We start from the raw sequence: 110140 nt of genomic DNA, 5'->3' as shown, positions 1-110140 counted from the left end.
TCACCATCAGGGTGCCCTTCCAGCTGTTCGTCCGGTAGGTGCGGGTGATCCAGCCGTCGGCCTCCGTCCAGGCCGGCAGGTCGGCGAGGCGGGCGGCGATCGCGTCGGGGCTGAGAACCTGGTCTTTCGGCATGGCGTCGTCATCGTCCCGACGAGAGTACAAGTGACCGCGGCGGCGGACCCGCCCAGGGTGCGGCCTCACGCGCCGACGCGCAAGCGGTGGACGCCGCCGACCGCACCGCCTACCTCTCTCGGCGACAACGGTCGGCACCCAGGCCGGACGAACCGGCCGGACAGGAGGAGGGGGCCCATGCTCTCACGGCGCGGATTGATGGCGGCGGCCGGGCTGTGGCCGCTCGCCCTCCGGGGGGCCGCAGGCCAGACGACCTCCGCGCAGGCCAGCCTGAAGGTCGGATTGCTGCCGTTCGGCACCGTCTCGTGGGAGGCGGCGGTGATCAAGGCGGAGGGGATCGACGCGGCCGAGGGGCTGTCCCTCGAGGGCGTGCGGCTCGCCGGGAGCGACGCCGCCCGCATCGCCTTCCAGGGCGGCCAGGTCGACACCATCGTCTCCGACCTGCTCTGGGCCGCGCGCCTGCGGGCGGAGGGCCGGGCGGTGAAGTTCCTGCCCTATTCCTCGACCGAGGGCGCCCTGATGGTGCCGGGAGGCAGCGCCCTGCGCTCGGTGGCCGATCTCGCCGGCAAGCGCCTCGGGGTGGCGGGAGGCCCGCTCGACAAGAACTGGCTGCTCCTGCGGGCCCGCGCCCGCGAGAAGGACGGGCTCGACCTGGAGCGCGCGGCCCAACCCGTCTTCGGCGCGCCGCCGCTCCTGATGCGCAAGCTCGAATCGGGCGAGCTCGACGCCGCGCTCCTGTACTGGACCTTCTGCGCCCGGCTCGAGGCGCGGGGCTTCCGCCGCCTGATCGGCGCCGACGGCATCGCCGAGGCCTTCGGGGTCACGGGCCCGATCGCGCTCCTCGGCTACGTCTTCGACGAGGCGCTGCTGCAGCGCCAGCCCCACACCGTGGCGGGCTTCGCCCGGGCCTCGTCCAAGGCCAAGCAGGCGCTCGCCGCGAACGATGCGGCCTGGGCGCCCGTGCGCCCGCTGATGGCGGCGGAGGACGAGGCGACCTACGCCACCCTCAAGCGTGCCTTCCTGGAGGGCATCCCGCGCCGGAAGGCGGCGGCCGAGCGCGCGGATGCCGAACGCCTCTACGCGGTGCTGGCGCGGCTCGGCGGCGAGCGCCTGGTCGGCGCGGCCACGACCCTGCCGGAGGGGCTGTACTGGGATGGCGGGCCGAATGGCTGAGCGACACGGCAGGCCCTCTCCGGCGCACAGGGTCACGCTCATTCCCTCCCGCCCGCGACCTCATCCTGAGGTGTCGGTCGATCGACGATCGACTGACCTCGAAGGAGGGTTCCAGACATCCCTGCGATCCCTGGAGCCCTCCTTCGAGGCTATGCGATCTCCGATCGCCCAGCACCTCAGGATGAGGTCGCGGGTGGGAGAGGCGAGGGTGGAACGGGTCGGCCGCCCGATCGTGAGGCGGCTCGCTTGACGGCCCTCCTCGCCCGCCTCGGATCCCTCGTCCTGCTGCTGGCCTGCTGGTGGCTGGCGAGCCGCGTCGTCGATCCCCGCACCCTGCCGTCGCCGGAGGCGGTGGCGGCCTTCGTGGCGCGGGAGGCGGCCTCCGGCGACCTCCTGCGCAACATCGGCATCACGCTGTGGCGGGTCGTCGCCTCGTTCTGCCTCGCCATGGCGACGGGGGCGGTGCTCGGCATCGCGCTTGGCCGCTCGCGAACCGCCGACCAGCTCCTCGACACGCCGCTGCTCGTGCTCCTCAACACCCCGGCGCTGATCATCACGGTGCTCGCCTATATCTGGCTCGGCCTGACCGAGACCGCGGCGATCCTGGCGGTGGCGCTCAACAAGATGCCGAACGTCGCGGTGATCCTGCGCGAGGGCGCCCGCGGGCTCGATCCGGGCCTCGAGGAGATGGCCCAGGCCTTCCGGTACGACCGCCGCACCTGGATCCGCCACGTGCTCCTGCCCCAGCTCGAACCCTTCGCGGTGGCGGCCGCCCGCTCCGGCGTGTCGCTCGCCTGGAAGATCGTGCTGGTGGTCGAGCTGCTCGGCCGGCCGAACGGCGTCGGCTACGCCATCTCGTATTATTTCCAGCTCTTCGACGTCGCGGCGCTGATCGGCTACAGCCTCGTGTTCAGCGCGGTGATGCTGGCGGTCGACGCCCTGCTGCTCCAGCCCTCGACGCCCGGGCCCGCCGATGGCGCTGACCGATACCCTCCTCACCCTGACGGTCCGCCGCAAGGTCTACCGCCCGGACGGGGCCGAGCCGGTCGAGGCGGTGCGCGACCTCGCCGTCACGGTCCGGGCGGGGGAAACGCTCTGCCTGATCGGCCCGTCGGGGGCGGGCAAGACCACCACCCTGCGCATCCTGCTCGGCCTCGACCGCGATTTCGAGGGCGCGCTCGCCACCCGCCCGGATTTGCGCATCGGCATGGTGTTCCAGGAGCCGCGGCTGCTGCCCTGGCGGACCGTCGAGGAGAACGTGCGCCTCTCCCTGCCGCGGGGCGAGCGCGGGCAGGGCCTGGACGCCCTGTTCGAGGAACTCGGCCTCGGCCCCTGGCGCGGGCGCTACCCCCGGGCGCTGTCGCTCGGCATGGCCCGGCGGGTCGCGCTCGCTCGCGCCCTCGCCCTGGCGCCGGGCCTCCTCGTCCTCGACGAGCCCTTCGTCTCCCTCGACGACGCCGCGGCGGCCTCGTTGCGCGCGGCGGTGTTCGGCAGCGCGGCCTCCCGCGGCGCGGCGGTGCTGATGGTGACCCACAACGTGCCCGAGGCGCTCGCCGTGGCCGACCGGCTGCTGCTGCTCTCCGGCCGCCCGGCGAGCCTGGTGGCGGACGTGCCGATCCGGACGCCCAGGGCCGGGCGCGGGCGCGACTGGATGGAGGCGATGCGGCGGGACCTCTCGGCAAAGTATCCCGGAACGGTCGCGGAGGGGTGACGCGAAGCGGGCAGGGGTTGCACCCGGATCGCTCCTCGCCGGCCCACCCGGCTGCTACAGCACGGGCAAAGCCATAAGATTCGAGGACGCGCCCGTGCCGACCCCAGCGATGCCCGCCGACGGGCTCGATTCCACTGCCTCGTGGCGCCGCCTCGTCGTCGCCGTGCTGCTCTCCACCATCGGGGGCGTCGGCATGTGGTCGGTGGTGGTGGTTCTGCCCGCCGTGCAGGCGGAGTTCGGCGCCGCCCGGGGGGCCGCCGCCTTGCCCTACACCCTCACGATGGTCGGCTTCGCCTTCGGCGGCGTGCTGATGGGCAAGCTCGCCGACCGGTTCGGCATCCTGGCGCCGCTGGTGCTCGGCGGGATCTGCCTGTTCCTCGGCTACGGCGCCACCGCGCTCTCGACCAGCCTGTGGCAGTTCGCGCTGGCGCACGGGATCCTGATCGGGCTCCTCGGCTCGTCCGCCGCCTTCGGGCCCCTGATGGCCGACATCTCGCTGTGGTTCGCGCGCCGGCGCGGCATCGCGGTCTCGGTCTGCGCCGCGGGCAACTACCTCGCCGGCACGATCTGGCCGCCGCTCGTCCAGCACGCGGTGTCGGATTACGGCTGGCGCGCCACGCAAGCCGGCATCGGCCTGTTCTGCCTCGCCACGATGCTGCCGCTCGCCCTGCTGATGCGCCGGCGCCCGCCGGTCCAGGCGGTGGAACGCGTCCGGCCTTCGGGGGCGGGCGGCACGCTCGGCCTGCCGCCTTCCGTCCTCCAGGGACTGCTGGTCGTGGCGGGGCTCGCCTGCTGCGTCGCCATGTCGATGCCGCAGGTCCACATCGTCGCCTATTGCGGCGATCTCGGCTACGGCGTCGCCCGCGGCGCCGAGATGCTGTCCCTGATGCTCGGCTTCGGCATCGTCAGCCGGATCGCCTCGGGCTTCCTCGCCGACCGGATCGGGGGCTTGCCGACCTTGCTGGTCGGCTCGGTGCTCCAGGGCGTGGCGCTGCTGCTCTACCTCGCCTTCGACGGGCTGACCTCGCTCTACGTGATCTCGGCCCTGTTCGGCCTGTTCCAGGGCGGCATCGTCCCGGCCTACGCGATCATCGTGCGCGAGCTGTTCCCGGCGAGCGAGGCCGGCGGCCGGGTCGGCGTCGTCCTGATGGCGACCCTGTTCGGCATGGCGCTCGGCGGCTGGCTGTCGGGCGTGATCTTCGATCTCAGCGGCTCCTACGCGGCGGCCTTCGCCAACGGAATCGGCTGGAACCTGCTCAACGTCGCGATCTCGCTCTGGCTGGTGCAGCGCCGGGCGGGGCAGGGGCGGCAGGCGCTGGCCTGAAGGACGACAGACCAGGCCAGTCGAGGCCCGGATCATCTCGGCGACACTGCGTCAGGAACCCGTCGGGGCGCCGGACGTTCGAAGTACGGTGCAGTCCAACCGGGCGGGATCGCCAATCCAGGGTCGGTCCGACCCCGCCGCTCGTGTGATCTCGGCACCACGGTGCGAAATGTCACCGCGGCGTCGCACCCCCGTGTTTACCGTTTTCTCAACCGACACGCTTCGGGAACGCAACTCTTCGAGCCTTGGCGACTTATCCATGGCAAGAGAGAGCGGCCCCGGAGCGACGTCGCCGGACGTGCCGCACGGCCTTCAACCGATGGGATCACCGATCATGCGTGCGCGTTCCTGCGCCCGACTGCCCCTGCTCGCCGTTCTGGCCGCCCTGGCCACGGCCGGCGCCCCGCTCTGCGCGAGCGCCGCACCCGCGGTCGACAAGGCGCCGAAGGCCGCAGCGGCCCCCGCCCGCGACGTCGCCGCGACGGCGAGCGTGACCGCGCCCGCCACGGAGGCCGACGACGCCCAGTGCTCGACCTCGCGCAAGAAGCTGTTCGTCGACGGCGAAGGCTGGATCGTGCGGCGGGTGACGATCTGCCGGTGATCGCATCGGACCGACCTGTTTTTGAGGCCCGTCTCGGTGAGGCGGGCCTTCGTCGTTCGAGGCAACGCTTCGTTTCGCATCGTGCCCGGCTCGACCCAACGGTCTTGAACCTCTCAGGGTCATTCCGGGGCCGCGACAGCGGAGCCCGGGCTCCAGACACTCAGGAGTTCCAGGAGACAACGAAACGGTCTCCGCTTCATTCAACACCATCCGCGGTTCTGGATTCCGGGCTCCGCTACGCGGCCCCGGAATGACGCGGAGGGGATGAAACCTCGCCGGCCCGATCGGGCAAGTTCAGGCAAACACGAAGAAAGGGCGCCCGCAGCCTCCGCCGCGGGCGCCCCTCTTGATTCCATCATCCTCGACTCAGTGGGTCGCGGTGTCCCGGTCGTCGAAGATGTCCCGGTCCTTGGTCTCGGGCACCAGCAGCAGGCCGAGCACGAAGGTCATCAGCGCGATGACGATCGGGTACCAGAGGCCGTAATAGATGTCGCCGGTCTGGGCCACCATCGCGAAGGCGGTGGCGGGCAGCAGGCCGCCGAACCAGCCGTTGCCGATATGGTAGGGCAGGGACATCGAGGTGTAGCGGATCCGGGTCGGGAACAGCTCGACCAGGGCCGCGGCGATCGGGCCGTAGACCATCGTGACGAAGAGCACGAGGACGAAGAGCAGCCCGATCACGCCGGCCACCTGCGGCCGGAAGATGTCGAACGGGTTCGCCATCTTGACGACCTGCGCGTCGCCCGCCTTCGGGTAGCCCGCCGCCTGGAGCGCGGTCGCCGCCGCCTTGTTGAACTCCACCGCCGGGGCGCCCGCCGCGAACGGGACCTCGGTGCCGTTGATCCGCACGACCGTCGGCTGGCCGGCCGGCGCGGCCTCGGTGGCGTAGCGCACCGAGGACTTGGCCAGGTAGTCGCGGGCCAGATCGCACGGCGCCGAGAACACCCGGGTGCCGACGGGGTTGAACAGGCTGCCGCACTGGGCCGGATCGGCCACCACGGTCACCTTGACGGTCTCGATCGCCTTCTCGAGGGCCGGGTTGGCGAGCGTGGTGATCTGCTTGAACACCGGGAAGAAGCTCAGCGCCGCGATCAGGCAGCCGGCCAGGATGATCGGCTTACGGCCGATCTTGTCCGAGAGCCAGCCGAACACCACGAAGAAGCCGGTGCCTAGCAGCAGCGCCCAGGCGATCAGGAGGTTCGCGGTATAGCCGTCGACCTTCAGGATCGATTGCAGGAAGAACAGGGCGTAGAACTGGCCCGTGTACCAGACCACGCCCTGGCCGGCGACGAGGCCGAGCAGCGCGATGAGAGCGATCTTGGCATTGCGCCACTGGCCGAAGGCCTCGGTCAGCGGAGCCTTCGAGGTCTTGCCCTCTTCCTTCATGCGCTGGAAGGCCGGCGATTCGCTGAGCTGGAGACGGATCCAGAGCGAGATGCCGAGCAAGAGCACCGAGACCAGGAACGGGATGCGCCAGCCCCATTCGGCGAAGGCGGCCTCGCCGGTGAAGGAGCGCACCGCCAGGATCACCACCAGCGACAGGAACAGGCCGAGCGTCGCGGTCGTCTGGATCCAGCTGGTGTAGAAGCCGCGCCGTCCCTGCGGGGCATGCTCGGCGACGTAGGTCGCGGCACCCCCGTACTCGCCGCCGAGGGCGAGGCCTTGCGCGAGGCGCAGCACGATCAGGATGATCGGCGCCGCGATGCCGATCTGCGCGGCGTTGGGCAGGATGCCGACGATGAAGGTCGACAGGCCCATGATCAGGATGGTGACGAGGAAGGTGTATTTGCGCCCGACGATGTCGCCGACGCGCCCGAACACCAGGGCGCCGAACGGCCGCACCAGGAAGCCCGCCGCGAAGGCGAGCAGCGCGAAGATGTCCCGGGTCGCCGGCGGGTAGGACGAGAAGAACTGCGCGCCGATGATGCCGGCGAGCGAACCGTAGAGGTAGAAGTCGTACCACTCGAAGACGGTGCCGAGGGAGGAGGCCAGGATGACCTTCTTCTCCTCGCGCGTCATCGGGCGCGCGGCATCGCCGGCTTTCCCGAGGGCGGCTGAGCTTGCCATGGGGGGGTGTCCTCCTCTTGGGGAGCGTTTCCATCAGGGACGCGCCGCCCGCGCGAATCTTCGCCGCGTCGGGATCGTCGCGTTGGGTGTGAACCGGGTGTGCGGCGGCGCCTGTCGCCGGGCAGGGGGATTGAAACCGCCCGCTCGCACGTAATCCGCCGCTGACACGAATCGTTAAGCCAGCCGTGCCTCGCAGCCCATCCGACAATTCGTCGTGAGACTTAGGTCGTGAGACTTCTGTAGGGGATGGGCATGGCGGAGCGCGAGTGGTCCAATCGGATCGGAAACAGATTCCGGAAGCAAAAACAATCTCATCTCGAATGATTAGAATCGCCGATTTACTTACAATTTTATACGTATAATAATTCATGCAAACTACATGCGGATATTCGATTATCTAACTTGAATCGCGAGCAACTCTCGAAACACCAACCAGCGACAGTGGCGCTCACAAGCATCCGCACTCTGCCACGGCTGGCGCGGCTCTCCATGGGGAACGAGGATGCCCCACCCGGCATTGATCCCTGCTAATGCCGGGAGCCGGGAAGACACATCATGCGTCGCGACCTGATCGTCCTCACCCTCGCCGCCACCCTGGTGGGTGCCGGCGCCGAGGCGCAGCCGTTGCGCGGCCCCGGGGGCCCGGGCGCGCGTTCCCATGTCGCGGTCGCGCCGGTTCAGGGCGGTCGCGCGGCGATCTACGACATCCGCGGGCGGCACGGCCGGGGCGGAGCGTTTCACGGCCGGCGGCTCGCCGCCTATGGCGGCACCACCTTCGCCGCGCCGCTGGGCCTCTACGGCGCGAACGGCGTCCTCGAACCCGGCCTCGTCGCCGAGCCGTATTTCAAGCTGCCGCGGCCGAGCGAGCTGGTGCCGTCCGCCTGGGGCGAGGGCACCTACGGCGTCCCGACCGTCGCCGGCATCCCGCCCCAGCCGAAGGCCGATCCGGTCCTCTACGTCATCAATGGCGGCGAGCGCCAGGTCGGCGGCGCCCGGGTGGTGTCGGTCCAGGCGCCGCGGCGATAGAGGCACACCGCGGCGGTAGGACGCAGGACCCGGCATGGCGCCCGCGGGCACGGTCGCGGGCGCTCGCCTGCCGGGTTGCGATTTGTTATGCCGTGGCGGTGATGCCGACCTCGCACCCCGCTCCGATCCCGCAGAGCCGGATCCCCGCTCGCATCGGGCGGCCGGGCGCTTGCGCGAACCGATGAGGCTGCGCGCCGACGGTCCCGCTCCGGCCGACGCCGCCTCGCCCGATCGGGACGAGGCCGCCACCTTGCGCCGGGAGGTCGAGACCTTGCGCCGGGCGCTCGCCGAGCGCGACGCGTTCCTGGCCGGCGTGGCGCACGAATTGCGCAACCCGATGACCCCGATCCTCGGCCAGGTCGAGCGCCTGCTGGCGACCGCCGAGCGCGAGGCGCCGGAGGGACGGGTGGCGCAGGGGCTGGTGCAGCTGCGCTGGCTCGTCGAGCGCTATGTCCGCCGGGCGACGACCCTCCTCGACGTGTCCCGGGTCCAGGCCGGGCAGCTCGCCTTGCTCGCCGCCCCCGTGCCGCTGGCCGAGGTGGTGGAGGAGGTGGTGGCGTCCCTGCGCCCGATGGCGGCCCATGCCGGCAGCGCGATCACCGTCACGGTGCCGGACGACCTGGTGCTGTCCTGCGAGCGCCTCGCCCTCGACCAGATCCTCGACAACCTGGTCACCAACGCGATCAAGTACGGCGACGGCAGCGCGATCACGGTCTCCGGCCTGCGGGACGGTGCCGTGGCGCGGATCCGGGTGAGCGACCGCGGCATCGGCATCGCGCCGTCCGACCAGGCCCGGATCTTCGAGCGCTTCGAGCGGGCGGTGGGGGATCCGAGCCAGGCGCCGGCCGGCTTCGGGGTCGGCCTGTGGCTGGTGCGCCGCCTCGCCGAGGCGATGGAGGGCGGCGTCGCCCTCGACAGTCGCCCTGGCGAAGGCGCGACCTTCACGGTAACGCTTCCCCTCCACGCGTAAGGCGATCGACGATCGCGAACAGCCTCAGAGCCGGCGAGAGAGTACGACATGACGGGGGCGGAACCCAGCATGGGACAGGCCGGGGCCTATGGCGAGCTGGAGCGGGTTCCGACGGGAATCGCCGGCCTCGACGACATCCTCGGCGGCGGGCTGTTCCGCGGCGGCGTCTACATCGTCCAGGGCACGCCGGGTTCGGGCAAGACCATCTTCGGCAACCACGCCTGCTACACGCATGCCGGCGCCTCGCCGGAGAACCGGGCGCTCTACGTCACGCTGCTCGCCGAGAGCCATGCGCGGATGCTCGGCCACATCGCGCCGCTCGGCTTCTTCCGGGCCGGCCTGATCCCCGACCGGATCACCTACTTGAGCGCCTTCCGTACCCTCCAGGACGAGGGGCTGGCCGGCCTCCTGACCCTGCTGCGCCGGGAGATCGCGGTGCGCGAGGCGAGCCTCGTCGTCCTCGACGGCCTGGTGGCGGCGGAGGAGACCGCCGCCTCGACCCTCGAATTCAAGACCTTCATCCACGAATTGCAGACCCAGGCCGCCGCCACCGGCGTCACCGCGCTCCTCCTCACCAGCGCCTCGGCCGGGGCCGACCTGGTGGCGGCCGAGCACACGATGGTGGACGGCCTCATCGCCCTGTCGAGCCGGCAGACCGGCTGGCGGGCGGAGCGCGCGCTGGAGGTGCGCAAGTTCCGCGGCAGCGGCTTCCTGCGCGGGCATCACAGCTTTCGCATCACCGAAGACGGAATCCGGGTGTTTCCGCGCATCGAGGCCCGGTTGCGGCTGCCGAGCCGGCGCGACCACGTCGAGGGGCCCCCGCTCGCCAGCGGGTCGCCCGCCCTCGACGCGATGCTGGGCGGCGGCCTGCCGCGCCACTCCACGACCCTCGTCGGCGGTCCCTCGGGCATCGGCAAGACCACGCTCGGCCTGCAATTCCTCGGCGCCGACCCGGAGGCGCCGGGCCTGCTGTGCGGCTTCTACGAGAGCGCGGCGGCGATCCGCGCCAAGGCGCGGGCCCTCGACCTGCCGGTCGCCGGGATGATCGAGGACGGCCGGGTCGGGGTCCTGTGGCAGCCCGCCACCGAGGGGCTGATCGACGAGATCTGCACCGATCTCCTGGGGACGATCCGGAACCGGGGGGTCCGGCGCGTGTTCATCGACGGTCTGGACGCGATGTGTCGGATCGCAGGAGATCAGGACCGGATCGTCCGCATCTTCGCCGCCCTCACGGCGGAGTTCAGGGCGCTGGGCGTGACGGCGATGTACACCCGGGAGACCGACCTGCGCGGCACCTTCCTCGACGCTCCCTCGGGCGCCCCCTCCCTGCGGCAGACCTCCAGCGTCGCCGAGAACGTCGTGCTGATGCGCGCCTGCGTGCTGCGGTCCGGCATCCACCGCCTGGTCGCCGTCGCCAAGGCCCGGGACGCCCGGATCGATCCGCGCCTGCGGGTCTTCGACATCCGCCCCGGCGGCCTCTCGATCGACGACGGACCGGAGCGGGCCGAGGCGATCCTGGCCGACCGCGACGCATCGAGCCACGGCGGGGAGTAGGCCCGTGGCGACGGTGCTCATCGTGGACGACGAGTTCGGCATCGCCGAATTGCTGGACGCGGTCCTGTCCGACGACGGCCATACGGTGGCCACCGCCGCCAACGGCCGGCAGGGCCTCGCCCGCGTCGCCGCCGCCCGGCCCGACCTGATCTTCCTCGACTTCATGATGCCGGTGATGGACGGGCCGGCGATGCTGGCCGCCCTCGTCGGCGATCCGGAGACGCGCGGCATCCCGGTCGTGCTCATGAGCTCGATGCCGGAAGCCACCGTGCGGGAGCGCGCCGCGGGCCACGCCGCCTTCCTGCGCAAGCCGTTCCGGATCCGGCAGGTCCACGACCTCGTGGCGGCCCTGCTGCCGGGCGCTCCGAAGACAGTTGACTGAGTCAATCATCTCGGCGACCCTGCCGTCCTGGACGGGAGGCGGGTCGATGGTGCGCGAGAGTATGGTCGATGCGGCGATGGTCGCGGACATGCGGGCCTTCGGCCGGTTCTACACCCGGCAGATCGGCCTTCTGGAGGAGGGGCTGCACCGCAGCGCCTTCTCGCTCACCGAGGCGCGGGTGCTCTACGAGCTCGCCCATCGCGACGGCCTGACCGCCTCGGTGCTGGGCCAGGATCTCGGCCTCGATGCGGGCTATCTCAGCCGGCTGCTCAAGCGCTTCGAGGAGCAGGGCCTCCTGACCCGCCGGACCGCCGCCGGCGACGGGCGGCGCCAGGTCCTCGCCCTGACGCCCGGGGGCCAGGCCGCCTTCGCGCCACTGAACGAGGCGTCGCGGGCGGAGGTCGAGGCGCTGCTGGCGCGGCTGCCCTCCGCCGACCGGTCGGCCCTGGTCGGCGCGATGGCGCGGGTGCGCCGGCTCCTCGGCGATCGCCCGGAGGACCCGGCGATCGTGAGGGACCTGCGGCCCGGCGACATCGGCTGGATCGCCCACCGCCAGGGCCTGCTCTACGCCACCGAATACGGCTTCGACCTGACCTTCGAGGCGCTGGTGGCGGAGATCCTGGCCGGGTTCGTGCGCGACTTCGATCCGGCGCGGGCCGGGGCCTGGATCGCCGAGCAGGCGGGCGAGGTGACGGGCAGCGTGTTCCTGGCGCCGGCTTCCGAAACCGTGGGAAAGCTGCGCCTGCTCTATGTCGAGCCCTCGGCGCGCGGCCAGGGCCTCGGCCGGCGCCTGACCGCGGCCTGCATCGCGGGCGCCCGGGCGCGCGGCTACACCCAGCTCACGTTGTGGACCAACGACGTGCTCACGGCCGCCCGGCGGATCTACGCCGAGGCGGGATTTCGCCTGGTCGAGAGCGCGCCGCACCGCTCGTTCGGGCAGGACCTGGTCGGGGAGACCTGGGTGCTGGATCTGTCGTCGTCGGCCCAGCAGTTCTGACATCCGCCGAGTCATCCCGGGGCCGCGCAGCGGAGCCCGGGATCCAGACACACAGGTTATCCAGGATGAAGCGAGACGTGCTCCGCTCTATTCTGCACGATCAGCGGTTCTGGATCCCGGGCTCCGCTACGCGGCCCCGGGATGACCCTGAGTGGTGTCGACCCAAGAGCCCATTCTGCAAGCCGTCGCAGGCAGCAGCCTCACACCTTCTCCAGCGCCATCTCCAGGAAGCCCAAGGCATCCTCGACGGCGCAGCGGCGGACCTCGGAGCGGCCGAGATCGCCGTAGCGGCGCTCGATGTGCCGGGTCGCCCGGCCGGCGGCGACGAGACCGAAATGGACGAGGCCGACGGGTTTCGTCGCCGTGGCGCCGCTTGGCCCCGCGATGCCCGTGATGGCGAGCGCCACGTCGGCGCGGGAATGGGCGAGCGCGCCTTCGGCCATCGCCCGGGCCACCGGCTCGCTCACCGCGCCGTGGGCCGAGATCAGGTTGAAGTCGACGCCGAGGATCTCGGCCTTCGCCTCGTTGGAATAGGTGACGAAGCCGCGCTCCACCACCTGGGACGAGCCCGCCACCTCGGTGAGCAGGGCGGCGACGAGGCCGCCGGTGCAGGATTCGGCGGTGACGAGGCGCGCCTGGCGCTCGCGATAGGCGGCGATCAGCACGCTCGCCCGGGTGAGGAGGGCGGCATCGAACATCAGGCGCGTGCCTCCGGCAGGCGGATGGTGGCCGCCGCCTGGGCGGCCAGCCCCTCGGCCCGGCCGACGAAGCCGAGCTTTTCCGTCGTGGTCGCCTTGATCGAGACCGCCGAGAGCGGCACGCCTGCGATCTCGGCGATCCGGGTGCGGATCGCCTCGCGATGGGCGCCGATCCGGGGCGCCTCGGCCAGCACCGTGATGTCGAGGTGGTCGATCACCCCGCCGCGCTCGGCCACGCGGCGCACCGCGTCGGCGAGGAACTGGTCCGAGGAGGCGCCGCGCCAGCGCGGGTCGCTCGGCGGGAAGTGGACGCCGATATCGCCGTCGGCGAGCGCGCCGAGGATCGCGTCGGTGAGCGCGTGCAGCACCACGTCGCCGTCCGAATGGGCGAGCACGCCGCGATCGGCCGGGATGCGCACGCCGCCGAGCCAGACGTGGTCGCCCTCGGTGAAGGCATGCACGTCGAAGCCGGTGCCGAGGCGGGTCAGGAGGGTCATGGCGGGTTCGCTCTCGGAGGGGGACGTGAAGGCGCGGTCGGCCTCGACGAGGTCGGCGGCCTGGGTGATCTTGCGGTTGCGCAGGTCTCCGGGGAAGACCGCCACCGGCAGGCCGGCCCATTCGGCGAGCGCCCCGTCATCGGTGAAGCCGTCGTGCCCCTCGGCCGCCGCGCGCCCGTGCGCCTCGTGCAGGAGGGCGAAGCGGAATGCCTGCGGGGTCTGCACCGCGCGCAAGTCCTCGCGCTTCGGCGTCTCGCGCACCCGGCCGTCCGGCTCGACCACCTTGATCGTGTCGGAGACCGGCACGCCCGGCACCGCGGCGCCGTGGCTCTGCGCCGTCGCGATCGCCCGGTCGATCAGGCCCGCATCGACGAAGGGGCGGGCGGCATCGTGCACCAGCACGAGATCGGGGGCCGCCTCACGGGCGAGCGCCGCGAGCCCGGCCCGGACCGAGGCCTGCCGGGTGGCGCCGCCCTCGGTCGGCCGGGCGAGCTTGGCCTGGGCCGCCGGGGGAAGGTCGTCCAGGCACTCGTCGTAGAAGGCGGCCGCATCCGGGGCGATCACCACCTGGATCCGCGTGATGCCCGGATGGGCGGCGAGCGCCGCCAGGGTCCGGGTCAGGACCGCCTGGCCGCCGACGCGGCGATATTGCTTGGGCGTGTCGCCGCCGACGCGGATGCCGCGCCCCGCGGCGACGACCACCGCGGCGATCTGGGGAAATGTCAAAGAGGTCGCTCCCGGGATTGCCCGCTCATTAGCCGGGGCAGCCGGGGGAGGCAAATGCACCAGGGGAAGGGGAGTGCCGCGTGGACAGAACACGCGCTGCGGGCGGGTGCTTGCGGGCAAGTCGGCGCCTGTTTGCACAACACCCGAGACCCCGGGTTGCACAGGATGCATGATGCCGCATCCACCCGATTTTCCGAGTACGAGGAAGTCGCGGGATCCCCTCTCCCGTGTGGGAGAGGGGTAGGGGTGAGGGTGGCGCGCTTCCGTGTGAAGCTGAGAGCGTCGAGCTGCGCAGCTCGACTGTTCTGGCTTATTGCAGAAACCGAGCCACCCTCACCCCTGACCCCTTTCCCACACGGGAGAGGGGAATGCGCTCTACTTTGTAAGATCGGAGCGAGCCACGGCATTTTTCTGGAGATCTCAAACCAAAGCGACCTCATTTTATGGCTGGCACGGGCGAGCGACATCCGTCTCGCAGTGGCTCGGACCCGTCAGCCATCCCGCACCGCAGCGAAGACCAGGTGGCGCCGCTTCCATTCCGCCGCGATGCCCCCTTATCCTGCCCCGCACAGGCGAGAGCCGGCGCGGAACACCGCCGCGACCGGCCGCCGACCCGGGACGGGGCCACTCACCACCCAAATCGCAGGCAATTCGGGGATCGAGGCCCGAACGCGCTTGCGTACGAGCGGGTTTTGGCTATTTGCTGTGCACAATGACGACTGACCATTATTTGAGCGCAGGGGCTTCGGGGGCCGGGCCGGCAGCGCTGCCAAGAGGAATCCCGTCCGCGGGGGCGACGCCGACGCCTGGGCCTTTCCTCACGCGCGGGGCGCTGCTGGCACCGCTGTCCGGCGTCACCGACCTGCACATGCGCCGCATCGCCCGCCGGTTGGGGGCCACCGCGACCGTGTCCGAGATGGTGGCGGCGGAGGATTTCGCCCGCGGCACCGAGGAGGCGCGCCTGCGGGCCGAGGGCGAGGGCGTGCTGCCCCACATCGTCCAGCTCGCCGGCTGCGACCCGCGCTGGATGGCGGAAGGCGCGCGGCTGGCCGAGGCCAACGGCGCCGACGTGATCGACGTCAACATGGGCTGCCCGGCCAAGGCCGTGACCGGCGGCCAGGCCGGCTCGGCCCTGATGCGCGACCTCGACCATGCCGAGCGCCTGCTCGCCGCGGTGCGCGGCGCGGTGTCGGTGCCGGTCACCGTCAAGATGCGGCTCGGCTGGGACGACGCCACCCGCAACGCGCCCGACCTCGCGCGCCGGGCCGAACGGCTCGGCTACGCCGCCGTCACCGTGCATGGCCGCACCCGCCAGCAATTCTATACCGGCCGGGCCGACTGGGCGGCGATCCGCCTCGTCCGGGAGGCCGTCGCGATCCCGCTCGTCGCCAACGGCGACATCGCGGGTCTCGACGACGCCCGGGCCTGCCTCGCGGCGTCGGGCGCCGACGCGGTGATGATCGGGCGCGCGGCGGTCGGGCGGCCCTGGCTCGTCGCCGCGGTCGCCGCGGGGCTCGCCGGCGAGGCGGTCGCCGAGCCCGACGCCGCGGAAAAGGCAGACCTCGCCGCCGAGCATTACCAGGGGCTCATCGCGCTCTACGGCGCCCGGATGGGCGTGCGCCACGCCCGCAAGCACCTGGCGGCCTATGCCGACCATGCCGGCGGGCTCGCCGCGCCCGAGCGGACCCGGCTCGTCACCACCACCGACCCGGACGAGGCCGCGCGGCTGCTGCGGCGCGCCTTCGAGGCCCCGGCCGCACGGCCCGACTGTCAGGCCGCATAGGATGAGCGATGCGCCAGCCCCCCCTGCCGCCCGCACCCGGAGGGCCTCGCTCATGAGCGACCCGACGAGCGAGATGATCATCAACGCCCTGCCGCTGCCCGTCCTGACCATCGGTCCGGACGAGCGGATCATGCAGGTCAACATGGCGGCCGAGCACTTCTTCGACTATTCGCGCCGGATGATGCAGCGCCAGCGCCTGCGCGACATCATCCCGTTCTCCTCGCCGATCATCGCCCTCGTGAACGAGGTGCGCCGGCGCCGGGCCAGCGTCAGCGAGTACCGGGTGGAACTGGCCTCGCCGCGCACCGGGGTCGAGCGCAGCGTCGACGTGTTCGCGACCCATCTCGACGACGACCTCGTGGTGCTGATGCTCCAGGAGCGCACCATCGCCGACAAGATGAACCGCCAGCTCACCCATCGGGGGGCCGCCCGCTCGATGGTGGCGCTCGGTGCGATGCTCGCCCACGAGATCAAGAACCCGCTCGCCGGCATCCGCGGCGCGGCCCAGCTCCTCGAGCAATCGGCCGCCGAGGACGACCGCCTCCTGACCCGGCTGATCTGCGACGAATCCGACCGGATCGTGCGCATCGTCGAGCGGATGGAGCTGTTCGGCGACGAGCGCCCGGTCGAGCGCGGGCCGGTCAACGTCCACGGCGTCCTCGACCAGGTGAAGCGCTCGGCCCAGTCGGGCTTCGCCCGCCACATCCGCTTCGTCGAGAATTACGATCCCTCGCTGCCGCCGGTGCTCGGCAACCGCGACCAGCTGATCCAGGTCATCCTGAACCTCGTCAAGAACGCGGCGGAAGCGATCGGCGCCGACGCGGTCGACGGCGAGATCATCCTGTCGACCGCCTTCCGCACCGGCTTGCGCCTCCAGGTGCCGGGCTCGCGCGAGCGGGTCAGCCTGCCGATCGAGGTGGCGGTGCGCGACAACGGACCCGGCGTCTCGGCCGATCTCCTGCCGGACCTGTTCGATCCCTTCGTCACCACCAAGGCGCAGGGGTCGGGCCTCGGCCTCGCGCTGGTGGCCAAGATCGTCGGCGACCATGGCGGCATCGTCGAGTGCGATCCCGCCCCCCGCCGCACCACCTTCCGCGTCCTCCTGCCGATGTCGCACGCCCGCGACGGACGCGCATCCTCCGCCGAGACCGAGTGAGCGCCATGCCGAACGGACACATCATCGTGGCGGACGACGACGCCGCCATCCGCACCGTGCTGAACCAGGCGCTGTCGCGCGCCGGCTACGAGGTCCGCTCGACCGGCAACGCCGCCACCCTGTGGCGCTGGGTGGCGCAAGGGGAGGGCGACCTCGTCATCACCGACGTGGTGATGCCCGACGAGAACGCCTTCGACCTGCTGCCGCGGATCAAGCGGGTGCGGCCGGAGCTGCCGATCATCGTGATGAGCGCGCAGAACACCTTCATGACGGCGATCCGGGCCTCGGAGCGCGGCGCCTACGAGTATCTCCCGAAGCCCTTCGACCTGAAGGAGCTGACGGCGATCGTCGGCCGCGCCCTGTCGCGGCCGCGCGGCGCCGCGGCCCCGGGCGCCCCGCCGGAGAACGAGGACATCCCCCTCGTCGGCCGCTCGCCGGCGATGCAGGAGATCTACCGCTCGCTCGCCCGCCTGATGCCGACGGATCTGACGGTGATGATCACCGGCGAATCCGGCACCGGCAAGGAGCTGGTGGCCCGCGCGCTCCACGATTACGGCCGGCGCCGCTCGGGGCCGTTCGTGCCGGTGAACATGGCGGCGATCCCCCGCGACCTGATCGAATCCGAATTGTTCGGCCACGAGAAGGGGGCGTTCACGGGCGCCACCGCGCGCTCGGCCGGCCGGTTCGAGCAGGCCGAGGGCGGGACGCTGTTCCTCGACGAGATCGGCGACATGCCGATGGAGGCCCAGACCCGGCTGCTGCGCGTGCTCCAGCAGGGCGAGTACACCACCGTCGGCGGCCGGGTACCGATCAAGACCAACGTCCGCATCATCGCGGCGACCAACAAGGACCTGCGCGTCTCGATCCAGCAGGGGATCTTCCGCGAGGACCTGTTCTTCCGCCTCAACGTCGTGCCGCTGCGCCTGCCGGCCCTGCGCGAGCGCTCCGAGGACGTGCCCGACCTGGTGCGCCACTTCTTCGTGCTGGTCGAGCGCGAGGGCCTGACGCGCAAGCAGCTCGACGGCGACGCGATGGAGAAGCTCAAGCGCTACCGCTGGCCCGGCAACGTGCGCGAGCTGGAAAACCTGGTCCGGCGCCTGGCCGCGCTCTACCCGCAGGAGACGATCACCGGCCCGGTGATCGAGGCCGAGCTCGACACCCTGCCGCTCGCCGCGCCTGCGCAGGGCGGCAACGGGCGCAAGGGCGGGGCGGAGGCGGAAGGCCTGTCGGCGGCGGTGGAGCGGCACCTGTCGGAGTATTTCTCCAATTACCGCGACACGCTGCCGCCGCCCGGCCTCTACCACCGCGTGTTGCGGGAGATCGAGGGACCGCTGATCGGCGCGGCGCTCGCGGCGACCCGCGGCAACCAGATCCGCGCCGCCGAGCTGCTCGGGGTGAACCGCAACACCCTGCGCAAGAAGGTCCGCGACCTCGACCTCCAGGTCTTCCGCACCCCGCGGTGACGAACGGGGCCGGTCGGCGACCGGCCCTCTCCCCTGCCGTCCACCGTGGCATTTCGACGCATCTCCTCGTGTTCCCCTTCGCACGAGGGAAGAGGACGGGATAATCCGGCACGACCGCCGCGGAGAGAGCCCGGCCTGGCCCGTTTTTGGCTTCTCGCCCGCCCGGCCCCGGCGCGCCGCGAATTCGCGGCGCAGCACCCTCGGTGCAGTTCTGAGCCTCATCCGATCACGCCGCCGCCCCGTCGAGCCGCGTCGTCGCGCCATGCAGAGACCCACAACCTCAAGTCGAAGCGCTTCCCGTCGTTGCAGGAACACTTCGCGTCGTCTTGCGAAGACATCCCGGGATTGCAGGGCAGAATAGGCGCGTCAGACGTGGCGGCGCGCCTGCGGGTTTTCGGCAGGTCCGGCACCGCCGCGAATCCCGGTCGGCGCCGGCCCGTATTGGACTTTTTGGTGTGGTTCGATGGTCCGGCACCCTGTCGGAACGTAGTTTTTAGCAATTATTAAATGAATCCCGGACCGGTCCGGACATCCCGCGACTGCTTTGCCGCATCCCCTCGATCGTCCCGCCAAACCCATGGCGGACAAGGATTTTTTGGCCCGGCCGCCTCCCGCCGGTGCCGCGGCCGCGCCCCGCGTTCTGCCGCGTCGGCCGGGCCGTCTCACCTTGGGAAAAGCCACAGAGATCATTCAGTGCCGTCTCTCGTGTTGATCATGATACCTTGCAGTTGACGGAGACTGGCGTAACATCCATCACCTCGGACGGGGGCCCGCACTTCTCGAGGATCGCAATGAGTTCAGTTGACCACGACGAGACGCCTCAGATGATCGGACTGGTGTCCGATATTGTCTCGGCCTACGTGTCGAACAACAGCGTGCCGGTCGGCGAGCTGTCGAGCCTGATCCGCAGCGTCCACGAGGCGATGGCCCGGCTCGGCTCGGCCGCCCCGGCCGAGCCCGAGCGGCTGACCCCGCCGGTGCCGATCAAGAAGACCGTCTCGCCCGACTACCTGATCAGCCTGGAGGACGGGCGCCGGTACCGGACGCTGAAGCGCCACCTGGCCGGCCGCGGGCTCACGCCCGAGCAGTACCGCCAGAAGTGGGGTCTCCCGCCGGACTACCCGATGGTCGCCGCCAACTATGCCGCCCAGCGCTCGGAGCTCGCCAAGAGCATCGGGCTCGGCCAGAAGCCGGTGGTCCGCCGCCCGCGTTCGAACCAGGCCGCCTGACCGGCGCCCGTTCGTCCCGGGCCGGACGGCGCGACCGCCGGCCCCGATTGCCGCCGCGCCGGCATCCGTATTAATTTCGCCACACTGTAGTGGCCTTGCACCACGGATGCTGTTCACACGTCGCCCCCGGGCTTCGGCGCCCCCCTCCGGCGCGGCCGGCCACACCGCCCGGGCGCTCCCGCCCGGGCCCGTTCAGGTTCCGTCCGGGCTGGTACAGGATGCCGCGCCGCGGGGTCCGGGCTGGTTCGGCGCGCTCGCGGTCATCGTCGCCCTGGCGCTGGCGCTCGCCACCTTCCTGATCCTGGTCGGCGCCACCGCGATCGCCCCGACCCACACGGTCGTGGTGGCCTTGCTGCTCAGCAACGTCGCCCTGGTGCTGCTGCTCGTCGTGGTGATCGCCTGGGAGGCCCGGGTCTTCCTGCGCGCCCGCCAGACCAACGCCGCCGCGGCCCGGCTCCACACCCGCATCGTCGGCCTGTTCAGCCTGATCGCGACCCTGCCGACGGTGCTGCTCGCCGTGGTGGCGTCGATCACCCTGGAGCGCGGCCTGTCGCCCTGGTTCTCCGACCGGATGCGCAACGTCGTGCTGATGTCGGTCGACGTGGCCGACGCCTACCTGACCAACCAGTGCCAGAGCCTCGCCCGCGAGGCCCGCATCCTCTCCGACGACCTGACCCGGGCGCGCCCCGCCTTCGACGTCGAGCGGGTCTGGTTCGAGAGCTTCATGACGGCGCGGGCCGCCTCGCTCGGCCTGCCGATCGCCCGGATCATGCGCTCGCCGACCGAGACCGTGGCGCGGGCCAACATCGACATCCTCAAGGACCCGCCGCTGCCCTCGGCCAGCGACTTCGAGGAGGCGGCGAAATCCGCCGACGCCACCTGCCTGCTGCCGCGGGAGGGAAGGGTGTTCGGCACGCTGATGAAGCTGCCGGCCTATGACGACGCCTTCCTGCTGGTCGAGCGCGAGGTGACGCGGCTCGCGGTCGAGTTCCCGGGCGTGTCGCGGGCCGCAGCGACCGAGTTCCTGACCATCGATGCCGGGCGGCGCAGCGTGCAGATCGCCTTCGCGACGATGTTCGCGCTGATCGCGCTGATCGCCCTGCTCTCGGCGGTGTGGTTCGGGCTCAACTTCGCCAACCGCTTCGTGGCGCCGATCCGCCGGCTGATCAACGCCGCCGACCAGGTCGCGTCCGGCAACTACTACGCTCAAGTTCCGTTCCGGAAGACGGAGGGCGACCTCCAGCACCTGGGCGAGAGCTTCAACAAGATGACCCAGGAGCTGAGCCGCCAGCGCACCACCCTGATCGAGCAGAGCGAGCAGATCGACAGCCGCCGCCGCTTCACCGAGGCGGTGCTGGCCGGGGTGCCGGCCGGAATCATCGGCGTCGACGGGCGCGGGGTGATCACCATCGCCAACCCGTCGGTGGAGCGGATGCTCGGGCGCTCCGTCGCCGACCTCGTCGGCGAGCCCCTGGAAGTCGTGATGCCGGAGCTCGGCGGCCTGCCGGGCGACACCCGGGCCCGCCCGACCCAGCAGCAGATCCAGATCGCCCGCAACGGCCGCGAGCGCACCATCGACGTGCGCACGACGAGCGAGCAGTCGCAGGACGGCGACCGCGGCTACGTCGTCACGCTCGACGACATCACCGACCTCGTCACCGCGCAGCGCACCTCGGCCTGGGCCGACGTCGCCCGCCGCATCGCCCACGAGATCAAGAACCCGCTCACCCCGATCCAGCTCTCGGCCGAGCGCATCCGGCGCAAGTACGGGAAGGTCATCACCGCCGACAAGGAGATCTTCGAGCAGTGCGTCGCCACGATCGTGCGCCAGGTCGACGACATCAAGCGGATGGTGGACGAGTTCTCGTCCTTCGCCCGGATGCCCAAGCCCGCGATCGCCCGCAACGACCTGACCGAGATCGTCAAGCAGAACCTGTTCATGATGCGGGTGGCCCATCCCGACGTGGCCTTCACCCTGGAGGAGGGCGAGGCCCGGGTCAGCGCCGCCTTCGACACGCGGCTCCTGTCGCAGGCGATCACCAACATCCTCAAGAACGCCGTCGAGGCGGTGCAGGCGGTGCCCGAGGACGTGCGCGGGGAGAGCCTGATCGCGGTGCGCCTCTACGAGGAGGGCGAGGCGGCGGTGATCGAGATCACCGATACCGGCAAGGGATTCCCGCAGGAAGGGCGCCAGCGGCTGCTCGAACCCTATATGACCACCCGCGAGGGGGGCACGGGCCTCGGATTGGCGATCGTGAGCAAGGTCTTGGAAGAGCACGGCGGCGGCATCGAGCTGAACGACAACCCGCGCGGGCGCGGCGGGCAGGTGCGGATGCGGGTCCTGCGCGAGATGCGGCGCGACGAGCCGCCGGCGGGCGGCGGGACCCCGGCCCGGCCGGCGCGGTCTCCGGAGACCGCGCCGGAGCCCGCTGCGTGACGCGGGCCCGCCCTTGCCGGGAGCGGCGCCCTTCGAATTGCCGTCTTCATCACAGCCATTTTCGATACAGCACGGGGTGCCGCGGGGCCGTCAGGACCGCCGCCCACGCCGCGGGGAGGCCCTGAGCCATGAGCGCCGACATTCTGATCGTCGATGACGAGGCCGACATCCGCGAGCTCGTCGCCGGCATCCTCGACGACGAGGGCCACCGCACCCGCACCGCCGGCTCCTCCGACGAGGCGCTGGCGGCGATCGAGGCGCGCCGCCCGCACCTCGTCTTCCTCGACATCTGGCTCCAGGGCTCGCGCCTCGACGGGCTCCAGGTGCTCGACGTGATCAGGGCCCAGGCCCCGGACCTGCCGGTGGTGATGATCTCGGGCCACGGCAACATCGAGACCGCGGTCTCGGCGATCAAGGCGGGCGCCTACGACTTCATCGAGAAGCCGTTCAAGGCCGACCGGCTGATCCTGGTCGCCGAGCGGGCGCTCGAGGCCTCGCGCCTCAAGCGCGAGGTGCGCGACCTCAAGGCGCGGTCGGGCCAGGCGAGCCGGATCGTCGGCGCCTCGGTGGCGGCCAACCAGCTGCGCCAGACCGTCGAGCGCGTGGCGCCCACCAACGCCCGGGTGATGATCGCGGGCGCGCCGGGCTCGGGCAAGGAACTCTCGGCCCGCACCATTCACGCCGCCTCGTCGCGGGCGAACGGGCCCTTCGTGGTGATCAACGCCGCCACGATCACCCCGGAGACGATGGAGGCCGAGCTGTTCGGCGTCGAGGCCGCCGACGGCAAGCCGCGCCGCGTCGGCGCGCTGGAGGAGGCCCATGGCGGCAGCCTCTACATCGACGAGGTCGCGGACATGCCGCGCGAGACCCAGAACCGCATCCTGCGGGTCCTCGTCGACCAGAACTTCCAGCGCGTCGGCGGCACCACCCGGGTCCATGTCGACGTGCGGATCATCTCGTCCTCGTCCCGCGACCTGGCGGAGGAGATCGCCGGCGGGCGCTTCCGCGAGGACCTCTTCCACCGCCTGAGCGTGGTGCCGATCCGGGTGCCCTCGCTCGCCGAGCGGCGCGAGGACGTGCCGGAGCTGATCACGTTCTTCATGGAGCAGATCTCGGCCGCCACCGGCCTGCCGCAGCGGCGCATCGCCGCCGACGCCATGGCGGTGCTGCAATCGCACGACTGGCCCGGCAACGTCCGGCAGCTGCGCAACAACGTCGAGCGGCTGATGATCCTGACGCAGGGCGATCCCGAGACCGAGGTCACGACCGAGATGCTACCGAGCGAGGTCGGCGCGCTGGTGCCCACCACCCGAGCGGGGCGGGCGGCGAGAAGCTGATGAGCCTGGCGCTCCGCGAGGCGCGCGAGATCTTCGAGCGCGAATACCTGGTGGCACAGATCGCCCGCTTCTCCGGCAACATCTCCCGCACCGCCGAGTTCATCGGCATGGAGCGCTCGGCCCTGCACCGGAAGCTCAAGTCGCTCGGCATCGGCGCCTGAGGACGACGACCCGCCCGCATGGCCGGGAGCGTCACTTCGTGAGTGCCAGGCGCCGGCCTTTCTGCTAGGGCGACCTGTGGCCGGCGCGCGACAGGATCGCGGGCACGGGCCGGATGCGGCAGGATCGGCGCCCGGGGATTCCCCTGCGGCCAGTCTGCACTTGCGCCCGGACGAGCTTCACCGTGTAATGGGGCGGCCGGTTCCCCGGGCGGCGCGTCGCGCCTCCCGCATAACGACAACACGGACCGACCCGTCGACAGGACTGGCAGCGGGTTCAAAGGACAAGAAGAATGGCGGGCGAACGCGCTCAGAATCTGCAGGACACCTTCCTCAACCACGTTCGCAAGAACAAGATTCCGCTGACGATCTTCCTGGTCAACGGCGTGAAGTTGCAGGGTGTCGTGACCTGGTTCGACAACTTTTGCGTGCTGCTGCGGCGCGACGGACACTCGCAGCTGGTCTACAAGCACGCGATCTCGACGATCATGCCCGGCCATCCGGTGCAGTTGTTCGAGCAGGGTGAGGAGGGGGCCGAGAAGCCCTGATCCCACCGGTCTGATTCCCGCTCGGGAAACCGGCGCGACGGACGGGGCCCTCGGGGCCTCGCGAGGCGCGCCCATGTCCCATGCGCCCTCTCGCCCATGTCCAGGCCGCCTCGTGCGGCCTGTTTTTTGTCGGGCTCCCTGTTTCCATCCAGGAAGTCCGCGAATCCCGGGCCGTCGGCGCGGCCTGCCGCTTGATTCTCGTGGCCCCCCATCCAACCTCTGTCCGATGGACTCCCGACCGACGAGGGAGCAGCCGGAGACACGATGGAACCGCGGATACCGGGCGAGATCCGCCTGCAAGGCCAGGCCGAGCCGGAGGCCGCGATCGCGGCCGAGACCCGCACGCTGGTGATCGGCCCCTACCCGACGAAGCGCGACGCCCACGGCGAGCCGCGCCCGGCTCTCGCCCGCCTCGAGGAGGCGGTGGGGCTCGCCGCCGCGATCGAGCTCGACGTGGCCGACAAGCTCCTCGTCACCGTCCAGCAGATCCGGCCCTCGACCTTCCTCGGCAAGGGCCGGGTGGAGGAGATCGGCGGGCGGATCGAGGCCGACGGCATCCGCCTCGTGGTGATGGATTGCGCGCTCTCGCCGGTGCAGCAGCGCAACCTGGAAAAGGCCTGGGGCGTCAAGGTCATCGACCGGACCGGCCTGATCCTGGAGATCTTCGGGCGCCGCGCCTCGACCCGCGAGGGCACGCTCCAGGTCGAGCACGCGCATCTCGCCTACCAGCGCAGCCGGCTGGTGCGGTCCTGGACCCACCTCGAGCGCCAGCGCGGCGGCTTCGGCTTCCTCGGCGGCCCGGGCGAGACCCAGATCGAGGCCGACCGGCGGATGATCCAGGAGCGGATGACCCGGATCGAGCGCGATCTGGAGACCGTCACCCGCACCCGCGGCCTGCACCGCCGCTCCCGCCGCCGGGTGCCGTACCCGATCGTGGCGCTGGTCGGCTACACCAATGCCGGCAAGTCGACCCTGTTCAACCGCCTGACCCGGGCCGAGGTGCTGGCGGAGAACATGCTGTTCGCCACCCTCGACCCGACCGCCCGCGCCATCAAGCTGCCGCATGGCGAGACCGCGATCCTGTCCGACACCGTCGGCTTCATCTCCGACCTGCCGACGATGCTGATCGCCGCCTTCCGGGCGACGCTCGAGGACGTGATCGAGGCCGACATCCTGCTCCACGTCCGCGACATCGCCCACGAGGACGCGGAGGCGCAAGGCGCCGACGTGGCGCAGGTGCTGTCCGAACTCGGCATCGAGCCCGATGCCGACCGGATCATCGAGGTCTGGAACAAGGCCGACCTCCTCGACGACGCCGAGCGCGAGCGCCTGATGAACCTGAGCCGGCCGAACGGTGCCAAGGGCGCCGGGCCGGTCCTGCTCTCGGCGCTGACCGGCGAGGGCATCGACCGCCTGATGAGCCGGATCGAGGCCAGGATCGCCGCTGCCCGCACCAGCTTCGCGGTGATCCTGGAGCCGGCACAGGGAGCCGAGCTGCACTGGCTCTACGAGAATGCCGAGGTGCTCGACCGCCGCGAGGATGCCGAGGGCGCGATGCATCTCGTGGTCCGGGTCGCGCCGGAGAAGGAGCCGCGGTTCTTGAACCGGTTCGGCGCGGCGCGGCGGTTGAAGGGGAGTGGGTGAGGCGTAATTGGGCTTCACGCATAAATATTTTCATCTCGTCTGTAATGATAACGAGAAATTGCGGGATCCCCTCTCCTGCGTGACAGAAGGGCACGGGCGAGGATTGGGACGACTCAGAATGGAACTGATTCGCTCATCTTCTAGCACGACGTTTTGAGCTTTACACGGAAGCGCGCCACCCTCACCCCTAGCCCCTCTCCCAAACGGGAGAGGGGGACGCGCTCGACTTGTCGATCGCGGCGAAAGATTCGGGCCCATGCCGATCCACCGCCTCGCCATCTCCGGCTACCGCTCCTTGCGCGACATCGTGCTCGGCCTCGACCGGCTGACCGTGGTGACGGGGGCTAATGGCAGCGGCAAGTCGAGCCTCTACCGCGCGTTGCGCCTCCTCGCCGAGGTCGCGCAAGGGCGGGCGATCCCGTCCCTCGCCCGGGAAGGCGGCTTTGCCTCGGCGCTCTGGGCCGGGCCGGAGGTGTTCGGGCGCCAGGTCCTGTCCGGGGCGCGGCGGGTCGAGGGCACGGTGCGACGTCACCCCGTCGAGCTGAAGCTCGGCTTCTCGGACGACGATTATGGCTACGCCATCGCCCTCGGGCTGCCCGCCCCGAGCTTTTCGGGCACGTTCTTTTCCCAGGATCCGGAGATCAAGGCCGAGAGCGTGTGGACCGGGCCGATCGTCGGGCGGGCGAACGTCTTTGCCGAGCGCCGCGGACCGCTGGTCCGCCTGCGCGACGGCACCGGCGCCTGGACCGAGGCCCTGCGCGATCTTCCCGCCTTCGACAGCCTGATGACCACGGCGCCGATCCCCGCGACGCCCTCGACGTGCTGCGCTTGCGCGAGCGGATGCAGGCCTGGCGCTTCTACGACCATTTTCGCACCGACCGGGACGCCCCGGCCCGCCGGCCGCAGATCGGTACCCGCACGCCGGTGCTGGCCGGCGACGGCGCCGACGTGGCGGCGGCGATCCGGACCATCCTCGAGATCGGCGACCGGGACGCCCTCGACGCGACCGTCGCCGAGGCATTCCCGGGAGCCGAGCTGTCGGTGGCGGCGAGCGAGGGCCAGTTCTCGCTCGAACTCCGCCAGCACGGGCTGCTGCGTCCGTTGCGGGGGCCTGAGCTCTCGGACGGGACGCTGCGCTACCTCCTGCTCGCCGCGGCGCTCCTGTCGCCGCGGCCACCCGAGCTGATGGTGCTCAACGAGCCCGAGACCAGCCTGCATGCCGACCTCTTAGCGCCGCTGGCCGCGCTGATCGCGCGGGTGGCGGAAGGCACGCAGGTCCTGGTGGTGTCGCACGCCGCCGCCCTGGTGGCGGCCCTGGAGCGAGAAGGGGCGGCCCGCATCACCCTCGACAAGCGCCTCGGCGAGACCCTGGCACCGGATCACGACCCGCCGTCCTGGGTCTGGCCCAAGCGGTGACTTGGCCCAAGCGGTGACTTGGCCCAAGCGGTAGACGACGCGGTCGATCACACGATCTCGAAGCGGCGCCCGCGCAGAGGCCCGAGGAAGCGGCGCCGGACCAGCAGCAGGATTCCGGAGACGGCGAGGCAATAGGCGCCCATCCCGGTGACGATCCGGAGAACGGCACGCCGGCATCGATGAGCAGGCCCGACAGAACGGGGCCGAGCGCGGTACCGAGCACCATGATCGCCACGATGGCGCCGCGGATCGCCCCGAGATGGCGGGTGCCGTAGACCTCCGGCCAGAGGGCGCCGAACAGGGTGAGCGAGATTCCGTCGGTGACGCCGTAGAGCAGCATGAAGGCGAAGGCGGCCCATGGCGCGGAGACCCCGCCGAGGATCAGGCAGGCGAGGCCGAACGGCACCAGGTAGAGAGGCAGCAGCGCCAGGGCGGAGAACCGGTCGACGAGGCGGCCGGCGACGAGCAGGAACACGAAGGTCGCGACCGCGTAGGGCGGGAAGGCGGCGGCGATCACGTCCGGCGACCAGCCCCGGCTCTCGGCCAGGTGCACCTGATGGAAGAAGAGGGTGTTGCTGATGAAGGAGGGCGGCAGCATCGCGGCGAGCAGCCCGTAGAAGGACGGGTCGGCGAGGACCTGCGCCCGCGTCGCGCCCGCAGGCTGGCCGGAGCGCGCGGTCTCCGCCGGCACCCGCTCGCGCCGCACGAGATGGCGGGCGAGCGGCAGGGCGACGACGAGCAGCAGCCCGGCGATGCCGAGCCAGGCGCCGCGCCAGCCGAGGATACCCGCTGCCGCGACGAAGCCGAGGGGCAGGCAGGCCTGGCCGGCATTGAGCCCAAGCGCCGCGAGCGACACCGCCCGGCCGCGCTCCGCCGAGAACCAGCGCCCGAGCAGCGTGTAGGCGGTCTGGAGCATCAGCCCCTGCCCGGCGAGGCGGAGCAGGAACAGGCTCGAGGCCAGCACGGGCAGGTTCGGCGACAGGCCGAGGCCGGCGGCGCCGGCGGCCAGCAGGATGCCGGCGAGGCTCACCACCCGTTGCGCCGGCCAGCGGTCGATGAGCCCGCCGATTCCTGCCAGCGCCAGGGCGGAGGCCAGGGTGACGCCGGCATAGAGCGCCCCGAATGCCCCGTCCGACAGCCCGAATTCCCGCCGGATCGCCCCGCCCGACAGGGCGACGACGAAGGTCTGGCCGAAGCAGCCACAGAACAGGAGCAGGAACCCGGCCGCGAGCCAGCGCAGGTTGGTCGCGAGGAAGGGTGGCATGGGGGTGGGGGTAGCGGTGGGATGCACCGACCGCAACGACGATCTCTCATGATCGGGAGACATCGTACGCCCCTGCCGGCGCTGTAGGATCAGCATTTCCGCTTCCACCTCTCCGAGTCATTCCGGGGCCGCGCAGCGGAGCCCGGAATCCAGAACCGCAGGTGATGCAGAACAAAGCGGAACGCTGTCCGTCTCATTCTGAACCATTCGTGTTTCTGGATTCCGGGCTCCGCTTCGCGCCCCGGAATGACAGGGCGGGTGTCGAACCTGCCGGAGACGATCGACCGAACAGGCTGTGATCTCGACGTGCGGCCCGGTATCCTACCGGGCTGCACGCACTCTCTTGCTCACTGCGAGCGGCGACCGAACGAGATCGCGTAGGCCTGGACCCGGGCGTCGATCAGCGGGTCGTCCGAGACCTCGACGCCGTCGGGCAGGTTGTTGGGCATGAACAGCAGCCCCTTCTCGACGGTCTGGCTGTCGGGCACCGCCTTGGTCAGGGTCAGGGTGCCGAGGTCGACGAAGCGGCGATCCTCCGGCCAGGGCATCGTCGCGTCCTTGGTCGAATCGCCGGGTTGGGCGATCTGCGCCTCGATCCGGAAGGCGACCGGCGCCTTGGCGAGGTGGGCCGGCATCTCCTCGACGAGGTAGTTCGGGCCCTTGGCCTTCGCCTCGTCGGCGCTCAGGATCTCCTCGCCGGCCACCGGCACGATGCGGTAGCGGAAGGGGGTGCGCTTGCCGGCGGCGTCGACCAGCACGAAGGCGTTGACGCCGTTATAGACCTGGCGGCCGAAGCTCGACGGGGTCCTGGCGGTGGCGAGCGCCTTCGGGGCGGCCGGATGCGCCGCCATGAACTGCTCGACCGGGGTCGGTTTCGCGGCGCCGGGGCCGCTCTTGGTGATCGCCACCAGGAGATCGCGGAATTCCTCGCCGGTCGCCACGGGGAAGAACTTCAGCGAGTTGGTGACGACGTCCATCTCGGAACCGTCGGCGGGCTTGAACTTGATCGACAGGCCGTGCGGGTTGGCCTGGGGCGCGCCGTCCGGGATCTCCGGCAGGCCGGTCGCGTCGGAGAAGCGCACGGTCACCGGCACGGCGGCGCCGGAAAACACGCCCGCCTTGCTCAGGGTCCTGGCGTCCTTCGACGGGGTGAAGCTGCCCTCCACCACCACGCCCTTGGCGTGGTTCGAGCGCTTGCCCGGATGGTCGCCGAAGATCTTGGTCATGGCCGCGATGGTCTGCTCGGCCGTGGACGAGGCATCCGGAGCCGGGGCGCTCTGGGCGAGAGCGGCCGGCGCGGCGAGGATCAGCGCGGTGCCGAGCAGCGTGCGCCGGAAGGTGGCATGGGCCATGGGCAGCCGGATCATGGGCGGTCGGGTCATGGGCGGTCATCCCGTCACAGGGCCGAGTCGGCCCGGCGCGACATGATCCGAGGATTCGATTGCGCGCAAGCGATTGCCCATCAAAACTTCGTCAGGTTCCGGACCGGCGCGGATTAAAGCCGCTTGTGCATGAACGTGCAGGGCTCCCGCACGCCGTCCGGCGAGCAGGCGTAATCCGGGACCACGCCGGTGACGACGTAGCCAAGCGAGCGGTAGAGCGCCTCGCCGGCATCCCCGGCCCGCGTGTCGAGGATCAGGAGCGAGCGCCCTTCCGCCGCGGCGACGCGTTCGGCCTCCAGCATCAGCGCCCGGCCGAGACCGCGGCGGCGCGCCTCCGGATGGACCAGCACCTTGGTGATCTCGGCCCGGTGGCGGCCGTTCGGGGGCGCGGCGAGGCCGACCTGGCTGCAGCCGAGGATGCGCCCGTCGCCACGGGCCACCAGCAGCCGGCGCGCGCCGCTCCGCAGGGCCGGCAGCCCGTCGCGCCAGAACGCTTCCGCCTCGGGCAGGGTGAAGGGCAGCACGAAGCCGATGCTGGCCCCGTCGAGGACGCAGGCCCGGAGCAGGGCGGCGAGATCCGGAAGCGCGGCCTCGGCCTCTTCAGGGGAGAGGATGTCGATCGTCGTCATGGTGGGTCTCACGGCCGGCAGATCGCGATGAGGTAGCGGGCCTCGGGGCCCGGGCAGGCGAAGCGGGAAGCGCCGGCGAGCTGGTAGCGCAGGCAATCCCCCGGCGAGAGGGCGTGGGTCACGCCGTCGAGGGTGAGGTCGAGCCGGCCCTCCAGCATCCAGAGGTGGTGCTCGAGGCCGCCGAGCGGCGGCGCGGCATAGGCGATGGTCGCCCCCTCCGGCAGGGTGCCGAGGACGAGTTCGGCCGAGAATCCATGCGCCGGGGGCGAGACGCCGCGGCGGCGAAACCCCGTCTCGGGATCGACCCAGACGGCCTGCTCGTCGTGGCGCACGACCTGGGCCGGGTCGGCCTCGACCTCGGCGAGCAGCCGCGACATCGGCCGGCCGTAGACGGTGCAGAGCCGCCCGAGCAGCGAGGCGGTCGGGCTGGTCTCGGCCCGCTCCAGCCGCGACAGGGTCGCCCGGCTGATGCCGCTCGTCGAGGCCAGCGCATCGAGGGACAGGCCGTGCTCCTGGCGTAAGGCGGCGAGACGGGCGGCGAGGCGCTGGTCGATGTCCGAGGCGTAGGGATCGGACACGGGATCGGGTGCGAGGTCGTCTCTCATGAATGAGAAATTCTCTCACATTCGAACGATGGTCAAGCCCGGCCGCAGCGCCTCCGTCGGAACCTGTCCGACCGTCGCACCGACGCTCCTCGAACCCTCCGCGTCATGCCCGACGGTCCGGCACGGCCGCCTCTCTTTATATGGTGGCCGCGCTCAGCGCTCCCGCCGCTTCACCGCGATCCAGGCCTCCTCCATCGCGGCGAGGCCGGCGTCCTTCAGGGGGCGGCCGTCCTTCGTCACCTCCGCCTCCATGGCGGAGAAGCGGCGCTGGAATTTCAGGTTGGCCCGGCGCAACGCCTCCTCCGGATCGATGCCGGCATGGCGGGCGAGGTTGGCGACCGAGAACAGGAGGTCGCCGATCTCCTCGGCCAAAGCCTCCGGGCCTTCCTCCGCGAGCGCCTGGGCGACCTCGTCGGTCTCCTCGCGCACCTTGGCGATCACCTCGGCGGCGTCCGGCCAGTCGAAGCCCACGGCGGCCGCCTTGCGCGAGATTTTTTCCGCCCGGGTGAGGGCGGGCAGCGCCAGTGGCACGCCGGAGAGCGTCCCCTGCGGGGCCGGGCGGCCCTTCGCCGCCTGCTGCTTCTCCGCCTGTTCCTGGGCCTTGATCGCTGCCCATTGCGCGTTCACCGCGTCCTGATCGAGGCCCCGGACCTCGCCGAAGATGTGGGGGTGGCGGCGCACCATCTTGTCGGCGATGGCGGTAGCGACGTCGTCGAAGGCGAAGCTGCCGGCCTCCTCGGCGATCCGGGCCTGGAACACGACCTGGAACAGGAGGTCGCCGAGCTCGTCGCGCAGCTCGTCGGGATCCCCGCTCTCCACCGCCTCGGCGACCTCGTAGGCCTCCTCGATCGTGTAGGGGACGATGCTGGCATGGCTCTGCGCCAGGTCCCAGGGACAGCCGCCCTCCGGGTCCCGCAAACGCGCCATGATCCCGAGAAGCCGTGCGATCGGGGTGGTGCTCATCGTCGCTCACGCCATCCGCCCGCGCCGCATCCGGCGGCGCCGTCAAGGCGCTCATAGGCGTCCCGGAGCGCCCGGGGAAGCGGCCCGACGGGCAGGGCAGGGGCCTGATATTCCTCGTTTATTCCCTAAATTCCATCACATGAGAAATTGTATCCAATCCGCGCCGAAGGCGCGTCATGGCGTTCTTCAAAACGAACCCTCTCTCGGGCCTATAGGTGACTTATCAGTCATGGATTCTCAGAGAGTCAGTTATGTGGATTATATGGAGGGGCAAATTCCGCTGATACGACAGGGGTTTGCGGGGTGATCGCGCATACGGCTCTGCGTGGGAAGGCATCGGACTCTGCGTGGAGGCGCATCGGACTCTGCGGGGATTCCGGGGGTTCGCGCATCGGATTCGGCGTGCCCGCGCATCGGATTCGGCGTCGGGCCTCGCTCGGCCCCTGGGAAACCGGCCGGTTTCGCGGCGGCCTCGCGTATCGAACTCTGCGCGAGCGGCGATCCCCGGATCCGGCCCCGTATCGAAATCTGCGCGGCCCGCCCACCGCCCATCCACCGGCTCGCCCCAGGCTCGGCCACAGCCCCGTCCCGGCCGGGCCCACAGGGCCGTGCACAGGCCGCCCACAGGGCGTGGGAGGGGCAGGGGGCGGCGCTTGCCGGAAACCGGGCCGGCGGCTCCCGGTGGGCGTCCTGGCGGCATCCCGGCGGGTGTCCGGGCGGGGCGGACGGCCCGCGCGGCGAGCGGTCGGCCGGAATCCGGGCGGGATAACGGGGACGAGTCGTGGGAATCTTGGGATAACCCGCCCCCGCCTCCGGAATCCCGGGATCGGAATCGTGCAAGAAGGCTTGGGACATCCAAGATGGCTCGGCCCATCACCGGCGGGGAGCGCCGTCCAGCGTCAGGCAAGTTCGGCAGCATGAGCATCGAGGCCAAGATCGCGGCGATCCACGACGAGGACCTGGTGGCCGAGCTGGAAGCGGCCCGGGGCGGGTTCCTGTTCGCGGTCATCGTCGAGCACATCGCCCACCGCCAGGCCCTGCGCGACGCCGAGCGGGCGGAGACCGGCCGAAAGCAGGATGCCCGCGCCGCCATGGGGCGCGACCAGCGCCGGCGCGACGCGGTGCGGATGGTGATCGAGGCCGAGCCCGTCACCCCGGACACGATCCAGCACATCCATTCCGTGCTGGCGCTCTGCGGCTTGCCCTATCGCGATCCCGGCGAGGAGCGGGAATTCTTCCGGGAATACGGCCGCAACACGCTGAGCATCCTGGCCGGACGGCTGAAGAACCCGGCGACCGGCCAGATGGAATTGCAGGGCCTGCCCTACGGCCCCAAGGCCCGGCTGGTGCTCCTGCATCTCTGCACCGAGGCGGTGCGACAGCGCAGCCCCACGGTCGAGGTCGCCGACAGCCTGTCGGGCTTCATGCGCGAGATGGGGTTCGCCGTCACCGGCGGCGAGCGCGGCACGATCCGGCAGTTCAAGGAGCAGCTGCATCGGCTCGCCGCCTGCACGATGCAGATCGGCCTGTGGGACGGGCAGTCGCGCTCCTCGACCATCACCATGCCGCCGTTCCGCCAGCTCGACCTCTGGCGCTCGGGCGGCCAGGACGGCATCGCCTGGTCGAAGACGGTGCAGTTCCACCAGGACTTCTACGACAACCTGGTCCAGCACGCCCTGCCGGTCGACATCCGGGCCGCCCGGGCCTTCTCGGGCTCGGCGCGCAAGCTCGACCTGCTGTTCTGGATCGGCTACCGCCTGCGCAGCCTCCAGCGCCCGTTGCGCCTGAACTGGGACACGGTCCACAGGCAGTTCGGCGCCGACAACGCGTCGCTCCGCAGCTTCCGCCAGGCGTTCAAGGCCGACGTCGCCCACGTCAAGGAGGTCTTCCCGAAGCTGCCGATCAGCCTCGACGAGGCCGGCCTCCAGCTGATGCCGACCGATCCCGGCTCCCTCCTGGTGCCGCCCAAGCCCGCCCGCCGCAAGGCCGCGGCGGTCAGGGCCGGGGCGGCGTGAAGGGAGGGCGCGGGCTCCCGGGTTCGCGCCCTCGGGACGAGGCACGTTCGGGCGGTTGCATCGCCCGGTCCGGCCCATGGGAAGACGTCTCTCGACGGGACCCGGGATGACGCCGGAGGGAACAGGCACGATCTCGGATGGCCACGTTCCCAATAGAATATGAGAATGTTTCGCATTCATTCCATATTCCCGACCGGCATGGCGAGTTCCGCTCCGCCACCCATGGCCGTCCCGGCCAGCCTCGCGCGAGACGGAGGTCGGGAGCAACGTGGGGAAGGGACGATCCGCGCCCGCGGCGGTCATTCCGCGGTGGACCGTACCCCGGCGATGCCACAACGGGCTTGCACCCATATGGAATATTCCTATTCTAGCTATTCCAGGGAGTGGTAGAGTGTTTCCCTGGAATATAGAATATTCCAAGAGGGCGACATGTTCCTGTCGGAAGCGGAAACGGAGGCCCGGCTGGACGACCTGCGGCGCCAGCGCGCCGCCCTCGACCGGGCCATCGCCGAGCACGAGCTCTACCTCGATCTCGGCCGCCGGCTCGCCCGGCCGGGCGCCGGCGTCGAACCGGCGCGGGCCGCGCCCGCTCCGGTGGAGGCTCCGGCACCGCGCGCCGTACCCGAGGCGCCGCGGACGGAGCCCGCCCGGGCGCCTGTCCCGGAACCCGAAGCCGCTCCCGTCCCGCCGCCGGACGGGTCCCCGGCCCCCGCCGGCGCGGCGGGGCGTCAGGAGGGTCGCCGGCTGATGGCGGCGGCGGAAGAGATCCTGGCCGAGGCCGGGCGGCCGATGCATGCCGCCGAGATCTGGGAACGGCTCGCGGCCCGCGGCCTGACCCTGCCGGGCCACGATCCGGTGGCGGCCCTCAACACCCGTCTGTGGAAGCGCGCGAAAGGCGGCACGATCTTCCACCGTCTCGGCGACGCGGTCTACGGGCTCGCCTCCTGATCCCGGCATCGATGCGATGGGACCGGCTTTCGGGCTTCGGCCGATGCCGTTCGCGCATCGACCCATTCATCCTTTGACTTGGACCCGTCCCGGGCTCGCACATAGTCTCCGGCGCGGACAAGCCGGTTGCGAGGAAGGGGACGAGCCATGGCGGGGACCCCGCCGAACGAAGCCCGCGGCCGCGATGCCGTGATGGCGGCCGGCGAGATCCGCCGGTTCGAGCCGACGGCCGTAACGGGAACGCCTCGACGCGCGCCATGCGGGGCAGGGACCTGATCCGCCTCCTCGTCGGCACGGTCCTCGCCCTCGCGATCCTCCGCGGGGGTGTCGCCGTGTGGGCGCGCGCCCGCGTCCCGACGGCAAAACCCTACGGGATCCTGATACCGGGACCGATCGGTCCGCCTCGATCCTTGACGGCGACCGGGACACCTTGAGGGGGCGGCCGCAGGACGGCCGCGCGAACCCCGACCCCCCGATGCCCCACCCCGTGGACGCCGCGACGCCGGCCCATCGATCGGCCCGTCTCCCCCTCGCCTTCCTCGTCGGCCGCAGCGCCGAGGGCCACTGGCTCGCCGTCGAGACCCATGGCCTCGGCGGCGGCATCTTCCGCACCTGCCGCGACGCGCTGCATTACGCCGCCGCCGAGACCGGCCGCCGGCCCGACGCCGTGCGCCTCGCCGAGACCACCCTGGCCCTCGCCCCGTGAGCCCCGCCCACAGGCTCGGCGGTGCGCTCACCGCCCTGGTCACGCCTTTTGCGGCGGGCGGGACCCGGCTCGACGAGCGGGCGCTCGGCGATCTCGTCGCCTGGCAGGTCGCCGAGGGGGCCGAAGGCCTGGTGGTCGGCGGCCCGACCGGCGAAGGCCCGACCCTCACGGAAGCGGAGCGCGACCGGGTCCTGCGCGTCGCCCTCGCGGCGGCCGGGGGCCGGATCCCGGTGATCGCCGCCACCGAGAGCAACTGCACCCGCACGGCCGTCGTCCGGACCCTGGCGGCGGAGGCCGCCGGGGCCGACGCCACCCTGGCGGTCACGCCGTTCTACAACCGCCCGACGCAGGAGGGGCTGTTCCGGCATTACGCGGCGATCGCCGCGGCGGCCGCCCGGCCGCTCCTCCTCCACGCGGTCCCGGCCCGCACCGGGATCGACGTCCGGCCCGAGACCCTGGCGCGCCTCGCCGCCCTGCCGGGCCTCGCCGGGCTGGTCGACGCGACCGGCGACCTCGCCCGGCTCGCCCCGGTCGGGGGGGCCACCGGCCCGGGCTTCCTCCATCTCTCGGGCGACGACGCCACCGCCGCCGCCCACGCGATGATGGGCGGGCAGGGCTGCCTGTCGGTGGTCGCCAACCTCGTGCCGGGCGCCTGCGCCGCCCTGCAGCGGGCCGTCCGCGCGGGCGACCCCGTCCGCGCCCGGGTGATCCAGGCCCGGCTGATGCCGCTGGTCGCGGCGCTGTCGCGGGAGACCGATCCTGGCCCGGTCAAGCTCGCCCTGGCGCTCCTGCGCCCGGGCCTTTCCCCCGACCTGCGCCTGCCCCTGGTGCGGCCCGGTCCTGCGACGCAGGCCGCGCTGGCGGCGGCCCTCGACGGGATCGGGGAATGCGGCTCAGCCTGACGCGGTCGCCTCGTGCGTCTCGCGCACGAAGGCGGCCCGCGCCTTGGCGTCGGGCGCGGCCTCGCGCGCGCGGCACCAGGCCAGGAAGGCCTCCGGCTCGATCCGGATGCGGGCCACCGCCACCCCGCTGCGCGCCACCTCGCGCTCGATCTGGAGCGCCGACATCTGCCAGGTGGCGTAGCTCTCGGGCAGGCCGGAATCGGGCGCCGCCTCCCGGATCCGGGGATAGTCGCCCGGCTCGTACCAGGCGAGGCCGACGCTCCGTGGGCGCTCCATTTCCGAAAACCTCTCACGCAGGCCCGATCACGGCCCGTTCCGTCGCAGATAGGGCGCGCGGAACAGAAAAAAGGCCGCCCTTGCGAGGCGGCCCGAAGTCTAGGGAGGAAACGCCCAAAGAGGGCTGCACCGCCGCGACGCCATCGCTGCGGTGCGGCATCCTTCTCCCATGTTGCGCTGCACCCTGCAATCGTTTTCACCGCGCGACCGCCATGCTCGCGGCGCATGACGGCCGGGCGGGGGACGCCGAGGGGCGTCGGAAAGGGCGTCAAACCGCCCCTTGCCCCCTTGGGCGCGACCTGTCAGACGACACGTCTCCCTCGTGGACGTACCCTGTGGCGCTCCGGCTCCGCCGACAGGCTGGACCGTGAGGGAGCTCGCGACGACGAGTTGGCGGTGGACCAGTTCTCCCCGCCAGCCTGTGAGGCTCAGTGGGCCGGGTGGTCGCGGGAGGGTCGGCGCAGCGGGGAACAGGAACCGCGTCGCCGGCTGATGGCCCACACATTCCCCTTCCGCGCCCCTTCCGCGGACGGGACCGTCCGCCGATTCCGTCCTTCGGCCCGCGGAATCGTCCGCCGATCGGACCGGGTAGCGCGCCGCCGCGCCAATTCAAGAATTCCGTAAAAAGCCACGCTTCGCTAACCATGCGGCCGGTTCGCCCGAAGAGCTCGCTTGGGAGCACGCATGAGAACGGCAGCGAGAGCCTACCGGGTCGCGGGCGCCGAGCCCCGCCGGCCCGATCGATCCTGCGGGACGCGAAGCGGCGAGGCGAGGCCCGGCGCAGCGCGGCCGGTCGGGGAGATCTGGTCGCAGCAGGAGAATCGCGGCCTGACCGCCCGCGAGCTGATCCGCCTGGCCCAGGCGGTGCGGCTGCGGCCGGCGACCCCGGCGGAATAGCCGGTCGGCCGCATCACCGCACCCGGGAAGGCCCCGCCGGAGGCGGGGCCTTCCTCGTTCGGGGGGACCCCGTGCCGGACGGGGGCGGGGAGACCGGGCCGGCTTGCAGGGGCCGATCCGACCCCCGTCGCGAGCCTGCCCCGACGCCGACGGACCGGAGCGGTTCCCGGGACCCGCGGCCGGGATCGCCCCGCCTCAGGCCGGATCGTCGCGCAGGAGGTGGTAGAGCAGGATCGCCGCCGCCGTGGCGGTGCCGATGCCGCCGAGCTTGAAGCTGCCGAGGCCGATCGTGAAGTCGCCGGCGCCGAGCACGAGCGCGGTGCCGACGGTGAGGAGGACCCGGGTGCGGGAGAAATCGACCCGGTTCTCGACGAAGATCCGCCCCGCCGCCGCGGCGATCAGCCCGAACACCACCACCGACAGGCCGCCGATCACCGGACCGGGGATCACCAGGATCGCGGCGCCGAATTTCGGCGACAGCCCGAACAGGATCGCGACGAGCCCGGCGACCGCGAAGACCAGGGTCGAGTAGATCCGGGTCACCGCCATCACGCCCATGTTCTCGGCGTAGGTCGTCACGCCGGTGCCGCCGAAGAAGCCCGACAGCATGGTGGCGAGCCCGTCGCCGAGGAAGGCGCGGCCGAGATAGGGATCGAGGTTGCGCCCGGTCATCGCGCCGATCGCCTTCACGTGGCCGAGATTCTCGGCGACCAGCACCAGGGCGACGGGGGCGATGAGCCAGATCGCGGACGGCTCGAAGACCGGCGTGGCGACCTGCGGCCAGCCGAACCAGGGCGCCTCGGCGACGCGCCCGAGATCGAGGGGCCTGGCGAGGCCGAAGCCGTTCGCCAGCACGCCGTAGAGCAGGGTGGAGGCCGCCGCCCCGATGAGGAGCGGCAGGCGCCGCGCAGGCCCGGGCAGGTAGGAGGCGGCAAGCCCGACCGACAGGATCGTGAACAGCCCGACCCCGACATCGAGGCCGGAGCCCGAGATGCCCTTCACGCCGACCGGCGCGAGGTTGAGGGCGATCGCCCCGACGATCGCCCCGGTCACCGCCGGCGGCATCAGCCGGCCGATCCAGGCATCGCCCGCCCGCATCACCGCGATCCCGATCAGCGCGTAGACCGCGCCGGCCGCGATGATGCCGCCGAGCGCCACCGCGAGGTTGGGATTCGGCCCGCTGCCGCCATAGCCGGTGGCGGCGATCACCACCGCGATGAAGGCGAAGCTGGAGCCGAGATAGCTCGGCACCCGCCCGCCGACCACGACGAAGAACAGGAGCGTGGCGATCCCGGAGAACAGGATCGCGAGGTTCGGATCGAACCCCATCAGCAGCGGGGCGAGCGCCGTGGAGCCGAACATCGCCACGACGTGCTGGAGCGCCAGCACCACCGTCTGGCCCGCCGGCGGCCGCTCGTCCGGCAGCACCACCGGGCCCGTCGCGAGCCGCCAGCGCGGAAAGCCCCGCTCGCCCGTGCCTGTCTCCGGTTCCATGACGACTCCCCCCGATCCCTGTGTCCGGGGAGGGCCTTAGAGCATTTTCCGGCGACGTGGATACCGGTCCGTCGCAGAAAATGCGGCGGAATCAAAGGCCTAGGGCGGCGCCCGGTCGCCGTGCGATCGGGCGCCGCTCGAGGGGACTCGGCGCGGGTCCGGGAATGGCCGTGCGGGCAAGATCGTGGGCAGGGGCCAAGATCGTGGGCAGGGGCATTGCGCGGGGACGCGGTCCCGCGCGAAGAACCCGTCCCGATCCGCAAAGCACCGGCAGTTCTTCATGACCTCGCCAGACGAGACCACCTTCGACCTCACCGTCATGATCTCGGGCGGTTTCGCCCTCGCCTACGCGTCCGTGCTGCCGGATTTCGAGCGCGAGACCGGGCTGAGGGTCCGGACCCTGTCCGGCGCGTCGCAGGGGCAGGGGCCGCGGACCATCCGGCACCAGATCGCGCAGCAGGGCGCGCGGGTCGACGTGGTGATCCTCTCGAACGAGGGCCTGCACGACCTGGCGCAGGAGGTCCGGATCCTCGACGGGTCGGCGGCGGAACTCGCCACCGCGCCGCTCGCCGCCGCGGTGCGGGCCGGCGCGCCTCACCCGGAGATCGGCACCGTCGCGGCGCTCGCCCGCACCCTCGGGCAGGCCCGCCTCGTCGTGATGCCGGGCAGCACCAGCGGCCTGTTCATCCAGGACAATGTGTTCCCGCGGCTCGGCATCGCCGGCACGGTGCGGGCCAAGGTGTTTTCGCGGGGCACCGAATCCGCCGCCGCCCTGGCGGCCGGCGAGGCCGACCTCGCCCTCGGGCCGGTCAGCGAACTCGTCGACGTGCTGGGGATCGAGGTGGTGGGGGCGCTGCCCGACGCGGTCCAGCTCGTCCAGACCTTCACGGCGGCGGTTCTTGCGGATGCCCGGACCCTCGAGCCGGCGCGGCGGCTGATCGCCCACCTGGTCTCGGACCGGGCCGCGGCGGCGATCCGGCGGACCGGCATGGAGCCCGTCGCGCGCGGGTAAGGGGCCGCGCGATCCGCGGCCCCCGAGAGGTCAGGCGAGGGCCGCGCCCCACTTGTCGGCGTCGGGGGTCTTTTCCCGGTAGATCGTCCCGTCGGCGTCGACGTGGAGCTCGGTCCAGGCGCCCTCGCCCCGGCGCGCCAGCACCTCGACGTGCTTCGGCTTGCGCCGCGGCTCGGCTGTCGGCGTCCAGCCCGCCGCGACGACGGCGGCGAGGGCGGAGGCGGGATCGACCGGCGCGTCGGACCGGGCCTTGCCCGGGTGGTTCGGCGTCTTGTGGTGGATCTCGACCGGCGTGCCGCCATCGGCGGCGATCCGCGCGACCTTGATCTCCGAGGGGCGGCGCTCGCCCTCGAGGGTCACCCGCAGGCCGGCGGCGAGGGGGAAGGCCTGTACCCCCTTGGGCCCGAGATCGGCGAGATGGACCGCGCCATCCGCCTCCAGGGTGAAGCGGTGCGCGAAGACGTGCTGGATCGTGCCCGAAAGGGCGGTGGTGTCGTGGTGCGGCATGATCTTCTCCGAAGAGCGCCCAACCGCAGGCGCGACCGGCAGATGGAGGGCCGGTGCCGGTCGTTCAAGGGCGTCGCCGGATCGTTCTGGCGGACCATCTGCGCCCGCCCGTGCCGGCGCCGGGTCGTCAGCCCGCCTCGCCGCAGGCGCAGGCCGGCCGGTAGCCGAAGGCCCGGCCCAGGGCGACCTGCCCGCCCGGCGTCACCGCGACGGCCCGGCTGCCCTCGCTCCGGCGCACCCAGCCCCGGGCGAGGCAGGTCGTCAGCAGGGCCGCCCCGAGGGCGCCGGCGATGTGGGGCCGGCGCTCGCTCCAGTCGAGGCAGGGGCGGCAAAAGACCCGCCGGCGGGGACGGCCCGCCGGCCGGGCCGCGTCGAGATCGACCCCGAGGCCGCGCAGGAAGACCTCGCCCGCCGGCGTGAGCACGCCGCCATCCTCCCCGAGCTCGACCGCGCCGCGCGCCACCAGGGACTCCGCCATCGCGACGGCGAGGCGGCCGGCGAGATGGTCGTAGCGGGTCCGGGCCTCGCGCAAGGCCGCGTCCCGGGGGCCGGGAGGCCGGATGGAGGGCGGCCGGACGGAGCGAGGGCGGATGGAGGGCGAGGCCGGCGTCGCGGCGGCCACCGCCATCACGCCCTCCAGCATCCGGGCCACGCCCGGGGAGGCGAGGCGGTGGTAGCGGTGGCGGCCCTGGCGCGCGACCGCGAGCAGGCCTGCCTCCGCGAGCTGCCCGAGATGGCCGCTCGCGGTCTGCGGCGTGACCCCGGCGGCGCGGGCGAGTTCCGCCGCGGTGAGCGCGCGGCCGTCCATCAGCACCGTCAGCATGGCGGCGCGGGCGGGATCGCCCAGCAGGGCGGCGATGCGGGCGAAGGCGGCGACGGTCACCATGACGGGCTCCTTCCAGCGGGCTCCTTCCAGCGGGCTCTTGCCAGCGGGCTCTTGCCGGCGGGCTCTTGCCGGCGGGCTCCTCGGGGCGATGCTCCTCCCGGACCGCCCGTGATAGCGCGCGGCGGGGCCGGACGCTTCGGCCGGGACCGAACCATGATGCCGGACGCTTCGGCCGGGGCCGAAGCACGGCCTGCGGCGGGCGGGCGAGGATCGCCTCCATCCCGACCGGAAAGGCCCGCCATGCCGTCGCTGATTCGCCGCCTCCTCGCCTTCGTCCGCTCCGGCACCCTCGGGGGCGGCCCGCCCGGGGAGGGCGCCTTGGCGCGACGCCTGCGCCGGCGCCGCGACCGCGGGCTTTTGACCGGGCTCGACGACCGATTGCTGCGCGACATGGGCCTGCGCCGCGAGGTCTCGCCGGCCGGCCTCGACATCGTGCCCCTGTCCTGCGCCGATCCGGGCGCGGGGATAAGACATGCGAAACCGTTGCCGGATAGGCTGCGCCGGGACGAGACCGTGGCCTTGCCGCGTCACGGCCGCGCTGCCCTCGACCGGCCATGATCGGGCCGTCGTCGCGCCGCCGTTCCCGGGCCTGTGGGAGGCCGCGCCGGCCGCGCGCCGGTGGTGTTTCCCGTTTGCATCACGTCGCTTGGATCCGACCGCCAGGCACGGGGATTGGTTTACGAACCGTATCCGTGCCCCGTCTTCGCCACATTCCGCCCCAAGCTTGACCTCGAGCGCGGCCATACCGGCCGTGCCCGGCAATGCACGACAGGGGCCTGCATGACGCGGAACCGGACTTTCCCCATCACGGCCGCCCTCGCGGTTCTCGCCACGGCGCCGCATCTCGGCGCCTGCAGCCTGATGCCCGCCGGGATCGAAACGACGGGAAGCCTTCCGGACCGCAAGAAGCTCGCCTCGGTCACCAGCGCCGACCGGGACTGCCTCGCCCGCGCGATGTATTTCGAGTCCAACCGCTCGAGCGAGGACGGCCTGCTCGCGGTCGGCACCGTGGTGATGAACCGGCTCGAGGCGCCGGCCTACCCGAACTCGATCTGCGGCGTCGTCGGCCAGAAGCGCCAGTTCGCCGCCGGCGTGCTGCACAAGCCGATGCGCGACCGTGAGCGCGACAAGGCCGAGCGGATCGCCGACGCGATCCTGGCCGGCGAGCGCCACGAGAAGGTCGGCGGCGCGATGTTCTTCCACACCGCCGGGTACACCTTCTCCTACCGCAACATGCATTACGTCGCGCTCGCCGGCGGCAACGCCTTCTACGAGAAGCGCCCCTGGTACGACCGCGAGGGCGCGACGGCGCGCCGGGCCCCGACCGCCGCGACGCAGCTCGCCCAGATCCAGTCCGGCTCGGCCGGCAGCGCCCGCTGGACCTCGCACCCGGTCCGGGTCGCGCGCAGCACCCAGCAGACCCCGCTCGCCGAGCTCGGGCCCGCCCGCAACGTCTGCCGCGTCGCCGCCGCCGAGACCGGCCGCAGCCCGGGCTGATCGGTCTTACGCCCGCCGGTCCAGCCGCAGGCGGTGCCGGGCCTCGGTGAGGATCGCTGCCGTCACCCCGAGGCCGCTCGCCCCCGCCGGCAGGAACAGGATCCGCGACGCGGCCGCCGCTTGCGGGTCTCGGCCCACCAGCCGGCCTCCGCCGCGAGGCAGGTCGTCCAGCGCCGCCAGGTCGGCGCCGGCACCGCCCCCGGTCGATCCCGTCGCGGCGAACCCGGCCCTCGGACGGGTCGAGATCGGCGATCCTGCGCAGCAGCACGCTCTTGCCCGCCCCCGACGGCGCAGGCCTCACCCGGTGCGAGGACGAGGCCGAAAGGGCCGCGGCGCGGGGGTCGATGCGGAGCATGGGCGGCCGCAAGAGGCGCCGGCGGAACGCAAAAGCCGCGCTGCTGTTCTCCCTGCCACGGATGAACCGGGAGGATGCGACGTGGCAGCAGCGGCGGGAACGGCGCGGGACGCCGGCACGGGCGTGGTGCGCAGCGACGTACCGGCCCGGATGGACCGGCTGCCCTGGAGCCGCTTCCACCTGCTCCTCGTCGTCGCGCTCGGCATCACCTGGGTGCTCGACGGGCTCGAGGTCACCATCGTCGGGGCGATCGGCCCGGTGCTGCAGGACCAGCGGGCGCTCGGCCTCACCCTCCAGCAGATCGGTGCCTCGGCCTCGTTCTACGTCGTCGGCGCGGTCGTCGGCGCCCTGGTGTTCGGCTGGCTCACCGACCGGTTCGGGCGCCGCCTCGTCTTCTATGCTACCCTGATGATCTATGTCGGCGGCGTCATCGCGAGTGCGCTCGCCTGGGATTTCTGGAGCTTCGCGCTGTTTCGCCTCGTCACCGGGCTCGGCATCGGCGGCGAATACGCGGCGATCAACTCGGCCATCGACGAGCTGATCCCGGCCAAGTATCGCGGCCGGGTCGACCTCATCGTCAACGGCAGCTTCTGGCTCGGCGCCGCGGCCGGCGCCGGGGCCTCGCTGCTGCTCCTCGATCCCAACCTCCTCGACCCGGATTTCGGCTGGCGCCTCGGCTTCGGCATCGGCGGCGTGCTCGGCCTCGGGATTCTGTTCTTGCGCCGCTACGTGCCCGAGAGCCCGCGCTGGCTCGTCACCCATGGCCAGGAAGACGAGGCCGAGCGCACGGTGGCGGAGATCGAGCGCACGGTCGAGGCCGAGACGGGGCAAAAACTCCCGAAGGCCGAGGGCATCCTGGAGGTGCATCCGAAGACGAGCTTCGGCTTCGGCGAGATTTTTTCGTCGATGGTCCACAAGCACCGCGGCCGCAGCATCCTGGCCCTGGTGCTGATGATCGCCCAGGCCTTCCTGTTCAACGCGGTGTTCTTCACCTACGGGCTGGTGCTGGCGAAATTCTACGGCGTGCCGGAGAACAAGGCCGGCGTGTTCCTGGTGCCGCTCGCCATCGGCAATTTTTTGGGGCCGCTGCTGCTCGGCCACTTCTTCGACACGATCGGCCGGCGCCGGATGATCGCCGGCACTTTCGCCCTCAGTGGCCTGCTGCTGATGGCGACGGCCGTGGTGTTCGGCCTCGACCTGTTCACCGCCTGGACCCAGACCTTCGCCTGGATCGCGATCTTCTTCGTCGCCTCGGCGGCTGCAAGCTCCGCCTACCTCACGGCGAGCGAGATCTTCCCGCTGGAGACCCGCGCGCTCGCCATCGCGGTGTTCTACGCGCTGGGCACGGGTGCGGGCGGCGTGATGGCGCCGTGGTTGTTCACCCACCTGATCGAATCCGGCCAGCACTGGGCGCTCGCCGGGGGGTATGCGGGGGCGGCCCTGCTGCTCGTGATCGCCGCGGTGACGGAGTGGACGCTCGGGGTCGATGCGGAGGGCAAGTCGCTGGAGAGTATCGCGGATCCGTTGTCGAAGGCGGGGTGAGGGGGTTCGGGGGGCCTTGCGCCTCCCGCCGCCTCCCGACATGGAGGGCGGGGGCCGCCACCGGCACCTGCTGCTGGCGGTCGAGGAACGGCTTGTCGCCGAGATGTCGCGGATGCGGCGGATTGCCGTTGGCGCAGAGCCTCCCGCTGCCAGCGGCCCCCGATGGTCCCGGGCGAGGTGCCAGTGCCGACCGCTGCCCTCCGGATCCCGTTGCTACGCCTCGACCAGCGCCCGCCGGACGATTGCCGCTGCGGCCGGGACGGTCTCGCGCCGGCCGAGCGCGCCGAAGCACCGGGCCGCACCGCCACCGCGAGGTCGAGGGAAACCGGCCCGCTCGCGCCGACGATCTAGGCCAGCAGATCCTTGCGGTCGAGCCAGTCGTGCAGGACCTTGCCGATCGCCAGAAGCGTCCCGGCCGGGGTTGGGAGTGCCAGCGCCCTGGTATAGGCGGCGCTCTGGTCGTTGAGAAAATCCGCGTCGGCAGCCTCGAACGGGCGGCGCTCCTCGCGGGTGCCGTCGAGGATGAGCTGGCCGTCCCTGCACCACAGCACCGTCATCGACGACCGCCCGTCACCCCGTACGCCTCGGCTAGGGTCGCATAGGGGAAGGACGCCCGCCAGTGGCGGTGATCTGCGGCCTTCATCTCGACAGTGACGATCCAGGGTGGACGGATGGTCTTCAGAGACTGCTTGATTGGTCTCTACAGATATCGAACCCATCGCGTCATTCCGGGGCCGCGCAGCGGAGCCCGGAATCCATATGTGGACGGCCCCTTCTCGCAAGCGGAAAATTCCGGCCAAGCTTTCGCGTTGCATCCATATGTCCGGCCTTGGTGCGGCCCTGGGGCCGCGGCCAAAATGGTGGTTCGCGACACGCTCTCCCATCAGAAACACGGCCTCGAACGGCCCCTGGATTCCACGGATTTTTCGCGCGTCACAGACAGCGTAGCCGACCACTCATCTTCTGCTTGCAAGCTCACGGGCGCCTCACCGGCTCCCAAACTCCTTCAATCCGCGCTGACCTCGCCTCGCCGACAAGACTGCCAGGCCCTGCTATACTGCCAAGCCCTGCTCCCGATCAGATCCTACCCCCGATCAGGCCTGGGCCGGCGCAGCCCCGCCCACAGCAGCGCCGGCCCAGGCCGGGTCGTACGAGCCCCCGCTCACCAGAAGACGCCAGGCAATCCGCGCCAGCTTGTTGGCCAGCGCCACCGCCACCACCTTCATCGGCTTGCGTGCCAGAAGCCCCGTCAGCCAGCCTTTCAGCCCGCCGCTGCCCGGCTTGTGGTGACGCAACACCGCCATCGCGCCAGCCACCAGCACGCTGCGCAACTGCTCGTCACCCGCTCGCGTGATCCCGCCTAGCCGCTGGCGGCCCGCCGTCGAGTGGTCCTTGGGCGTCAGGCCCAGCCACGCCGCGAAGTCCCGGCCGCTGTCGAACGCCGCGGGATCGGGCGTCTTCATCACCAGCAACGCCGAGGCGACCGGACCCAGCCCCGGCACCTCGCTCAGCCGCTGGCAGGTCGTGTTCTCCCGCTGCCAGAGCTTGAGCTGGCGGTCAGCCTCTTGCACCCGCTCGTCAGCATCCTGGTACTCCTCCCATAGATCCGCAAACAGCGTGCGGGCCAGGTCCGGCACTGCCGGCTCCTTCGCGAAGCGCTCCGCCAGGTCCGCGAGATGGGCCAGACCCTGCGGGACCGTGAGCCCGAACTCGGCCGCGTAGCCGCGCAGGCTGTTGCTGATCTGGGTGCGCCGCTTCAGCCGCTGCTCGCGCAGGCCCGCCAGCATCTGCGCGGCCTGCTGCTCGGGCGTCTTGACCGGCACGTAACGCATCTGCGGCCGGCTGGCTGCCTCGCACAGGGCTGCCGCGTCCCGGGCGTCGTTCTTGGAGCGCAGCACGTAGGGCTTGACCAATTGCGGAGCGATCAGCCGGACCGTGTGGCCCATCGCCCCCAGCGTGCGGGCCCAGTCGTGCGACGCCGCACAGGCCTCCAGCACCACCAGGCAGGCCGGCTGCTTCTCGAAGAACTCCTGCATCTTGGTCCGGGTCAGCTTCTGCTTCAGGACCACAGCCTCGGACGCATCGACGCCGTGCAGCTGAAAACTTCCCTTGGACGTATCCAGCCCAATGCGGGTAACCTCGGTCATGGACGGCCTCCTCGGATGAGATCCCAACGACCTCATTCTGGCACACTGATGCCGATCGGGGGGCCGTCCACACCATCAGAACCGCGGATGGTGTTGAATGAAGCGGAGACCGTTTCGTTGTCTCCTGGAACTCCTGAGTGTCTGGATTCCGGGCTCCGCTGTCGCGGCCCCGGAATGACGAGGAGGGTGTCAGGATCGTCGATCAGGTCGAACAGGCGCTCAGTGCAGGGCCGCCGGCCGCTCCGTCTCGGGCGGCATCGCCGCCTCGTCGATGAGCGCCGCGCGGATGCGGGTGAGGCGGGCTTCCGCCGCCTCGCGGGCGGCTTCCGCGGCGGCGGCGGCCTCGCGGGCGGCCTGGGTGTCGGCGATCACCTCGGCCAGGCGCTCCTCCAGCCGGCGCACCCGGGCCCGCTCGGCGGACAAGCGGCCCTCGGCCGCGGCGGCCTTCTTTGCCTCGGCGGCGGCCTTTTGTGCCTCGGCGGCGGCCTGGGCTTGCGCCTCGGCGGCAGCGCGGCGGGACTCCTCCGCGGCTTGCCGGGACTCCGCGGCCTCGGCGGCGGAGGCGCGCAACGCCTCCTCGACCCGGCCGAGCAGGGCGCCGACCTCGCGGCTCAGCCGGTCGGCCCGGGCCTCGGCCGCGACGGCGCGGGCGGTCGTGGCGCGCACCGTCTCGGTCGCGCGCCGAAGCAGGGTCAGGATGGTGCCGGTGTCGAACGGGGTGGCCATCGGGTCCGTATCGTCGGAAATCCGCCGGAAGCCCGGGATCCGGGCGGCGATTCCCCAAGGGGCACCCGCCGGCCCCCCGCGGTCAAGCGCCATTGCGCCGCTTCCCCCGCCTCCCGCCACGCTTCCCCGTACTTTGCCCCAGGATGCGGCGCGGATGCCCCAGGGCCCGGGCTTCCGGCCTGGATCCGCCCCTGCGACCGATGCGCCCGGACACGCCGGTGCGCGGGAACCCATCATGGATCAAACCGATGCCCCCCGGGACTATACCGGATGGACCGGGGGAGTATCCCGCCGAAGAAGGGGCCGTGCCCATGTTCATGAGGATCGACCGTCTGCAGGCCGAGCTGCCGCAGCCCAAGAGGCCCGACCCGAATGCCGCCGCCGCCCTGCAGGAGCTGCTCGGCGGCAAGTACGGCGAGATGTCGACGCTCGGCAACTACATGTTCCAGAGCTTCAACTTTCGCGACAAGTCCAAGCTGCGGCCGTTCTACAGCCTGGTCTCGAGCATCTTCATGGAGGAGCTCGGCCATGTCGAATTGGTCTCGACCGGCGTGTCGATGCTCAACAACGGCCCCGGCGACCCGACGCCGGACGTCGACGTGTCGAAGGCGCCGTTCCACGACATGCAGGACGTGCGGCTGGCCGGCAGCTTCCTCAGCAACGGCGGCGGCGCGATGCCGATGAACGCGAACGGCGCGTCGTGGAACATGGACATGGTCACCACGACCGGGAACATCATCATCGACCTGCTGCACAACTTCCACCTCGAATGCGGCGCGCGCATCCACAAGCTCCGGGTCTACGAGACCTTGAAGGACCCGACCGGGCGCGAGGTCTGCGGCTACCTGCTGGTGCGCGGCTCGGTGCATGCCCACGCCTATGCGCTGGCGCTGAAGAAGCTCACGGGGGTCGCCATCGAGCAGATGCTGCCGACGCCCAACATCAACCTCGACCGCATCCCCGAATGCCAGAAATACCTGCAGGAGGGCAGCCACCGCCGGCTCTACCGGTTCAACTCGCCGGATTATGCGGAGGCCGCCGGGGTGTGGTCGAACGACGAGGTGGCGTTGCCGGGCGACCCGCCGGGCAAGCTGGAGGTGGTCGACGGCGCGCCCGAGGGCGGCAAGATCCCGGAACTCGACGGCAATTACGGCGCCTTCGCGCCGAACTACAAGCCGGAGGAGATCTTCGAGATCGCCGGCAAGCTCTACAAGAAGAGCCGCTGAGATGACGATCGGGGCCGGTCAGGCCGGCCCCGATTCCTCGATCAGGTCGTCGAGGGCATCCAGCACCTCGGCCATGCCGGGGCGCGAAGCGGGCTCTCCGGTGCAGGCCTGCGCCAGGGCCTCGACGGCCGGGTGGGCGAGGGGGGCGATTGTCCCCAACTCCCCGAGGAGCAGCCCGAAGGCCCGCACGTCGAGCCGTTGCAGGACCGCGCCCTCAGGTCCCGGGGGCAGGGCGGAGGCCGCCCCGAGATCGCTCAGCACCGCCGCGCCCTCCGTCCCGTCCCACAGGACGTTGTGGGCGTAGAGGTCGCCGTGGCCGAAGCCCCGCGCATGCAGGTGGGCGGCGCCCGACGCCACCCCGCGGGCGAGGCGCAAGGCCGCCCCTCGCGTCAGGCGAAGGTCCGGGTCGTAGACGTCGCGGCTGCAGCTCTCCAGGCTCGGCGGTCCGGCGAGCACCCGCCAGCCCTCCGGCAGGAGCGGCATCAGCAATCCTTGCGTGCCGTCCGGATGGTCGGCGAGGCGGCCGAGGCCGCCGGTGAGATGCGGATGTGCCCCCGCCGCCAGGCAGGCCGCCATCTCGCGCTCGGGCAGGCCGTCGCTGGTCATCGCGCCCTTGAACAGCTTGAGGGCGACGGGCCGCGCCTCGCCCGCGCCGTCCGGCTGCCACGCCGCCCGCATCACCCGACCGGAGGCGCCCTCGCCGAGGAGCGGGCCGACCGCGAGATCGCGCCAGGCGACAGGCGTCGCCGCGACCGAAGACGGCGCCGCCCGGTCCTCGAACGGGTTGCCGGCCCAGGACAGCCAGGCGAGGCGCGGCAGGGCGGTCAGGCAGGCGGGCAGGGCCTCGAACCGGTTGGCGGCGATGCGCAGGAGCTCGAGGTTGTGCGCGCGTCCCAGGCTCTCCGGCAGGGCCCGCAGGCGGTTGCCGGCCAGCATCAGCTTCTGCAGCAGCGGCCGGTTGCCCAGGGAGGCGGGTAGGGCGGCGATGCGGTTGTCGGTGAGGGTGAGCCAGCGCAGATGCGGGGGCAGGGATTCCGCCGGCACCTCGGCGAGGCCGCAGCCGCGAAAGCCGACCTGGCTCAGGGCGGCGCAATCGCCGAGCACCGGCGGCAGCCGCGCGAAGGGGTTGCCGGAGCAGAACAGCACCCGGAGCCGGCGCAGGCGGCCGAGATCGGCGGGCAGCGCGGTCAGGTCGTTCTGGCCGAGATCGAGGAATTCGAGCGTGTCGGCGAGGCCGAGGATCTCGGGCGGCATCTCGGAGAGGCGCCCGTCCGGCCCGCCGGGAAGCCGCAGCTCCCGCGTCCCGGCGAGGTCGCCCCGGCGCAGGGCTTCGAGGCGCGAAGCGGTGGCGGGCGGCAGGCTCACGACCTCGCTCCCGCCCGCGCATGGGCAGCCGGGCTCGAGGAGCCACGGGGTGATGTCGGCATCGTCGTCTCCCGGCGGCGTGAGGCCGCCGGGTTCTGGTCGCCGGGAATGGCGGCCGGATCAAGGGGCCGGAGCGTCAGTACGGATAACCATAATAAAAGCCGGGCGGCGGCGCCGGGCGGTAGCCGTACTCGTGGCCGGCCGGCGGACGACCGTAGGCACGCAGGTAGGGGTCGTAGCGCGGCTTGCGGAAATTGCCGTTGTTGACGCCGGCCGAGCGGTCGTTGCCGTTGAGCGCCGCATAGGGCGAGAGCCCGCTGCCGCTGTCGTTGTTGCGGGCAAGCGCCGCGCCGGCCGTCCCGAGAACGAGGGCCGCCGCGACCGAGACCCGAACCGTGAGAGCACGCATGGAACGCCTCCTGGTGAGGAGCGGGAGACCGGGGAACGGGGCCCGACCGGCCGGGGTTCCGGCGCGGGCGGCGCGGCCTTTCGGCGCCCGCCGCCCGGAAGGTCAGCGGCCGGCCAGCAGCGTCGCGGTCCGGCGCTGCTGCGCGAGGATGCGGCCGAGATGGTCGATCGCCCCTTCCTGCATCCGGCGCAGGGCCTCCGGATCCTCCTCGCCGTCGCGCCGCATCGAGACGTAGAACTCGAACCCGCCCACCTCCGTCGCGCCGATCCGGTTCAGCACGAACGGGAACAATCCGAGCTGCGTCGCCCCCGCCACCAGGTCCAGGAACGCCTCCGGGGTGAACACCCAGCAATGGCACTGAACGTAACGGCCGTCGGCCAGCGCCGCCGAGGCCTCCGCATGGGCGTGCGTCAGGGCCGTCGCGCCGGCCAGGCGCGGCGCCGCGACCGGATCCTCGCCGGCCCAGATCTGCGCCGGTGACACCGCCCGCACCTCGCTGGCATGGCCGAAGAGTTGGCGCGGGCTCGGCCGCACGAGGCCGAGGAGGTCCGCCTCGACCAGCTCGGCCAGGGTGCTCGCCGGCCGCGCGGCGTCGAACATGTAGCGCTTGTCCGGCAGCGACAGGTTGAGCACGCCTCCGGCCCGCAGCACCCCGTGGATGCCGCGCAGCCAGCCGAGGAGGTTCGGCACGTACTGGGCGACCTGCGCGGCGATGGCGACGTCGTAGCCGTCCCGGCCGAGAACGGCGGCCAGCGACCCCGATCCGGCCCATTCGTGGTCGATCGGCACGGCGCCGGGCAGCCCGGCGCCGGCGTCGAGGGCGTGGTCGACATAGGCGACCTGCACGCCCGCGGGCAGGGGGACGGGGTTGTCCCCGGGCCCGAATTCCAGCCCGCGCCCCTCCGGCAGCGGCATGTCGTGGGTCAGCCGCGCCAGCCGCCTGTCGGCGGCGCGGCGGGCCAGGAACGCGTCGAGGGAGAGGGAGCCGGGTCTCATGACCCGGCTTGTCGCACGGCCGGCCTCACGCCGCGAGCCAGTCGTAGCGCTCGGGCGCGTCCCAGGCGCAAGCGGCGCCGAGTGCGGCGGCGAACACGCCCGAGAGGCGCGCCCGCTCGGCCTCGACCACCGGACCATCGACCGCGACCGGCCGGCAGCGGGCGGAGAGGCCCGGCACGACGAAGTCGGGGTTGTGGAGCGCGTGGTCGGAGCCCTCCGAGAAGAACGGACGGTCGCCCCAGTCGAGGTAGCTCTCGGCCGGAAGGCCCTCGGCGAGCAGGATGTCGTGGGCGTCGAGTTCGACATGCCAGTAGGTGACCGACGAGACCAGCTCGCGGACGATGCTGGTGCCGTTGATCAGGCACATCACCGGTACGAGATGGCCGCCCGCGCCGTCGGCATCGGCCCCGACCAGGACCGGATGGCCGGGCGAGAGGCGGAGATCCCGGGCGGGCAGGCCCGGCCCGAAGGCGCCGGCCCGCAGGCGGACCGGCTGCTGGGAGGCCGGCAGGGTCCGGCCGCGTCCATCGAGGTCGCGATGCCCGATCCAGGTGACCGGCCGCAGGGCGCCGGAGGCGGTCACCGCCCGGTCGCCGACCTGCAGATCCTCGACCGCGACCTCGCCGCGGGCCGTGCGCAGGCGGGTGCCGGTCGTGAAGCAGACCGCGACGGCCTGGTCGTCGAAGCGCAGGGTCTGGAAGTTGGTCAGCGTGTCGGTGACCCCGGTCGGCCGCGTGGCGAGGCTCGCGCTCGCGGTGCGCGTCACGATCGTCGCGCCGTTGGCCTGGGCGATGGTGTAGTCGGCCCGGTTGCCGGAGAAGACCGCGGTGTTGGTGCCGGCCCCGCCGTCGATCGTGTTGTCCTTGGCCAGGTTGACCGTGCAGACGTCGTTGCCCGCGCCGCAGGCGAGCCTCTGGATGTAGGTCGTGTCGTAGATCGCGATGTTGTTGGTCATCCCGAAGGCACTGCTGTAGGTGCCCGCGTTGAGGTTGACGGTCGCGGTCTCGCTGCTCTGGGAGAGGTCGAGGGCGTTGCCGCTCGTGGCGGTGTTGTAGAGGGTCAGGACCGGCTTGGTGTTGACGGTGAAGTCGAAATACGGCTTCAGGCTGCCGGTGATGGTGGTGTTGTAGCCGAAGGTCTGGGCCTGGTTCAGCGGGCCGCTGGTCTGGGCGCCGTATAGACGCTGGATCGCGTCGATGTCCACCGGCATCCAGGTGGCCGCGTAGTGGTTGGTCCCGTCCGGGGTGGTCCAGTTGGTCCCGGTGATCGGGCTGTCGTACTTCACCGGATTGTGCGGGTTGAAGTACGACATCAGCGTCGAGACTTCGTTGTCGTAGGGCCCGTATTGCTGGCTCAGGGTGTTGGTGTTGTTGTAGGGACCGCCATGGCCGAGCCCGAGCGCGTGCCCGACCTCGTGCACGGTCGTGCCGGCGCCGTAGCCGGAGCCGCCGGCCTGGAAGTCGTTGAGCGACCCGTGCTTGCCGGTCGCCCGCGCGGTCTCGCCGATATCCATCGAGACCTTCGCCTGGCCTCCGACGGGCGGCGTGATCACGCTGGTGCCGACCGGGTGCGGCGTCGAGGCCGATTCCGCGTAGGCCTTGCCCTCGGCGTTCCGGGTGAACCCGATATTGGCGTCGTCCTCCGAGGTCGTCTGCTTGAAGGAGATGTTCGCGACGGCGGACCACAGGTTCAGGCTGCCCGCCAGCGCCGCCTGCTCGGTCGCGGTCCAGTTCGCGGCCGGATCGAACATGTAGTTCAGGGTGCCGCCGGCAGTCCCGGCCGCGTTGACCGCGCCCCAGTGGAACTGGGACGACGCCGTGTCGTAGGTGTCCGGCGTGTCGCCCTTGTACGTGGCGTAGGCGGTGCCCGCGAGGGTGCCGTCCGCATTGACGCCCGACAGGTACGTGACTTCCTGCTCCCGCGTCATCCCCGTGGCGTTCGCCATCACTTGCCCCCTCTTCGACTTTTCGGCTTAGATCGGCTGAGATCGGTGTGTGCATTGCGGCGAAACCCAGGATCCGCTGGGTCGCCCGAAGCCGTCCGGCGGCTTCCACTTCGCTTCTGCTATCACACGGCCGAAAAAATCGTTGAGAGGCTCCGTCTCAAAAACTGGCCTCCGCGTCTCGCACCGCGGGGACCTGTGCATTCGGGTCCCGCCTGTGTTCCGTCCGCCACAGGCCCCGGCCGCGCGGTCTCGGGGATCCGTCCGGTGGGGAGCGGCAGGGATCAGGGCGGGATCGGCTGCCCGTCCCAGGCGAACACGCCGCCGGAATCCCCGATCCGCAGCCCGTCGAGGACCCGCAGGAGATGGGCCGCGCTCTCCTCCGGCGAGAACAGGCCGGGGCCCGGATCCGGGCGGAACGGCCGCGACAGGGCCGTCCGCACGGTGCCGGGATGCAGCCCCGCCACGATCAGCGCCGGATGGGTGCGGGCGGTCTCGACGGCCAGCGTGCGCAGCACCTGGTTCAGCGCCGCCTTCGAGGCCCGGTAGGCGTACCAGCCCCCCAGGCGGTTGTCGCCGATCGAGCCGACCCGGGCCGAGAGGGCGGCGAAGACGCTCCGCTCCTTGCGCGGCATCAGGGCCAAGAGGTGCTTGGCCACCAGGGCCGGGCCGATCGCGTTGACGGCCATCACGGCGGCCATCGCGGCCGGGTCGAGGGCCTTGAGCGCCTTCTCGGGGGCGACGCCCGGCCCGTGCAGGATGCCGCTGGCGACGAGGACGAGCCCCACCGGCCCGGCCGCCCCGATGGCCTGCGCCGCCGCCGCGACGGAAGCCTCGTCGGTGACGTCGACGGGGAGCGACCGCACGGGCCCCGGCTGGGGCGCCCCCGATCGCGAGAGGGCGAACACGGTCTCGTGCGCCCCGCCCGCGGCGAGGGACGCGACGAGGGCGCGGCCGAGGCCGCCCGAGGCGCCGACGACGACCGCGCTCGTCATGCGGTGCACCGGTCGGGAAGAGCGTGGGAATGGGGCATGTCGGCATCCGGGGCCCGAGCGGGGCGCCCGGGCCGTGCGGGAACCGCGCGCCGCCCGGACCGGTTCCGCGGGGGCAGGTCGCCCCGGTCGCCGGCGCTCAGCCCGGGCCGCCGGCCCGCAGGGTGAAGCGGGTCATCTCGGAGGGGCGGCCGAGCCGGAGGGCGAAGCCCGGCCAGATCCCGGTGCCGTTGCCGACATAGAGAACCATGCCGGCGACCTCGTAGCGGCCCGACACGAAGCCGTTGTTGCCCCGCGCCACCAGCCGGTCGAGGCCGAGGATCATGCCGCCATGGGTGTGTCCGGAGAGCTGGAGCGCGACGCCCCGGGCCGCCGCCCGCTTCGCGGCCCGCGGCTGGTGGTCGAGGAGCAGGACCGGCGCGCCGGAGGGGGCGCCCTCAAGCGCCGCCGCGAGGTCGGGGCCGGCCTCAGCCGAGGCCGGGGCCGAGGCATCGGTGACGCCGGCGAGCACCAGGCGGGCCTCGCCGCGGGTCAGCACGGTATGGGCGTTCGGCAGCATCGTGAGACCGAGGCCGGCGAGGTGGCGCATCCAGGCCGGGTAATCGAAGAAGTATTCGTGGTTGCCGGGGATCGCGAAAACCCCGTCCGGCGCCCGCAGGTCGGCGAGCGGCGCGACGTCGTCCCGGCGCATTGCCACCGAGCCGTCGATGAAGTCGCCGGTGACGACGATCAGGTCGGCACCCGCCCCGTTGGCGCGCGCCACCACGGCCCGGGCCCAGGGGGCGGGGAACAGGCGGCTGAGATGCAGGTCGGTGAGCTGGAGCAGCCGGTAGCCCTCGAAGGCGGGCGGCAGGCCGGGGATCGCCACCGCGACGTCCCGGACCGGCGGCACCCGCACGGCCTGGGCGACGCCGATTGCGGCGAGCAGGCCCGCGAGCCCGGCCGCTCCGAACCGGACCCCGTCCGGGATGGTCACCACGCTCCGGCGCAGCAGGGCGCTTCCCAGGGCGCCGAGATCGAGCGCGATCTGGAGCACGGCCAGCAGCGCGATCGCCCCGAAGGCCCAGTTGAAGAGCAGCACGACGACCCGGGGGAATTCGGGCGCGAAGACCGAGCCGGAGGAGAGCCGGTTCCAGAGGTGGAACTGCGAGGCGAGGAGCAGCAGCAGGGCGACGACGCCCTTGGCGGGCAGCGGCAGCCCGAGGGGCACGAGCCAGCGGGCGATCACGTAGGCGCACGGCGTCGCGAAGATGAGGTGGAAGATGGCGGGTCTCCTGTGGTCGCGCGGCGCGCCGATGCCGGCTCACCTGTCCCATGACACGTGAGCCTTGGCACGTGTCATGGGACACGTGCCGAAGCCCCCGCCGCCCTGCGCCCCCGAAAAACTACGCCAGCATCTCCCGCACCATCGGCGCCACCTTGGTGCCGTAGAGCTCGATCGAGCGCATCGAGCGCTCGTGCGGCAGCGGGCCGGCGCTGTACTTGAGCTGGAACCGGCCGAGGCCGAGCCCCTTCACCGTCGCGGCGATTTTTTTCGCCACCGTCTCCGGCCCGCCGATGTAGAGCGAGCCGTGATCGGCCTCGCGGTCGAATTCCTGGCGCGTCATCGGCGGCCAGCCGCGCTCGGCGCCGATGCGGTCGCGCATGCGCTTGTAGTCGGCGAAGAACTCCTCCCGCGCGCCCGCATCCGTCTCGCCGACATAGCCCGGGGAATGGACGCCGATCGGCCTGACCGTGCGGCCGAGCTGGGCGCAGGCCCGGTGGTAGAGATCGACGTAAGGCCGGAAGCGCTGCGGCTCGCCGCCGATGATGGCGAGCATCAGCGGCAGGTCGTGATGGACCGCCCGCACCACCGAGTTCGGGCTGCCGCCGACGCCGATCCAGGTCGTGGGCGGCGTCTCCGGGGTCGGGAAGACCGACTGGTTCTCGAGCGGCGCCCGGGTGGTGCCCCGCCAGGTCACCGGCCCGCCGGCGAGGAGTGCGGCGAACAGCTCCAGCTTCTCCTCGAACAGGGTCTCGTACTGGTCGAGGGGGTAGCCGAAGAGCGGGAACGATTCGGTGAACGAGCCGCGGCCGAGGATGACCTCGGCGCGGCCGTTCGACAGCCCCTGCAGGGTCGAGAAGCGCTGGTAGACCCGGACCGGATCGTCGGAGCTGAGCACCGTCACGGCCGAGCCGAGGCGGATGCGCGCGGTGCGCGCCGCGATCGCCGCCAGCACCATCTCGGGCGAGGAGACCGAAAAATCCTCGCGGTGGTGCTCGCCGATGCCGAAGAAGTCGAGCCCGACCCGGTCGGCCAGGATCCCTTCCTCGACGACGTCGCGGAGGACCTCTCCGTGGGACAGGAACTCGCCGTCGCGGGCGGTGACATCCCCGAACGTGTCGAGGCCGAATTGCAGGGTCTGTGTCATGGGGACAAGATGGAGGGGGCGGGGCGGGTTTGAAATGCGCAGCCGCGCAAGGATGGGCTTGCGGCTGTGCATGGAAGGTGCGGTGCCCGCCAGGTTTGCGCAAGGGAGGGAAAATCCTCCATCGTCATTCCGGGGCCGCGAAGCGGAGCCCGGAATGACCCGGTGGGTGTCGATTCTCTTGAGCGAAACAGCCGATGTTCAGAGACGGAACAGCCCGAGGGCGTCCTTGACCGCGTCCCGGGTCGCCGCCGTGAGATCCTTCGCCCGCGCCGTGCCGGTGCGCAGCACGTCCATGACATGATCGGGATCGCGGGCGATCTCGGCTCGCCGCTCGCGGATCGGCCCGAGGAGGTCGCGCAGCACGCCCGTGAGCCGGGCCTTGAGTACGGAATCGCCGAGGCCGCCGCGCCGGTAATCGGCCTTCAGGCCTGCGACCGCCTCCGGGTCGGGGTCGAAGGCGTCGAGATAGGTGAAGACCACGTTGCCCTCGACCCGGCCCGGATCGGAGGCGCGCAGATGGCCGGGATCGGTGTACATCCGCTGCACGAAAGCCGCGATCTCGGGCTCCGAGGCCGAGAGCGGCAGCGCGTTGCCGCCCGACTTGCTCATCTTCGCCCGTCCGTCGGCGCCCGGCAGCCGCCCGATCTCCGGGATCAGCGACCTAGCCTCGGGCAGGAGGTCGTAGCCCACCTGCCGGTTGAGGCGGCGGACGATCTCGTTGGTCTGCTCGATCAGGGGCGCCTGGTCCTCGCCCACCGGCACCAGGGTGGCCCGGAACGCCGTGATGTCGGCGGCCTGGGCGGCGGGGTAGCACAGGAAGCCCGCCGGGATGTCGCGGCCGAAGCCGCGGGCCTGGATCTCGTCCTTGATCGTCGGGTTGCGCTCCAGCCGGGCCACCGTGACGAGGTTCAGGTAGAGCAGGGTCAGTTCGGCCAAGGCCGGCAGGGCCGATTGCACGCAGATCGTGGTCACCGCCGGATCGATGCCGACCGCCAGATAGTCGGTGGCGACCTCGATCACGTTGCGGGCGATGCGGGCCGGATCGTGGGCGTTGTCGGTCAGCGCCTGCGCGTCGGCGAGCAGCAGGTACTGGCGATGGCCGTGCTGCAACGCCACGCGGTTGCGCAGCGAGCCGGCATAATGGCCGAGATGCAGGGGACCGGTGGTGCGGTCGCCGGTGAGGATGACGGGCCGGGACGACGTTTCGATGGACATGGCAGGCTCTTTCCGGAGGAAGGCCGCCGTGCCGAAGGGTGCCGGAAATCGGAAGAACGACCGTGCCCACCGGACGGCGGCATCGGTCGTGACGAGAATGACGACGGGCCGCTTCCCTAAAGGAAGCGCCACCAAGTGGTCGTGCGGGGGGAGCGGCTCTCGGTCATCGCCGACAGGTTAAGCGGGATTTTCCGCCCGCTCAAGCCGATCCCGCCGCCCGCTCGGTCCCGCCCTCCGCCATCTCCTCCACCCCCACCCACAGATTCCAGGCCGGCGCCAGGCTCCAGCCCGGCAAGCCCACATGTGCCTGCGGCATCCGGTAATGCAGCACGGGCCGCGGGCTCACCTTTTCGTCCGGCGGCAGGGCCGCCCGGACGCCGTCCTCGTCGCGATGGGCGAGGAGCGGCAGGAGGTCGAGGCCGCGGTGGCGGGTCGGGTTGGCGGTAAGATAATCGCGGGCGAAGCCGTCGAGGTCGGGCCGGTAGCCGGGATCGAGCACCCGGGCGGCGTAAGCGGCGGGGAAGGCCGGCGGCAGGCCCCGGGCGGCCAGGAACCCGCCCGCCGCGGTGGCCCGGCGCAGCTCCGGCTCGGAGCGGAGATAGGCCCGCAGCAGCCCGGTGAGGGTGGCGGCTTCGAGGTCCGGCGGCTCGACGTTGAAGTGGAGCCCGAGCGAGCCAAGCAGCACCGCCCCGCGCCCCCGCCCGCCGGCCCCGTGCAGCAGGGCGGCGAGGCGGTCGATCTCGGGCAGGCGGTCGAAGGCGAGGGGGCCGGTGATCAGCTCGCGCGGCACCACCGGGCCGAGGAGGGCGGCGAGCGAGCGCCCGGCGGCGCGGACCGGCAGTGCCGGACCGGCCCCGTGTTCCGGCATCCGGCGCTGCGGATGGGCGGCGCGCAGGTCGAGCTCGACCCGGATGTCGCCGAGCGCCGTGCCCTCGAGCCGGAAGGCGTGCGGGTCCTCCTCGGCGAGGCGCCCGCCGAGGCCGGCAGAGAGCGCCGCGGCGGCGACCCTGGCCGAGGGGCCCATGAACTCGATCTCGACGCCGACCCGGCGCGGCGTCCCGTCGGCCCGCAGGGGCCGGGGCGGCGAGTGAAATGCGACACGTCGGAAGTCGGCCTTGGACGATTCGGTCATGGATTGGAGACGCTCACGAGGCCGGGGCGGGGACGGGCAGGGGGAATGTGTGAGGGCGGGATCCGGCGGGGAGGGATCGAGGCCGAACAGGTCCGGGCAATCCTCCTCGCCCGGTCGGCGCGGCAGGCGGCGGGCCGACGGCGCGGCGGGGCCGAGGAGCCGCATCACCCGCTTCGAGACCGCGACCGACAGGTTCTCGCGCTTGGCCCGGGCCTCGACCCGGGCGAGCGCGTTCATCGCCGGGCCGAGCACCGTGAACTCGGCCCGCATCCCGTCGTCGAGCACCCCCACCAGCACCTCGCCGGCATGGAGAGAGGCGGTGAAGGCGAGCGGCGGCAGGTCCTGACGCCCTCTCGCCTCGTTCAACTGCCGCACCCGCGCCTCGATCTCCCGCACGCAGGCGAGTGCCGCCGCCGCCTGCTCCGCCGGCGTGCCGTCGACGAACTGGGCCAGCACCCCGTCGCCGACATACTTGTCGACGAGGCCGCCCTGGTCGGTGACCGCGCCGTGGGCGAGCGCCCGGAACGCCAGCAGCCAGTCGAGCACCCGGGCCTCGCCCCAGCGCCGGGTCAGGCTCGAGAAGCCCCGGATGTCGAGGGCGAGCAGGCAGGCGTGCCGCGGCTGGAGCGCCGTCGGCCCGTCGCGCCGCACGAGATCGATCCCCGCCGGCACGAAGCGCGCTAGCGTCGCCCGCTCGTGCTCCAGGCGCAGCATCGCGGCAAAACCCCGGCGCAGGCGCAGCGACCCCTCGATCACGAAGGCGGCCGCCACCAGGAAGGAGAGGAGCCCGAAGACGTTCGGCCCCGCCGGCGGCAGGCCGAGGCCGGGATGGAGGAGGCCGAGGCCGAGCGCCCCGGACCACACCCCCGCCACCAGGGCGGCGAAGACCGCGGTGTGGCGCGGCCGCAGGGTGAGGCCGGATTCGAGCAGCAGCAGGAAGGCCGGCAGGCGGCTCGCCAGGGTGCCGGGCTCGTCGGCGGCCTCCGCCGCCGCCATCATGTATTCGAGCACGATATAGGCCGCGAGCGCGGCGTCGAGCAGCGTCGTGATCCAGGCCAGGCGCCCGCTGTCGCGTCGCCGCGCCGTGGCGGCGAGCCAGAGCGAGGACGCCGCGTAGCCGCCAAGGATGAACCAGTGGCTGCCGGCATGCAGCACGCCGTCGCTGAGATGGGCCGAGACCGCCAGAACCCCCAGCATCACCAGCCGCATCGCCAGCACGCGGGTGGCGGTGCCCGCGGCGAGGCCCGCGGCCAGGCCGTTCTCGTCCCCGGCGGGGTGGGGCGCGGCGCCCCGGTCCGGCGGGATCGGATGTCGTCTGCTCATGGCGGGGCCGGTCTCACGCGGGGCACGGGGTGCATCGGGAGCAAGATGGTCCCTCGCCCGTCGCCGGCGAAGGCCCCCGAATGGTCCGGGTCGTGCCGCCGCCGGAAAGCCGAACGGGCCGGACGGCGCATCGTTCCGTGTGAGGCCGCCCCTTGCGGAAGGCGTTTCGCCTCGCCATCTCCAGACCATCTGGTTGGATGGTGTGGAGATGGTCATGGCGGGAAACGTGCAGGAGCTACGGCCGAAATTGCCCGACAGCGAGAAGGTGACGGTCAATCTCGGCTTCGTCGACCTCGGCCGCATCGACCTGATGGTGCGGGACGGGTTCTACGCCAACCGGGCCGACTTCATCCGCACGGCGGTCCGCAACCAGCTCGACCGGCAGGAGGAGGCGTTGCGCCAGTCGGTGGCGCGCCGGCAGCTCAGCCTCGGCCTGACCCACATCACCAGGGCCGAGCTGGAGGCGGCGCGGGATGCCGGCACGCCGCTCAAGCTCCAGGTCCTCGGGCTCGCCAGCATCGCCGACGACGTCACCCCGGAGCTCGCCCGGGCGGCCATCGCGTCGATCCAGGTGCTCGGCGCCTTCCATGCCAGCGCCGCCGTCAAGGCCGCCCTCGCCGACCGCATCGCCTGACCCCTTCGCACAGGACACAAGATCATGAGCGCATTCAAGAATTTCTCGCCGGGCGGACCTCTCGGCGCAAACGTCGACATGGCCGAGGTGACCCGCCTCACCCGCGCCGGCCGGCTGACCGAGGCCGTGGCCCTGCTCCAGGGCCACGCGGTGCCGGCCGAGCCCGCCCGCCCGCCGGCGCCGTCACCGAGCGAGCGAGGCGCCGGACCCGCCATCGACCTCGAGGCCCCAACCGAGCCGGGCGGCGCCTGGACGGTCCCGGGACAGGCCGGCACGCCGGACCCCTCCGAGGCCCTGCGGGCGATGCCCGATGCGCTGAAGGGCTTGCAGGAGACCCTGCAGGAGACCCTGCGCGGCATGCCGGAGGCGCTGAAGACCTTTCGGTCGCCGGGCGGGCTGGCCGACCTGCTGCGCGCAGGCGGCTTGCCCGACGGAGCGCTGGACGGGTTGGCCGGCAACTTGACGGGCAACCTGGCCAGCCATCTGCCCGCCGGTCTCGGCGAGGGCCTGAAGCCCCGCCGGTCCGTGCCGGTGCCGGAGGGCGCGCGGTTCGAGGAGCGGAGCTTTTCCAGTGCCGCGGGCAGCCGGACCTACAAGGTCTACGTCCCGGCCGGCCGGGAGGGCCAGGGGCTGCCGGTCGTCGTGATGCTGCACGGCTGCACCCAGGACCCCGACGACTTCGCCCTCGGCACGCGGATGAATGCGCTGGCGGAGGCGCAAGGCGCGATCGTCGTCTATCCGCGCCAGGAGCGCGCCGCCAACGCGCAGAAATGCTGGAACTGGTTCCAGCCCGGCGACCAGGGCCGCGGCGCCGGCGAGCCGGCGCTGATCGCCGGGATCGCGAAGGCCGTGGTGGAGGAGTTCGGGGCCGATGCGGATCGGGTCTTCGTCGCCGGGCTCTCGGCCGGCGGCGCGGCGGCGGCGATCCTGGCGGCGACCTATCCGGACGTGTTCGCGGCGGCCGGCATCCATTCGGGCCTCGCCTGCGGCGCGGCCCGGGACCTGCCCTCGGCGCTCGCGGCGATGGGCCAGGGGGGCGCCGCCCCGAAGCGGCCGGGCCCGTCCGTGCCGACCATCGTCTTCCACGGCGATGCCGACCGGACGGTCAACCCGCTCAACGGCGAGCGGGTCGTCGCCCAGGCGCTGCCGGGCGCGGCCCTGACCCCCACCGTGACCCGGGGCGAGACCCCGGGCGGGATCGGCTATACCCGCACGGTCCACGCGGATGCGGGAGGCAGGGCCTTCGTCGAATCCTGGGTGCTGCACGGGGCGGGACACGCCTGGTCCGGCGGCAGCCCGGACGGCTCCTACACCGAGCCGCGGGGGCCCGATGCCAGCGCCGCGATGCTGCGGTTCTTCCTGGAGCACCGCCGCGCCGGCTGAGCGCTCACGCCTTCGGCGTCGAGACCCGCAGCAGCAGCGCGACCGGCACGAGCCCGACCGCGACGATCAGCAGGGCGGCGACCGCGCCGTCCTCGTAGGTGCCCCGGGCGGCCTCGCCGTAGAGGTGGGTCGCCAGGGTCTCGACGTTGAGCGGGCGCAGGATCAGCGTCGCGGGCAGTTCCTTGACGCAATCGACGAAGACCAGCAGCGCCCCGCCGAGGAGCGCCGGCCAGGTCAGCGGCAGGTGGACCTGCGCCAGGGCGCCGGCCGGATTGCGGCCTAGCACCCGGGCGGCGTTGCCGAGCGAGCGCGGCACCCGGGCGAGGCCCGCCTCGCTGCTGCCGGCGGTGACGGCGAGGAAGCGCACCACGTAGGCGTAGACCAGCGCCGCCCCGGTGCCGAGGCCCATCGCGGGCAAAGCTGCCCCGGTCAGCGCCCGGCTCACGCCGTCGAGCAGGCCGTCGAGGGCGGACAAGGGCGGCAGCAGGCCGATCGCCAGGATGGCGCCGGGCACCGCATAGCCGAAGGTGGCGCAGCGCAGGAGCACTCCGCGCCAGCGCCCGCCGAGCACGCTCGGGCCCGCCGCGACCACGAGGCCGAGACCCGTGGCGACGATCGTCGCGAGGCCGGCATAGAACAGGGTGTTCAGGCTCTCCGACAGGATCGCCCCGGACAGGCCGGCGAAGTGGAGGCGCTTCCCCGCCTCGACCGCCAGATAGCTCGCCGGGGCCAGGAAGCCGAGGGCGACCGGCACGAGGCCGAGGCCGAGCGCCACGAGCGCCGCCGGGCCGGCGAGCCGCGTGCGGCTCATCCGCCGCGGGCGCTGCGCCGCCCCGGCATAGCCGCGCCCGCGCCGGGCCCGGCGCTCGACCGCGATCAGGCCGAGGCAGGCGGCGAGCATGACGAGTGCCAGGCCGGCGGCGCCCGGAAGGTCCGAGCGGTTGACCCAGGTGTCGTAGATCGCGACCGTGAGGGTGCGGACGCCCAGGAACTCCGCCGCCCCGATGTCGTTGAGGGCCTCCAGCAGCGCCAGGCTGGCGCCGAGCGCGATGGCCGGGCGGGCGAGCGGCAGGGCGACCCGGAGGAACACCGCCCCCGGACCGGCCCCGAGGCTGCGCCCGGCCTCGACCAGGTTCGCCGACTGCATCAGGAACAGCGCCCGGGTCGACAGGTAGACGTAGGGGTAGAGCACGAAGCCGAGCAGCAGGATGCAGCCCGGCAGCGAGCGCAGGTCCGGCAGGATCAGGTCCCGCGGGCGGGCATAGCCGAGGAGGGCGCGGATCGCGCTCTGCACCGGGCCGACCGGGTGGAGGAGGTCGAGATAGGCATAGGCCCCGATATAGGTGGGGACGGCCAGCGGCAGCAGCAGCGCCCAGTCGAGCAGGCGCCGTCCGGGGAACTCGTAGGCCGCGACGAGCCAGGCTGCGCCGGTGCCGACCACGATCACCACCGCGCCGACCCCGGCCAGCAGCAAGCCGGTCTCGACGAGGGCCGGCGGCAGGACATGGGCGAGGAGATGGGGCCAGAGCCCGCCGGAGCCCTGCAGCGCCTCGAGCCCGAGCGCCGCCACCGGGGCCAGGACCAGGAGGGCGGTGAGGCCGGCGGCGAGCGTCCAGGCCGGGAGAGTCCAGGACAGGAGCCAGGGGAATCCTCCGCCGGAAGTGGAACGAGGCAGGCGTGGCCTTGCCGCCCGGCGCGGGGTTGCCGATGGGCGCGGCGGCACGAAAGCTCTTCCCTCCACGTTGGTCGCCTTGCTCCGGTCCGCTTCAGAATAAGTCGTGGTTTCCGCCTGATCCGTCCCGAACAAGATCAAGCGCGGGGTCCCTCTCCCGAGCGCGTTATTGTATTCACACATCTCGGTCTGAGTACTTTCCCCCTCGGAGGTCGCGCGCCTCTCCTCCCCCTTGTGGGGAGGAGCTGGAGGTGGGGGTGGTGCCGGAGAAGTCTCGCGCTTTATCCGGCACCACCCCCACCCCTAACCCCTCCCCACAAGGGGGAGGGGAAAGCGCGTGCATTTACAGGAGATTGGCTCTCGGAAGAAAAGTGTAGATCCGCTCGCCAAAACGGGAGAGGGGGACCCGCGCCGTCATCGTCTATCGGAACGACTCACGCGGATCTTCTTGTCACCGGTCGAACCCGACCTTGTCGACGAGCAGGCTCGCCGCCTTGCGGTTGCGGGCGATCTCGACGAGCGGGGTGGTGTCGACCTTCAGCGGGCCGAGGGCCGTGAGCAGCGGGTCGGCCGCGACGCCGGGCTTCACCGGGTACTCGTAATCGGCCTTGGCGTAGAGGGCCTGCGCATCGTCCGAGGCGAGGTATTCGAGGAGCTTGACGGCGTTGTCGCGGTTCGGGGCGGTCTTGGCCACCACCGCGCCCGAGACGTTGACGTGGGTGCCGCCGCCCTGGAACGTCGGCAGCACCACCTGGATGCCCTCGCCCCACTTCTTCTGCTCCGGGCCGCCCCGGCCGCTGCGCATCAGGCCGACATAGTAGGAATTGCCCAGGCCGATGTCGCAGAGGTCGGCGACGATGTCGCGGGCCACGTCGCGGTCGCCGCCGCCGGCCTTGCGGGCGAGGTTGTCCTTCACGCCGCGCAGCCAGGCCTCGGTCTTGGCCTCGCCGTGCTTGACCAGGTAGGCGGAAATCAGCGCGGTGTTGTAGGGGTGCTGGCCGGCGCGCAGGCAGATCTTGCCCTTCCATTTCGGGTCGGCCAGGTCCTCGTAGGTCAGCCCGGCGAGGTCGCGCAGGTCAGGATCGGCATAGGCGACCCGGGCCCGGGTCGAGAGGGCGAACCAGCGCCCCTCGGGATCGCGCAAGGAGGCGGGGATCGCCGCCTCCAGGGTCGCCGAGCGGACCGGCTGGGCGAGGTCGCGGTCGACGAGTTCGAGCAGGTTGCCGATATCGACCGTCATCACCACGTCGGCGGCGGAGCGGGCGCCCTCGGCGGCGACGCGCTCGGTCAGGCCCTTGTCGACGAACACCGTGTTGACCTTCACGCCGCTCGCCTTGGTGAAGGCGTCGAGGAGCGGGCGGATCAGGCCGGGCTCGCGGGTGGTGTAGAGGTTCACTTCACTCTCGGCCCGGGCGGGGCCCGCGAGGGCGACGAGACCGAGGAGCGCGAACGCGGTGCGTGACAGGGACAAGGGGCGTCTCCCGAGAAAGGCGCTCCCTTGAGAAGCAATCACGAAACAAAAGCAAGCGCGTTAGATTTTAGTTGTTTCAATGTAAGATCGGGATCCAGTGTCCGCGATCATCGGACCGGTCGCGAAGCGGCGGCTGCGTTGGGTCATGCGGGTCTGACGATGCGCATGAGCGCTCCACGGGATCGCCTGTCGATCGGAAACGACAGTGCGACGCCGATCGTTCACGCCCCTGGAAAACGGGCACTCGCGTCCGATTGCTCCGATGGGCCGCAGGCGCGATGCGCGAAACGCCTTATCCCGAGGACCACTGTATACGACAGCGGCTCAAATCCTGCCGGCTTTGGGGCCTTCCCACCCTGAACCTCATCCTGAGGTGTTGGCGATCAGAGATCGCACGCGATCGAAGATCGACTGACCTCGAAGGAGGGCGCCAGATGCCGCTGCGATCCCTTGAGCCCTCCTTCGAGGCTCAGCGATCTTCGATCGCCCGCACCTCAGGATGAGGTCGCGAGCGGGACGGGCGGGGGCAGCAGACGAGACGTCCTGTCGTGTACCGTGTCCGAGGAAGTCAGCCGCCCCCCGCCGAGCCGGTGCAGGGCCACCGCCCCCGCCACCGCGACGTTGAGCGAATCGACCCCCGGCGCCATCGGGATCGCGACCCTTTGGGCGCGGGCCATCAGCGCCTCGGGCAGGCCGGGCCCTTCCGTGCCGAGCAGCAGGAGCGCGCGGGGCAGGGGCGGCAGGGTCGTGATGTCCTCGCCCGGGGCGAGAGGGCGACGGGCGTGAGCCCGTGGCGTGCGCAGAGATCCAGGAGGTCGCCTCCGGTGGGGAGGCGTCCGAAGGGAACCGTCAGGCTCGTGCCGGCGGAGACCCGGATCGCCTTGCGGTAGAGCGGATCGCAGGTCTCGCCGTCGAGGAGCACCGCGTCGGCCCCGAAGGCGGCGGCATTGCGGAAGATCCCCCCGACATTGTCGTGGTTGGCCAGGCCCACCAGGCCGACGAGAAGGGCCGGGCCCGCCGGCACCAGGGCGTCGGGCGCGGGCTCGTCCCCGCGCAATCCCACCGCCAGCACGCCGCGATGGATCGGAAAGCCCGCCACCGCCCCCATCACGGCCCTGGCGGCGAGGTAGACCGGCGCGTCGAGCCGGGCCAGGGCCGGTTCGAGCCCCGGGAGCCGCTCGGGCGAGAGCAGCACCGATTCGATCCGGAACCGGGCGGCGCCTGAGAGCAGCACGCGGAGCACCACCTCGCCCTCGGCGATGAACCGGCCTTCGCGCCCGACGAGGTCGCGCTCGCGCATCCGCGTATAGGCGGCAAGGCGCGGGTCGTCGGGATCGTCGATCGGGATGGGCGTCATCGCGCCCCCGATACCATCACCCCTTGCGGGCGGCCAGCGGATCGGATTCGGCCCTGGTCGGCACCTTCACCAGGGCCTCGCCGTCGAGCACCGTCTCGCCGTTGACGGAGCAGATGCAGCTCAGCCGGGCGCGGCGGCGGTCGGGCACCAGTTCGGCCACCGACACGGTGACGTCGACCGTGTCGCCGATCCGCACCGGCGCGCGGAAGTTGAGGCTCTGGCTGATGTAGATCGCGCCCGGCCCGGGCAGGCGGGTGCCGAGCACCGCCGAGATCAGCCCGGCGGTGTAGAGGCCGTGGGCGATGCGGGTGCCGAACGGCGTGCGGGCGGCGAAATGCTCCGAGAGGTGGATCGGGTTGCGGTCGCCGGTGATCTCCGCGAAGCCGACCACGTCGGAGGCCGCGATGGTCTTCGACAGCGTCTCGGACAGGCCGACGCTCAGGTCCTCGAAGTACAGCACGCGCAATTCGGGCATCATCGGCGTCGCTCCCGGTCGATTCTCGTGCCGCGGCCGAGGGAGACCGGGCGCGCGCGGCGCCGCAATCCCGGCCGGGGTCCCCGGGGGTCGCACGGGACGGGGGCGGAAATCCAGTGGCGAAAGGTCGGACAGCCCAAAGTCGGACAGCCCAAAGGAGGAGGCGCCGCGGGCCGAGGCGCCGCGCCCGGGGCATCGCGACGGATCGGCGGCAGCGCGGCGCCGTGCCGGTCCCGTACGACCGCCGGGGTCGTCATCTCGACTTTCGTCTGCCGCAGCGTCGCCGCCCGCCGATCCATCCCGTCCGGCGATCTTCTGTGGCCATGACTTGGATTGATCTTTGTCGCGTCCGGATTGCGGGATGCCGGTTTTTTAATTGAATTTTAGCGATGTCAGAACAAAGAATGTAACGTCTTCCGAAGCGATTACCAGCGGTCCTCGTCATGCGTATGTCCCTGAAGAGCAGCCTGAGCGGCCTGTTCGGGATCCTCCTGTTGCTGTCCCTGGCGCAGGGCGCCGTCTCCCTGTGGAAGCTCGACGCGATCGAGAGCCGCATCGCCACCCTCGCCGACGACGCGATGCCGTCGATCACCGAGGCGCATGCCCTCAACACCCTGGTGATGCGCGCCCGGCTCTGGCAGTTCCGCTTCATCACGGCGGAGAGCGAGGCCGAGAAGGCGCTCTCGGCCAAGAGCTTCGCCGAGATGGACGCCGCGCTCGACGCCGGCATGGCGCAGTACCGCAGGCTGATCAGCTCCGCCGCCGAGCAGGCGATCTTCGACGACGTCACGGACAGGCTCGCCGCGTTCCGGGCCGACTGGACCCGCCTCAAGGCGCTCCCGGGCCAGGCCGAGATCGACGCCTTCTTCCGCGGGCCGATGAACAAGACCTACCGGACGATGATCGACACGACGACGAAGCTCGTCGGCCTCAACGTCGCCGCCGGCAAGGCGGCGGGCGAGGCGGCCCGGGCCGAGCGGGCGCAGGCCACCCGCACCACCGTGGCGATGTTCTCCGTCTCGGTCCTCGTCACCCTGGCGGGGGTGCTGTTCTGCCTTCTCGGCGTCATCCGGCCGCTGGGCCGCATGACCGGGGCGATGCGCCGCCTCGCCGGGGGCGAGGCCGGGACCGCGATTCCCGGTGCGGGGCGCCGGGACGAGCTCGGCGCCATGGCGGCGGCGCTGGCGGTGTTCCGCGACAACCTGATCCGCACCCGGCGCCTGGAGGAGGAGACCGCGCTCGCCCGGGCCGGGGCCGAGGCCCAGCGCCGGCAGGCGACGCGCGAGATGGCCGATGCCTTCGAGCGGGCGGTCGGCGGCATCGTCGGCGCCGTCACCGCCGCGGCGACCGAGCTGCAGGCCACCGCCCGGACCATGACCGCCACCGCGCAGGAGACCGCCGGCCAGTCGAGCGGCGTCGCCGCGGCCGCCGCGCAGGCCGCCGCGAATGTCGGCACCGTCGCGGCGGCGGCCGAGGAACTGGGGGCCTCCGTGCAGGAGATCGGCCGCCAGGTCGACGGCTCGGCGCGGCTCGCCGGCGCCGCCGTCCGGGAGGCCGGCGAGAGCGCGGCCCAGGTCCGGGCGCTGACCGAGGCGACCGCCCGCATCGGCGACGTGGTCGGGCTGATCTCGTCGATCGCCGCCCAGACCAACCTCCTGGCGCTCAATGCCACCATCGAGGCGGCCCGGGCCGGCGCGGCGGGCCGCGGCTTCGCGGTGGTGGCGGCGGAAGTCAAGGAACTCGCCGGCCAGACCGCGAAGGCGACCGAGGAGATCACCGGCCAGATCGCGGCGATCCAGGCCTCGACCGGCCAGGCGGTCGGCGCGATCGGGGCGATCACCGCCCGGATCTCGGAGATCTCGACCGTGGCCACCTCGATCGCGGCGGCGGTCGAGGAGCAGGGCGCGGCGACGCAGGAGATCGTGCGCAACGTCTCCGAGGCCGCGTCCGGCACCGGCGAGGTGACGACGACCATCGCCGGCGTCGCCCGGGCCGCGGACGAGACCGGCGCGGCGGCGAGCCAGGTGCTGGGGGCGGCGAGCGAGCTGTCGCGCCAGTCCGAGCACCTCTCGGCCGAGGTGGCGCGCTTCCTCGACACGGTGCGGGCGGCCTGAGCCGCCCGGTTCCAGCCGATTCTCGAATCGGCCCGCCTCTCGAATCGACTCGTCGGCCGCGCCGCCCCGGACCACCGGGGCGGCGCTCGCCGTTTCGGCCCGGTCAGTTCAGCGCCTGCGGGTCGGCCTCGGTCAGGAAGGCGGCGACCTCGCGGAAGAACTGCATCCGGTTCTTCTCCATCATGACCGTGTGGGTGCCCTCGCCGAGTTCGACGAAGCGGCGGTAGGGCGCGCGGGTGAGCCGGGCGAAATACTCCTGCGCCTGGTAGCTCGGCAGGTCGGCGTCCCACTCGGCGTGGATGACCAGCGTCGGCACCCGGATCTCGCCGGGATCGTAGAGCGGCTTGCCGGCCTGCCAGTAATCCTGCGCATCCGCCACGACGCCGTTCGGCGCGCGCAACACCGGCGGCGATTGCGCGGCGCCGGCTTCGTCGGTCGCGAAGGTGGCGTCGGCCCATTGCTCGAACCAGCCGGGCGGGATCAGCGCCGCCTGCTTGTCCTCCGGCACGCCCTTGAGCCAGCGCGCCTTCGCGCTGTCCCGGCTCACGCTCCGGTAGGCCCCGAGCGCGCCGCCGCCGGCGCCGATGAGCGAGGGCGTGCGCGAGAGCCATTGCGGCGCGTAAAGGACGAGGCGGTTGACCTTGTCGTTGTGGGTGCTGGTGTAGAGCCCCATCGTCGAGGTGCCCCAGGACCAGCCCATCAGGTCGATCCTGTCGACGCCCCGCCGCTTCCGGATGAAGTCGACGACCTGGCCGACGACCGCGGCGGCGTCCTTCGTCCGCATGAAGGGCTGGCCGTCGGCGGCCGGGCGGCTCATCGCCGCCGGACGGCCCGAGAGCCCGTAGCCCGGCAGGTCGACGAGGTAGACGTCGAAGCCGAGGCCCGCCAGGTACTCCATCATCGACAGGCCGGCGAGCGGCAGGTCGAAGGCGGTCGAGGCCGGATAGGTCGCGCCGTGGACGTAGAGCAGGATCCGGTCGGCCGCGAAACGCTCCGTCCCGGCCGGGCGCTTGTTGCGCACGTAGATCGAGACGCCGTCCTCCGGGCCGGGCAGGCGGAACTCTTCCGTGTGGAGCGCCGGGCGGTCCGCCGCGGCCTGCGGCGCGGAATCGGGGGCTGCCGCGGCCTGCGGGATCGCCGCGAGGGCGCCGAGGCCGGCGAGGACGAGCCGGCGGGGCACCCGGCCCGGTTCGGGCGGGCGTGATGATGACGGCATGATGGGTTCCTCCCTCCCGCCTGTCGCCGGCGGGTGGCCCCAGTCAAGCCGGCGGCGCCCGCCGGCACAACCGCCGGTGGGGCATGGCACGGATGCGGCCCCCTCCGGCGCAAGCCCCTCCGGTCCAGCCCACTTTGGCCCAGCCCACCTTGGCCCATCCCCCTGGCTCATGCCGCCCGATCGGGGCATAGACGCCGCGTCCTGCCGCTGCCTGCGCGAGCCCGCTCCCCGTGACCTCCTCCGACACCGATCCCGGCCTGCGCGAGACCGTGCGACGCGTCGCCCTGCTCAATCTCGGCTATTTCGGGGTCGAGGCGGCGGTGGCGGTGGCGATCGGCTCCGTCGCCCTGGTGGCCGACAGCGTCGACTTCCTGGAGGATGCGGCGCTCAACCTCCTGATCGTCGCCGGCCTCGGCTGGCGCCCCGCCGCCCGGGCGCGGCTCGGCATGGCGATGGCCGGCATCCTGCTGCTGCCGGGATTGGCGGCCGCCTGGACCGCCTGGCAGAAGATCGGCGCCTTCACGGCCCCGGCACCCGTGCCGCTGACCCTCACGGGCCTCGGCGCGCTCGCGGTCAACCTCGCCTGCGCGATGATGCTGGCCCGCCACCGCGAGGGGCGCGGCAGCCTGACCCGGGCGGCCTTCCTGTCGGCCCGCAACGACGCCGTCGCCAACGTCGCCATCGTGGCGGCCGGGCTCGTCACCGCCGCCACGCTGTCGCGCTGGCCCGGCTTCGCGCCCTGGCCCGACCTGGTGGTCGGCCTCGGCATCGCGGCGATGAACGCGGACGCCGCCCTGGAGATCTGGCAGGCCGCCGCCGCCGAGCGCCGGGCCGCGCGCGAGGAGGCGGCCTGAAGACGGGTCGGGATTGCTGCCGGCCCAAGCGGATTTCGCCGGAGCGGTGACCGGTTCGGCGCCAGAACCTGCGGCGAGACAAGAGCCTGAGCGGAAGCCGGGATCACCTCCGCGTCCCTATGCGGCGGCCGTGACCTTCGCCACCGCGCCGACGATCTGCCGGAGCTGAAGCGGCTTCTCCAGCCGCGCGATGCCCGCGAATTCCGGCGGGATCACCTCCGCGTCGTAGCCGGTCGTGAACACGAAGGGGATGCCCCTGTCCTTCAGCGTCTCGGCCAGCTTGAACGAGGGACCCGCCCCGAGGTTGATGTCGACGACGACGGCATCGGGGCGCCGCTCGTCCAGCGCGGCGCGCGCCTCCGCCTCGTTCGCGCACGGGCCGACGACCTCCGCCCCGGCGCCCTCCAGGGCCCGGGCGGCGTCCGTCGCGAGATAGAAGTCGTCCTCCACCACCAGGACGCGGCGACCCGCGAGATCCGGTCCATCCGTCATGTCGAGCGATCCCCCGAAGACCGTCATGCGCCGCGGCGCACCCGTCTCCAGGATGCTCGCGCCCTCCTCGAGCGGAAACGCCAAATGACACCGGGCGCCGCCGGGCGCGATCGTCAGCGTGCCGCGCCCGTTCAGCTCGTAGGGGATGCGCGCCTCGATCAGCTCGCTGCCGAAGCCGCGGCGGCGCGATCCGTCGCGCGTCGGCTGCGGGCGCCCGGGGGCGCCGGCCTCCGTCCAGTCGAAGGCGAGCCAGGGGCCGCCGCCCGTCTCGACGAGGCTCCACCGGACGGTGACCGTGCCGTGCGCCGTGGACAGGGCACCGTATTTGAGGGCGTTGGTGGCCAGTTCGTGCACCGCCAGCGTCAGCACCTCCGCGGCCTTGGGCGACAGCGCGACGTCCGGCCCGTCGAGGTCGTACTGGCCCTCGTGCTGCGCCTGGACGCTCACCTCGTCGCGCACGATCCCGGCGATCCCGACGCGGACATTCGCCGCGCGGGTGAGCAAAGCCTGCACCCGGGCGAGGGCGAGCAGGCGGCCCATCATCAGCGCGGTGTAGTCCGGCACGCTGGCGGCGCGCTCGCCGGTGCGCCGCGTCACCGAGCGGATCATCGCCATGATGTTGCGGACCCGGTGCTGGAGCTCGGCCAGCAGCACGGCCGTGTGCTCCGCGGCGAGCCTGGCCTCGGTGACGTCCTCGACGATGCCGCCGATGCGCGGGATGCGGCCGTCGTCGCGCAGCGGAAAGTCCGTGCTCCTGATCCAGCGGAAGGCGCCGTCCGAGGGCCGCCGGATGCGGAACTCGTGCACCGCGGCCTCGCCGGCGCGCGCCGCCTCCAGGTGGCCCAGCGCGGCGGCCCGGTCGTCGGGCACGATCAGCGCGGCCCAGCGCGCTACGTCGCCGAGCAGGGCTCCGGCCTCCACCCCGTAGATGGCGGCGACGGCGGGGCTCACGAACTCCATCGCCAGCGTGCCCGCATCCCTGATCCACAGGCCCGCGGCGGATGCCCTGGCAAAGTGCCGGAACCGCTCCTCGCTCTCGCGCAAGGCGGCCTCGGCGCGCCTGCGGTCGTCGATGTCGATGTTCACGCCGACCCATTTCTCGATCAGCCCGTCCGCATCGAGCAGCGGCGCGGCGCGGACGTTGGTCCAGCGCCATCGGCCGCCGGGGGCGCGGAGGCGGAACTCGGCATCGACGGCCCCGCGCGCCGCCATCGCCTCCCGCCATTGCCGCTCGGCATGGGGGCGGTCGTCGGGATGGATCGCGTCGAGCCAGCCGTCGCCGAGCCACTCCTCCCGCGTCTGGCCGGTATAGGCCCGCCAGCTCGGGCTGTCGGCGACGACCAGGCCGTCGGCATCGGTCTCCCACGCCGCCTGCGTCCAGTTCTCGATCAGGAGACGGTCCCGTGCCGCGCTCGCGCGCAGGGCCTGCTCCGCCCGATGCTGCACCGTCGTCTCCTTGAGGGTCCAGAGCACGCCGGCCACCCGCCCGGCCTCATCGTGAACCGGGACGTAGTCGACGTCGAACCAGCCCTCCTCCAGGCGGCCGTTCCGCAGGACGGGATACCGTCGTCCGACGCACCGCGCCGCCCGTCCGGCCATGCCGGCGGCGAGGTCGTCGGCGAAGACGTCGCGCGAGCGGGCGAACGTCTCGTGGACCGACCGCCCCAGGGCGCGGACGCAATGCTCCCGGAGCAGTTCCGTGAAGCGGTCGTTGTAGAGGTGGATCCCCTCGGGGCCCCAGACGAGGCTCATCATGCCGGGGGACCGGAGCATCAGGTCGACGATGGTCTTCAGGCTCTGCGGCCAGCGCGCGATCGGGCCCAGCGGGGTCGAGGCCCAATCGAACCGGCGGATGAGCGCGGCCATCTCGCCGTCGCCGGAGGGCCATGGGGCTTGTATTGCCAACATCTCGCGAGGGCACGAGATCGGCGGTCCGAGTCAATTGATAAATGTTATTTTTCGCTCATAATCTTCGAGTTCCCGTTCGAGCGGTCGCTCCGATCGATTCGCACGCACGCCGACATCTCTCGACGTCATCCCGGGCTCCGCTTTCGCGGCCCCGGGACGACGGTGAGGGTTTCGATCCGGTCGGCCGGCTCGAACAGGCTTCCGAACCGCTCGTTTCCCGGCTGCCGACAGCCGCGTTCCACCCGCAGCGCTCCGTCGCACGGTGGAGAGCGGGCGCTGCTCTAGGAATCCCGCTCCGCCGCCCCGTCGGCCTCGCGCCCGATGATCTCCCGCAGGGCCGCCCCGGTCGGCCCGGCGAGCACGTCGGCGAGGGTGAAGCGGTCGAGCTCGCGGATGAAGCTGCGCTCGGCCGCGTCGAGGGCGTGCTTGAGAAGGCAGCGGCCGGCGAGCGGGCAGGGGCCGCGGGCGCATTCGACGAGGCAGCCGAGCCCTTCGAGTTCCGCCACCACGGCGCCGAGCCGCACCGCCTCCGGGGGACGAGCCAGGCGCACGCCGCCGGCGCGGCCCTGCCGCGCCTCGATGTAGCCCGCGCCGGTGAGCCCGCGCGCCACCTTCTGGAGATGGTGCAGCGACACCCCGAAGGCGCGGGCGACGGCCGGCGTCGTCGTCCAGGCGCCGGCCTCCATCGCCGCGAGGTAGAGCAGCATGCGCAGCGACAGGTCGGTATGGAGCGAGAGCCGCAAGGCGCTGTCCTTCCTTCGCAGTCGTCCTGATCCTTCGGGTGTCCTCGGAGGACGCCGCCAGGGTTGCCGCCGGCCCCGGGCCGTCGGGACCGCGCGGTCGCTTCCGGGCGAAGCGCGGCCGTTGCGGGGCGCCAGCCTAGCCTATGTCGGACCGGCCGAGAAAGCCATGGACGCGGTTGTATCGCGGCCGAGCCGATGCAACCGAACGGCCATGGAAGCGGCGGAGGACCGGCCGCCGACGGGCGCTGACGCAAGCGCGCGCCGGTCGATGGCGGCATAATCTGGTAAATCCTGTACTTGTTTGATCCGCGAGGGAAAATCGCGACCGATAAACATTTGCGAGGGCGGGGGTTACCGTGCCAGCCTAGTCAGTCGTCACCCGGCCCCGATCGGCAGGGCCGGCCCGTGGGCTTCGGAGATTCGGTCCGGAGGCCCCCTCACACCATTGGGGCAACCCGTGCCGCACTACTTCTTCGACATCAACGACCACGACCTGTCGCATCGCGACGACGAGGGCAGCGACTGGCCGAGCCGCGAGGCCGCCCAGGCCCATGCCATGCGGATCCTGGCCGACATCGCCCGCGACGAGGCCCGCCGCCAGGACCGGCTTCACCTGTTCGTGACCATCCGCAACGAAAGCCGGGCCGTCCTCGCCATCGCGTCCCTGGCGGTGGCCTGCACCTGGATGGAGTGATACCAACGGTCGTTGGAAACGACCTTTGGTTCCGTTCTCGAATTTTCGTCAAGCCTCTGGCTTGGCATAGACAATTCGAGATGGCTCAATGGCCCGATGCGTCAGCATCTGGGGCCATTGGTATGATTCCGGCTGGATTGCGCCCGGCGGGATCGGCCGCTGGCCTCTTGCGGACCGGCACATACCGTCGCGCCTCGAAACCGCCGCCGCGACGGACCGTTACCCCCGCGCTTTAACCCATGTTGGCAGCGAGGCGACGTGACGGACCGGCCGATCGAGGACTACGCCGTGATCGGCGATACCTGTACGACGGCGCTCGTCGCCCGGGACGGATCGATCGACTGGCTGTGCTGGCCCTGCCACGACAGCCCGGCCGTGTTCCTGCGCCTCCTCGACGAGGACAGGGGCGGGGCCTGCGAGATCCTGCTCGAGGGTTTGCGCGAGACGCATCGGCGCTATCGCCCCGGCACCACCATCCTGGAGACCACCTTCGTCACCGCGACCGGCCGCCTGACGCTCACCGACCTGATGCCGCTGCATCCCCTCGACGCGGTCCCCGACGAGGGCCCGGACGGCGCCCCCCACGGGCGGATCCTGCGCCTCGCCGCCTGCGAGTCCGGCACGGTGACCGGCCGGTTCCGGGTGCGCCCGACCTTCGACTACGCCCGCGACGGCGCCGCCCTCGAACCCGAGCCGGGCGGGACGGTCCTGTGTCGGCGCCTCTCGAAGCCCGAGGGCGTGCGCGTCGCGGCGACCGTGCCGCTGACGATCGCCGGCGACCGGGTCGAGGCGGCGTTTTCCCTGGGCGAGGGGGAGGGGGCGACCCTGGTCCTGTCCCATCGCGAGGACGACGACGGCGACATCGAAGGCGCCGAAGCGAGCCTGTCGGCGACGCAGGATTACTGGGAGGAATGGTCCGGCCGCTGCACCTATGACGGGCCGCACCGCGACGACGTCGTGCGCAGCGCCCTCGTGCTCAAGCTCCTCACCCACGCGCCCTCGGGCGGGATCATCGCGGCCGCAACCACCAGCTTGCCGGAGGCGGTGCCGGGCACCCGCAACTTCGATTACCGCTACGTCTGGATGCGGGATGCGAGCTTCACCGTCACGGCCTTCGTCAATCTCGGCTACGTGCGCGAGGCGGCGGAGTTCCTGCGCTTCCTGCGCGACGCCGACGGCACCCGCGGCCGCGACCTGGAGCTGATGTACGGCATCAACGGGCGCGTGCCGGAGGAGGAGATCCTCGATCACCTGCGCGGCTGGCGCGGTTGCGCGCCGGTGCGGATCGGCAACGCGGCCTCGAGCCAGCACCAGTACGACATCTACGGCGAGTTCCTGGTGGCGCTCCACGCCTTCCTCGACGCCGTCGACTACGACCCGCCGGTCAAGGTCAACGACCACCTGCCCGAGGTGCTGGGGCATCTCACCGACCACGTGATCCGCTGCCGCCACGCCCCCGACCACGGCATCTGGGAACTGCGCGACGAGACGCGCCAGATCCTGCACACCAAGGGCATGCTCTGGGTCGCCCTCGACCGGGCGGTCCAGATCGCCGGACGCCTCGACGTGGCGGCGCCCGAGCGGGTCGAGGAATGGCGGAGGACCGCCGCCGAGATCCGGGCCGAGTACCACGAGAAGGGCTGGAACGCCCGGGTCGGCGCCTACACCCAGTCTTACGGCTCCGACGACCTCGACGCCGCGGTCCTGCGCACGGTGCTGTTCGGCGCCTTCGACGCCGGGTCGCCCCGGGTCGCCGCGACGCTGCGTGCGGTGAGCGAGGGCCTCGGCGACGGCGACCTGATCTACCGCTACCGCAACGCCGACGGCTTCGCGCACCCGGAGGCGACCTTCGCGGCCTGCGCCTTCTGGCGCGTCGGCTGCCTGGCGCTCGCCGGGCGCATGCAGGAGGCCGAGCCGCTCTTCGCCCGGCTGCTGGCGCGGGGCAACGACCTCGGGCTGTTCGCCGAGGAGATCGAGGCCGGGACGGGCGAGCAGCGCGGCAACGTCCCGCAAGGGTTCACCCACATGGCGATCATCAACCACGCGGTCCGCCTCGACCGGGCGACCCGGCACGCCGCGGCGCAGACCGACGAGCCGTGCCAATGGGCGGTGGGGGCCTGATACCAACGGTCGTTGGAAACGACCTTTGGTTCCGTTCTCGAATTTTCGTCAAGCCTCCGGCTTGGCATAGAAAATTCGAGATGGCTCAATGGCCCGATGCGTCAGCATCTTGGGCCATTGGTATGATAGCCTGTTCGAGTGAGCTGACGGAACTGAGACCCACCTCGTCATCCCGGGGCCGCGCAGCGGAACCCGGGATCCATAAAAGCTGGCGCTTCGGGATCGGGCGACCAGCGTCCCGCTTCGTCCGGCACCGCCGGCGGTCATGGATCCCGGGTTCTCGCCGTCAGCGAGCCCCCGGACGACGGGGCAGGAGGACGAGGAGAGACGGCAGCGTCGGTGCCGGACCTCCGGTCCGACGACTCGAACAGGCTCTGAGCCGAGGAGGAACAGCCGTCCCGGGGGGTGGGCACCGCCGCCCGAATTTGCTCTAAGGCTCGGAACGGGTGCCCCCTCGGGCGCTCCACCGATCCGAAGCCTCCTATCCGGGAAACCAGTCGTGGCGGGCGAGCCGTACTTCATCACCACCGCCATCTCGTACCCCAACGGGGTGCCGCATATCGGGCACGCCTACGAGGTGATCGCCGCCGATGCCATCGCGCGCTTCAAGCGCCTCGACGGCTACGACGTGTTCTTCACCACCGGCACCGACGAGCACGGCCTCAAGATCCAGCAGACCGCCGCCAAGGCCGGGATCAGCCCGCGCGCCTTCGTCGACGACATGGCGCCGCGCTTCCGCACCATGGCCGAGCGGCTCGACTGCTCGTTCGACCGCTTCATCCGCACCACCGATGCCGACCACATCGCCGCCGCTCAAGGTCTGTGGCGCCGGATGGAGGAGAACGGCGACATCTACCTCGCCAAGTATGCCGGCTGGTACTCGGTCCGCGACGAGGCCTATTACGACGAATCCGAATTGGTCACGGCGCCGGACGGCAGCCGCCGGGCCGAGAAGACCGGCACGCCGGTCGAGTGGGTCGAGGAGGAGAGCTACTTCTTCCGGCTCTCGGCCTATGGCGAGCGCCTGCTCGCCCTCTACGAGGCGAACCCGGACTTCATCGGCCCCGATTCGCGCCGCAACGAGGTGACGAGCTTCGTCCGCTCCGGCCTCCAGGACCTGTCGGTGAGCCGCACCACCTTCGACTGGGGCGTGCCGGTGCCGGGCAATCCGGCCCACGTGATGTATGTCTGGGTCGACGCGCTGACCAACTACATCACCTCCTGCGGCTTTCCCGACGAGGCCGATCCGCGCTGGCGCCACTGGCCGGCGGACCTCCACGTCATCGGCAAGGACATCATCCGCTTCCACGCGGTCTACTGGCCGGCCTTCCTGATGTCGGCCGGCCTCCCGGTCCCCAAGCGCGTCTTCGGCCACGGCTTCCTCCTCAACAAGGGGGAGAAGATGTCGAAGTCCGTCGGCAACGTCGTCGACCCGGTGGGGCTGGCCGACATCTACGGCGTCGATCCCTTGCGCTACTTCGTGCTGCGCGAGGTCCCGTTCGGCCAGGACGGCAGCTACTCGCACGAGGCGATCGTCAACCGGCTCAACGCCGACCTCGCCAACGACATCGGCAACCTCGCCCAGCGCTCGCTGACCATGATCGCCCGCAATTGCGGGGGGCAGGTTCCGAAGGCGGGTGAACCGTCCTCGGCCGACAAGGCGCTGCTCGCGCTCGCCGACGCGCTGCCGGAGAAGGCGAGGGGGCTGATGCAGGACCTCGCCCTGCACGCGGTGCTGGCCGAGATCTGGGCCGTGGTGGCCGAGGCCAACCGCTACTTCGCCGGCCAGGAGCCGTGGGCGCTGCGCAAGACCGATCCGGCCCGGATGGAGGCGGTGCTGTACACCACCGCCGAGGTGCTGCGGGCGGTCGGCATCCTGGTCCAGCCCTTCATCCCGAGCGCCGCCGCCCGGCTCCTCGACCTTCTGGCGGTGGCGCCCGAGGCGCGCAAGCTCGCCGATGTCGGGCCGGCAAGGCGCCTCGTGCCCGGCACGAGCCTGCCGGCGCCGAGCCCGATCTTCCCGCGCTACGTGGAGCCCGAGGCGTGAGCCTGGTCGACAGTCACTGCCATCTCGATTCGCCCGGCCTCGTCGAGCGCCTGCCCGAGGTGCTGGCTCGCGCCAAGGCGGCCGGGATCGACCGGATGGTGACGATCTCGACCCGGGTCGCCCGGTTCGAGACCTACCGGGCTCTGAGCGAGGCGCACCCGGAGGTCTTCTTCACGATCGGCACCCACCCGCACCAGGCGGGCGAGGAGCCGGACGTGCCGGCGAGCGAGATCGTCGCCCTGTCGCGCCACCCGCGCTGCATCGGCATCGGCGAGGCCGGGCTCGACTACCATTACGACACCGCACCGCGGGACGTGCAGACGAAGGTTTTCCGCACCCACATCGCGGCGGCGCGAGAGAGCGGGCTGCCGCTCGTCATCCATGCCCGCGAGGCGGACGAGGACGTCGCCAGCATCCTCACCGAGGAGATGGCGCGCGGGCCGTTCAAGGCGGTGCTGCACTGCTTCTCGTCGGGGCGGCGGCTGGCCGAAATCGGGGTCGAGCTCGGCCTGTTCGTGTCGTTCTCCGGCATCGTCACCTTCCGCAACTCGGACGAGATCCGGTCGATCGCCAAGGGCGTCCCGCACGACCGCCTCCTGGTCGAGACCGACGCGCCCTATCTCGCGCCGGTGCCGCATCGCGGCCGGCCGAACGAGCCGGCCTTCGTCGCCGACACCGCCCGGGTGCTGGCCGAGACCGTCGGGCTCACCCCCGACGACCTCGCGCGGCTCACCACCGCCAATTTCGACCGCCTGTTCGACAAGGCCGCCGCGCACAGCCGAGGGCTCTGACCGCATGCCGACCCTGACCCTTCGCATCCTGGGCTGCGGCTCCTCGGGCGGCGTGCCGCGGGTCGGCTACGGCTGGGGCGCCTGCGACCCGGCCGATTCCCGCAACCGGCGCCGGCGCTGCTCGCTCCTGGTCGAGCGCCGGGACGCGGACGCACAGGCGACCACCGTCCTCGTCGACACCTCGCCGGACCTGCGCGAGCAGCTCCTCGACGCCGCGGTGCAGCGCCTCGACGGCATCCTGTTCACCCATTCCCACGCCGACCACACCCACGGCATCGACGACGTGCGCCCGCTGGTGATCCACATGCGCCGGCGCATCCCGGTCCATGCCGACGCGGACACCACCGCGCTGCTCAAGGCCCGCTTCGCCTATTGCTTCACCTCCCGGGACGGCAGCCTCTACCCGCCGATCCTCGACCTGCACGCGCTCGAGGCCGGCGCGCCGGTGACCGTCGAGGGACCCGGCGGGCCGGTGACGGCGACCGCCTTCACGATGGAGCACGGGCCCGAGGAGAAGGCCTTGGGCTTTCGCTTCGCCGATGCGGCCTACGCGCCGGACGTCAGCACCATGCCGGACGCCGCCAAGGCCCGTTTGCGCAACCTCGACCTCCTGATCATCGATGCGCTGCGCGACACGCAGCACCCGACCCATTTCTCGGTCTCGGACGCCCTGGCGCTGATCGAGGAGGTGGCGCCGCGCCGCGCCATCCTGACCAACCTCCACACCGACCTCGACTACGAGACCTTGCGCCGGCGCCTGCCGCCCGGGGTGGTTCCGGCCTATGACGGGCTGTCGGTCACGGTCGACGGCTGATCCGCCGGCCGGAGATGGACCGCGAGCCAGACCGTCGGCCCGTCGGGGCTGGTCCATTCGACCCGGTGGCGCCGATGCGCCGGGATCATCAGATGGTCGCCGGGGCCGAGCCGCCGGGGCTCGGTCTCGCCGTGCAGGTGCAGGCCGGCGCCGCCTGAGAGCAGCACGACCCACTCGTCCCAGGGCTGGTCGTACCAGAAGCCCGGCGGGCTGGCCTGGCCGGTGGAGACGATCCGCTCGATGCGGGCGTGCGGGGTTCGGGCCAGGAGGTCGACCCGCTCGTCGGGCAGCGGCGTCGCGGGCAGGCCGGAAAAGAGGTTGGCGGTCGGGGGGGCGCGCTCCGATCTGTATCGTTCGTCATGGCGCGTCCGGCATCGTCGCGGGGTCGCGGGCACCGTGACGGATGCCGACCACGACGACCTCGTCCTTGGTCACGACGTAGAAGATCAGGTAAGGCCTGGCCAGGATCCGGCGCATGGGCCGAAGGTCGGTCGGCGGTCCATTGTGGGGTTGTTCGAGAAGACGATCGGTCGCCGCCTGGATGCGGGCCTGAACGCGGCGTCCGCTGAGCGGGGACGTCGCAGAGATCTCATCCAGGATCTGCTCGAACTCGTCCGCCGCCTCGGGCGTGTAGCGGAGCCTCACAGGCCGTGCTTCGCCCACATGGCCCGTATCCGCTCGTCGCTCGCGAACTCGCCCCGGGCTGCCTGCGCGAGGGACTTGGCGAACGAAGCCTTCTCCTCGGGGCTGAGAACGACAAGGGTTTGCTCGTCGTCGAGGACGACCAGCATGGCCCGAGCAACCTCGTCCTGCGTTTCGGGCGGGAGTGCGCGGGCGCGCTCGATGGCTCGTTCGAGAAGGTCGGTCATGACATCATCATGCTCCTGATTCGCACGGGTGAGAAGGCAGACAGAGCGCCACCGGCTCTGCAAAGCCCGTATCCGATGTCCTGGACCAGATCGTTGGTTCCATAAGATACCTTATGCGAATCGCGTGTGGTGGGTCCGTGCAGAGGGTTCGGGCGAGCGGATCGGCCCCTCGCCCGGCTTGTGAAGGTCGCGACACGGCCCCCGGAACGCCCCGAAAGCCGCATCGCCCGAAAGCCTCAGCGCGGCCCGCCGCCCCGGCGCATGGCGATCTCCTGTCCCTCCTGCCGGAGCGCGCCGGACGGGGCCAGGCCCTCGTTCGGGATCGGGGTCATGCCCTCGTGCGCGGTGCGCGAGTCCGGCCGGTGGGCGGCCGGATCGCCGGCTTCCCGCCGCAGCGCCAGGGCGCGCCGGGCATGGGAGACCAGGCTGCCGCGGGCCGCGGCGGTGCGGCGGCGCTCCCGCTCCTTGTTGGCGCGCTTGACCGCCGAGGCGAGCAGCCCCGCCTTCTGCCGCGAGCCGGTATCGTCCGAGGCCGGCCGCGCGCCCGAGGGCGCCGCCCGCCCGCGGATCTCGCGGCGCTGGCGGTGGGCAATGCCGCGCGCCCGGTCCCGGCGCTCGCGCAGGCGGCGGATCAGGTCGTCGAGGTCGCGGTCGGCGACGTCCTGGATGCGGGGATGATGCGACCGGCCGACGAGATCGGCCTCGTCGGCGGTCAGCAAGCGGGCTTCCTGGCGGCTCGAGATGGTCAAGGGCTGCTCCGTCGATGCTTGCGTCGATGCTTGGGCGGGGGCAGTCCGGGGCGCGGCTCGTTGGGCGCGCCCCGTCCTCGTGCAGGGGAAGCCCAGGGAGAAACCGTGGTTCCGCGGTGCTTGATCGTGACGCAGAGGCCGAAAATCCGGGATTAAGTGTCGATTTGCGGCGTCGAGCCCGGCGCCGCGCATCGTGAACAGCCTACCGGCTGCCAATGTGCGCGAGACGGTCTGACCAAGAGTATCCGGACGAAGAGTCGTCCGCTCGACGAGGCGCATCCTCTTTCAGCGCGCCTTGAATGGTGCGACGGCCGGCAATTCGCGCGAGACAGGCATGCCATTGATGACAGAGTGGATGAGACGTCGCCCATCCAGGCAGATAACGACGTGCTCGCCAGGCCTCGCGTGCGTGATCGTATCCGCGATGGCCTCGACCCGCTCCAGGATCAGGCGTCGCTTGTTGTATGGCAGCGCCACGACCGCGATGGAGCGGCCCTGGAGGCTCTGCTGATGGGCCATGTTCTTGTCGTTGGTGACGAGCACCGAGAAGCCGGCCTCCTCGATCGTCTTGAGCAGTGCGCCGTTGCCGAGTGCCGCCCAGTGGCGGGGGAAGCGGTTGGCGTCGATTCCATGATCGCGCAGGGCTTGGACGAGTTGGCGTGGAACACCCTCGTCGACGACCGTCCTCACGCCGCCCTCGGCCCGGCGACTGCCTGCGCGGCGAATTCGAGCACGGCTACGACGTCGTCCCGGTTCAAGGCCTCGTAGGTGTCCAGGATCTCGTCCAGGGACAGGCCGTCGGCCAGGTTCTCGAACACCACCTCGACCGGCACGCGCGTGCCGCGAAAGACCCGGCGGCCCGCGAGGATCGCCGGGTTCGAGACCACGATGTCGTCAAGGGACTGGCGCGCTGCCGGCGTATTGGGCGATCGGGGGGGCGTCATCGTACGGCTCCTGCCGTGTCGCATGTGGGAGATGCTGCTCCCGGGTGCAGGATAGCCCCTTCCTGTGCCTGCGTCAGGCCCCTGCCCCCAGCGCTTCGGAAGTTGCCGCACGACCTGATGAGCGTCGTCGGGACGCCTTCCGCCACGGGCACAGCGCGCAACGAGTGGCCCGAGACACGAGAACGCCGGCCCCTCGCGGGGCCGGCGCTCACATGCGTGACCGAAAGCCGGGATCAGCCGTTCTTGCTCTGCAGGCCGATCGCGACGAAGCGGGTGCCCTTGTCGTTCTTGATCCGCATCAGCACCGCCTTGCGGCCGTCGCTCTCCGCGGCGCGGATGCGGCCGGCGACCTCGGACAGGGTCGAGACCGGCTGGCCGCCGACATCGAGGATGACGTCGCCCTCCTGGATGCCCTTGGCCGCCGCCGGGCCGTCGGGATCGACGCCCACCACCGCGACGCCCTCCTGGCCGGCGCCGACCTGGGCCGCCGGGGCGAGGCTCAGGCCCAGCCGCGGCTGGCTGTCGCCGCGGCTGCCGTTGTCGTTGGCGCTCGCCACCTTGGTGTCGTTCGGCAGCGTGCCGAGGGTCACCTGGGCGGTCTCGGTCTTGCCGCTCCGGACATAGGCGAGATCCACCTTGGTGCCGGGCTTCAGCGAGGCGATCTTGCGCGACAGCTCGCGGGCATCGGTCACCGGCTCGCCGTTCACCGCCTGCACGATGTCGCCGGCCTTCAGCCCGGCCTTGGCGGCGGGGGTGCCGTCCTGGGCGCTGTTGACCAGGGCCCCCTTGGCCTTGTCGAGGCCGAGGCTGTCGGCGATGTCCTTCGTCACCGGCTGGATCTGGAGGCCGAGATAGCCGCGGGCGACCTTGCCGTCGGCGCGCAGCTGGTCGACCACCGCCTGCACCGTCTCGGACGGGATCGCGAAGGCCAGGCCCACATTGCCGCCGGACGGCGAGGCGATCGCGGTGTTCACGCCCACCACCTCGCCCTTGACGTCGAAGGTCGGCCCGCCTGAATTGCCCTTGTTGATCGGCGCGTCGATCTGCAGGAAGTCGTCGTAGGGGCCGGCGCCGATGTCGCGGCCGCGGGCCGAGACGATGCCGGCGGTCACCGTCCCGCCGAGGCCGAACGGGTTGCCGATCGCCACCACCCAGTCGCCGACCTGCGGCGCGCCGTGCGACAGCTTCACGTAGGGGAACGGTGCGCCGTCGGTGACCTTGAGCAGGGCGAGATCGGTCTTCGGGTCGGTGCCGATGATCTTGGCCGGCAGGGTGCGGCCGTCATCGAGGGTGACCTCGACCGACTTGGCGTTGTTCACCACGTGGTTGTTGGTCACCACGTAGCCGTCGGCCGAGATGAAGAAGCCCGAGCCTTGCGCCGCGCCGCCGCCGCGGCGCTGCGGGCGCTGCATGCCGCCGCCCGGGCCGCCCTCGCCGAAGCGGCGGAAGAAGTCGCGCAGCTGCGGCGGCACGTTCTGGAGGTTCGGCTGGCCGCCGCCCTCCTCGTCGTCCGAGGCGTCGTCCTTCAGCTTCACCTTCACCGAGACCACGCCCGGCTTCACCCGGTTGACGATCGGCGCGAAGCTGCCCGGAGGATGCTCGGCCGTGGTGATCGGGGTCTGCGGCAGGGCCTGGGCGTAGGCCGGGGTGCTGGAGGGCAGGATGGCGGTGCCGAGCGCCCCGGTGGCCACCAGGGTCACGGCGGCCACGGAGGCGAGGGCCTTGCGGTGGAGGCGGCGGGGCTCGGAGGAGGTCTCGCGGGAAGTCTGGCTGGTCTGGGACATCGGTGTCTTGAGGCTCCGTCTGGCGAAGGCGGCGCTCGCTGCCGTTCGATGGAGCCATTATGGTCGGCGGGCCTGACTGCGCCGTGGCCCGAAGATTACGGTTTGGTCAGGCACCGGACGCCCGGCCGGGTCGCCTCGACCCCTCGCACCCCAAGGATTCCCATGGACGTCGTCGTCTCGGTCATCTCCCTGCTGCTGGTGCTCGTGCTGATCGCCCGGGGCGTGCCGGGCCGCAACCTGCTGGTCGCCCTCGCGGTCGCCCTCGCCGTGGTGGTGCTGGTCGTCGGCATCGAGCGGGCCGGCCTGTGGCCCGACTCGTTCCACACCCGCTGAAAGATCGAACCCCCGATGACCGCCCTCCCCCTGGTGCTCTACCCTGACCCGCGCCTGCGTCTGCCCGCGCCGCCGGTCACGGCCTTCGACGAGGCCTTGCGGGCCGTCGCGGGCGACCTCCTCGACACGCTGCGGTCGGTCTCGGCGCTCGGCCTCACCGGCCCGCATGTCGGCGCGCCCGTGCGGCTGACCGTCATCCGGACGACGCTCGACTTCGCGCCGCGGACCTACGTCAACCCGGAACTGGTCTGGGCCTCGCCCGAGACCGCCCGCCACCGCGAGGGCAGCGTCTCGATGCCGGGGGTCGACGAGGAGGTCGAGCGCCCGGCCCGGGTGCGGGTGCGCTGGCACGACCTCGACGGCACGGCGCACGAGGCCGAGGAGGAGGGTTTCGCCGCCGCCTGCCTGCAGCACGAGATCGACCAGCTCGACGGCCTGTTCTGGATCGAGCGATTGTCGCGCCTCAAGCGCGAGCGGGTGCTCAAGCGCTACGCCAAGCTGCGGCGGCAGTGAAACGCTGCGACGGGGCCGACGCCACCCTCGCGAGAAAACCTTAACCGGGCCGGTCACAGGGTGGCACATCCCGCCGGTGCCGGAACGGCAGGCCCAGCCTGGCCGTTATCTCGGCAGTCCGGCCGCCTCCGGCGGCCCCCCCCATCTCTCGGAAAGGATGCCGATGCGCCCCCTCCGGATGCTCCTGATCCCCGCCGCCCTGCTGGCGACGACGCTCGCGGCCTCCGCCCAGCCCAACCCGTATGACCGCTACGGCCCGCGCGACATCGATGCCACCGGCACGGTCGGCGGCCGCGCGCCCTGGTCGCCGCCCTGGGCCTACGACACCGGCGGCGGCAACGACCGCCGTCCCGAACTGCCCGCCTACCAGCAGGGCGGCGGGCAGCAGACCGGTGGCCCGGCCCGCAACCTGCTCCCGGATGACGGGCTGCATCTCTTCCCGCGCTGAGCCGGAACCCTACTCCGCGCCGGCGGCGGGATCGCCCGCCTCCGGCTCGGTCGCCCGCCGCCGCACGCTCGCCCGCTCCCCGGCCTCCGCCGCGCATTTGTCGGCGTGGATCGCCCGGTTGACCACCTGGAGGTTCGGCAGGCCCCAGTAGCCCAGGAGCTCGGGCCAGGGCCGCGCCCGCTCCTCGCGCCAGATCCGGTAGAGCGGCACCCGGTGGTCGACCTCGGCCGTCTTCAGCAGGCGCTTGCCCGACTGGGCGCAGCGATGGCCCTGGCGGCGCTTCAGCTCCTTCACGTGGTCGGCCGGCGCGATCCAGAACTTCCAGGCGGTGACGCAGGCCGCGTGCCAGGCGGCGTTGCGGTTGGGCGTGCCCGTCCCCCACAGGTCGCGGTGCCAGCCGAAGCGGTAGACCGGCTGGCCGCAGATGCAGCAATGCCCCTTGCCCCGGGCAAACGGGCCCTCGCGGAACGGCGCCGGCGGCATCCGGAAGCTGAAGGCCAGCCCCTTCTCGGCGAGCGCCGCCTCGGACAAGTCCTCCACGGCCTTGCCGCGGCGCCTCTTGTCGGGACGCCGTTCCTCCGGGTTCCAGGTGCCGAGGCGCCAGGTCCAGCCCTCCGGCTGGCCGGAGGCGGCGGCGAGCGCCCGGGCCAGCCGGTCGGCCCGCAGGATGTGGTGGCGCCAGTAGCTCTCGACGGCGAGCCGCGGCGTCGGCGGCACCAGGGGGCGCGACAGGGCGTGGCGCAGCACCGGGAGCGGGAACACCGCCGGCAGGGACTTTTCCAGCCGCGCCCGGGCGGCCGCGTTGCGCGCCTCGCGCCACAAGGAGGCCGCCGAGGGCGGCGTGCCCGCCGGTCCGTCCGCCGCCGACACCGGCAGCCGCTCCGCCAGGGTCGGCTTGGGCGTCCTTGGCGGTTTCGCCTCGGCCGGTTTCGGCTTGCCCGGTTTCGCCTGCACCGGAATCGTCCTGGCCTGGGTCGTTGTGGCCGCTGTTTTCGCCATGCCGGTCCCGAATCGGCCCGCGCCGGCCGCGGCCAGGGCATAACGCCAGAGCGTCGCCACACACAATCCGCGGGAGCGCGCGGGCCAATCCCGGCGCCCTCCCGGCTGGTCCGCGGCGGAATGCCGCCTATGTGACCACGGCAACGCTCGCGGCGCCGGGAGGCGCCGCCCCCGATCTCAGGAGCTTCGCCGCCCGCCATGACCGCCTCCCTCCTCGGCCGCCTGCGCCTCGCCCTCGTGGCGCTCAGCCTCGCCACCACCCTCACGGCCTGCGACGCGGTCAACCGGGTGCCGACCCTGGAGGAGGCGGCGAAGTCGCGCTGGGGCGAGGTGCAGAACCAGTACCAGCGCCGCGCCGACCTGATCCCCAACCTCGTCGAGACCGTGAAGGGCTACGCCCAGCAGGAGAAGGACGTGCTGGTGCAGGTCACCGAGGCCCGCGCCAGGGCGAGCTCGGTCAAGGTCGATGCCTCGACGGTGAGCGACCCGCAGAAGTTCCGCGAGTTCCAGGATGCCCAGAACCAGCTCTCCGGCGCGCTCGGGCGCCTCCTCGTCACCGTCGAGCGCTATCCCGACCTGAAGTCGAACGCCAACTTCCTCGCCCTGCAATCGCAGCTCGAGGGCACCGAGAACCGCATCGCGGTGGCGCGGCGCGACTACATCCAGGCGGTGCAGGCCTACAATACCGAGATCCGCACCGTCCCGGGCCGCTGGATCGCCTCCACCCTCTATCCCGATGCCAAGCCCATGGAGGCCTTCACCGCCACCCCCGATGCCAGCCGCCCGCCGAACGTGAAGTTCTAGGGCGATGATGCGCGGCCCTGCGGGCGCGGTCCTCGCCCTCCTGCTGATCCTCTGGGCCGGGGCGGCCTGCGCCCTCGACCTGCCGCCGCTCACCGGCCGGGTGGTCGACGGGGCCGGCCTGCTGCGGCCGGAGGACAAGGCGGCGCTCGCCGAGACGCTGAAGGCGCACGAGGACAAGACCACCGACCAGGTCGTGGTCGCCACCGTGCCCTCGCTCCAGGGCACCTCGGTCGAGGATTTTGCCAACCGCCTGTTCCGCGCCTGGGGCCTCGGCACCAAGGCGCGCAACAACGGCGTCCTGTTCCTCGTCGCCCCCACCGAGCGCAAGGTGCGGATCGAGGTCGGCTACGGCCTCGAAGGGGCGCTCACCGACGCCCTGACCAAGGTGATCATCGCGAGCGCGGTGGCGCCGAAGTTCAAGGCCGGGGATTTTCCCGGCGGCATCCGGGCCGGCATCGACGGGATCCTCGGCATCCTCTCCGGCGACGCCGCCGAGTGGCAGCGCCGGGCCGAGGTGCGGGAGGATTCCGGCGGCGGCCTCGATCCGGTCCTGGTGCTGATCCTGCTCGTGGTGGTCGGCTTCGTCCTCGTCCGGCTCCTCACCGGCGGGGGCGGCGGCCCGGGCAGGCCGCATCGCCGCCGCACCGGCAACTGGATCGTCGTGCCCGGCCCGCCGGGTGGCGGGTTCGGCGGCGGGCTTGGTGGCGGCTTCGGCGGCGGCGGGAGCTTCGGCGGCGGTGGCGGCTTCTCGGGCGGGGGCGGCTCGTCCGGCGGCGGCGGGGCCTCGGGAGACTGGTGATGCCGACAATGACCCTGGGCGAGGCGGAGCGCGCCCGCATCGCCGCGGCGATCGCGGCGGCCGAGCGCGGCACGGCGGGCGAGATCGTCGTGATGGTGGCGGCCCGCTCCGGCGCCTATCGCAGCCTGCCGCCGGCGCTGGCGCTCGCGGGCGGCCTCATCGTGCCCTGGCCGATGATCCTCCTCACCGGGCTTTCCGCCACCCGGATCTTCCTGATCCAGCTCGTCGTCGCCCTGGCGCTGCTCGTCGGCCTGGCTGCCGGCCCCTGCCTCGCCCGCCTGCCCCGCGCCCTGCCCCGCTTCCTTCGCCGCGCCCGCGCCCGGGCCGCCGCCCAGCACGAGTTCCGCGCCCGCGGCCTCGCCCGCACCAGCGGCCGCACCGGCGTGCTGATCTACGTCGCGCTTGCCGAGCGCTACGCCGACGTGGTGACCGATATCGGGGTCGGCGCCGCCCCCGATTCCTGGCGGCCGGTGCTGGACGACCTCGTGGCGGCCTTGCGCCGCGACGCCCTGGCGGAAGGCTTGGTGCGGGCGGTGGCGGCGGCCGGCGCGATCCTGGCCGAATCCGCCCCGCCGCAGCCCGGCGACGCCGACGAATTGCCGAACCGGGTGATCGTGACCGAGTAGGCGCGTGCCCGATGATGACCTCGCAGGTCATCGACGGGCGCCCGCTCCCCCGTCCATTCTCCTCCCGTCCCCACCCGGAGGAAGGACGCACCGATGACCGACCCCGCCGCCCTCGCCGCCCGCTACCTCGCGACCTGGAACGAGACCGATCCCACCCGCCGCCGCGCCCTCCTCGCCGAGACCTTCACCGAGGGCGCCCGCTACCGCGACCCGCTGATGGCCGGCGAGGGCCATGACGGGCTCGACGCCCTGATCGGCGCGGTGCAGGCCCGCTTCCCCGGTTTGCGCTTCCGCCTCGCCGGCCGGCCCGACGGCTACGGCGATCACCTGCGCTTCTCCTGGGCGCTCGCGCCCGAGGGGGGCGATGGCGTGGTCGAGGGTACCGACTTCGCCACCCTGGAGGGCGGCCGCCTCGCCGAGGTGACCGGCTTCCTCGACCGGGTGCCGGCCTGACGGGCGGGCGCCCCCCGTGATCCTCGGCACCGCCGGCCCGCCGGGCGACATCCTGCGGGCCTGGCGCCGGCGCCGGCACCTGAGCCAGCTCGCCCTGGCGCTGGAGGCGGAGATCTCCCAGCGCCACCTGAGCTGCCTCGAGAGCGGCCGCGCCCGGCCGAGCCGGGCGATGCTGCTCCACCTCGCCGAGCGCTTGAGCATCCCCTTACGCGAGCGCAACGCCCTGCTGCTTGCCGCCGGCTACGCCCCGGTCTTCGCCGAGCGCGCCCTCGACGATCCGGCTTTGGCCCCGGCGCGTCGGGCGGTGGCGCGGATCCTCGATGGCCACGCCCCCTACCCGGCCCTCGCGGTCGACCGCCACTGGACCCTGCTCGCCGCCAACGCCGCCCTCGCCCCGCTCCTCGACGGCGTCGATCCCGCCCTCCTCGCCCCGCCGGTGAACGTGCTGCGGCTCAGCCTGCATCCCGGCGGCCTGGCGCCGCGCATCCTCAACCTGGGCGAATGGCGCGCCCATCTCCGCGACCGCCTGCGCCAGCAGATCGCGGCCAGCGGCGACCCCGTCCTCGCCCGGCTCCTGGACGAACTCTCCGCCTATCCCGCACCCGAAGCCCCGGACGATCCGGGCGACGGCGCCGGGCTGGCGGTCCCCCTCACCCTCGCCGTGCCGGCGGGCCGCCTGTCGTTCCTGTCGACCACCACGGTGTTCGGCACGCCCGTCGACATCACCCTGGCGGAACTCGCCGTCGAGGCCTTCTTCCCCGCCGATCCCGAGACCGCCGCCCTGCTCCACCGCCTCGCCCCGCCGCGCGGGCAGGCTGGACCAGAACCAGGAGAGACGCCCCCATGACGCTCCCCGCCTATGCCGTCGCCCATCTGCGCCAGGTCGCCCTCGGCCCCGCGATCGCCAGCTATCTCGCGCGCATCGACGCCACCCTGGCGCCGTTCGGCGGCCGCTTCCTCATCCACGGCGCCCGCCCCGAGCCGCTCGAGGGCGACTTTTCCGGCGACCTCGTCGTCATCGCCTTCCCGGACCGCGCCCGGGCCCGCGCCTGGTACGAGTCCCCCGCCTACCGGGCGATCCTGCCCCTGCGCACGGCCCATTCCGACGGCATCGCCTTCCTGATCGACGGCGTCCCCGTCGACCACCGCGCCCCCGATGTCCTCGCCGGCTGAGCCGCCGGGCACGAAGGGGCTTGCGCGAAGCCGAGCGCGGCGCTAATACCCCGCTCGCCCTCTCGGGGGCGTCGGAGCGTAGCGCAGCCCGGTTAGCGCACTAGTCTGGGGGACTAGGGGTCGGAGGTTCGAATCCTCTCGCTCCGACCATATCAATCAAGCACCTAGGCTTGGTTCTTGAGGGTGCCAGACCCTCGGTTCGCAAAACGGTTTGCAAGGTTCAGCGCTCCGATTGGGGCGCTTTTTGTTTTTGGCCTCGTGGTCGCCCTGTACGTTCTCGCCGCATTGCCGTTCAACGTCGGCTTATGAACCCGATCAGCCGAGCCTTACGAAGGGCTGCTGAGGGTGGAAAGCGGACGGCCCAGGTGGGTCACGGGGTCCAGAGAAGAGGTGAGTGCTCCGCTCGATCGAGGTCGTCGGACGTAGGCGGCATCTCTTCTCCTAACCAGATGCTCGCGAAGGTCAAGGTTGCCGTATAGACGGTCAGGTTGCTCGCGTTTCGGACGATCACCGTCAACGCTTGTCGATCCCCGTCCTTCGGAATGGTGTCCCGCGCGATCGCAGGAAGGGCTGTCATGGCTTCAGCCCTGATGACATCTGGACCGCCGCACTCGGTGCCTACATTGTCTCGGATCAGGTGCTGCCCATCGTGGATGTCGAAGTAGTAGCGGCCCATAAGGATCCTCTGCTATGAGTGCCTATGCTGCAACGCTCTCGACCTGTTGATGTTCGGTGTGGTTTCGCACTCAGGGTCGGCAACGGCTCGGTTGCGGCAGTTCGTAACAATTCATTAATTTAGGCACGCGCGAATGAGGTTGTCTCAGTACGAAAGTGTTTTGAAAGCGACTTTTTCATGCCTTGAGATGAAAACCACGGCGATTTCATCTCTTTCGCGCCAAACTATGCTGCAGAAAATATATCCAGGAGCGCTGCCGAGGCAAAGAAAAAACTTGTCGGAGGGGCAAATGTTTGAATCAATAATAATAAGTGCCCCAGACATATGTACATCACGCACGGAGCAGGAAAGCGACCTGTGTCGCTCATCTATCCATATAGTGCCGCGCTGTATATTCTGTTTCGAGCGTACGGACTGCCGGGCTGCTGCCGGACCCGCTTCATGATCAAGACCACGATCTGAGGCCACGTCTTCCACTCGCGTTGCATGAGCTCACCCCAGAGGAGTGAGCTGTGCTGCGCCTTTTGCCGCCTTGTGTCAAACACGAATACGTATTTTTTCCCAGAGAGACCGACTGAATTTTGTCCATTTATTTTGCGGAATCATAGGAATTTGCGAATTTTGAAAATAAAAACAGCGATCTCGCACAATTGAATAGTGCTGCATTGAGATATTTATTTTTTAGCGCATGTTGCTATCTACCGGCTAGATACCACATCCAGATTTGTATCCTGGCGATGGGCTAGGACAAAACGGAGGGCGTAATGCCCACCGACCTTCCTTCTCGGCGAAATTCCCCGCGAACCCACGCTATCTCGACGCTGCATATGGCGATCGCCGGCCTGAGGCTGCGGTTCCTCGGCTGGGGCATCGAACAGGCCCTCGAAGATCGCGATCACGTCAAGCTCTTGAGGCGCCTGAATGCCTGGGCCGACCTGCACGGGCGGATATCAGAACGACTGGGCGGTGAGATGTCTCCAAATATAGGCCACAATAGGAACGCGTTCTGTGATCGCATCCGCAAGAACGTGTCGAAGATCGCACATGAAGAGCGACGTATCGATCGAGTCGCCGGCCGTATGAAGAAGGCACGCTTGCAGGGAAATCAACGTAATTATGAGCGGTCATATCTGATAGGGAAAAGCTCCTATGATCGAACGCTTTTTCTTTGGGATCGTATTTCATTCTCGTACCATTCAGAGGGATGACTATGAACCGCGGCAAAGACGTCATCGAGCAGCTTACGCGGGATCACAGGCGGCTTGGCCGCTTGCTTCAAGGCATCGACAATGGCCGATGGTGGAGTGCCGATGAGCCTGGACATCTGGATATCGAGGCGCTCCAAGGTGCGGCTGCCCAGATCCGCGCGTCCACGGCACACATCGAGTCATTGGTCGGGGGTATTGGCACGCGCGTCACCGGAAATCAGACCTATGTGCTGCCCGTGCCAGCAACTATAACCCCCGCCGAGCCGTGAGCCCCATACGCCGTGGGAAAAAGACATCCCCGGAGCCTGAACCATAATTTTTAGGGGTTGCTGATCAAATATTCCTCATTCATCGATCAGGCGCTGCACGCGGCGCGCTCAAGGTGATTGTGATTTTTTTTGAAATCAGGTGTGCGCCAACGGGGAAATATTATCGTCGTACAAGAAAAATTATTATGCGCCTATGCAGAAACGGAAGGGTGTTGACATGACTGACCGCCCGATTGAGCTCGACGGACGGCGCGGGATGGCCGCTCAGAAGGCGACGAAGAACCGCCGCAGGCGGGCTGCCGTAAAAGCGCAGCATACCGGCCTTGTTGCACGTCAGCACGATCTGGAAGCCAACCTGTTCGCGGCAGAGGCTGCAACCTGGCCCGAGGCGGCTGACAAGGCGCGGTACCTGCTGGAGCGGTTCGCCGCTGCGCTCACCTGCGACGATCCACGCTTGCACAGCATGGTCGCCGCCGTGCTGTCCGACTTCGCGCGTCTGTCGGGCCCGATCGGGCCTGAGGTGCGAGACTCGTAAATTGTCAAAGAATGATCGGGGAAGCCCAGATGAGTAGCGATCGACCTCGTGGAAACCGTGAAGCTAAGAAGCCGAAGAAGGAGACGCCGAAAGTTATCGCAGCTGCACCGAGCACGAAAGGCCAGGTTGTGGCGAGCGGCAAGCCTGGCGTGAAGCGGTAATCTGCAATGGGTCGGGAGCGGCCCGTCACCTGGTTAGGCTCACGAATTCGATCCTAGATGAGCGGCGCCCGTCCCAGCTGGTTCCGCCGGTGCTCATCCAGCTTCGCGATCGCCGACTCCGCCAACGTCCGCGTGCGCGCCAGGTACCGGTCCAGACTGCGCTGCGCGTGGGCCAGCGAGTGCCTGGTGATCGTCGCGATCTCCGGCACGGTGCAGCCGGCTCTGCCAGCATCGTCACTGCCGTGCCGCGCAGGTCGTGGAAGTGCAGCGTGGTGATGCCGGCGGCGGTGGCCGTCTCGGACCACACCTCATGAAAGCGCCGCTTCGGCCATGGCGTGCCGTGCGGCATGACCAGGATTGTGTCCGCCCGGCGCGGGGCCGCCCCGGGCGCCTGTGTCGTCGGTACGCAGGCAAAGCGGCGGGGCTTGTCCTTGGCGCAGGGTGATGGCCTTGCCGTCATCGGTGCTCCAAAGCAGTGCAAGCAGGCCAGTCCGACGATAGCTGGTGTGCGGTCACAACTCAGGTGCGCCGGCCTCCCTACAATGCAGCGTGCTTTGGCAGTCAGATCAGGCCCGGCCGATCTGGCTCCAAGCCTCACGCCCTTGCGTACAACCGGTCCGCCCGGCTCTCGAACGCATCCGTGAACTTCCGGAACGCCCGGTCGAACATCTTGCCCATGAGGAGTCCCAGCGCCAGGCTCTTGAACTCGTAGGTGATGAAGAACTCGACCGTGCAGCCGCCGTTCGGCGCCTCGCGGAAGGTCCAGCGGTTCTCCAGGTGCCGGAACGGGCCGTCGATATACTCGGCCAGGATCTTCAGGTTCGGGCGGTCGAGGCGGACCCGGGTGGTGAAGTGCTCGGAGATCGCCTTATAGCCGACGCCCATGTCGGCCACGAGGGTCTCGGTGCCGTCCTCGCCCTCCTGCCGGCGCAGCACCCGCAGGGACTCGCAGAGCGGCAGGAATTCGGGGTAGCGCTCGACATCGGCGACGAGGTCGAACATCTCCGTCGGGCTGTGGCGGACGGTGCGGGTGGTGCGGAAGCTCGGCATCGGGTCAGACGGTCCCCAGCCGGTCGAGCCGGGCCTGCTTGAGCCGGGCGAAATCCTCGCCGGCATGGTGGGAGGAACGGGTGAGCGGCGTCGCCGAGACGAGCAGGAAGCCCTTGGCGTAGGCCGTGGTCTCGTAGGCCTTGAATGCGTCCGGCGTCACGAAGGACAGGACCGGGTGGTGCTTCTTCGTCGGCTGCAGGTATTGGCCGACGGTCAGGAAGTCGACCTCGGCCGAGCGCAGGTCGTCCATCAGCTGGAGCACCTCGTTGCGCTCCTCGCCCAGCCCCACCATGATCCCCGACTTGGTGAAGATGGTCGGATCGAGTTCCTTGACCCGCTGCAGCAGCCGGATCGAGTGGAAGTAGCGGGCGCCAGGGCGCACCGTCAGGTATTTCGACGGCACGGTCTCGAGATTGTGGTTGAACACGTCGGGGCGTGCGGCCACCACGACTTCGAGCGCGCCGTCCTTGCGCAGGAAGTCGGGGGTCAGGATCTCGATCGTGGTGGCGGGGCTCAGGCGCCGGATCGCCCCGATGACGGCCGCGAAATGGGCAGCACCCCCGTCCTTCAGGTCGTCGCGGTCGACCGAGGTGATGACGACGTGGTGCAGGCCGAGCTTGGCCACGGCCTCCGCCACCCGCTCGGGCTCGGCGGCATCGAGGGCGTCCGGCATGCCCGTGCGCACGTTGCAGAACGCGCAGGCCCGGGTGCAGGTATCCCCCATGATCATGAAGGTGGCGTGCTTCTTCTCCCAGCACTCGCCGATATTGGGGCAGCCGGCTTCCTCGCACACCGTCACGAGCTTGTTCTCGCGCACGATGGCCTGGGTCTCGGCCCATTTCGGCGAGCCCGGCGCCTTGACGCGGATCCAGTCCGGCTTGCGCAGGATCGGCTGGTCGGGCCGGTGCGCCTTCTCCGGGTGGCGGGGGCGCTGGTCGTTGCGCAGGAGATCGAGGACGACGGCCATGGGATCCGGGACGGCAAGGGGTTTTGGGACGGAGTGCGCCCGCGAACCCCTCGCGGCGCATGCGTGACTTAAGATGTCCGGGCCGCCGGGGCAAATGGGGCGTGACGCGCCGCCGCGCGGCGCGCCATGCATTCATCCCTGTGCGGATGGTGAGGACGCCGGTTCGGGCGTGCCTCGGCGCAAGCCGCTCCGGTCGATGCCGGTCAGTAGCGCCGCTCGCCCCGGACCGCCCGCACCACCGCGATGATGATGACCGCCCCGATGGTGGCGGAGAACAGGTTGCGCCAGAACCCGAAGATCGGGATGTGGAACTGCGCCGCCAGGAAGTTGCCGACCACGCCGCCGATGATGCCGAGCACGATGTTGCCGAGAAGGCCCATGTTCGAATTCATGAAGCGCTCGGCCAGCCAGCCCGCCAGCGCCCCGATGACGATGGCCATCAGGAAGCCGACGCCCGGCTGCCCGAGCGCTCCGTACACGTGACCGTCCATGCTGTTCCCCTGTCTCGCCGCCTCGCGCGGCCGAACGCCCTCCTAGATGGGGGCGGCGTGGCCGTGTTGCACCGGGCCGCCCGCGGCGATCACGGTAAAACCTGACGATGCGGAACCCTGCCGGCGCAGGGTCGTTCTGCGCAGGTCCCGCGCCGCCCCACGGGCGCGGGCCTTTTGCAGTTCGAAGAGAGTTCGTTTCCATGACGCTGAAGACCGCCCTTGCGACGGCTGCCCTCCTGCTCGCCTTCGGGCCCGCCTCTGTCGGATCGGCTTCGGCCCAGACCGCGACGCAGCCGGAGGCGACGACCGGCGGCATGACGACCCAGCAGGTCAAGACCGCCACGGTGCAGTTCATCACCCTGCAGCCGACCGCCGCGGTGACCTCGCGCATCCTCGGCACCAAGGTCACCAATGCCCAGAACGAGTCGATCGGCGACATCGCCGACCTCGTGATCGTCGACGGCAAGACCGTGCAGGCGGTGATCCTCGGCGTCGGCGGCTTCCTCGGCATCGGCGAGCGCTACGTCGCGGTCAGCCCCGACAACGTCGTGCTGACCCGGGACGGCGACGGATGGAAGGCGAGCGTGAACGCCACCAAGGACGAGCTGAACAAGGCCCCGGCCTTCGACTACAAGAAGAAGGGCTGACGAGCCCGCGCCCCGGGCCCGCCCGGGGCGCCCCTCAGGCGCCCGTGCCGCGCCGCTCGCGGAACACCAGGGCGAGGTTGCGCAGGTAGATCACCGTGCCGAGGCTCTGGCCGAGGATGAAGACCGGATCGCGCCGGTAGAGCGCGTAGCCGAGCAGCACCGCCGAGCCGCCGAGCGACAGGAACCAGAACGAGAGCGGGATCACGCTGCGCCCGGCCCGCTCGCTGGCGATCCACTGGACCAGGAAGCGGGCGGTGAACAGCCCCTGCCCCACCAGGCCGATCAGCAGCACGAGATCGACGGGGCCGGTGAACAGCGACCAGAAATAGGCGCTGAGCCCGTGCATGATGTCGGCGACCATCGGGCTACTCCGTCTTGCCCGGCACGACTTGCCCGCCCTGCACGACCTGCGGCACCCGGCGCCGGCGGCGGATCAGCCACCACACCCCGGCGAGGTCGAGGATGCCAACCCAGAGCCGGTCGAACAGGCCGTAATTCGAGCGCCCGGTGAAGCGCGGCCGGTCGACCACGTCGCCATGGACCACGGCAAACCCCTCGCGGGCGACGAGGGCCGGCATGAAGCGGTGCAGCGCGTCGAAATACGGCAGACGCAGGTAGACCTCACGGCGGAAGACCTTGAGGCCGCAGCCGGTATCCCGGGTCGCGTCCTTGAGGATGCGGCCGCGCACCCCGTTGGCGATGCGCGACTGGATCATCTTCCGCCGCCCGTCCTTGCGGCCGACCCGCTGGCCTTGCGCGAGCCCGGCGCCCGGCCCCGCCGCATCCAGCGTCGCGGCGAGGCCCGGGATGAAGGCCGGGTCGTTCTGGCCGTCGCCGTCGAGGGTCGCCACCAGGTCGCCGCGCGCCGCCAGCACCCCGGTGCGCACCGCCGCGCTCTGGCCGCAGCTCTCGCGGTGGCGCAGCACCCGCAGTTCCGGATGGTGCGCGCGCAACGCGGCGAGCGCCGTCGGCGTGGCGTCGGTCGAGCCGTCGTCGACGTAGATGATCTCGAACGGGCGTAAAGGGGCGCAGGCCGCCGCGATCTCGGCGACGAGGGGGGCGATGTTGCCGGCCTCGTTCTTCACCGGCACCACGACGCTGAGGCGGATCGCCTCCCGATCGGGCATGGCGTGGGGGCTTTCTGACAAGGTCTGGATCACGGTGTCACCGCATAGGCCGACAGGCCGACCGGCTTGCCGCCATTGATGTTGAAGCCCGTCACCCGGCCGACGGGCCGGGGCGCGGCGCCGGCGGCTTGCGCCGCCGCGAAGGCCTTGGCGAAGCGGTCCTCGACATAGACCAGGCGGCAGCCGCCCTGGCCGAGGAACGCGGCGGCCTCCTCGGCGGAATCGAGCATCGCGAGGTCGGTGCCGATCAGGAACACGAGGCTCGGCTCGCGGTAGCCGAGGGTGCCGACCTTCGGATTCGGGCAGGGCAGCGCGTCGCGGATGGCGGCGAGCCGCGGCGAGACCTTGAGGGCGGCCAGCGCCGGCTGGGTGAGCCCGAACACCGCCGGCCCCAGCAGCGCGCCGGCGAGCACCGCGACCGCCAGCGCGCGCTCCGGGAACCCGTCGACGAAGGCGCGCCAGGCGAGGACCGCCACCGCGCTCGCGGCGAGAAGGAGCGGCAGCCCCGCCCACGGGATCACTCCGTCGAGGCGCCAGGCGGCGATGCAGAGGCCGAGGGTCAGGCCGGCGGGGATGAACGGCACCAGGAGCGCCACCCACCGCGCCCCCGGCCGGTCGCGGTGGACCGCGCCGCGGGCGACCGCCATGACGGCGAGGATCGCGAGGGCCGAGCAGAGCGGCAGCACGTAATGCGGCAGCTTGGTCGGCACCGCCTCGAAGACCAGCCAGGACGGCAGCACCCAGGCGATCAGGAAGGCGACCCCGTCCTCGCGGCGGTTGGTCCAGGCGAAGGGCAGCGCCATCGCCGCGACGGCGGCGGCCGGCCAGAACGTGGCGAAGATGACCAGCAGGTAGGTGCCGGGCGGCGCCCAGTGCTGGGTCTGCGCGGTGCCGACCTTGCCCAGCATGTCGTGGCCGACCGCCTCGCCGTAGAAGGCGCCGCCGCTCTTCAGCGTGATGGCGACGAACCACGGCGCCACCAGGACCAGCACCAGGATCAGGCCGAGGCCCGGCCGCAGGCGCGTGAGCCAGGCGCCGGAGCGCGCGAAGACCGAGAGGCAGAGCGCCGCGAGGCCGGCGAACATCGGCACCATCGGCCCCTTGATCAGGATGCCGAGCGCCACCGCGAGCCAGAAGGTCAGCACCGTCGGCACGGGTAGCGGGACTTGCGGCAGCCGGATCTGCGTGGCGCGGGTCAGCCAGGCCCGGGCCAGCGCCCCCATGGCGGCGACGGCGCAAGCCGTCAGCAGCGCATCGGTCTTGGCGAGCCGGGCCTCGGCCGACAGCATCACGCTGGCTCCCACCAGGGCGGCGGCGAGGAAGGCCCCGCGCCGCGGCAGGAAGGCGAGCGCGGCCCAGTAGCTGAGGAGCACCGTGGCGAGCGCACCGATCAGCGAGGGGATGCGGTAGAGCCAGATCGCCGTGCGGGCGCCCGGCACGCCCAGCGCCTCGCCGGCGGCGACGACCGCGCTCTGGGCCCAGTAGATGCCGACCGGCTTCTTGTGCCGGGCCTCGCCCTGGAAGCGGATATCGACGAACTCGCCCGATTCGAGCATCTGCTTCGAGGCCTGGGCGAAGCGCGGCTCGTCCCGGTCCATCGGCTGGAGCGAGGCGAAGCCCGGCAGGAAGCAGACCAGCGACAGGAGGACGAGCAGCGCGCAGGCCGCCCCGTGGCTGCGCGCCCCGAGATCGAGGAGGCGCTCCGCGAGACGACCCACGGAGGCGGCGCGGCCGGGGCGGCGCCCGGCGGCAAGGCTCGTCAAATGCACAGCTCCGAACCGGACAACCCGACGCGAACGGCGCCGGTCGCGGCGGGCGCCCGTGTCGGTGATCCGGTTGGGAAAGTCAATTTTCGTGGGTGGGGCGGCGAGTCCATGCACGGCATCGTGCGGAGCCTGCCCGCGCCTTCCGATGCTGTGCCGCACGAAGCCGGGTTCTGGCTTCGGCCGCAGCGGCGTGGTAGTCTTCTCGCCGATCCCGCGGGGTAACGCTGTGTCCGATCGGCCGAAATCCGATTCCGAGGCAACCGTCACAGTGCAGGCTGAGCTGTCGAAATCAGCCTTTGATGCGCTCAAGGAATTGGCGCGCCGTCGCGGTGTCGACGCGAACACTGCTTTGCAGCAGGCTATCGCGACGGACAAGCTGATCTCGGATCATGTCGGAATCAACGACAAGCTTCTGATCGAGAAGCCAGACAAGACCTATTCTCGGGTGATTTTCAGCAAGTAGGCGCGCCTCGCAGGACTCCCGCTGCGCCGATGCGGCCGTGCGAGCGACGTCGGCGAACGGACGTTTTGTGAGAGACACCGAGTCCTCGCAGCGGCTGTGCCGCTATCCTCTTCCAGCATCCCTCCTCCCAGACGGATTCCGACGATGTCTGAAGCGGCTGGGCGCGAGGCAGGCTCCATCGTCCTCAAGACGATTGGCGACGATGCTCCGACGGAGGGGCCGCCCACCATCGGCGTCGCGACGTCTGTCCAGGGCAACTACGATCCCGGCCGCGACCAGGAGAAGGCACGTGTCAGGATCGCCTATGTCCTCCTTGCCATGCTGGGCCTCGCGGTCGTCTGCGTCCTCGCGACCGGATCCTATCTCGCGCTGACCTGCTACGCGGGCAAGACCTGCGGCGAGGCCAAGGAAGCGTTCGCCCTTCTGAGCGGGACCGTCGCGCTGATCTTCACGCCGGTCGTCGGATTGGTCGGATCGGCCATCGGCTTCTATTTCGGCTCGAAGAGCGCGGGCGGCTGAACCTTCGCCCTCACGCCATCTCGAACAGGAACCCGTCCCGGGCTGGAATCGGCACCGACAGGCTCACCCCGCGCGAGGCCCGCGACAGGCGCCAGGGGCGCTCGCGGCCGGCGCGGATCGCCTCGGAGGGCCGCAAGGAGCGGGTGGCGCCGTCCTCGCCGACCTCGTCGATGGTGAGGAAGCCGTAGACGAGCAGGCGCGAAGCCAGCAGCTTGGTCTCGCGGTCGCCCGCCGCCACCGGCAGGGTGCCGGCCTCGTAGACCGTGTCCATCAGGCTGCGCTGGTCGCGCCGCGCGGCGGCGACCCGGGGCTCGGGGCGAAATCGTGGTCCAGGTCGTGGCTCAACCCGTGGCCCGCCGGCGCCGCCCGCTCCTTGCGCCGGAACGCCACCACGGTGCCGCCCTCGAGACCGCTCCTCTCGCCCGACAGGTTACGCATACGCCCGATACCCTTCGCGACATCGCCGCGATCTCCAACGGGGTCGCGGCGATGCGCAGGATTCGATGAATCGGCTTAACGCCCGGTTGACCCTGACGCGGCGCCCCCCGTGCCGGATCGATCCACGCCGCGCCCTTACCCCTTGCCCTTGCCCCTCACCCTTGCCCTCGCCCTCGCCCTCGCCCTCGCCCTCGCCCCTCCCTGCCGGCCCGTGTATGAGCGCGACGCCCCGCCCGCTTCGAGCGCCCCACCAGGAAACGCCGCATGACCGAACCGGCCCCGTCCCGCCCGGCCCCCGTCTTGGCGTCCACCTTGGCGCCCGCCCTGGCGGTGGAGGACCTGGCCTGCCGCTTCGGCCGGGTGCAGGCCCTCGCGGGGGTCTCGCTCACCGTGCGGCCGGGCGAGGTGATGGCGCTGCTCGGCGATTCGGGCTGCGGCAAGAGCACCCTGCTGCGGGTGGTGGCCGGGCTCGAGACACCGGATTCCGGCACGGTGCGGCTCGACGGGCGCCTCGTCGCCGGCGCGGGCGCGCGGGTGCCGCCGGAGGAGCGCGGGGTGGGCCTGATGTTCCAGGACTACGCCCTGTTCCCGCATCTGACTGTCCGCGAGAACATCCGCTTCGGCCTGAAGGGCCAGCCGCCCGCCGCCCGCGAGGCCGCCGACGAACTGCTGGAGCAGGTCGGCCTCGCGGGCCATGCCGACTCCTATCCCCAGACCCTGTCGGGGGGCGAGCAGCAGCGCGTGGCGCTGGTGCGGGCGCTGGCGCCGGGGCCGCGGCTCCTGCTCCTCGACGAGCCGTTCTCCAACCTCGACCGGCGCATGCGCGACCGGGTGCGGGAGGACACGGTGGCGCTCCTGCGCCGCACCGGCACCACCGCCTTGATGGTCACGCACGACCCCGAGGAGGCGCTCGCGGTGGCGAGCCGCATCGCGCTCATGCGCCGCGGCCGCATCGTCCAGGTCGCCACCGGCGAAGCCCTGTATCGCCGCCCCGAGAGCCTGTTCGCCGCCCGCTTCCTCGCCGACGCCGCCGAGATCCCGGCCCGCATCGCGGCGGGCGGGGCCGCCACGCCGCTGGGATTCGTCCCGGCCCCGCACCTGCCGGACGGGGCTTCCGTCCGGGTCTGCCTGCGGCCCGAGGCCCTGCGGGTCGAAGGCCCCGGCGAGGGTACGCCGGCCCAGGTCGTGCGCCGCACCTTCCTGGGGGCGGCGAGCGTGCTGCATCTCGGGGTGCCGGGCCTCTCGCTCCCGCTGCGGGCCCGCCTGCCCGGGTCCGGGCCCTACGGGCCGGGCGACGCCGTCGGGGTGTCGCTGGTGCCGGAGGCGGTCCTGGTCCTGCCCGACGACGAGGCGGCGTGAGCGCCGGTTCGAGGCGCCGCCGCCGGACCGTCGCGGCCGCGTGACGGCCTGCAACACCGTCGGGAAAAATCCGTTCCGTCCCTGCCGCGACAATGCGCAGCCATTGCCGGCTCACCGCCGCGCACCACAACTAGGCCGTGGGAACGGGACGACGTGTCGGGCGTCTGGCAGGAGGTGGAGCGTTGTTGCAGCCGCGGGATGGGTACCGCACCCTGTCGGGGCGGCGGGCGATCGTGGTCGGTGCGGGGCCGGGCGGCCTCGCGGTGGCACTGATGCTCGCCCGCGACGGCGTGCAGGTGACGGTGATCGAGAAGGAGGAGAGCGTCGGCGGGCGCACCCGCACGGTCACGGCGCCGGGCGGCTACAAGTTCGACATCGGGCCGACCTTCTTCCTCTACCCGCGCATCCTGGCCGACATCTTCGAATCCTGCGGCGAGCGGCTGGAGGACCACCTCACCCTCGAGCGGCTCGATCCGCAATACCACCTCGTCTTCGAGGGCGGCGGCGAGATCAAGGCGACGCCCGACGTCGAACGGCTCGAGGCCGAGATCGCCCGGATCGCGCCCGACGACGCCAAGAACGTCCGCCGCTTCCTGAACGACAACCGCCACAAGCTCGCGGCCTTCATTCCGGTCTTGCAGCAGGCCTGCGATTCGATCCGCAGCTTCGCCTCCCCGGCGATGCTGGCGGCCCTGCCGCTGTTGCGCCCGCACGCCACCGTCGACCGCGACCTGAAGCGCTACTTCAAGGACCCGCGGGTCCGCCTCGCCTTCTCGTTCCAGACCAAATATCTCGGGATGTCGCCGTTCCGGTGCCCGAGCCTGTTCACCATCCTGAGCTTCCTCGAATACGAGCACGGGGTCTACCACCCGGTGGGCGGCTGCGGCGCGGTCTCCGAGGCGATGGCCAACCTCGCCCGCCGCCTCGGCGTCGAGATCAAGCTCGGCACCTCCGTCGACCGGGTGCTGTTCGAGGGCAAGCGCGCGGTCGGGGTCGAGGCCGGGGGCGAGCGCATCGGTGCCGACGCGGTCGTCATCAACGGCGACTTCGCCAAGGTCGTGCCCGAACTGGTGCCGGAGGCTCGCCGGCCGCGCTGGCGCGACGCCAAGGTGGCGAAGGCCCGCCTCTCCTGCTCGACCTACATGCTCTATCTCGGCATCGAGGGCCCGATGCCGGAGAGCCTCGGCCACCACACCATCCTGTTGTCGGAGGATTACGCCCGCAACATCCGCGAGGTCTCCGACGGGGTGCTGCCGATGCAGCCCTCGGTCTACGTCCAGCATGCCGGCTACACCGACGGCGGCATGGCCCCCCGGGCCATACCAGCCTCTACGTGCTGGTGCCGGTGCCGAACCTGCGCTCCGGGATCGACTGGGCGAGTGTCGGCCCGTCCTACCGGGCGCTGGTGCTCAAGCGCCTGGAGAAGCTCGGGATCACCGACATCGAATCGCGCATCCGCTACGAGCGCGTGGTCGACCCGACCCAGTGGCGCGACGAGTTCGACGTATACGAGGGCGCGACCTTCAACCTGTCGCACGATCTCGGGCAGATGCTCTACTTCCGGCCCCATAACCGCTTCGGGCCCGGGCTCTACCTCGTCGGCGGCGGCACCCATCCGGGCTCCGGCCTGCCGGTGATCTACGAGGGCGCCCGCATCACCGCGCGGCTGATGGCCGAGGATCTGGCCCTGCAACCGGTCCCCGCCCGCGGGATGCCGCTCGCCGCCCCGAGCCTCGGGGAGGCCTCGTGAGGCGCGCGCTCCTGGCCGCCGCCTTCGTCGTGCTGGCCGCGCCGGCTTTCGTGGCCGCGCCGGCCTTTGCCGCGGACCTCTCAGTCGAGGTCGACGGGGTCGAGCCGGGGGCGGGCCGGGTCTTCGTCGCGCTCTGCACCGGGTCGCTCGCGGAGGAATCCTGCCGCATCGGCCAGAGCGGGCCGGCCGCGGCCCAAAGCCTGCGCTTCGGCTTTACCGAGGTGCCGCCCGGCACCTACGCGGTGGCGGCGTTCCAGGATCTCGACGGCGACGGGCGCCTCGGCCGCACGGGCCTGGGGCTGCCGACCGAGCCCTACGGCTTCTCGAACGGCGCCGGCCGCCGCGGCCGCCCGGATTTCGCCGCCGCCGCGTTCCGGCTGCCCGAGCCGGGCACCGCTTTGCGGGTGCGGCTCACCCGCGCCCTGCCGGCGCGGTGACGCCAGGCACGGCGGCGGCACTCCCTCGGAATGCCGCAAAGCCTTGCTGTGGTGACGGCATGATGCCCGATCCCGCGGCGGAGACCCGCGACCTCGCCTTCTCGTACCGGACCCACCGGGTCCTCGATTCCGTCGACCTCGCCCTGGCGCGGGGCGAGACCGTGGCTTTGCTCGGCCCCAACGGGGCGGGCAAGAGCTCGCTGATGCGGCTCCTCGCCGGCCGCCTCCTCCCGAGCCGCGGCAGCGTGCGGGTCCTGGGCGGCGATCCGGGGCGCGAGGCGGGAGTGCGGCGCGCCATCGCCTGGGTGCCGCAGGAGATCGCCCTCTACCCGCGCCTCACCGTGCGGGAGAACCTGGAGGTGTTTTCCCGCCTCATGGGCCTGCCCCGGGCGGCGCGGGCGCCGGCCGTGCTGCGGGCGCTGGCCCGCACGGGGCTCGAGGAGGTGGCGGACCGCCTGGTCGGCGTGCTCTCCGGCGGCTACCAGCGAAGGGCCAACATCGCGGCGGCCTTGCTCGCCGAGCCGACCCTCGTCCTCCTCGACGAGCCGACGCAGGGCGTCGACCAGGCGGCCCGGGCGGCGATCCACGCCGTGCTCGAGCGCCTGCCCCGGGCCGGGGCGGCGGTGCTGATCGCCACCCACGACTTCGCCGAGGCCGAGCGCCTGGCCGACCGGATCCTGGTGCTCCAGGACGGCGCGCTTCGCCTCGACGGGCGCCTCGCCGACCTGCTCGCCGGCATGCGGGCCGGCCCGCCCGAGCACGAGGTGGCCCTGTCGGAGGCCGCCGCTCCGGAGGCGGCCGCCGCCCTGCGCCAGGCCGGCTTCCATCTCGCGTCGCCCCTGACCTGGCGGGCGGGGAGCAGTGTCGCGGGCGGGTACGACGGCGCCGCGCTGCTGGCGGCCTTGCGCCGCCAGGGCGTGCCGGTGCGGGAGATCCGGGTGCGCGAGCCGGGCCTCGACGGGCTCTACCGCGCCGTGACGGAGGCGGCGCCGGCCGAGCCCGTCCGGGCCCGCTCGGGAGTACCGGCATGATCGTCGCGGCGTTCCGGGTGATGCTGCTCACCCTGTGGCGCGACCGCGCCGCCCTGGTCATGGCCTTCGTGCTGCCCACCGTGATCTTCTGCGTCTTCGCGGCGATCTTCTCCGGCGCGGTCGGCGAGCGCATCCGCATCCAGGTCGGGCTCCTCGACCAGGCCCGCACCGCCACCACCGAGCGCCTGGTGACGGCGCTCCAGGCCGATCCGGCCCTGCGCACCACGCTCCTGCACGGCGATCCGGTGGCGGCGGTGCGCCGGGGCGAGATCGACGTCGCGCTCGTCTTGCGCGGCGACCTCGCGGCCGGGAGCGGCGAGACGGATGCGCCGATCCTCGTGGTCGAGAGCCCGGCTCGCGCCCTGGCCACCCCGATCGCGCTCGGTCAGGTGCAGCGGGTGCTCAACGAGGCCCTGCCCGACGTGGTCCTGTCGCGGGTCGTCGCCGACGTCGAGCGCACCGGCAAGATCGGGCCGGACGAGCGCGCCTTCCTCGACAAGGCCTTCGCGGAGAGCCGCGAGAAGCGCGAGGCCTTCTCCTTCGCCGCCCTGATCGCCCGGACCTCGACCGCGGAGGGACAGGGCGGGAACGCCCGCGTCGCCTATTATGCCGGCGCCATCGCCGCGGTGTTCCTGCTGTTCGCCGCCATGCAGGGCGCCCTCTCCCTCGTCGAGGAGCGCCAGTCCGGCATCGCCGACCGCCTCGCCGCCGCTCCCGGCGGCCTGCCGGTGGTCGTGCTCGGCAAGTTCCTGTTCCTGGTGCTCCAGGGCACCGTGCAGGGGGCGCTGATCTTCGGCGCGGCCGCCCTGTTCTACGGCGTCTCGGTCGGGCCGCACGCCGTCTCCTGGCTCGTCACCGGGGTTCTGGTCGCCGCCATGGCGGCGGGCCTGGGGCTCGCCGCCTGCGCGGCGGCGCGCACCCGCCAGCAGGCCCACCTCGTCTCGACCTTCGGGGTGCTGCTGCTCTCGGCGGTCGGCGGCAGCATGGTGCCGCGCTTCCTGATGCCGCCCTGGCTCCAGAGCCTCGGCTGGCTCACCCCCAATGCCTGGGCGATCGAGGCCTACCAGGCGGCCCTGTCCGAGGGCGCGGGCGCGGCCTGGCCGGCCTGGGCCGTGCTGGCGGGGCTGGCCGTGGCGGGTTTGGGCACGGCCTTGGCCCTGACGGTGCGGCCGTCGCCCGGGCCGGCGCGGGGGTGAGGGACGATCGCGCCAGCGATCGTCCCGGATGTCACTCAGGGCCTGTTTGTCTTGCGAGCGATCCCATTCGCGACCTCATCCTGAGGTGCGGGCGATCGAAGATCGCTGAGCCTCGAAGGATGGCGCCAGAGACCATGGCGATCCCTGAAGCCCTCCTTCGAGGTCAGCCGATCAAAGATCGGCTAACACCTCAGGATGAGGTTGCGGGTGGGATGATTTCGGTCGATCGATCAAACAGGTTTGTCAGCCCTTCAGCCGCTTGTTGCACTCGGAATAGTAGCCGCCACCCTTCTCGATCCAGTTCATGCCGCCGTTGCCGGCGCCGCCGGCCGCCTTGTTGGCGTTGTACTGGTCGAGGCAGGTGTGCTGGCGGGCGCTGCCGGCCGGTTCCTTGGCGTATTTCGGCGCGACGGCCGTCGGGAAGATCGCGCCGGCGGCCGGGGCGTGCGGGGCCGGAGCCTGGGAGGCCGGAGATTGGGCCGCCGGAGCCGCGGGCTTGGCGGGAATCGCGGGCGGGTTCGGCGGCGGTGCCAGATTCGGCTTCGCCGCGCCGGGGCCGAACGGGTTCGGGGCCGGCGCGGTCGTCTGGGCGTGTGCCGGGGCGGCGAGCGCGCCGAGGAGGAGCAGGGAGGCGAGGGGGAGGCGCATCGGCGGGTGTCCGGATTCGAGGGCGCCAGCTTAGCAGCAACGCCGCCCGACGGCGACCTGTGACGCAGCGACATCCGGAGCCGCCGCGCCCCCGCCTCGGCCTACGCCTTGCGGAGGAGGCCTCTCCCTTTTGCGGCGCTCCGCTCCGCTGCCGGGGCGGCTAAGCAGGGCGGCCAGAAGGCAGCCCGAGGGGAAGGCCGATGCTGATCGCCGCCAGCGCCGTGTTGATCCTCTTCGCCTGGTTCGCCGGGCCGCGGCGCTTCGTCGAGGCGGTGCTGCTGACGCGCTCGGCCCTCGATCCGGTGTTCAACCTGACCAAGGCCGGCGGCATCGAGGATATGGGCGTCGGCGCGGCGGTGAACCTCGCGGTGCTGGTGGTGGCCGCCGCCTGCGTGGCGACCCGGCCGCGGGTGAGCAGAGGCCCCACCCTCGTCCTGTGGGGGCCGCTCCTCCTGGTCTGCCTGGTCTCGTCGCAGGTGGCGCCCGATCCCGGCGCCGCGATCCGGCTCACGATGCTGCTGGCGACCCATGCCGCCTTCTGCCTGCTGGCCTTCTACTTCGTCCGCGACCTCGCCGACCTGCGCCGCGTCCTGCTCCTGATCGTCGCCGGCTCGATCGTGCCGACGCTCTATGCCGGCCTGCAACTCGCCCTCGGCTGGGCGGTGTTCGGCGACGACGGCATCCGGGTCTTCAGCAGCTTCCCGCATCCCAACATCTACGCCTTCTACCTGATGACGATCCTGGCGGTCGTTCTGACGCTGCTCGCGGGCCGGAATTTCGGCCTGAGCCCGCGGCTGCGCCGGGCGCTGGCGCTCTACGTGCCGGTGCTGCTCGCGCTGATCCTGCTCACCAAGACCCGCAGCGCCTGGGCCGGGGCCGGACTGATCCTCGTGACCCACGGGCTTCTCTTCGACCGGCGCACCCTGCTCTACTTCCTGGGCCTGCCGGTGGCGCTGCTGGCCGTGCCGGAATTCGCCGAGCGCCTCGCCGACCTCCAGCAGGGCAACACCGCGGACGCCTACGAGAAGCTGAACTCCTACGCCTTCCGGATTCTGCTGTGGCAGGGCGCCATGACCTGGTTCTGGGAGCGCCCGCTCTTCGGCTGGGGCCTGTCGAGCTTCGGCCACTACGTCGCGCAGTTCTTCCCGCTGCCGCTCGAGAACGACACCATCGATTCGCACAGCGTCTACGTGCAGTTCCTGTTCGAGACCGGGGTGATCGGCTTCCTCGCCTATCTCTGGCTCTACGCGCGGGTCGTCGTCCTGACGGCGCGGCTGATCCTCCGCGGCCAGCGATGGGCCTGGATGATACTGGCGATGACGGCCGGC

Annotated in this window: 107 protein-coding genes, 1 tRNA gene and 6 pseudogenes (2 of these 114 only partly in view); 61 read left to right on the top strand and 53 right to left on the bottom strand. The window is 71.5% G+C overall.

Going from position 1 to position 110140, the window contains the following annotated elements:
- On the bottom strand, positions 1-133 hold the 5' portion of the coding sequence (locus F1D61_RS12755; protein WP_203158326.1) for a 4a-hydroxytetrahydrobiopterin dehydratase. 236 nt of this gene lie to the left of the window's left edge; the window shows 133 of its 369 coding nt (coding positions 1-133); it begins with the start codon at positions 131-133; its stop codon lies off the left edge, out of view.
- 177 nt (positions 134-310) lie between these two features.
- Here F1D61_RS12755 and F1D61_RS12750 point away from each other — a divergent pair, with 177 nt between their 5' ends.
- The 5 genes and pseudogenes from F1D61_RS12750 to F1D61_RS12735 all read left to right on the top strand — a co-directional run bounded on the left by F1D61_RS12750 (position 311) and on the right by F1D61_RS12735 (position 4942).
- Positions 311-1306 (top strand): ABC transporter substrate-binding protein, encoded by a 996-nt coding sequence (locus F1D61_RS12750; RefSeq protein WP_203158324.1) that lies wholly within the window; start codon positions 311-313, stop codon positions 1304-1306.
- 246 nt (positions 1307-1552) lie between these two features.
- Positions 1553-2289 (top strand): annotated as a pseudogene (locus tag F1D61_RS34135) (ABC transporter permease).
- Positions 2280-3017 carry an ATP-binding cassette domain-containing protein gene (locus F1D61_RS34130; RefSeq protein WP_246775847.1) on the top strand — a complete coding sequence of 246 codons (738 nt, stop codon included), beginning with the start codon at positions 2280-2282 and terminating at the stop codon, positions 3015-3017. The pseudogene F1D61_RS34135 and the gene F1D61_RS34130 overlap by 10 nt, the downstream one beginning before the upstream one ends.
- A 109-nt stretch (positions 3018-3126) precedes the next feature.
- Positions 3127-4341: an MFS transporter gene (locus tag F1D61_RS12740; RefSeq protein WP_203159044.1), complete on the top strand. Its 1215-nt coding sequence runs from the start codon at positions 3127-3129 to the stop codon at positions 4339-4341.
- Positions 4342-4675: 334 nt separating this feature from the next.
- A complete protein-coding gene (locus F1D61_RS12735) occupies positions 4676-4942 on the top strand; it encodes a hypothetical protein (protein ID WP_203158323.1) in 267 nt (88 codons plus the stop codon).
- Positions 4943-5308: 366 nt separating this feature from the next.
- On the opposite strand, the gene F1D61_RS12730 is transcribed toward F1D61_RS12735, so the two are convergent.
- Positions 5309-6961 (bottom strand): MFS transporter, encoded by a 1653-nt coding sequence (locus tag F1D61_RS12730; protein WP_203159043.1) that lies wholly within the window; start codon positions 6959-6961, stop codon positions 5309-5311.
- A 603-nt stretch (positions 6962-7564) separates the two neighbouring features.
- Here F1D61_RS12730 and F1D61_RS12725 point away from each other — a divergent pair.
- From F1D61_RS12725 to F1D61_RS12705, 5 genes are all read left to right on the top strand, one after another.
- The gene (locus tag F1D61_RS12725; protein WP_203158321.1) at positions 7565-8035 is read left to right on the top strand and encodes a hypothetical protein; all 471 of its coding nucleotides are present in this window, start codon (positions 7565-7567) and stop codon (positions 8033-8035) included.
- A 181-nt stretch (positions 8036-8216) separates the two neighbouring features.
- Positions 8217-9005 carry a sensor histidine kinase gene (locus F1D61_RS12720; RefSeq protein ID WP_203158319.1) on the top strand — a complete coding sequence of 263 codons (789 nt, stop codon included), beginning with the start codon at positions 8217-8219 and terminating at the stop codon, positions 9003-9005.
- Between the two features lie 48 nt (positions 9006-9053).
- The gene (locus tag F1D61_RS12715) at positions 9054-10559 is read left to right on the top strand and encodes an RAD55 family ATPase (RefSeq protein ID WP_203158317.1); all 1506 of its coding nucleotides are present in this window, start codon (positions 9054-9056) and stop codon (positions 10557-10559) included.
- A gap of 4 nt (positions 10560-10563) precedes the next feature.
- A complete protein-coding gene (locus tag F1D61_RS12710; RefSeq protein ID WP_203158315.1) occupies positions 10564-10941 on the top strand; it encodes a response regulator in 378 nt (125 codons plus the stop codon).
- 46 nt (positions 10942-10987) lie between these two features.
- Entirely contained in the window at positions 10988-11938 is a 951-nt protein-coding gene (locus tag F1D61_RS12705) for a bifunctional helix-turn-helix transcriptional regulator/GNAT family N-acetyltransferase (protein ID WP_203158313.1), read from the top strand.
- A 200-nt stretch (positions 11939-12138) separates the two neighbouring features.
- Here the strand turns inward: F1D61_RS12705 and F1D61_RS12700 are convergent, their stop codons facing one another.
- Both F1D61_RS12700 and F1D61_RS12695 read right to left on the bottom strand, forming a co-directional pair.
- On the bottom strand, positions 12139-12639 hold the full coding sequence (locus tag F1D61_RS12700) for a CinA family protein (RefSeq protein WP_203159042.1): 501 nt from the start codon (positions 12637-12639) through the stop codon (positions 12139-12141).
- Positions 12636-13859, bottom strand: coding sequence for a bifunctional 2-C-methyl-D-erythritol 4-phosphate cytidylyltransferase/2-C-methyl-D-erythritol 2,4-cyclodiphosphate synthase (locus F1D61_RS12695; protein WP_432443260.1), 1224 nt, complete (start codon positions 13857-13859; stop codon positions 12636-12638). The genes F1D61_RS12700 and F1D61_RS12695 overlap by 4 nt, the downstream gene beginning before the upstream one ends.
- Positions 13860-14571: 712 nt before the next feature.
- On the opposite strand from F1D61_RS12695, the gene dusB reads away from it, so the two are divergent.
- The 9 genes and pseudogenes from dusB (at position 14572) to F1D61_RS12650 (ending at position 27030) form a co-directional block, all read left to right on the top strand.
- Complete coding sequence (dusB, locus tag F1D61_RS12690) at positions 14572-15642, top strand: tRNA dihydrouridine synthase DusB (RefSeq protein WP_203158311.1); 1071 nt, start codon at positions 14572-14574, stop codon at positions 15640-15642.
- Position 15643: 1 nt separating this feature from the next.
- The gene (locus F1D61_RS12685) at positions 15644-16798 is read left to right on the top strand and encodes a two-component system sensor histidine kinase NtrB (protein WP_432443259.1); all 1155 of its coding nucleotides are present in this window, start codon (positions 15644-15646) and stop codon (positions 16796-16798) included.
- A 5-nt stretch (positions 16799-16803) separates the two neighbouring features.
- Entirely contained in the window at positions 16804-18261 is a 1458-nt protein-coding gene (ntrC, locus tag F1D61_RS12680; protein WP_203158308.1) for a nitrogen regulation protein NR(I), read from the top strand.
- 791 nt (positions 18262-19052) lie between these two features.
- Positions 19053-19490 carry a MucR family transcriptional regulator gene (locus tag F1D61_RS12675; protein WP_203158306.1) on the top strand — a complete coding sequence of 146 codons (438 nt, stop codon included), beginning with the start codon at positions 19053-19055 and terminating at the stop codon, positions 19488-19490.
- Positions 19491-19596: 106 nt separating this feature from the next.
- Entirely contained in the window at positions 19597-21927 is a 2331-nt protein-coding gene (locus F1D61_RS12670) for a sensor histidine kinase NtrY-like (protein ID WP_203158303.1), read from the top strand.
- Positions 21928-22055: 128 nt separating this feature from the next.
- Positions 22056-23425: pseudogene (locus tag F1D61_RS12665) on the top strand (sigma-54-dependent transcriptional regulator).
- A 290-nt stretch (positions 23426-23715) separates the two neighbouring features.
- Positions 23716-23970 (top strand): RNA chaperone Hfq, encoded by a 255-nt coding sequence (gene hfq, locus F1D61_RS12660; protein WP_203158300.1) that lies wholly within the window; start codon positions 23716-23718, stop codon positions 23968-23970.
- 264 nt (positions 23971-24234) lie between these two features.
- Complete coding sequence (gene hflX / locus F1D61_RS12655) at positions 24235-25614, top strand: GTPase HflX (RefSeq protein ID WP_203158296.1); 1380 nt, start codon at positions 24235-24237, stop codon at positions 25612-25614.
- A gap of 256 nt (positions 25615-25870) precedes the next feature.
- Positions 25871-27030, top strand: a pseudogene (locus tag F1D61_RS12650) (AAA family ATPase).
- Here the strand turns inward: F1D61_RS12650 and F1D61_RS12645 are convergent.
- The 5 genes from F1D61_RS12645 to mazG all read right to left on the bottom strand — a co-directional run bounded on the left by F1D61_RS12645 (position 26954) and on the right by mazG (position 31873).
- Complete coding sequence (locus F1D61_RS12645; RefSeq protein WP_246775846.1) at positions 26954-28294, bottom strand: MFS transporter; 1341 nt, start codon at positions 28292-28294, stop codon at positions 26954-26956. The pseudogene F1D61_RS12650 and the gene F1D61_RS12645 overlap by 77 nt on opposite strands.
- A gap of 347 nt (positions 28295-28641) precedes the next feature.
- Positions 28642-29646 carry a catalase family peroxidase gene (locus F1D61_RS12640; RefSeq protein ID WP_203159040.1) on the bottom strand — a complete coding sequence of 335 codons (1005 nt, stop codon included), beginning with the start codon at positions 29644-29646 and terminating at the stop codon, positions 28642-28644.
- A 143-nt stretch (positions 29647-29789) separates the two neighbouring features.
- Positions 29790-30305: a GNAT family N-acetyltransferase gene (locus F1D61_RS12635; protein ID WP_203158295.1), complete on the bottom strand. Its 516-nt coding sequence runs from the start codon at positions 30303-30305 to the stop codon at positions 29790-29792.
- A gap of 8 nt (positions 30306-30313) precedes the next feature.
- Positions 30314-30910 (bottom strand): helix-turn-helix domain-containing protein, encoded by a 597-nt coding sequence (locus F1D61_RS12630; RefSeq protein ID WP_203158294.1) that lies wholly within the window; start codon positions 30908-30910, stop codon positions 30314-30316.
- Positions 30911-31063: 153 nt separating this feature from the next.
- Positions 31064-31873: a nucleoside triphosphate pyrophosphohydrolase gene (mazG, locus tag F1D61_RS12625; RefSeq protein ID WP_203158292.1), complete on the bottom strand. Its 810-nt coding sequence runs from the start codon at positions 31871-31873 to the stop codon at positions 31064-31066.
- A gap of 917 nt (positions 31874-32790) precedes the next feature.
- Here mazG and F1D61_RS12620 point away from each other — a divergent pair.
- The 4 genes from F1D61_RS12620 (at position 32791) to dapA (ending at position 36444) form a co-directional block, all read left to right on the top strand.
- Entirely contained in the window at positions 32791-33888 is a 1098-nt protein-coding gene (locus F1D61_RS12620) for a replication protein RepA (RefSeq protein WP_203159039.1), read from the top strand.
- A gap of 429 nt (positions 33889-34317) precedes the next feature.
- Entirely contained in the window at positions 34318-34836 is a 519-nt protein-coding gene (locus tag F1D61_RS12615; protein ID WP_203158286.1) for an HTH domain-containing protein, read from the top strand.
- Positions 34837-35311: 475 nt separating this feature from the next.
- Complete coding sequence (locus F1D61_RS12610) at positions 35312-35542, top strand: hypothetical protein (RefSeq protein WP_203158284.1); 231 nt, start codon at positions 35312-35314, stop codon at positions 35540-35542.
- Complete coding sequence (gene dapA, locus F1D61_RS12605; RefSeq protein WP_203158283.1) at positions 35539-36444, top strand: 4-hydroxy-tetrahydrodipicolinate synthase; 906 nt, start codon at positions 35539-35541, stop codon at positions 36442-36444. The genes F1D61_RS12610 and dapA overlap by 4 nt, the downstream gene beginning before the upstream one ends.
- Here the strand turns inward: dapA and F1D61_RS12600 are convergent.
- A complete protein-coding gene (locus tag F1D61_RS12600; RefSeq protein WP_203158277.1) occupies positions 36436-36720 on the bottom strand; it encodes a hypothetical protein in 285 nt (94 codons plus the stop codon). The two genes, dapA and F1D61_RS12600, sit on opposite strands and share 9 nt — an antisense overlap.
- A 684-nt stretch (positions 36721-37404) precedes the next feature.
- On the opposite strand from F1D61_RS12600, the gene F1D61_RS12595 reads away from it, so the two are divergent.
- A complete protein-coding gene (locus F1D61_RS12595; protein ID WP_203158274.1) occupies positions 37405-37617 on the top strand; it encodes a hypothetical protein in 213 nt (70 codons plus the stop codon).
- Positions 37618-37812: 195 nt separating this feature from the next.
- Here F1D61_RS12595 and F1D61_RS12590 read toward each other — a convergent pair whose 3' ends face one another.
- Positions 37813-39111, bottom strand: a complete 1299-nt coding sequence (locus tag F1D61_RS12590; RefSeq protein WP_203158272.1) for a solute carrier family 23 protein — start codon at positions 39109-39111, stop codon at positions 37813-37815.
- 280 nt (positions 39112-39391) lie between these two features.
- Here F1D61_RS12590 and F1D61_RS12585 point away from each other — a divergent pair, with 280 nt between their 5' ends.
- Positions 39392-40123, top strand: a complete 732-nt coding sequence (locus F1D61_RS12585; RefSeq protein ID WP_203158271.1) for a substrate-binding domain-containing protein — start codon at positions 39392-39394, stop codon at positions 40121-40123.
- 30 nt (positions 40124-40153) lie between these two features.
- Here the strand turns inward: F1D61_RS12585 and F1D61_RS12580 are convergent, their stop codons facing one another.
- On the bottom strand, positions 40154-40630 hold the full coding sequence (locus F1D61_RS12580; protein WP_203158270.1) for a hypothetical protein: 477 nt from the start codon (positions 40628-40630) through the stop codon (positions 40154-40156).
- A 127-nt stretch (positions 40631-40757) separates the two neighbouring features.
- Positions 40758-41516, bottom strand: coding sequence for an ArsR/SmtB family transcription factor (locus F1D61_RS12575; protein ID WP_203158269.1), 759 nt, complete (start codon positions 41514-41516; stop codon positions 40758-40760).
- Positions 41517-41756: 240 nt separating this feature from the next.
- Here F1D61_RS12575 and F1D61_RS12570 point away from each other — a divergent pair, with 240 nt between their 5' ends.
- On the top strand, positions 41757-42074 hold the full coding sequence (locus F1D61_RS12570) for a hypothetical protein (RefSeq protein WP_203158267.1): 318 nt from the start codon (positions 41757-41759) through the stop codon (positions 42072-42074).
- 222 nt (positions 42075-42296) lie between these two features.
- Positions 42297-43013 carry a cell wall hydrolase gene (locus F1D61_RS12565; RefSeq protein ID WP_203158266.1) on the top strand — a complete coding sequence of 239 codons (717 nt, stop codon included), beginning with the start codon at positions 42297-42299 and terminating at the stop codon, positions 43011-43013.
- A gap of 6 nt (positions 43014-43019) precedes the next feature.
- Here F1D61_RS12565 and F1D61_RS34815 read toward each other — a convergent pair whose 3' ends face one another.
- Positions 43020-43151 (bottom strand): hypothetical protein, encoded by a 132-nt coding sequence (locus tag F1D61_RS34815; protein WP_281437042.1) that lies wholly within the window; start codon positions 43149-43151, stop codon positions 43020-43022.
- A gap of 367 nt (positions 43152-43518) precedes the next feature.
- Between F1D61_RS34815 and F1D61_RS12560 the strand changes: the two genes are divergently transcribed.
- Both F1D61_RS12560 and F1D61_RS12555 read left to right on the top strand, forming a co-directional pair.
- Complete coding sequence (locus tag F1D61_RS12560) at positions 43519-44910, top strand: MFS transporter (protein WP_203159038.1); 1392 nt, start codon at positions 43519-43521, stop codon at positions 44908-44910.
- 183 nt (positions 44911-45093) lie between these two features.
- The gene (locus F1D61_RS12555; protein ID WP_203158265.1) at positions 45094-45261 is read left to right on the top strand and encodes a hypothetical protein; all 168 of its coding nucleotides are present in this window, start codon (positions 45094-45096) and stop codon (positions 45259-45261) included.
- Here the strand turns inward: F1D61_RS12555 and F1D61_RS12550 are convergent.
- The 3 genes from F1D61_RS12550 to F1D61_RS12540 all read right to left on the bottom strand — a co-directional run bounded on the left by F1D61_RS12550 (position 45258) and on the right by F1D61_RS12540 (position 47783).
- Positions 45258-45467 carry a hypothetical protein gene (locus F1D61_RS12550; protein ID WP_203158264.1) on the bottom strand — a complete coding sequence of 70 codons (210 nt, stop codon included), beginning with the start codon at positions 45465-45467 and terminating at the stop codon, positions 45258-45260. The genes F1D61_RS12555 and F1D61_RS12550 overlap by 4 nt on opposite strands.
- 537 nt (positions 45468-46004) lie before the next feature.
- Complete coding sequence (locus F1D61_RS12545) at positions 46005-47057, bottom strand: IS110 family transposase (RefSeq protein WP_203158262.1); 1053 nt, start codon at positions 47055-47057, stop codon at positions 46005-46007.
- Positions 47058-47276: 219 nt separating this feature from the next.
- Complete coding sequence (locus F1D61_RS12540; RefSeq protein ID WP_203158260.1) at positions 47277-47783, bottom strand: hypothetical protein; 507 nt, start codon at positions 47781-47783, stop codon at positions 47277-47279.
- Between the two features lie 311 nt (positions 47784-48094).
- On the opposite strand from F1D61_RS12540, the gene F1D61_RS12535 reads away from it, so the two are divergent.
- Positions 48095-49009 (top strand): manganese catalase family protein, encoded by a 915-nt coding sequence (locus F1D61_RS12535; RefSeq protein ID WP_203158259.1) that lies wholly within the window; start codon positions 48095-48097, stop codon positions 49007-49009.
- Positions 49010-49027: 18 nt separating this feature from the next.
- On the opposite strand, the gene F1D61_RS12530 is transcribed toward F1D61_RS12535, so the two are convergent.
- From F1D61_RS12530 to F1D61_RS12490, 10 genes and pseudogenes are all read right to left on the bottom strand, one after another.
- Positions 49028-50374: a leucine-rich repeat-containing protein kinase family protein gene (locus F1D61_RS12530; RefSeq protein WP_246775844.1), complete on the bottom strand. Its 1347-nt coding sequence runs from the start codon at positions 50372-50374 to the stop codon at positions 49028-49030.
- A gap of 136 nt (positions 50375-50510) precedes the next feature.
- On the bottom strand, positions 50511-50783 hold the full coding sequence (locus F1D61_RS12525; protein WP_203158255.1) for a hypothetical protein: 273 nt from the start codon (positions 50781-50783) through the stop codon (positions 50511-50513).
- 102 nt (positions 50784-50885) lie between these two features.
- Positions 50886-51779 (bottom strand): hypothetical protein, encoded by an 894-nt coding sequence (locus tag F1D61_RS12520; RefSeq protein ID WP_203158253.1) that lies wholly within the window; start codon positions 51777-51779, stop codon positions 50886-50888.
- Positions 51780-51804: 25 nt separating this feature from the next.
- Positions 51805-52989, bottom strand: a complete 1185-nt coding sequence (locus F1D61_RS35365; protein ID WP_432443304.1) for a Hint domain-containing protein — start codon at positions 52987-52989, stop codon at positions 51805-51807.
- Positions 52990-53172: 183 nt separating this feature from the next.
- A pseudogene (locus F1D61_RS35360) lies at positions 53173-53529 on the bottom strand (hypothetical protein); the annotation flags it as partial.
- Positions 53530-54005: 476 nt separating this feature from the next.
- The gene (locus F1D61_RS12510; RefSeq protein ID WP_203158251.1) at positions 54006-54716 is read right to left on the bottom strand and encodes an SDR family NAD(P)-dependent oxidoreductase; all 711 of its coding nucleotides are present in this window, start codon (positions 54714-54716) and stop codon (positions 54006-54008) included.
- Between the two features lie 136 nt (positions 54717-54852).
- Complete coding sequence (locus tag F1D61_RS12505; RefSeq protein WP_203159035.1) at positions 54853-55977, bottom strand: metallophosphoesterase; 1125 nt, start codon at positions 55975-55977, stop codon at positions 54853-54855.
- Positions 55978-56098: 121 nt separating this feature from the next.
- Entirely contained in the window at positions 56099-57124 is a 1026-nt protein-coding gene (locus tag F1D61_RS12500; RefSeq protein WP_203158249.1) for an LLM class flavin-dependent oxidoreductase, read from the bottom strand.
- Between the two features lie 198 nt (positions 57125-57322).
- Entirely contained in the window at positions 57323-58339 is a 1017-nt protein-coding gene (trpS, locus tag F1D61_RS12495) for a tryptophan--tRNA ligase (RefSeq protein WP_203158247.1), read from the bottom strand.
- A gap of 199 nt (positions 58340-58538) precedes the next feature.
- On the bottom strand, positions 58539-60794 hold the full coding sequence (locus F1D61_RS12490; RefSeq protein WP_203158245.1) for an amidoligase family protein: 2256 nt from the start codon (positions 60792-60794) through the stop codon (positions 58539-58541).
- Positions 60795-61008: 214 nt separating this feature from the next.
- Here F1D61_RS12490 and F1D61_RS12485 point away from each other — a divergent pair, with 214 nt between their 5' ends.
- On the top strand, positions 61009-61428 hold the full coding sequence (locus F1D61_RS12485) for a CopG family transcriptional regulator (protein WP_203158243.1): 420 nt from the start codon (positions 61009-61011) through the stop codon (positions 61426-61428).
- 24 nt (positions 61429-61452) lie between these two features.
- Positions 61453-62811 (top strand): extracellular catalytic domain type 1 short-chain-length polyhydroxyalkanoate depolymerase, encoded by a 1359-nt coding sequence (locus tag F1D61_RS12480; protein WP_203158241.1) that lies wholly within the window; start codon positions 61453-61455, stop codon positions 62809-62811.
- A gap of 4 nt (positions 62812-62815) precedes the next feature.
- On the opposite strand, the gene F1D61_RS12475 is transcribed toward F1D61_RS12480, so the two are convergent.
- The 4 genes and pseudogenes from F1D61_RS12475 to croR all read right to left on the bottom strand — a co-directional run bounded on the left by F1D61_RS12475 (position 62816) and on the right by croR (position 67789).
- Complete coding sequence (locus tag F1D61_RS12475; protein WP_203159034.1) at positions 62816-64447, bottom strand: ABC transporter permease; 1632 nt, start codon at positions 64445-64447, stop codon at positions 62816-62818.
- A gap of 487 nt (positions 64448-64934) precedes the next feature.
- Complete coding sequence (locus F1D61_RS12470) at positions 64935-65948, bottom strand: extracellular solute-binding protein (RefSeq protein ID WP_432443303.1); 1014 nt, start codon at positions 65946-65948, stop codon at positions 64935-64937.
- Between the two features lie 500 nt (positions 65949-66448).
- A pseudogene (locus F1D61_RS12465) lies at positions 66449-67311 on the bottom strand (TrmH family RNA methyltransferase).
- A gap of 16 nt (positions 67312-67327) precedes the next feature.
- A complete protein-coding gene (gene croR / locus F1D61_RS12460) occupies positions 67328-67789 on the bottom strand; it encodes a MaoC family dehydratase (RefSeq protein WP_203158239.1) in 462 nt (153 codons plus the stop codon).
- Between the two features lie 440 nt (positions 67790-68229).
- Between croR and F1D61_RS12455 the strand changes: the two genes are divergently transcribed.
- Positions 68230-69900 (top strand): methyl-accepting chemotaxis protein, encoded by a 1671-nt coding sequence (locus tag F1D61_RS12455; RefSeq protein ID WP_203158238.1) that lies wholly within the window; start codon positions 68230-68232, stop codon positions 69898-69900.
- A gap of 103 nt (positions 69901-70003) precedes the next feature.
- Here F1D61_RS12455 and F1D61_RS12450 read toward each other — a convergent pair whose 3' ends face one another.
- Entirely contained in the window at positions 70004-71116 is a 1113-nt protein-coding gene (locus F1D61_RS12450; RefSeq protein ID WP_203158237.1) for an alpha/beta hydrolase, read from the bottom strand.
- A gap of 230 nt (positions 71117-71346) precedes the next feature.
- Between F1D61_RS12450 and F1D61_RS12445 the strand changes: the two genes are divergently transcribed.
- Positions 71347-71970, top strand: coding sequence for a cation transporter (locus F1D61_RS12445; RefSeq protein ID WP_203158236.1), 624 nt, complete (start codon positions 71347-71349; stop codon positions 71968-71970).
- A gap of 117 nt (positions 71971-72087) precedes the next feature.
- On the opposite strand, the gene F1D61_RS12440 is transcribed toward F1D61_RS12445, so the two are convergent.
- Both F1D61_RS12440 and F1D61_RS12435 read right to left on the bottom strand, forming a co-directional pair.
- Positions 72088-74328 carry a PAS domain-containing protein gene (locus tag F1D61_RS12440; protein ID WP_203158235.1) on the bottom strand — a complete coding sequence of 747 codons (2241 nt, stop codon included), beginning with the start codon at positions 74326-74328 and terminating at the stop codon, positions 72088-72090.
- Between the two features lie 323 nt (positions 74329-74651).
- Positions 74652-75113 carry an RrF2 family transcriptional regulator gene (locus F1D61_RS12435; RefSeq protein WP_246775842.1) on the bottom strand — a complete coding sequence of 154 codons (462 nt, stop codon included), beginning with the start codon at positions 75111-75113 and terminating at the stop codon, positions 74652-74654.
- Between the two features lie 457 nt (positions 75114-75570).
- Between F1D61_RS12435 and F1D61_RS12430 the strand changes: the two genes are divergently transcribed.
- From F1D61_RS12430 to F1D61_RS12410, 5 genes are all read left to right on the top strand, one after another.
- The gene (locus F1D61_RS12430) at positions 75571-75807 is read left to right on the top strand and encodes a DUF6894 family protein (protein WP_203158233.1); all 237 of its coding nucleotides are present in this window, start codon (positions 75571-75573) and stop codon (positions 75805-75807) included.
- A 258-nt stretch (positions 75808-76065) separates the two neighbouring features.
- On the top strand, positions 76066-77928 hold the full coding sequence (locus F1D61_RS12425; protein WP_203158232.1) for a glycoside hydrolase family 15 protein: 1863 nt from the start codon (positions 76066-76068) through the stop codon (positions 77926-77928).
- Positions 77929-78427: 499 nt separating this feature from the next.
- Positions 78428-79975 carry a methionine--tRNA ligase gene (gene metG / locus F1D61_RS12420; RefSeq protein WP_203158230.1) on the top strand — a complete coding sequence of 516 codons (1548 nt, stop codon included), beginning with the start codon at positions 78428-78430 and terminating at the stop codon, positions 79973-79975.
- Positions 79972-80766, top strand: coding sequence for a TatD family hydrolase (locus F1D61_RS12415; protein ID WP_246775841.1), 795 nt, complete (start codon positions 79972-79974; stop codon positions 80764-80766). The genes metG and F1D61_RS12415 overlap by 4 nt, the downstream gene beginning before the upstream one ends.
- A 4-nt stretch (positions 80767-80770) precedes the next feature.
- Positions 80771-81580 carry an MBL fold metallo-hydrolase gene (locus F1D61_RS12410; protein WP_203158228.1) on the top strand — a complete coding sequence of 270 codons (810 nt, stop codon included), beginning with the start codon at positions 80771-80773 and terminating at the stop codon, positions 81578-81580.
- Here F1D61_RS12410 and F1D61_RS12405 read toward each other — a convergent pair.
- The 7 genes from F1D61_RS12405 to F1D61_RS12375 all read right to left on the bottom strand — a co-directional run bounded on the left by F1D61_RS12405 (position 81547) and on the right by F1D61_RS12375 (position 85926).
- Positions 81547-81885: a cupin domain-containing protein gene (locus F1D61_RS12405; RefSeq protein WP_203159031.1), complete on the bottom strand. Its 339-nt coding sequence runs from the start codon at positions 81883-81885 to the stop codon at positions 81547-81549. The two genes, F1D61_RS12410 and F1D61_RS12405, sit on opposite strands and share 34 nt — an antisense overlap.
- A gap of 52 nt (positions 81886-81937) precedes the next feature.
- On the bottom strand, positions 81938-82225 hold the full coding sequence (locus F1D61_RS12400) for a type II toxin-antitoxin system RelE/ParE family toxin (RefSeq protein WP_246775840.1): 288 nt from the start codon (positions 82223-82225) through the stop codon (positions 81938-81940).
- Complete coding sequence (locus tag F1D61_RS12395) at positions 82222-82449, bottom strand: hypothetical protein (protein WP_203158224.1); 228 nt, start codon at positions 82447-82449, stop codon at positions 82222-82224. Before F1D61_RS12395 ends, F1D61_RS12400 begins: the two co-directional genes overlap by 4 nt.
- Before the next feature lie 236 nt (positions 82450-82685).
- On the bottom strand, positions 82686-83198 hold the full coding sequence (locus tag F1D61_RS12390) for a hypothetical protein (RefSeq protein ID WP_203158222.1): 513 nt from the start codon (positions 83196-83198) through the stop codon (positions 82686-82688).
- Between the two features lie 285 nt (positions 83199-83483).
- Complete coding sequence (locus F1D61_RS12385) at positions 83484-83888, bottom strand: hypothetical protein (RefSeq protein ID WP_203158221.1); 405 nt, start codon at positions 83886-83888, stop codon at positions 83484-83486.
- On the bottom strand, positions 83885-84142 hold the full coding sequence (locus tag F1D61_RS12380; protein WP_203158219.1) for a DUF433 domain-containing protein: 258 nt from the start codon (positions 84140-84142) through the stop codon (positions 83885-83887). Before F1D61_RS12380 ends, F1D61_RS12385 begins: the two co-directional genes overlap by 4 nt.
- A 233-nt stretch (positions 84143-84375) precedes the next feature.
- On the bottom strand, positions 84376-85926 hold the full coding sequence (locus F1D61_RS12375; protein WP_203158217.1) for a Do family serine endopeptidase: 1551 nt from the start codon (positions 85924-85926) through the stop codon (positions 84376-84378).
- Between the two features lie 162 nt (positions 85927-86088).
- On the opposite strand from F1D61_RS12375, the gene F1D61_RS12370 reads away from it, so the two are divergent.
- From F1D61_RS12370 to F1D61_RS12360, 3 genes are all read left to right on the top strand, one after another.
- Positions 86089-86259 (top strand): hypothetical protein, encoded by a 171-nt coding sequence (locus F1D61_RS12370; RefSeq protein WP_203158215.1) that lies wholly within the window; start codon positions 86089-86091, stop codon positions 86257-86259.
- A 15-nt stretch (positions 86260-86274) separates the two neighbouring features.
- Positions 86275-86772, top strand: coding sequence for a peptide deformylase (locus tag F1D61_RS12365; RefSeq protein ID WP_203158214.1), 498 nt, complete (start codon positions 86275-86277; stop codon positions 86770-86772).
- Positions 86773-86935: 163 nt separating this feature from the next.
- Entirely contained in the window at positions 86936-87220 is a 285-nt protein-coding gene (locus F1D61_RS12360) for a hypothetical protein (protein WP_432443257.1), read from the top strand.
- A gap of 9 nt (positions 87221-87229) precedes the next feature.
- Here the strand turns inward: F1D61_RS12360 and F1D61_RS12355 are convergent, their stop codons facing one another.
- The gene (locus tag F1D61_RS12355) at positions 87230-88090 is read right to left on the bottom strand and encodes a hypothetical protein (RefSeq protein ID WP_432443302.1); all 861 of its coding nucleotides are present in this window, start codon (positions 88088-88090) and stop codon (positions 87230-87232) included.
- Between the two features lie 327 nt (positions 88091-88417).
- On the opposite strand from F1D61_RS12355, the gene F1D61_RS12350 reads away from it, so the two are divergent.
- The 7 genes from F1D61_RS12350 (at position 88418) to F1D61_RS12320 (ending at position 92224) form a co-directional block, all read left to right on the top strand.
- On the top strand, positions 88418-89023 hold the full coding sequence (locus F1D61_RS12350) for a LemA family protein (protein WP_203158210.1): 606 nt from the start codon (positions 88418-88420) through the stop codon (positions 89021-89023).
- A gap of 7 nt (positions 89024-89030) precedes the next feature.
- Positions 89031-89822 carry a TPM domain-containing protein gene (locus F1D61_RS12345; RefSeq protein ID WP_432443301.1) on the top strand — a complete coding sequence of 264 codons (792 nt, stop codon included), beginning with the start codon at positions 89031-89033 and terminating at the stop codon, positions 89820-89822.
- Entirely contained in the window at positions 89822-90448 is a 627-nt protein-coding gene (locus F1D61_RS12340; protein WP_203158206.1) for a hypothetical protein, read from the top strand. The genes F1D61_RS12345 and F1D61_RS12340 overlap by 1 nt, the downstream gene beginning before the upstream one ends.
- A 93-nt stretch (positions 90449-90541) precedes the next feature.
- Positions 90542-90901, top strand: a complete 360-nt coding sequence (locus F1D61_RS12335; RefSeq protein ID WP_203158205.1) for a nuclear transport factor 2 family protein — start codon at positions 90542-90544, stop codon at positions 90899-90901.
- Positions 90902-90920: 19 nt separating this feature from the next.
- Positions 90921-91748 (top strand): helix-turn-helix domain-containing protein, encoded by an 828-nt coding sequence (locus F1D61_RS12330; RefSeq protein WP_203159029.1) that lies wholly within the window; start codon positions 90921-90923, stop codon positions 91746-91748.
- On the top strand, positions 91745-92074 hold the full coding sequence (locus F1D61_RS12325) for a DUF1330 domain-containing protein (RefSeq protein WP_203158204.1): 330 nt from the start codon (positions 91745-91747) through the stop codon (positions 92072-92074). Before F1D61_RS12330 ends, F1D61_RS12325 begins: the two co-directional genes overlap by 4 nt.
- A 72-nt stretch (positions 92075-92146) precedes the next feature.
- Positions 92147-92224, top strand: a tRNA-Pro gene (locus F1D61_RS12320).
- A 220-nt stretch (positions 92225-92444) separates the two neighbouring features.
- On the opposite strand, the gene F1D61_RS12315 is transcribed toward F1D61_RS12320, so the two are convergent.
- Positions 92445-92750 (bottom strand): DUF6894 family protein, encoded by a 306-nt coding sequence (locus F1D61_RS12315; RefSeq protein WP_246775839.1) that lies wholly within the window; start codon positions 92748-92750, stop codon positions 92445-92447.
- Positions 92751-93514: 764 nt separating this feature from the next.
- On the opposite strand from F1D61_RS12315, the gene F1D61_RS12310 reads away from it, so the two are divergent.
- From F1D61_RS12310 to F1D61_RS12300, 3 genes are all read left to right on the top strand, one after another.
- Positions 93515-93958: a hypothetical protein gene (locus F1D61_RS12310; RefSeq protein ID WP_203158203.1), complete on the top strand. Its 444-nt coding sequence runs from the start codon at positions 93515-93517 to the stop codon at positions 93956-93958.
- Positions 93959-93960: 2 nt separating this feature from the next.
- The gene (locus F1D61_RS12305) at positions 93961-94227 is read left to right on the top strand and encodes a hypothetical protein (protein ID WP_203158202.1); all 267 of its coding nucleotides are present in this window, start codon (positions 93961-93963) and stop codon (positions 94225-94227) included.
- Between the two features lie 217 nt (positions 94228-94444).
- Positions 94445-94762, top strand: coding sequence for a hypothetical protein (locus F1D61_RS12300; protein ID WP_203158200.1), 318 nt, complete (start codon positions 94445-94447; stop codon positions 94760-94762).
- A 214-nt stretch (positions 94763-94976) separates the two neighbouring features.
- On the opposite strand, the gene F1D61_RS34120 is transcribed toward F1D61_RS12300, so the two are convergent.
- The 4 genes from F1D61_RS34120 to F1D61_RS12280 form a co-directional block, all read right to left on the bottom strand.
- Entirely contained in the window at positions 94977-95132 is a 156-nt protein-coding gene (locus F1D61_RS34120; protein ID WP_246775838.1) for a hypothetical protein, read from the bottom strand.
- A gap of 385 nt (positions 95133-95517) precedes the next feature.
- Positions 95518-95973: a type II toxin-antitoxin system RatA family toxin gene (locus F1D61_RS12290; RefSeq protein WP_048462018.1), complete on the bottom strand. Its 456-nt coding sequence runs from the start codon at positions 95971-95973 to the stop codon at positions 95518-95520.
- Between the two features lie 4 nt (positions 95974-95977).
- Complete coding sequence (gene lipA, locus F1D61_RS12285; protein ID WP_203158199.1) at positions 95978-96940, bottom strand: lipoyl synthase; 963 nt, start codon at positions 96938-96940, stop codon at positions 95978-95980.
- A 203-nt stretch (positions 96941-97143) separates the two neighbouring features.
- Entirely contained in the window at positions 97144-97431 is a 288-nt protein-coding gene (locus F1D61_RS12280; RefSeq protein ID WP_093564910.1) for a GlsB/YeaQ/YmgE family stress response membrane protein, read from the bottom strand.
- Between the two features lie 200 nt (positions 97432-97631).
- Here F1D61_RS12280 and F1D61_RS12275 point away from each other — a divergent pair, with 200 nt between their 5' ends.
- Positions 97632-98078 (top strand): PRC-barrel domain-containing protein, encoded by a 447-nt coding sequence (locus F1D61_RS12275; protein WP_203158197.1) that lies wholly within the window; start codon positions 97632-97634, stop codon positions 98076-98078.
- 34 nt (positions 98079-98112) lie between these two features.
- On the opposite strand, the gene F1D61_RS12270 is transcribed toward F1D61_RS12275, so the two are convergent.
- From F1D61_RS12270 to F1D61_RS12260, 3 genes are read right to left on the bottom strand one after another with little or no spacing between them, the layout of a single operon-like run.
- The gene (locus tag F1D61_RS12270) at positions 98113-98439 is read right to left on the bottom strand and encodes a lipid-A-disaccharide synthase N-terminal domain-containing protein (protein WP_203158195.1); all 327 of its coding nucleotides are present in this window, start codon (positions 98437-98439) and stop codon (positions 98113-98115) included.
- Positions 98440-98443: 4 nt separating this feature from the next.
- Positions 98444-99205 carry a glycosyltransferase family 2 protein gene (locus tag F1D61_RS12265; protein ID WP_203158194.1) on the bottom strand — a complete coding sequence of 254 codons (762 nt, stop codon included), beginning with the start codon at positions 99203-99205 and terminating at the stop codon, positions 98444-98446.
- A gap of 29 nt (positions 99206-99234) precedes the next feature.
- Complete coding sequence (locus tag F1D61_RS12260; protein ID WP_203158192.1) at positions 99235-100968, bottom strand: ArnT family glycosyltransferase; 1734 nt, start codon at positions 100966-100968, stop codon at positions 99235-99237.
- Between the two features lie 148 nt (positions 100969-101116).
- Here F1D61_RS12260 and F1D61_RS12255 point away from each other — a divergent pair, with 148 nt between their 5' ends.
- Both F1D61_RS12255 and F1D61_RS12250 read left to right on the top strand, forming a co-directional pair.
- Positions 101117-101434 (top strand): hypothetical protein, encoded by a 318-nt coding sequence (locus F1D61_RS12255; RefSeq protein WP_203158190.1) that lies wholly within the window; start codon positions 101117-101119, stop codon positions 101432-101434.
- A 144-nt stretch (positions 101435-101578) separates the two neighbouring features.
- Positions 101579-101953: a hypothetical protein gene (locus tag F1D61_RS12250; protein ID WP_203158188.1), complete on the top strand. Its 375-nt coding sequence runs from the start codon at positions 101579-101581 to the stop codon at positions 101951-101953.
- 10 nt (positions 101954-101963) lie between these two features.
- On the opposite strand, the gene F1D61_RS12245 is transcribed toward F1D61_RS12250, so the two are convergent.
- On the bottom strand, positions 101964-102224 hold the full coding sequence (locus F1D61_RS12245; protein WP_203158186.1) for a hypothetical protein: 261 nt from the start codon (positions 102222-102224) through the stop codon (positions 101964-101966).
- Positions 102224-102391: a hypothetical protein gene (locus tag F1D61_RS12240; RefSeq protein ID WP_203158184.1), complete on the bottom strand. Its 168-nt coding sequence runs from the start codon at positions 102389-102391 to the stop codon at positions 102224-102226. The genes F1D61_RS12245 and F1D61_RS12240 overlap by 1 nt, the downstream gene beginning before the upstream one ends.
- A gap of 264 nt (positions 102392-102655) precedes the next feature.
- Between F1D61_RS12240 and F1D61_RS12235 the strand changes: the two genes are divergently transcribed.
- The 5 genes and pseudogenes from F1D61_RS12235 (at position 102656) to F1D61_RS12215 (ending at position 108164) form a co-directional block, all read left to right on the top strand.
- Positions 102656-103750, top strand: a complete 1095-nt coding sequence (locus F1D61_RS12235; RefSeq protein WP_203158182.1) for an ABC transporter ATP-binding protein — start codon at positions 102656-102658, stop codon at positions 103748-103750.
- A gap of 182 nt (positions 103751-103932) precedes the next feature.
- Positions 103933-105500, top strand: a pseudogene (locus F1D61_RS12230) (phytoene desaturase family protein).
- Between the two features lie 11 nt (positions 105501-105511).
- A complete protein-coding gene (locus F1D61_RS12225; RefSeq protein ID WP_203159028.1) occupies positions 105512-105937 on the top strand; it encodes a DUF2141 domain-containing protein in 426 nt (141 codons plus the stop codon).
- Positions 105938-105999: 62 nt separating this feature from the next.
- Positions 106000-106968 carry an ABC transporter ATP-binding protein gene (locus F1D61_RS12220; RefSeq protein WP_203159027.1) on the top strand — a complete coding sequence of 323 codons (969 nt, stop codon included), beginning with the start codon at positions 106000-106002 and terminating at the stop codon, positions 106966-106968.
- Positions 106965-108164, top strand: a complete 1200-nt coding sequence (locus F1D61_RS12215) for an ABC transporter permease (RefSeq protein WP_203158181.1) — start codon at positions 106965-106967, stop codon at positions 108162-108164. Before F1D61_RS12220 ends, F1D61_RS12215 begins: the two co-directional genes overlap by 4 nt.
- A 243-nt stretch (positions 108165-108407) precedes the next feature.
- Here F1D61_RS12215 and F1D61_RS12210 read toward each other — a convergent pair whose 3' ends face one another.
- A complete protein-coding gene (locus tag F1D61_RS12210; protein WP_203158180.1) occupies positions 108408-108812 on the bottom strand; it encodes a hypothetical protein in 405 nt (134 codons plus the stop codon).
- A 200-nt stretch (positions 108813-109012) separates the two neighbouring features.
- On the opposite strand from F1D61_RS12210, the gene F1D61_RS12205 reads away from it, so the two are divergent.
- Positions 109013-110140, top strand: partial view of an O-antigen ligase family protein gene (locus tag F1D61_RS12205; RefSeq protein WP_203158178.1) — the 5' portion only. Its footprint extends 141 nt past the window's final position; only the first 1128 of its 1269 coding nucleotides appear in the window; it begins with the start codon at positions 109013-109015; the stop codon falls past the right edge of the window.

It is taken from the genome of Methylobacterium aquaticum (genome assembly GCF_016804325.1).
GTDB lineage: Bacteria > Pseudomonadota > Alphaproteobacteria > Rhizobiales > Beijerinckiaceae > Methylobacterium > Methylobacterium aquaticum_C.
The sequence above is the reverse complement of the archived record's forward strand: the minus strand, read 5'-3'. Positions and strand labels throughout refer to the sequence as shown.

Excerpts from the sequence above, each read along its gene's own strand:
- F1D61_RS12280 (WP_093564910.1), bottom strand. The coding sequence starts at position 97,431 with ATGGACGGTCACGTGTACGGAGCGCTCGGGCAGCCGGGCGTCGGCTTC.
- F1D61_RS12565 (WP_203158266.1), top strand. The coding sequence starts at position 42,297 with ATGACGCGGAACCGGACTTTCCCCATCACGGCCGCCCTCGCGGTTCTC.
- F1D61_RS12350 (WP_203158210.1), top strand. The coding sequence starts at position 88,418 with ATGACCGCCTCCCTCCTCGGCCGCCTGCGCCTCGCCCTCGTGGCGCTC.
- F1D61_RS12325 (WP_203158204.1), top strand. The coding sequence starts at position 91,745 with ATGACGCTCCCCGCCTATGCCGTCGCCCATCTGCGCCAGGTCGCCCTC.
- F1D61_RS12750 (WP_203158324.1), top strand. The coding sequence starts at position 311 with ATGCTCTCACGGCGCGGATTGATGGCGGCGGCCGGGCTGTGGCCGCTC.
- F1D61_RS12635 (WP_203158295.1), bottom strand. The coding sequence starts at position 30,305 with ATGACGACGATCGACATCCTCTCCCCTGAAGAGGCCGAGGCCGCGCTT.
- F1D61_RS12210 (WP_203158180.1), bottom strand. The coding sequence starts at position 108,812 with ATGCGCCTCCCCCTCGCCTCCCTGCTCCTCCTCGGCGCGCTCGCCGCC.
- F1D61_RS12290 (WP_048462018.1), bottom strand. The coding sequence starts at position 95,973 with ATGCCGAGCTTCCGCACCACCCGCACCGTCCGCCACAGCCCGACGGAG.
- F1D61_RS12735 (WP_203158323.1), top strand. The coding sequence starts at position 4,676 with ATGCGTGCGCGTTCCTGCGCCCGACTGCCCCTGCTCGCCGTTCTGGCC.
- F1D61_RS12365 (WP_203158214.1), top strand. The coding sequence starts at position 86,275 with ATGACCGCCCTCCCCCTGGTGCTCTACCCTGACCCGCGCCTGCGTCTG.
- F1D61_RS12375 (WP_203158217.1), bottom strand. The coding sequence starts at position 85,926 with ATGTCCCAGACCAGCCAGACTTCCCGCGAGACCTCCTCCGAGCCCCGC.
- F1D61_RS12640 (WP_203159040.1), bottom strand. The coding sequence starts at position 29,646 with ATGGCCCATGCCACCTTCCGGCGCACGCTGCTCGGCACCGCGCTGATC.
- F1D61_RS12560 (WP_203159038.1), top strand. The coding sequence starts at position 43,519 with ATGGACCGGCTGCCCTGGAGCCGCTTCCACCTGCTCCTCGTCGTCGCG.
- F1D61_RS12315 (WP_246775839.1), bottom strand. The coding sequence starts at position 92,750 with ATGGGCCGCTACTACTTCGACATCCACGATGGGCAGCACCTGATCCGA.
- F1D61_RS12270 (WP_203158195.1), bottom strand. The coding sequence starts at position 98,439 with ATGGTCGCCGACATCATGCACGGGCTCAGCGCCTATTTCTGGTCGCTG.
- F1D61_RS12675 (WP_203158306.1), top strand. The coding sequence starts at position 19,053 with ATGAGTTCAGTTGACCACGACGAGACGCCTCAGATGATCGGACTGGTG.
- F1D61_RS12645 (WP_246775846.1), bottom strand. The coding sequence starts at position 28,294 with ATGCCACCCTTCCTCGCGACCAACCTGCGCTGGCTCGCGGCCGGGTTC.
- lipA (WP_203158199.1), bottom strand. The coding sequence starts at position 96,940 with ATGGCCGTCGTCCTCGATCTCCTGCGCAACGACCAGCGCCCCCGCCAC.
- F1D61_RS12395 (WP_203158224.1), bottom strand. The coding sequence starts at position 82,449 with ATGACCGACCTTCTCGAACGAGCCATCGAGCGCGCCCGCGCACTCCCG.
- F1D61_RS12255 (WP_203158190.1), top strand. The coding sequence starts at position 101,117 with ATGCTGTGCCGCACGAAGCCGGGTTCTGGCTTCGGCCGCAGCGGCGTG.
- F1D61_RS12240 (WP_203158184.1), bottom strand. The coding sequence starts at position 102,391 with ATGCGTAACCTGTCGGGCGAGAGGAGCGGTCTCGAGGGCGGCACCGTG.
- F1D61_RS12305 (WP_203158202.1), top strand. The coding sequence starts at position 93,961 with ATGAACCGCGGCAAAGACGTCATCGAGCAGCTTACGCGGGATCACAGG.
- F1D61_RS12725 (WP_203158321.1), top strand. The coding sequence starts at position 7,565 with ATGCGTCGCGACCTGATCGTCCTCACCCTCGCCGCCACCCTGGTGGGT.
- F1D61_RS12610 (WP_203158284.1), top strand. The coding sequence starts at position 35,312 with ATGCCCCACCCCGTGGACGCCGCGACGCCGGCCCATCGATCGGCCCGT.
- F1D61_RS12670 (WP_203158303.1), top strand. The coding sequence starts at position 19,597 with ATGCTGTTCACACGTCGCCCCCGGGCTTCGGCGCCCCCCTCCGGCGCG.
- F1D61_RS12250 (WP_203158188.1), top strand. The coding sequence starts at position 101,579 with ATGTCTGAAGCGGCTGGGCGCGAGGCAGGCTCCATCGTCCTCAAGACG.
- F1D61_RS12620 (WP_203159039.1), top strand. The coding sequence starts at position 32,791 with ATGAGCATCGAGGCCAAGATCGCGGCGATCCACGACGAGGACCTGGTG.
- dusB (WP_203158311.1), top strand. The coding sequence starts at position 14,572 with ATGACGACTGACCATTATTTGAGCGCAGGGGCTTCGGGGGCCGGGCCG.
- F1D61_RS12525 (WP_203158255.1), bottom strand. The coding sequence starts at position 50,783 with ATGCGTGCTCTCACGGTTCGGGTCTCGGTCGCGGCGGCCCTCGTTCTC.
- F1D61_RS12440 (WP_203158235.1), bottom strand. The coding sequence starts at position 74,328 with ATGGCCGCGCTCATCCGCCGGTTCGATTGGGCCTCGACCCCGCTGGGC.
- F1D61_RS12410 (WP_203158228.1), top strand. The coding sequence starts at position 80,771 with ATGCCGACCCTGACCCTTCGCATCCTGGGCTGCGGCTCCTCGGGCGGC.
- F1D61_RS12245 (WP_203158186.1), bottom strand. The coding sequence starts at position 102,224 with ATGGACACGGTCTACGAGGCCGGCACCCTGCCGGTGGCGGCGGGCGAC.
- F1D61_RS12705 (WP_203158313.1), top strand. The coding sequence starts at position 10,988 with ATGGTGCGCGAGAGTATGGTCGATGCGGCGATGGTCGCGGACATGCGG.
- F1D61_RS12300 (WP_203158200.1), top strand. The coding sequence starts at position 94,445 with ATGACTGACCGCCCGATTGAGCTCGACGGACGGCGCGGGATGGCCGCT.
- mazG (WP_203158292.1), bottom strand. The coding sequence starts at position 31,873 with ATGAGCACCACCCCGATCGCACGGCTTCTCGGGATCATGGCGCGTTTG.
- F1D61_RS12585 (WP_203158271.1), top strand. The coding sequence starts at position 39,392 with ATGACCTCGCCAGACGAGACCACCTTCGACCTCACCGTCATGATCTCG.
- F1D61_RS12215 (WP_203158181.1), top strand. The coding sequence starts at position 106,965 with ATGATCGTCGCGGCGTTCCGGGTGATGCTGCTCACCCTGTGGCGCGAC.
- F1D61_RS12550 (WP_203158264.1), bottom strand. The coding sequence starts at position 45,467 with ATGACGGTGCTGTGGTGCAGGGACGGCCAGCTCATCCTCGACGGCACC.
- F1D61_RS12540 (WP_203158260.1), bottom strand. The coding sequence starts at position 47,783 with ATGGCCACCCCGTTCGACACCGGCACCATCCTGACCCTGCTTCGGCGC.
- F1D61_RS12730 (WP_203159043.1), bottom strand. The coding sequence starts at position 6,961 with ATGACGCGCGAGGAGAAGAAGGTCATCCTGGCCTCCTCCCTCGGCACC.
- hflX (WP_203158296.1), top strand. The coding sequence starts at position 24,235 with ATGGAACCGCGGATACCGGGCGAGATCCGCCTGCAAGGCCAGGCCGAG.
- F1D61_RS12490 (WP_203158245.1), bottom strand. The coding sequence starts at position 60,794 with ATGAGCAGACGACATCCGATCCCGCCGGACCGGGGCGCCGCGCCCCAC.
- F1D61_RS12600 (WP_203158277.1), bottom strand. The coding sequence starts at position 36,720 with ATGGAGCGCCCACGGAGCGTCGGCCTCGCCTGGTACGAGCCGGGCGAC.
- F1D61_RS12370 (WP_203158215.1), top strand. The coding sequence starts at position 86,089 with ATGGACGTCGTCGTCTCGGTCATCTCCCTGCTGCTGGTGCTCGTGCTG.
- F1D61_RS12615 (WP_203158286.1), top strand. The coding sequence starts at position 34,318 with ATGTTCCTGTCGGAAGCGGAAACGGAGGCCCGGCTGGACGACCTGCGG.
- F1D61_RS12630 (WP_203158294.1), bottom strand. The coding sequence starts at position 30,910 with ATGAGAGACGACCTCGCACCCGATCCCGTGTCCGATCCCTACGCCTCG.
- F1D61_RS12360 (WP_432443257.1), top strand. The coding sequence starts at position 86,936 with ATGCGCCCCCTCCGGATGCTCCTGATCCCCGCCGCCCTGCTGGCGACG.
- hfq (WP_203158300.1), top strand. The coding sequence starts at position 23,716 with ATGGCGGGCGAACGCGCTCAGAATCTGCAGGACACCTTCCTCAACCAC.
- F1D61_RS34130 (WP_246775847.1), top strand. The coding sequence starts at position 2,280 with ATGGCGCTGACCGATACCCTCCTCACCCTGACGGTCCGCCGCAAGGTC.
- ntrC (WP_203158308.1), top strand. The coding sequence starts at position 16,804 with ATGCCGAACGGACACATCATCGTGGCGGACGACGACGCCGCCATCCGC.
- F1D61_RS12235 (WP_203158182.1), top strand. The coding sequence starts at position 102,656 with ATGACCGAACCGGCCCCGTCCCGCCCGGCCCCCGTCTTGGCGTCCACC.
- F1D61_RS12685 (WP_432443259.1), top strand. The coding sequence starts at position 15,644 with ATGAGCGATGCGCCAGCCCCCCCTGCCGCCCGCACCCGGAGGGCCTCG.
- F1D61_RS12575 (WP_203158269.1), bottom strand. The coding sequence starts at position 41,516 with ATGGTGACCGTCGCCGCCTTCGCCCGCATCGCCGCCCTGCTGGGCGAT.
- F1D61_RS12570 (WP_203158267.1), top strand. The coding sequence starts at position 41,757 with ATGCCGTCGCTGATTCGCCGCCTCCTCGCCTTCGTCCGCTCCGGCACC.
- F1D61_RS12340 (WP_203158206.1), top strand. The coding sequence starts at position 89,822 with ATGCCGACAATGACCCTGGGCGAGGCGGAGCGCGCCCGCATCGCCGCG.
- F1D61_RS12345 (WP_432443301.1), top strand. The coding sequence starts at position 89,031 with ATGCGCGGCCCTGCGGGCGCGGTCCTCGCCCTCCTGCTGATCCTCTGG.
- F1D61_RS12520 (WP_203158253.1), bottom strand. The coding sequence starts at position 51,779 with ATGAGACCCGGCTCCCTCTCCCTCGACGCGTTCCTGGCCCGCCGCGCC.
- F1D61_RS12220 (WP_203159027.1), top strand. The coding sequence starts at position 106,000 with ATGCCCGATCCCGCGGCGGAGACCCGCGACCTCGCCTTCTCGTACCGG.
- F1D61_RS12380 (WP_203158219.1), bottom strand. The coding sequence starts at position 84,142 with ATGACGCCCCCCCGATCGCCCAATACGCCGGCAGCGCGCCAGTCCCTT.
- F1D61_RS12715 (WP_203158317.1), top strand. The coding sequence starts at position 9,054 with ATGACGGGGGCGGAACCCAGCATGGGACAGGCCGGGGCCTATGGCGAG.
- croR (WP_203158239.1), bottom strand. The coding sequence starts at position 67,789 with ATGATGCCCGAATTGCGCGTGCTGTACTTCGAGGACCTGAGCGTCGGC.
- F1D61_RS12275 (WP_203158197.1), top strand. The coding sequence starts at position 97,632 with ATGACGCTGAAGACCGCCCTTGCGACGGCTGCCCTCCTGCTCGCCTTC.
- F1D61_RS12510 (WP_203158251.1), bottom strand. The coding sequence starts at position 54,716 with ATGACGAGCGCGGTCGTCGTCGGCGCCTCGGGCGGCCTCGGCCGCGCC.
- F1D61_RS12535 (WP_203158259.1), top strand. The coding sequence starts at position 48,095 with ATGTTCATGAGGATCGACCGTCTGCAGGCCGAGCTGCCGCAGCCCAAG.
- F1D61_RS12335 (WP_203158205.1), top strand. The coding sequence starts at position 90,542 with ATGACCGACCCCGCCGCCCTCGCCGCCCGCTACCTCGCGACCTGGAAC.
- F1D61_RS12265 (WP_203158194.1), bottom strand. The coding sequence starts at position 99,205 with ATGCCCGATCGGGAGGCGATCCGCCTCAGCGTCGTGGTGCCGGTGAAG.
- F1D61_RS12450 (WP_203158237.1), bottom strand. The coding sequence starts at position 71,116 with ATGCCGTCATCATCACGCCCGCCCGAACCGGGCCGGGTGCCCCGCCGG.
- F1D61_RS12545 (WP_203158262.1), bottom strand. The coding sequence starts at position 47,057 with ATGACCGAGGTTACCCGCATTGGGCTGGATACGTCCAAGGGAAGTTTT.
- F1D61_RS12590 (WP_203158272.1), bottom strand. The coding sequence starts at position 39,111 with ATGGAACCGGAGACAGGCACGGGCGAGCGGGGCTTTCCGCGCTGGCGG.
- F1D61_RS12455 (WP_203158238.1), top strand. The coding sequence starts at position 68,230 with ATGCGTATGTCCCTGAAGAGCAGCCTGAGCGGCCTGTTCGGGATCCTC.
- F1D61_RS12500 (WP_203158249.1), bottom strand. The coding sequence starts at position 57,124 with ATGACACAGACCCTGCAATTCGGCCTCGACACGTTCGGGGATGTCACC.
- F1D61_RS35365 (WP_432443304.1), bottom strand. The coding sequence starts at position 52,989 with ATGCCGGTGGACATCGACGCGATCCAGCGTCTATACGGCGCCCAGACC.
- F1D61_RS12740 (WP_203159044.1), top strand. The coding sequence starts at position 3,127 with ATGCCCGCCGACGGGCTCGATTCCACTGCCTCGTGGCGCCGCCTCGTC.
- F1D61_RS12720 (WP_203158319.1), top strand. The coding sequence starts at position 8,217 with ATGAGGCTGCGCGCCGACGGTCCCGCTCCGGCCGACGCCGCCTCGCCC.
- F1D61_RS12485 (WP_203158243.1), top strand. The coding sequence starts at position 61,009 with ATGGCGGGAAACGTGCAGGAGCTACGGCCGAAATTGCCCGACAGCGAG.
- F1D61_RS12580 (WP_203158270.1), bottom strand. The coding sequence starts at position 40,630 with ATGCCGCACCACGACACCACCGCCCTTTCGGGCACGATCCAGCACGTC.
- F1D61_RS12480 (WP_203158241.1), top strand. The coding sequence starts at position 61,453 with ATGAGCGCATTCAAGAATTTCTCGCCGGGCGGACCTCTCGGCGCAAAC.
- F1D61_RS12595 (WP_203158274.1), top strand. The coding sequence starts at position 37,405 with ATGAGAACGGCAGCGAGAGCCTACCGGGTCGCGGGCGCCGAGCCCCGC.
- F1D61_RS12310 (WP_203158203.1), top strand. The coding sequence starts at position 93,515 with ATGCCCACCGACCTTCCTTCTCGGCGAAATTCCCCGCGAACCCACGCT.
- trpS (WP_203158247.1), bottom strand. The coding sequence starts at position 58,339 with ATGTCCATCGAAACGTCGTCCCGGCCCGTCATCCTCACCGGCGACCGC.